Here is a 113765-nt window from a genome sequence, read left to right as displayed (position 1 = left end):
CCCGAGCGCCCGACGACGATCCAGTGCTCGTCGGTCTCGGCGAACGGCTGACGGTGCGCCACGGCGGGCACGTCCTGGGCGCCGGTCCGGCACACGGTCACCCGGAAGGTGCCGCGCAGGGGCTGCCCGGCCGCTCCGAGGGCCCGGTGGAGCTCCCGGGGGCAGAAGGCGGCCCCGTCCGCGCGGACCGGCAGGTAGGCGGTGCACCCGGTCCCGAGCGGACCGTCGGACGCCCCGGGGTCCGCGACCTGGAGCACCTCGACCTTGAGCGCGTCGCCGGAGCGGGCCGCCGGCAGGAGCACCGGGCCCGTGACCACGTGCGGGCCGAGCCCGTCGAGGGCGGGGACGTCGTGCCCCTCCTCCGCCCGGGGTGCCGCGGGAGTCCCGGCCGCCGGGCGTCCGTCCTGAGCGGGACCCCCCGGCTGCGGGCGCTGGAAGCCCGGGACGCCCAGTCCGGACGAGGGGTGGGCGGCCCGCGCGGCCGCGGCGCGGGCCCGGGCGGCGTCCTCGGGGTCCGGCTCGGCGCGGTGGGGCTCGGGGCGGACGGGGGCGGCAGCGGTGCCGCCGACCACCCGGAGGACCGGCCGCCGGGCGTGCGGCACCACGGGCGCGGGTCCTGGTCCGGCGTGCTCGGTCATGGGCTGCTCCTTGGGGGCGGGGCGAGCGGTTCAGCTCCGACGGTAGGAAGTGCGTGTTACTGCATCGGGCACGTCGTGTTTCCGGAGCATGACGATCCTCATAACGAGAGGAAGCATGCCACGGACGGGCGGACAAGCCCCACAAATGACAATTGCGACGCCGGTGCTCCCGTGCTGCCCCTCGCGCACGACCTAGTCTGGCCGGATGGAAGTCCACAAGGCCCAGGCGTTCCTCGCCGTCGCGGAGGAGCTGCACTTCGGCCGCGCGGCGAAGCGCCTGCACATGGCGCAGCCGCCCCTCAGCCGCCTGATCCGGCAGCTGGAGTCCGAGCTGGGCGCCACCCTGTTCGAGCGCAACACCCGCCACGTGACCCTGACGCCGCAGGGCGAGGCCCTGCTCGAGCCGGCCCGGGAGCTGGTCATGCTCGCGCAGCGCATGAAGGACGTGGTCCGCAAGTCCCAGGCGGGCGAGACCGGGCGGGTGCGGCTCGGCTTCGCCGGGGCCTCGGTGAACCAGGCGGTGGGCGAGCTGGCGCGCCAGGTCCGGCGCCGTCGTCCCGGGATCAGTCTGGAGCTCTACAGCTCGCAGTTCTCCTACCTGGGCCTGGAGAAGGTCCTGGACGACTCCCTCGACATCGTGATCGGCCGGTGGGACTTCCTGCCCGCGGAGATCAGCTCCCGGCTGGTCGCTCTCGAGGAGCTGCTCATCGCCCTCCCGGAGAGCCACCCGCTGGCCGACCGCGAGACGGTCGACGTCGAGGACCTCGCCGGGGAGGCGTGGATCGTGCTGCCCGGCGGGGCGGGGGCCACGCTGCCCAACCGGCTCAACACCCTGGCGATGAACGCGGGGTTCGTCCCGCGCATCGTCCAGGTGGCCCCGGACTCCTGGACGCTCGTGGTCCTCGTGGGCGCCGGGATGGGCATCTCCCTCATCCTCTCCAGCGTCCGGGACAACGTGCCGTCCCGCGGCGTGGTCTACAAGCCGCTGACCCAGGAGCAGAAGCCGGTCGAGGTCCGCCTCCTCTGGCGCCGCGGGGACGCCAATCCGGCGCTGCAGTCCGTCATCGAGATCTCCGAGACGGTGTTCCCCGCGCCCGAGGGCCCGCTGCCCGCCCCGGCGCCCAGCACTCCGTGACCCCCGCCCTCTCGCCGAAGGGGGTGCTCAGCTGAAGGCCGAGACCCCGGTGATGTCCCGGCCCACGAGCAGCGCCTGGATGGAGTCGGTGCCCTCGTAGGTGGAGACGACCTCCATGTCCGTCATGTGCCGGACGACGTGGTTCTCGAGCAGCAGCCCGTTGCCGGCCAGGAGGTCCCGGGCCTCGTTGCAGATCCACTTGCCCTTCTGCGCCGTGGCCATCTTCACCATGGAGGCCTGCGCGTTGGACAGCTGACCGCGGTCGGCGAGCTCGGCCATGCGGTCGCAGAGCAGCTGCATGGTGGTGAGCTCGCTGAGCATGTTCGCCAGCCGGGACTGGACCAGCTGGTAGCCGCCGATGGCCCGGCCGAACTGCTGCCGCGTCGCGGCGTAGTCGGCCGCGATCTCGAAGGCCGCCATGCCGTGGCCGACCGCCTCCCACGCGGCGCCGCCGCGGGTGGCCTGCAGCACCCGGGAGACGTCCTTGAAGGACCGGCAGTTCTCGAGGCGATTGCCCGCCGGGACCCGCAGGCCCTCGAGCACGATGTCGGCCTGCTGGATGGCCCGCTTGCCGACCTTGCCGGTGATCACCTCGGGCCGGTACCCGGCCGGGTGGTTGCCCTCGGCGTCCTTCTCCACGACGAAGGCGTTGACCTTCCCGTCCTCGGTGTTGCGGGCGAACAGGACGACGACGTCGGCCGCGTCCCCGTTGCCGATCCAGCGCTTGTGCCCGTCGATCACCCACTCCTCGCCCTCACGGCGGGCGGAGGTCTCCAGGGCCACCGAGTCCGAGCCGTGCTCCGGCTCGGTGAGGGCGAACGCCCCGGTCTTCTCCAGCCGCGCCATCGCCGGCAGCCAGCGCTGCTTCTGCTCCTCGGACCCGAGCATGTTCAGCGCCCCCATGCACAGGTTGCCGTGCACGCCCAGGAACGTGTTGATGCTGCCGTCGGCCCTCGCCATCTCCCGGGCCACCATCCCGGCGGCCTTGCGGGACATCCCCGGGCAGCCGTAGCCCTGGATCGTGGTGCCGATGATGCCCAGCTCCGCCAGGCCGGGCACCAGCTCCCAGGGGAACTCGGCGCGCTCCCAGTAGTCGTTGATCACGGGCAGCACGCGCTGCTGGGCGAACTCGCGGACCCGGTCCCGGATCGCGATCTCCTCGGGCGTCAGGTCGTCGTCGAGCCGGAAGTAGTCGGAGGTCGCGGCGCCCGCGCGGACGGCGGCCGGGGCCTCGGTCGAGGGGGCGCTGGAGATGGTGGTCATGGTCGGTCCTTTCGTCGGCGGGTCCCAGGACCCGCGGTGGTCGGAGTGGTCGGTGTCGCCGGGCGTTCCCGGCGGGTGGCCCGCAGGATCGCGAGCAGTCCCAGCGCGGTCAGGGCGACCGCGGGGAAGACGAGGAGCGAGGCGCCGGTGGCCCACGCCAGGGAGACCCCGGAGTAGCCCACGGCCATCGCGAGGAAACGGGCCATGTTGTGGATGCCGATCGCGGTCCCGGAGCCCCCGGCGGGCGAGAGCAGGAGCTCCGTGGCCGCCGCGCTCTGGGCGAAGGCGATGCCGGTCCCGGCGAGCACGAGCCCCAGGACCACCAGGGACACGATCACCCAGTGGGCCACGCCCAGACCGGACGAGACCATGGCCAGCGTGACCACCGGGGCGGCGACCACGAGGATCAGGACCCCACGGCCGAGCTGGACGCCGCTGCCGTGCCGGCGGCCCACCCGCGCCGCGACGGGTCCCGCCGCCGTCATGGCGAGCGCCAGGGTGAAGACCACGGCGCCGATCCGGGCCGGGCCCAGGTCCAGGTCCGAGGCGAGGAACAGGGGCACGGCCACGATGGCCACCGCCATGGACCCCATCGCCAGCCCCGCTCCGGCCGCGGCCGTGAGGTAGGCGGGGTCCCGCAGCAGGGCCGGGTCCAGCAGGGGCCGCGGGGACGTCGCCCCGGACGCGGCCCGCCGGGCCCGGCGCCGGCAGAGGTGGGCGAACAGCCACCAGCCGAGCACCGCGCAGACCGCGCTCGCCGCCGCCCAGGACCAGGGGCCGGACTGCCCGGCCAGCACCACGGCCGCGGCCGTCGAGCCGCCGCCGAGGACGAGCCAGGCCATCGCGGCCACGTGCATCGGCGGGCGCCGCCGCCCGATCCGGGGCATGAACGCCACCAGGAGGACCATCAGCACGAGCACCAGCCCGGCGTGCACCACGAAGACCCAGCGCCAGCTCAGCGCCTCGGTGAGGACACCGCCGAAGGGCGGGCCCACGGCCTGGCCCACGCCGATGGCGGAGGCCCACGCACCCATGGTCTGCGCGGTCCGCTCCGGCCAGGTGGTGACCAGGGCCGCCTGCACGCAGGGCGGGATCGCGCTGCACGCCGCGCCCTGCACCATCCGGGCGAGCACGAGCGACTCCGTGCCGGCCGCCGCGGCCGCCGTGAGCTCCGCGAGGACCATGACGCCCAGCGCCGAGATCAGGAAGGTCTTGACCCCGAGCCGGTCCCCGAGCCAGCCGGCGAGGGGGACGGCGGTGGCCATGGCCACCGTGAAGGCGCTCACGGCCAGCACCGACTGCTGGGCCGTCATGCCGAGGTCCGTCTGGATGACGTACAGCGGCGCGTTGATCACGTTCGAGGACATCGTGCCCATGGCCGTGGTGGCCAGCAGCGCCGGATAGGCGATCCGCCGCGCCCGCAGGGCGGGCCGGCCCCTCCGGAACGCGGTCATGCACGCACGGTCACGGAGTCCGGCTCCGGCTCCGGGACGACGACGCCCTCCAGGGCGGCCCGCACCGACACCGGCAGCGGGGTGGAGCGGCCCGTGGCCGGGTCCTTCTGCACGAGCACCGTCCGGGCGCGGACGGCAACCTGCCCGTGCTGGACCAGCTCGTAGGCCACCGTGTAGGACGACCGGCCGAGGCGGCAGACCCAGACGCGGGCCGTGAGCTCGGGGCCGTGGTCGATGGAGCGCAGGTAGTCGAGCGTCAGGGAGACCACCACGCGCGGCCGGGCGGGGTCCGGGACGCCGTCCTCCCCCAGCCAGGCGGCGACCGCCGAGAGCCGCGCCTCCTCGATCAGGGTGACCACGCGGGCGTTGTTGACGTGCCGGTTCAGGTCCTGGTCGGACCAGCGCACGGGCAGCACGGTGGTGTGCACGGCGCTCACGACGCCTGCCGGACCGCGGGCTCGCCGCGCTCGAGCCACGCCAGGACGCGGTCCCGGTCGGCGTCGAGCAGCGGCGGGGCCTGCGTGTAGTCGACCGGGGTGCGGCTGAAGTCGACCGGGTGGCGGACCGTGGGGACCTCCCGGCCCCCCGTCCCGGCCAGGACCACCGGGTCCAGGCCGAGGCCCTCCGCGAACCGGACGCCCTCGTCCACCCCCAGGATCGGGGCGCAGGGCACCTTGACCGCCTTGAGCAGCTCGAACCAGTCCTCGGCGTCCCGGGCGGCGAGCCGCTCGATCATCAGCCGGCGCAGCTCCACCCGGTTGGCGTTGCGCGCGGACACCGTGGCGAACCGCTCGTCCTCGGCGAGCTCGGGCGCGCCGAGGCACCGGCACAGCCGCGCGAACTGCCCGTTGTTGCCCACCGCGATGACCATGTCCTTGTCCCGGGTGGGGAAGGGCTCGTAGGGGTAGAGGCTCGGGTGCTCGTTGCCCATCCGGGTGGGGACGCTGCCGCCGGCCACGTAGGCGGCGGACTGGTTGACCAGCCCGGACAGCGCCGAGGTCAGCAGGTTCAGCTCCACGTGCTGGCCCGTCCCGGAGGACTGCCGCTCGTGGAACGCGCCCAGGATGCCGGTGGAGGCGTGCAGGCCCGTGATGACGTCGAAGAGGGCCACGCCGGCCCGGTACGGCTCGCCGTGCTGGCCGCCGGTGAGGCTCATCATCCCGGAGAGGGCCTGGGCCAGGAGGTCGTAGCCGGGCAGGTCGGCCCCGCCGGCGGTGCCGAAGCCGGTGATCGAGGCGTAGACGAGGTCCGGGCGCCAGGCGCTGACGCTCTCGTAGTCGAGGCCGTAGCGCACCAGGCCGCCGGGCTTGAAGTTCTCCACCAGGATGTCCGCCCGGGCGATGATCCGCTCCACGACCGCGAGCTGCTCGGGGTCCGAGAAGTCCAGGGCGATGGAGTGCTTGTTGCGGTTGACCGAGAGGAAGAACGTGCTCTCGCCGTCCCGGTGGGGCGGGACCCACGCGCGGGCGTCGTCCCCGGCGGTGCTCTCGATCTTGATGACGGTCGCGCCCATGTCCGCCAGCAGCATGGTGCAGTAGGGGCCGGCGAGCACGCGGCTGAGATCCGCCACCACCACCCCGGCGAGCGGGCCCGTGCCGGGGCGGCCGAAGATCTCCTGCAAGTCGTGGGCGTCCTCGAAGTGGCTCATGTTCTCTCTTTTCGTCGTCGCGTCTCGTCCGGGCTCAGCCGGCGTACTCGTACCAGCCGCGGCCGGTCTTGCGGCCGTACCGGCCCTGCTCGTAGAGCTTCTCCACGGAGGGGTGCGGGAGGTCGTCGGGGTCCCCGCTCTGCTCGTGCTGGGCCAGCCGGATCAGGTAGGCCACGTCGATGCCGACCAGGTCCATGAGCTCGAACGGCCCCATGGGGTGGCCCAGGGCCGTCCGCGCGGCCACGTCGATGTCCTCGAAGCTCGCCACGCCGTCGGCCTCGAGGCGCAGCGCCTCGTCCCGCAGGGCCCCGAGGAGGCGGTTGGCCACGAAGCCGGGGACCTCGTGGTGGAGCCGGACGGGCTGCTTGCCGAGCCGGCGGGCGAGCTCCGTGGTGGTCTCCGCGGTGGCGTCGGAGGTCTGCGGGTTGCGCACCACCTCGACGCAGGCCATGACCAGCGCCGGGTTGAAGAAGTGCATGTTGCACACCCGGTCCGGCCGGCCGGTCGCGTCCGTGAGCAGGGACGAGGGGATGGTCGAGGAGTTGGTCGCGAGGATCGCGTGCTCGGGGGCGGCCTCGTCGAGGTCCGCGAACAGCTGCCGCTTGATGTCGAGGCGCTCCACGGCGGCCTCGAGCACGAAGTCGGTGGTGCGGGCCGCCTCGAGGGAGTCGGTGGTGTACGCCATCCGGGCGAGGGCGGCGTCGACGTCCTCCCGGCTCCGGGTGCCCTTCTCGGCGAGCCGGCCGAGGCGGCGGTGCACCTCGTCCCGGGACCGCTCGAGGGCGGCGGGGTCGAGGTCGCTCGTGGTGACGGTGTAGCCGGCGAGGGCGAAGACCGCCCCGATCTGGGTGCCCATGGCACCGGATCCCACGACCAGGACGTCTCGGACGGCGTCGATGCTCGGCTGGGGGTTCATGTCTGCTCCTCGGAGGATGTGGTGGGACCCGTCGGTGGGGCCATGGGGTTCGGGACCGGGGCTGGGGCCGGTGGTCAGTCGTCGTCGCGGAAGCGGGCGGGGCGCTTCTCCAGGAAGGCGCTCGCGCCCTCGGCCTTCTCGTCGGAGGCGTAGAGCAGGGACTGGGCCAGCCGTTCGAGCAGCAGCCCGGTGCGCTGGTCCGTCTCGGCGCCGTTGCGCACCACGAGCTTGGCCAGCCGCACCGCCAGGGGGCCCTTGGCGAGGATCGTGTCCGCGGTGGCGAGCGCCGCGTCCATCAGCTCGTCCGCCGGGACCACGCTGGTCACCAGTCCGATGCGCAGGGCCTCCTCCGCGTCGATGATCCGGCCGGTGAGGATCATCTCCTGGGCCCGGCCGAGCCCGACGAGCCGGGACAGCCGCTGGGTGCCGCCGGCGCCGGGGAGGATGCCGAGGTTGGTCTCGGGCAGTCCGAAGCGGGCGCCGCCGGCCGCCACGCGGATGTCGCAGGACATCGCCAGCTCGTTGCCCCCGCCCAGCGCGAAGCCGTTGACCGCGGCGATCGTGGGCAGCTCGAGGTCCTGGATCCGGTCCCAGAGGCGCTGCATCCGGGCCCGCAGGCCGTCCCGCAGCGTGTAGCCGACCAGCTGGGAGATGTCCGCCCCGGCCACGAAGGCCTTCTCCCCCGCGCCGGTGAAGACGACGGCGCCGGCGTCCTCGCGCCGCTCCAGCGCGTCGAGCGCCGCCTCGATCCCGTCCAGCACCCCGGCGTTCAGGGCGTTGCGCACCTCTGGGCGGTTCACGGTGACGACGGCGACCCTGCCCCGCAGCTCGGCCGTGACGGTGCCGGTCCCGGTGTCGAGGGCGGTGCCCGTGCTGTTGCCGGGCGTGGTGGTGGTGTCCGTGGTGGTGTCGGTCATGGCGGGTCCTTCCGGTCAGACGGTGGCGGTGGCGGGCGCGGGGGCCGGGGCGGGAGCGGCGTCGTCGTCGTCCGTGGGTCCGGTCCGCACGGTGAGGAAGGTCAGCAGCACGCTCCCGGCCACGAGGACCAGGCCGGCGACGGCGCTGAGCGGCGTGGGCAGGAACAGCAGGAACCCGCCGACCGCGGCCGCGACCCGGAACAGGGCGGGCATCCGGCGGTCGAAGCCGACCGTCCAGCCCTCGATGGCCGAGGCCAGGGCGTAGACCCCCACGATGCTCAGGGCGAAGGCCAGCAGGATCCGGCCGGGCGAGTCCTGGGCGACCAGCGCGGGGTTGAGGGCGAAGCCGAACGGGACGATGTACTTCACCGCGCCGAGCTTCATGGCCGCCACGCTGGTGGCCATGGCGGGGGCCTTGGCCAGTCCCGCCGCCGCGAAGGCGGCCAGGCCCACCGGCGGGGTGATGTAGGAGACGGACGCCCAGTAGATGACGAACAGGTGCGCCGCGAGCGGGTTGACGCCCAGGTCGATGACCGCCGGGACCATGACGATCGCCAGGAACACGTAGGCCGCGGAGATCGTCATGCCCATGCCCAGGATGAAGCAGGTCACGGCGCCGGCGATGAGGATGAGGACCACGTTGTCGCCGACCAGCGAGACCAGCTCGCGGGCCAGGGACAGGCTCACGCCCGTGGCGGTGAGGCCGCCGACGATCAGGCCCACGCCGGCGATGATGCCGATGATGTTGCCCAGCGTCCGGCCGGAGTCCACGAGGAAGTCGGCGAACTCGCGCAGCCCGAACTTCTGGCCCGGGCGCAGCACGGCCACGACCAGCAGCACCAGGATCACCCAGTACGGCACCTGGGTCTCGGAGTTCGTGAGGAACAGCAGCCCGGTCAGCAGGGCCAGGGCCAGGACGTAGGGCCAGCCGCGGACGAGCGTGGTGAGGGCCCGGGGCAGCTGGGCCACGGGCACGCCCTTGAGCCCCTTGCGGGCGGCGTAGCCGTCCACCTGCAGGTAGATGCCGAGGAAGTAGAGGACCGCGGGGATGGTCGCGGCCACCAGGATCTCCGTGTAGGGCACGCCCACGAAGGAGACCATGAGGAACGCCGCGGTGCCCATGATCGGCGGGGTGATGGACCCGCCGGAGGACGCCGTGGCCTCGATGCCGCCCGCGTAGGTGGGGCTGAACCCGGAGCGCTTCATGGCCGGGATGGTCATGGGCCCGGTGGTCAGGACGTTGGAGACGGCGCTGCCGCTCATCATGCCCATCGCGGCGCTGCTGGCCACGGACACCTTCGCCGCGCCGCCGCGGTAGCGGCCGAAGATCGACATGGAGAGGTTGTGGAAGAAGTCCGCGCCGCCGGTGTGCTGCAGGGCCACCCCGAAGACCAGGAAGCCGATCAGGATGGTCGCCGCGGTCTGGATGGGCAGGCCCAGCACGCCCTCGGCGCCCATGATGTGCACCTGCGCCAGGGTCGGCAGGTCGTAGGTGACGCCCTGCAGGACGCCGATCGGCAGGTTCTCGGCGACCAGCGGGTACAGGGAGAAGAGCAGCGCGATGACCGTCACCGTGAGCCCGCCGGTGCGGCGCAGGGCCTCGAGGACCACGAGCCACAGCACGAACGCGGCGACCGTGGCGGTGGTGGGCGCCATGTACTCCCAGCCGAAGTCCTTGATCCGCGTCCCGTTGACCGCGAAGTAGCCGCACACGGCCGCCGCGACGACCATGAGCAGGACGTCGAACCACTGGACCCGGCGCTCACGGACCGGGGCGGTGCTGCCGCCGGATCCGTGCTCCTGCTGGGCCTCCACCTGCTGCGCGAGCGGGATCTTGCACAGGGGGTTGACGATGAACACGACCGGCAGGAACACCGCCAGGATCAGGTACAGGTAGGAGTTGGTCAGCAGGGACAGCCCGCCCACGTTCCAGAAGAAGACCTGGTTCATGGCCAGCAGCACGCCCAGGACGGTCAGCACGATCACCACCGTCCGCCAGAACGGTGTCACCCGGGTCTCAGTTCGCATCGTCGGTCTCCTCGCCGTCCAGCTCGTCGGTCTTCCAGTCCGTCCAGTTCTGCTCGAGCTCCTCCGCGGAGGAGGAGGACTCGACGACGCCGGGCCAGGCCTCGCGCATCCGCTCGCCGCGCTCGATCAGCTCGTCGTTCTTCCGCTCCAGCTCCTCGGTCCACACGCCGCGCTCCTCGAAGTAGCGGACGGTGCCCTCGTGGAAGGGGACCACCAGCGGCTCCTTGAGCACGGCGTCGAAGCCGAACTGCTTCGTGTCCGGGGTGGTGCCCTCGTAGTGCTCGTAGTTCTCGACCATCGACTTCACGAGGTGGTAGACCTCGTCCGCGTCGCGGGAGCCCATCGTGGTCAGCGGGATCGTGTACTCGAGGACGCGGGCGCTCTCGCCCTCGTCCATCCCGGCGGCGTTCGTGACCTCGCCGACCGACACCATGGGCATGAGCTCCTCCCAGGTCTCGTAGCGGGCCGGGTCCGGGTCGTCGAAGCCCAGCCACTTGACGTCCGTGGAGGACGCGAGCTCGTCGATGTTGGAGCCGACCACGTTCTGGTACAGGGCGTCGATCTGGCCCGCCTCGAGACCGGCGATCTGCTCGCCGTAGGAGATGGGGACCTTCTGGACGTCGTCCCCGGTCAGGCCGCCGTAGTTGAGGAAGCCCTCCATCTTGTTGTTGATGGACGTGTTGGCGGTCAGCTCGGGGAACCGCTTGCCCTCGAGGTCCGCGAAGGAATCGATGCCGCTGTCCTCGCGCACCAGCAGGCCGTAGTTGCCCAGCGGCGCCCACACCATGCGGATGTCCTGGGGGCCCCACTCCTCGCTGGCGTACTCGTAGTCGCCCTCGAAGGCGTAGTAGTACTCGTCCCCGGCCCGCGAGTAGTCCACGGTGCCGTTCACGAGCGGTGCCAGCCGGCCGATGCCGGTGTCGGCCGTCATCAGCCGCACCTGCACCCCCTCCTCGTTGGTGAGGGTGTTCGCGATGGCCGCGAGATCGTTGTAGGTGCCGGTGCCCACGTTGTAGGTGGACCACACCAGCTGCTGCGGCAGGCCGTTGGGGCCCACCGGCTCGTCCCCCTCGGCGCTCGCGCAGCCGGTCAGCCCCAGCACCGCGACGGCGCCCAGAGCGGCGAGCCGTGACTTCGTTGTCCTCATGATGACCTTTCGACGTGCGGTGGCGGCGCTCAGCGCCCGGAGAAGGAGGGGACCCGCTTCTCGAAGAACGACTGCTTGCCCTCCAGGAAGTCGGCGGTGCCGAAGAGCGCGGGCTGGTGGTCCCGCTCGAAGTCCAGGGCCTCCCCGAGGGAGCCGGAGGCCTCGCGGATCCCCCGCTTCACGGCGGCGACGGCGAGCGGGGCCCGGCCGGCGAGCTCCGCGGCGCGGGCGACCGCGGCGCCGAGCACGTCCTGGTCCGGCACCACGTGGTCGGCCAGCCCCGCGTCCAGGGCGGTGGCGGCGTCCACCGGGGCGGCCTCCAGCAGGATCCGCCGGGCGCGGGCCGCACCCGTGCGCTGGACCAGGGAGTGCACCAGCCCGCCGTCCGGGGCCAGGCCCAGGCGGGTGAACGGGAACAGGAACCGGGCGCTCTCGCCGGCCACCACCACGTCGCAGCAGCACACCAGGCCGACGGCCACGCCGGCGGCGGGCCCGGTCACCGCGGCCACGACCGGCTTCTCCAGCTGCGCGAGCTCCTGCACGAGCCCGGCCACCTCGGCCATCCGGGCGGCGGACTCGGCGGGACCTGCGGGCGGCATGGAGGCGAGGTCGCCGCCGCCGCTGAAGCAGCCCCCCGCGCCGGTGAGCACCAGGGCGCCGACCCCGGGGTCCGCGGCGAGCTCCGCCAGGGCGGCCCGCAGCCGGGTGCGCAGCTCGGGACCGAGCACGTTGCGGCGTCGTTCGTCGTCGAGCGTCAGCACGGCCACGGCACCGGTGCGCTCGATGCGCACCCGGGGCGGGACGTCGACGGCGCTGGGGGACGGTCGGGTCACAGGAGTCCTCCGAGGGGTGGATGGATGTCGTGCAGATCACATTCCCACGACCCACTGTGAAACATCAAATACCTAATGTGCAGTTCAGTGATACCTAAAGCTCAAATATGTGGCGCGGTGTGTTGCCCAGGTCACGCATGCGTCATCCTCGTCAGAGGCATCCGCGCACCCCGATCCTCAGGAGGACCCATGAACGCCGCCCCGACCGACCTGCTCGACGTCGAAGCAGACCTCAGCGCCGAGGAGCTCGCGACCCGGGACACCGTCCGCGAGTTCGTGGACCGGCGGATCCGGCCGAACATCGCCGGGTGGTTCGCCGACGCCGTCTTCCCGCAGGAGATCGTCCCGGAGATGGCGCAGCTCGGACTGCTCGGCATGCACATCCAGGGCTACGGGTGCGCCGGGAAGTCCGCGGTGCAGTACGGCATCGCGATGCAGGAGCTCGAGGCCGGGGACTCCGGCCTGCGCACGTTCGTCTCCGTGCAGGGCTCGCTGGCGATGTCCGCGATCGCCAAGCACGGCTCGGAGGAGCAGAAGCAGCGCTGGCTGCCCGGCATGGCCGCCGGCGAGATCATCGGGTGCTTCGGCCTCACCGAGCCCACTGCCGGCTCGGACCCCTCGACCATGGCGACCACCGCGGTGCGCGAGGGCGGCGAGTGGGTCCTCAACGGCGCCAAGCGCTGGATCGGGCTCGCCTCGATCGCCCACGTGGCCGTGATCTGGGCCAAGGCCGTCGACGAGAGCGGGCAGGAGCGCGTCCGCGGCTTCCTCGCGCCCACGGACACCCCCGGGTTCACCGCCACGCCGATCGAGCCGAAGCTGTCGATGCGCGCCTCCATCCAGTGCGACATCACCCTCGAGGACGTCCGGCTGCCCGCCGACGCGATCCTGCCTCACCACCCCGGCCTGCGGGGACCGTTCTCGTGCCTCAACGAGGCCCGCTACGGGATCGTCTGGGGTGCCCTGGGCGCGGCCCGCGACAGCTTCGACGCCGCGCTGGCCTACTCGCAGCAGCGCATCCAGTTCGACCGGCCGCTCGCGGCCTACCAGCTCTCGCAGGCGAAGCTCGTGAACATGGCCCTCGAGATCCAGAAGGGGCAGCTGCTGGCGCTGCGCATCGGGCGGCTCAAGGACGAGGGCCGCCTGGAGAACCACATGATCTCGGTGGGCAAGCTCAACAACTGCCGGATCGCGATCGAGGTGTGCCGGGAGGCGCGCACGATGCTCGGCGGCAACGGGGTCACCCTCGAGCACTCACCGCTGCGCCACGCCAACAACCTGGAGTCCGTGCGCACCTACGAGGGCACCGACGAGGTGCACACCCTCATCCTGGGCCAGCAGCTGACCGGGCACTCCGCCTTCCGCTGACCGCGCGCCTGCCGGGCGGGCTGATGAAGATCACACCGGGAGGCATGGGAGACCGGGGCGAACGCGCGTAGCATCGAAGGCTGTCCCTCCCCTTTCCTTCGGGCTCGACGACGTGCTCGTTCCCCGTCCCTGCGCCCTCCCCGGAAGGACCCGCCGTGTCCGCACCCCGCACCGCCCTGCTCCAGGTGGTCAACGCCCCCGGTCCCGCCGGCACCCGCCTCGCCATCTTCGCCCTGGCGATGGGCGGCTTCGGGGTCGGCACCACCGAGTTCGCCTCGATGGGCCTGCTGCCGTTCATCGCCGAGGACTTCGGCGCCTCGATCCCCGCCGTCGGCCAGTCCATCTCCCTCTACGCCCTGGGCGTGGTGGTCGGCGCGCCGCTCATCACGTCCCTCGCCGCCCGGGTGGAGCGCAAGACCCTGCTCCTGGCGCTGATGCTCACGTTCGTGGTGGGCAACGGGCTCTCCGCCGCCGCACCCTCCCTCGAGTGGCTCTACGTGGCCCGGTTCCTCGCCGGCCTGCCCCACGGCGCCTACTTCGGGGTCGCCGCGGTGGTGGCCTCCTCCCTGGTGGCCCGCGAGCGGCGCGGCACGGCCGTGGCCCGGGTGATGCTGGGGCTCACCATCGCGAACATCGTGGGCGTGCCCTTCGCCGCGGCCCTGGGCGGGGCCCTCGGCTGGCGCTCCGCCTATCTCCTGGTGGTGCTCCTGGGCGCCCTGACCATCGCCGCCCTGGCCCTGTGGGTGCCGCGCACCCGCAACGAGGGCATGGCCTCGGCCGCCCAGGAGATCCGCGCCCTGGCCCGGCCCCAGGTGGCCCTGACGCTGCTCGCCGGGGCGATCGGCTTCGGCGGCATGTTCGCGGTCTACACCTACATCTCCCCGACCCTCACCGAGCTCACCGGTCTCGACATCGGCACCGTGCCGTGGGTGCTGGCCGTGTTCGGCGTGGGCATGACCGTGGGCTCGCTGCTGGCCGGCCCGCTCATCGACCGCTCCATCGAGCGCACCGCCCTCGGCGCCGGCGCGGTGTCCGGCGTGGCCCTGGCGTTCTTCGCGCTGTTCGTCCACGTCCCCGTCGCGGCCGTCCTGGGCGCGCTGTGGATCGGCATCATGGGCTCGATCTTCACGACCTCGCTCCAGGTGCGCCTGCTGCGCGAGGCCAAGGACGCCCCGTCCCTGACCGCCGCCATGAACCACGCGGCGTTCAACCTGGCCAACGCGATGGGCGCCTTCCTCGGCGGCGCCGTCATCACCGCCGGCTGGGGCTACCGCTCCCCCGCCTGGGTGGGCGTCGGCCTGGCCGCGGCCGGCCTGCTCATCCTGGGCTACGCGGCGCTGCGGCGCCGCAGCGCCCCGGCCGAGATCCGGTAGCACCCGCCCTCCGGGCGGAGCGCTGGGCCCGGTCCGCGCTGCCCGATTCGCAGTGCTCGGCACGGGCGCTGCCCGAGCCGCACTGCCCAGCCGTGCGCTGCCCGGCCCGCGTGCTCAGCCCGGGCGCTGCTCGCGGGCGAGCACGCGCCGGCGGGTGCCGCGCACCAGGGCGGCCACCAGCCGCTCGAGGGGTCCCTGCCCCATGGCCTGGCGCCAGAGGAGGGCGAAGGCCATCGCCACGGCCACGTGGATCCAGAACCACAGCGGCTGGTCGTAGTGCACCTCGGCGGCCAGCGCGAGCAGGTGCGCCGAGTACACGGTGAGGGTCATCGCGCCCATCGCGCTCAGCGGCAGCAGCCAGGCGGCCCAGCGGCGGGCCAGCAGGAGGAACACGCCCAGGGCGGCCACCGCGGAGCCCAGGCCCAGCAGCAGGGCCGGCGGGGTGTTCGTGTACGGGCCGCCGACCGTCAGCCACCACCACGTGGTCGTCGGCAGCGTCGGGTCGGGGCCGAACACGATGACCTCGGTGACGAGCTCCTCGTCGAAGCCGGGGGTGCGGGCCACGAGCTGGTCGAGACCGCCGGCCCGGTCGACGAGCACCCAGGAGGCCAGCGAGGCCCCGGCGGCCAGCAGCGCCCCGCCCAGCACCAGCCCGGTCTGGACTCGGATCCCGGCGAGGTCGAGCCGGCCGATGGCCAGGCCGGTCAGCAGGTAGGCCAGGTACGGCAGGGCGGGGAAGGTTCCGGTCAGCAGCAGCCGGGCCGCGGTGGCCCCGGGGTCCCCGACGAGGTCGAGGTAGTCCGGGTTGTAGCGCTCCACGACCGGCAGGACGTCCCGCAGCAGGTGCACGAGCGCGGGACCGGCCAGGGCGAAGACCCCCGCCCAGACGAACAGGGCACGGGCGGGCAGGCGCAGGAACGGGATCGCCAGCAGGAAGAAGGCCCCGTAGTAGACGAGGATGTTGACGGCCGGGACCTCGTCGATCGTGCTCCCCGGCAGCACGTGGTTGATCGCCAGCCCCAGGCCCGCGATCAGCAGCGCGCGGACGGCCACCCCTACCCGGTCGGCGGTCATCGCCCGGCCGGTGTGCGGTCTCCGGCCACCGGTGCTGAAGGCCAGGCCCACGCCCGCCAGGAGGGCGAACAGCGCCGCGGAGCGGCCGGCGAAGACGGTCCACTGCGCCGTGGGCTCGAAGGTCTCCGGGTCCCACGAGGGCAGGATGTGGATCGCGATCATCCCGATCAGGGCCAGGCCGCGGGCGGCGTCCACCCCGACGAGGCGGCGCTTGGCGGGTGCGGCGGCCGAACTCGCGGTGGAACTCGCGGCCGAGCTCGCGGCCGAGCCCGTGGCCGGGTCGGCCGTCGCGCGGCCGGTCGAGGTCTCGTCCGCGAGCGGAGCGCTCGCCGGCCGCGCGGGGACCGGCGCCCACGGCACGGTCCTCGGCGGGCGGCCCCGGGAATCGGTCATGACAGCGGCCCCCTCAGCACGGCTGGACGGCGGACCCCCTGCCCGCCGGACCGGTCGGAGGACCGGTGCACACCCCACCTTTGCTGGCGCACATGTGGTGGGCTTTTCGGAATGCTGTGCTTCCGCTGTGACGCGGGCCACGCGCCCGCCGGCGGGCGACCGGTCGCAGGACCTCCCGAGGCCTACACGGCCTCGGGGCGCCTCGACGACCGGAGTGCGCCGAGGACGGCGCGCACCCGGCGCGGCGCCGCAGCGGGAGCGGTAACCGGGGCCGCGACCGGGGCCGACGGCGACGGCACCCCGACGGGGCGCTGGGCCGCCGTGTGCCGGTAGGCCATGGCCTGCAGCTCCACCACCGGGTACTCGAGGCTGCGCCGGGCGGACTCGCTGGGGCGGGTGGTGGCGAAGGCGGTGGCCGCGTCCTGCAGGGACCGCGCGGCGATGAACGGGGCGGCCGCTTCGACGTGGGGCCGCACCGCGTGGCGGTAGACGGCGCGGTCGGACTCGGCGCAGTCCTCCCACCGGGGTGCTCCGGGGTGGGCGGCCCGCTCGTACTGGGCGCGGGCGGCGGCCTCGACGGCGTCGGTGATGGTGATGGTGCGCATGTCCGCTCCTGGGTGTCCGGTGGGTGGCTGGCTCGAGTGGTTCCACTGTCCGTCCGGAGTCTGTGCCGGAGCTGTGCCGACCGCCCCGGCCTGTCTGAGAATCCCGGCGGCACCGCACAGGCTGCGCACAGCTTCCACAGGACGTGCGCCTAATCCGGTGCGCCACAGTGGCAGTGTCACGTCCGCCCGGCACCGGGAGCTCCCATGTCCTACTCCTCCAGCTTCTCCGTCCTCACCGAGGTCCTGCCTCGCCTGACCCACCCCGACGGCTCGCCGATCCGGGTGCTGGTGGTGGACGACGAGCCGGCGCTGGCCGATCTCGTGGCCATGGGCACGGGCATGTGCGGGTGGGACGCCCGGATCTCCCACGAGGGGTTCGACGCCGTCGCCCAGGCGCGGGACTTCGCCCCCGACGTGCTGGTCCTGGACCGGATGCTGCCCGGCCTGGACGGGCTGGAGGTCCTGGCCCGGATCCGCCAGTCCTACCCCGAGGTGCCGGTGCTGTTCCTCACGGCCAAGGACACGGTCCAGGACCGGATCGAGGGGCTCGCCTCGGGCGGGGACGACTACGTGACCAAGCCCTTCTCGATCGAGGAGGTGCTCATCCGGCTGCACCGGCTCGTGCAGCGCTCCGGGGTCGCCGCGCAGGACAGCGCCACCCTGGTGGTCGGGGACCTGGTGCTCAACATCGACAGCCGCGAGGTCACCCGCGCCGGGGAGCCGGTCGAGCTGACCACCACGCAGTTCGAGCTGCTGCGCTACCTGATGGAGAACCCTCGCCGTGTCCTGTCCAAGGCCCAGATCCTGGACAACGTGTGGCACTACGACTTCTCGGGCCAGGCCAACATCGTGGAGCTCTACATCTCCTACCTCCGCAAGCGGATCGACGCGGGCCGCTCCCCCATGATCCACACCGTGCGCGGCGCCGGGTACGTCATCAAGCCCGCGTCCTGATGCCGCACGGCCCGCTCCCCCCGCGCCGCCTGCGCCTGGCCACCCGGCTCATCGCCGGCGTGCTCGTCCTCCTGGCGGTGGTCCTCCTCGTGCTGGGCGCCACGATCGTGGAGCTCACCCGCCAGGACCTCGTCGAGCGGCTCGACGGATCCCTGCGCCAGGCCACCGGGCGGGCGCTGACCTTCACCCGGGGGGACCCCGCCCCGGAGCGGGACCCCCTCGACGCCCCCGGCCAGCCGGTGGGCGTCCTGGTGGCCGTGCTGCAGGAGGACGAGGTGGTCAGGGCGTCCTACCGCACCGAGTCCGGGGAGCCCGCGCCGCTGGCCGAGGAGGACGTCGCCGCCCTGCGGGAGGCGGGCGCCTTCGCGGCCGAGAGCCCGGACGAGCGCGGCTTCGGGGACCCCCGGCGCTCCACGGGCACGGAGCAGGGGCGGCTCTCCGACGTGGACCTGTCCGTGGGCGAGTACCGGGTCGAGTCGGTCGCCCGGGACGGGCGCAACGGCAGCCAGGTGCTGGTGACCGGGCTGCCCACCGCGTCGGTCGACGACACCGTGGCGGAACTCGTCACCACCATGACCGCGGGCAGCCTGCTCGCGCTGGTGACCACGGCGGTGGCCGGGACCGTCGTCGTGCGCCGTGCCCTGCGGCCGCTGGAACAGGTCTCGGCGGCGGCGTCCCGCGTCGCCCGCCTGCCGCTGGCCTCGGGCGAGGTCTCCCTCGCCGACCAGCACGTGCCCGCCGGGCTGGCCCGCCCCGGCACGGAGGTCGGGGAGGTGGGCCACGCCCTGAACTCCCTGCTCGAGAACGTGGACTCGGCCCTGGCCGCGCGCCAGCACTCCGAGACCCGGCTGCGCGAGTTCGTGGCGGACGCCTCCCACGAGCTGCGCACCCCCCTGGCGGCCGTGCGCGGCTACACGGACATGCTGCAGCTCACCGAGCCGCTGACCGGCACCGGCCGCGCCTCGCTGGCCCGGGTGGAGCAGCAGACGCTGCGGATGACCGCCCTGGTCGAGGACCTGCTGCTGCTCGCCCGCCTGGACGAGGGCCGCCCCCCGGAGCTGCGGGACGCCGACCTCGGCGAGCTCGTGCTCGAGGCCCTCACCGACGCCTCGGCCGCGGGCCCCGACCACGACTGGGCCCTGGACGTGCCGGAGGAGCCGGTGCCCGTGCGGGCGGACGTCGCCCAGCTCCACCAGGTGCTGGCCAACCTGCTCTCCAACGCCCGCAAGCACACCCCGCCCGGCACCGCAGTGACCGCCGCCGTGCGGGCCACCCGGGACGGCTGGGCGGAGGCCTCCGTGCTCGACGCCGGCCCGGGCATCCCGCGGGAGTTCCAGGCCAGGCTCTTCGAGCGCTTCAGCCGCTTGGACACCTCCCGGCAGACCCGGGAGGGCAGCACCGGGCTGGGTCTGTCCATCGTCCGCTCGGTGGTGCAGGCGCACGGCGGCACGGTGGACGTGGAGTCCCGCCCGGGCCGCACGCTCTTCACCGTCCGGCTCCCGCTGGGCACCGGCGCAGCGGTGCCCGCCGCACCCCGGTGACCGACGGCCGCGAGCGCCTCAGCTCCGACGACGACGGCGGCGGCGGCGGCCGAGCCAGCCCGCCGGGCCGCCGTGGACGAGCAGGTGCCGGGTGTGGGGGTCCAGGAGCATCAGGTAGGCGGTGAACAGCAGGGCGGTGACGAACGCGATCGTCGAGGCGTCGACCGTCAGCTCGATGAAGGGCCACACGGAGAGCTGGTCCTGGGCGCCGAAGATCACGAAGAAGGTGATCACGATGTACAGGGAGCGGATCTGCCAGTTGTCCCTGATGCCGGTCGCGGCGAGGAAGGGGAGGAACCACAGGATGTACCAGGGCTGGATGATCGGGGAGAGCAGCACCACGGCGGCGAACGCCAGGCCGAGCCTGCGGACCACCCGGTGGTCGTCGCCGCGGAACATCAGGAGCAGGACCAGGCCGATGGCGGCGTACTGCAGGACGTCGCGCAGCACGGAGGCCATGGCCGCGCCCGGCAGGCCCACCGCGTTCGCGAGGTCGCGGACCTGCTGGCCCAGGAACCCGGAGGGCGAGTACCCGGTGTACCCCGGGGTGGGATCGACCAGCGCCCAGACCCACCCGGTGCCCAGCTGGTAGGGGAGCCCGCTCAGCAGCAGCACCCCGAAGCTGATCGCCGCCGTGGCCGCCCACAGGGCGAACTTCCGCCGCCAGGACGCTCTCGGCCCCGCCCACAGGAGGCCGATGAACGGCAGCAGGAGGATGGTGATCGGCTTGATCCCGATCGAGGCGGTCACCAGGAGGACCCCGGTCACCGGGCGGCCCGTGGCCGCGAAGTACGTTCCCGCCACGGCCAGTCCGAGCATCAGCGCGTCGTTGTGCGCGCTGGCCACGAAGCTGATGAGGAACAGCGGGTTGGCCACCGCGATCCACAGCGCACGGGCCGGGTCGACCCCGTGCAGCCGCGCGAGCCTGGGCACGTACACGACGCAGAGGAGGACACCGGCGCAGGCCAGGATCCGGAAGAGCAGGACGGAGAGATCCGGCTGCGCGCCCGTGAGGGCCACGACCGCGCGCGCCAGCCACAGGAAGTACGGCCCGTACGGCGTCCGGGCCTCGGCCCAGGTCGGGTCCGTGCCCAGCATGAACCAGTTCTCCAGGGCGGAGATGCCGGTCGTGTACGGGTTCTGCCCGGCCAGCATCAGACGGCCCTGGCCGACGTAGGCGTACACGTCCCGGGAGAAGATGGGCACGGCGAAGAACAGCGGCAGCGACCAGGCGCACACGGCCAGCACCACGGAGCGCTGGGCGCCCGCCGGCCCGCCCTGGAGCCGCTGCCCGAGCCGGAGCCAGGAGCGCACCAGCAGCATGGCGCCGACGGTCAGCAGCACGGTGCAGGCGTAGACGCCCCACCCCTCGACCCGCAGCGCGATGACCAGGGGGTGGCGGACCATGGGCGAGCCGTTGGCGATCCACCCGGTGCCGACCGAGCCGACGAGCATCATCAGGGAGCCGACGAACCCCTGCAGGACGGCGACGTGCGCTCGCGGGTCCGGGTCGGCGCCGGGCGTGTCCTGGCGGAAGGGGACGGTGCTGACGGCCCGGCCCCCGCGGCTCCGCGGCCCCTCCGGATGCGAACCCCCTGCCGTCATGACGTGCGCTGATCCCCTATGTGTGTCGCTGCCGGGCGGACAGGTGTGCTGAGCGCTCTCCAGGAGCGTGTTCCAGCCATGATGCCACCTCGTGGTCCCGGCGTCCCGGGATGCCGCCGCGCCCTCCGGCCCGGGGTCGCTGCGCACGGATCATGACGCCCGGTTCCGGGCGGTCCGCGCCCGGCCACGTAGCATGGTGGGGCAGCGGCCCTGTGGTCCTGCGACCCCACCCCCTTGACGAGGATTGACCCATGTCCACGGACACGACCTTCAGCATGCTCACCCGGTTCCGGAACCGCCTCGCGACCCCGCGGTGGCACGCCTGGTCGAGATCCCCGCGCGGACTGCTCGCCGGCTTCGTCCTGGTGCACCTCGTGTTCCTGGGCTTCGCCCTGTCCCTGTCCCTGTCCGGCGCCGCCTTCAGCGACACCTACATCTACCGCGCGTGGGCCGAGGCCGGCTTCGACGAGCAGAACCTCAACGGTGAGCCCACCCCCTGGGTCTATCCGGTGCTGGCGCTGGTGCCCGTCGCGCTGGCCGGCGCGGCCGGCCCGGGACCGTTCTTCTTCCTGTGGGTCCTGATGATCACCGTGCTCAACGGCTGGGCCGTGGGGAAGCTGACGGACTGGGGACGCGCCCGGCACGCCGTCCCCGCCGCGTGGTGGTGGCTGGGCTTCGTCTTCCTCATGGGCTGGCTGGGCTTCGCCCGCGTCGACGGGCTCACGGCCCCCCTGGTGCTCGTCGCCCTGGTCTACGGCGTGGCGCACCCGGTGGCCGCCTCGGTCCTGCTCAGTGTCGCCACCTGGATGAAGGTCTGGCCGGCGGCGGTCGTGCTCGCCCTCGTCACCGTGGTGCGCCGGCGGGTGGCGGTCGTCGTCGCGGGCCTGCTGGTCAGCGCGGCCGCGGCCGGGGTCGCCGCCGCCATGGGCGCGCTGCCGAGGCTGCTCGACTTCCTCACCCAGCAGGGGGACCGGGGCATGCAGCTGGAGGCCACGTTCACCACCCCGTGGCTGTGGTCGTCCGTGCTGGGAGTGGGCGGGTCCCGGATGTACATGAACACGGAGATCAACTCCATGCAGGTCGACGGCCCCGGCACGGCGACGATGGCCGTGCTGATGCAGCCGCTGCTGCTGGTGGCCGCCGCCGCGGTGGCCCTCCTGATCGCCCGGGGCCTGCGCAACGGCGAGCGGTCCGTCGACACCGACCGGACCGAGCTGCTGCTGGCCGGGTCACTGACCATGGTCACCGCCTTCATCGTGTTCAACAAGGTCGGCTCCCCGCAGTTCATGGTGTGGCTGGCGCCGGCCGTGGCCGTGGGGCTGACCCACCACTGGAGGGCGTGGCGGGTGCCGGCGGCCATGCTCATCGCCATCGCCGTAGCCACGTTCCTCGTCTACCCGATGTTCTACTGGGAGCTGAGCCACAACGACCCGGCCATGGCTCTCGTGCTGACCCTGCGCAACGCCCTGCTGGTGGTGCTCCTGTGGTGGTCGGCGCGCCGCCTGTACCAGCTGGGCACCCGGCGCCCCGCCACCGCACCCGCCCCCGCCGCGCCCGCCACCGCACCCGCCGCGCCCGTCACGGCGCCCGCCTCCGCCGCGCCTGCCGCGAAGGAGGCCTGAGATCTCCGCCGCCCTCTTCGACCGGCTGACCCGCGTCCGCGACGCCGTCCTGCCCGCCCGCGCCGTGGCCTGGTTCGCCCGCCCGGCCGGCGTATGGTGGGGCTTCGCCGTCGTCCACCTGTACTTCCTGGGCTGGATGATGTCCTTCGTCATCCACGGCGAGGCCTTCAGCGACACCGAGCAGTACCGCCAGTGGGCCATGGCCGGGTACGACCCGACCGATGCCGGGGACGGGATCAGCCCGTGGGTGTACCCGGTGCTGGCGCAGATCCCGATCCTCCTGGCGGGGATCGCCGGCCCCGGCCCCTACCTGCTGGTCTGGACGCTGATCGTCACCGTGCTCAACGCCGTCGCCCTGGTCTGCCTCACGCGGGGCCGGCGGGCCCGGCAGGGCATCGCCCCGGCCTGGTGGTGGCTGTTCTTCACCGTGTTCCTGGGCTACCTGAGCTTCGCCCGGGTGGAGGGCATCGCGGCCCCGATCGTGCTGATCGGACTGCTGTACGCGTCCGAGCGGCCCGTGCTCGGCTCCGTGCTGCTGAGCGTCGCCACCTGGATCAAGGTGTGGCCGGCCGCCGTCCTGCTCGCGCTGTTCATCGCCTGCCGGCAGCGCGTCCAGGTGGTGGCCGCCGGGGTGGGGGTCACCGCCGTGGTGGTGCTGGGCACGTACCTGACGGGCGGCCTGCCGCACATCGCGGACTTCCTGGTGAACCAGGGGGAGCGCGGCATGCAGCTGGAGGCCACGTTCTCCACCCCGTGGGTGTGGGCGAGCGTCTTCGACGTGGCCGGATCGCGGATGGCCGACAACGTGGCCATCAACTCCACCGAGGTCTACGGGCCGGGCACCGAGATCGTCGCGTTCCTGATGCAGCCGCTGCTCGTGCTCGCCGTCCTCGCAGGAGCCGTCCTGCTGGTCCGTGCGCTGCGGCGCGGGGCCGAGCGGGAGGAGCTCTTCTACGAGGGGGCGCTGATGATGACCGCGGTCTTCATCGTGTTCAACAAGGTGGGGTCCCCGCAGTTCATGATCTGGCTCGCCCCGGTCGTCGTGGCCGGGCTGGTGCACGACTGGCAGCGGTGGCGGACGCCGGCGGCGCTGCTGATGGGCATCGCGGTCACCACGTTCGTGATCTATCCGCTGTTCTACACCCCGCTCATCCACGCGCACCCGGCGATGGCGGCCGTGCTGACCACCCGAAACGTGCTGCTCGTCGTCCTGCTGTGCTGGTCCGTGCAGCGCGTCGCCCGGCTCCAGCACGTCCCCGCCCGCCCCGCGGAGCTGGCCACCACCTGAGCCCGCGGCCCGTCTCCGCGTCGGGACGACGACGTCACCGGCCCGCCGCCGCGCGCGGACCGGCGCCCAGGGCCAGACCGCGGGCGGCGCCGGCGGCCCGGGCCAGGAGCCGCTCCAGCGGGCCCCGGCCGAAGGCGCGCTGCCAGGCCGCCGCGAACAGCGCCGCGACCGCCACGTGGATGAGGAACCACAGGAGCGGCACCTCGTAGTGGAGCATGGCGGCCAGGGCCAGCAGGTGCGCCGAGTAGAGCGTCAGGGTCATCGACCCCATGGCGCTCAGCGGCAGCAGCCAGGCACCGGCCCGCCGGGCCACGAGGAGGAGGAGACCCAGCACGGCGGCGCCGGAGCCGAGGTCCTGGAGGATCGCCACCGGGGTGTTGGTGTGCGGACCCGGGATCAGCAGCCACCACCAGGAGGTGTCGGGCAGGACCGGGTCCGCCCCCCAGACGATGATCTCGTCGATCAGGTCCTCGCTCAGCCACGGGGTGGAGCTCATGAGCTGGTCATAGCCCCCGGCCTGGAGGATCAGCACCCAGTACACCAGCCACGCCCCCACGGCCAGCGCGAGCCCCGCCACCAGCAGCCGGCCCTGGACGCGCACCGCCCGCAGGTTCAACCGGCCGATGGCCATCCCGGCGAGCAGGTAGGCCAGGTACGGGACCGCGGGATAGGTGCCGGTGAACAGTACCTGGGCCAGGACGGTCCCCGGCTCGGCGAGCACGTCGGCGAAGGTCGGGTTGTACACCTCGAGCGCGGGCAGCGCTCCCCGGAGCGCCTGCATCAGCACCGGTCCCACCACGGCGGCCGCGGCGGCGAGACCGAACAGCGTCCGCGCCGGCAGGTGCAGGAAGGGGATCGCCAGCAGGAAGAACATGCCGTAGTAGACGAGGATGTCGTAGGCGGGCGGGTCCGCCGGCATGACCTGGTTGATCAGCAGACCCAGCCCGGTGATCAGCACGGCCCGGACGAGCAGCCCCACGCGGTCGGCGGTCATCGTCCGGCCCCGGTGCGGGGTGCGCCCGCCGGAGGAGAAGGCCAGGCCCACCCCGGCCAGCAGCGCGAAGAGGGCCGCGGCGCGGCCCGCGAACAGCTCCCACTGCAGCGTGGGGCCGTAGGTCTCGGGGTTCCAGGCGGGCAGGATGTGGATCGACATCATCCCGAGCAGGGCGAGGCCCCGGGCGGCGTCGACCCCCACGAGCCGGCGCCTGCGGATCAGCGGCAGGACCGGGTCCTCCGCTGCTGACCGTGCACCGGGTGCAGGGTGGTGGACGTTGACCATGGCGGCGGGTTCCTTCTGTCGGACGTGCCGACGAGCTCCCGCCCGCCGGCCCGGACCTCTCGGTCCTTCTCGTCCTCCAGCTGACCAGCCGGGATTGTGCCGCCGTTGTGGCGTCCCTGTGCCGGGGCTGTCGAAGTGGTCCCCCGGCCCCGGCTACCGCCGCACGGTCTTCTCCAGCCCGCTGACCAGCAGCACCGCGCACGTGGACCAGATCGCCCCGGCCGGACCGAGCGGCGCGGCCACCAGGCCTGCCAGCAGGGGCATGGCGACCTGCCCCGCCCGGTTGCCGACCAGCCGCACGGCGAGCGCCGAGCCCCGCCACGAGGAGGGCACGGCGGTGGAGACCAGGGTCATGGTGATCGGCTGGCCCAGGCCCAGGCAGAAGCCGCCCACGAACAGGAGCGCCGCGGCGAGCCACGGCACCGTGATGACGGCCGGCGGGACGGCCAGGGTGATGCCGGCGCCGTAGAGGCTGACCAGCAGCAGCGCTCGGCGGGACATCCGGTGCGCGAGCCACGGCAGCAGGACGCGCGAGACGATCGAGGCGCCGCCGCGCACGGCCAGCAGGACGCCGATCCACGCCGGGGAGACCCCGGCCCGCTCCCCCACCAGCGGCAGGAAGGCCGTGAGGATGTCGAGCATCGCGAGCAGGGCCAGGGACGCCAGCATGTGGGACGGGATGCCGGGGACCCTGAGGATCCGCAGCATCGACGCCCGCGGCGCCGCTCCCGGGACCACCTCGAGCTCACCGGTGGCGGGAGCCGCCTGCGCCGCGGCAGCGTCGTCGTCGTTCCGGACGGGGGCCCCGGCGGCCCCGGACGCCGGCCGGCGCAGGAGCATGACGGGCACCACGAGGACCGAGAGCCCGGCCCCGATCCACAGGGACAGGGTGATGTCGGCGATCCGCTCGGGCGAGGCGACGTCGCTGCCCGTGCCCAGGAGCACCCCGACCAGCAGCGGACCCACCAGCTGCCCGGCGGAGAAGGCGGCGGTGAACCAGCCGAAGCCCTTGTCCAGCTGGTCCGGCGGGGAGAAGCGGGCGACCGCCGACTGCCCGGCGATGGTGAACACCAGGTGCCCCATGCCCAGCAGGGCGCTCGCCACGGCGACGAGCGCCACGCTGGGCGCCAGGGCCAGCGCACCCGCGCCGAGGGCCAGGACCAGGGCGCCGACGACCACCATGGTCCGCAGGTCCCGCACCCGGTCGGTCATCCGGCCCAGCCACATGGCCGTGACGAGCGGGACCACGGCGTAGGCGGCGGTGACCAGGCCGACCGTCACGGAGTCGGCGTCCAGGGACAGCAGCTTGTAGGTGGTGACCGGGCGCACCAGGTTCAGGGCGGTCTGCGTGAGCAGGGCCCCGGCCACGAGGAACCACAGCCACGCCCCGGAGCGTGCTGGGGGCACCCTCCGCCTCATGCCCGCGCGTCGTCGGCGGCCGACCCCCGTCGTGGCGCACGGCATCCGGGGGCGCAGCCCGGGAGAGCGGGGGTGGGGACGGTCATGGTGGCCCTTTCACGTCGTGGGGGTGGGCCCGCCTCCGTCGGAGGCAGCAGGCCTCATGCTATCGCCGCGCACCGCCCCGGCCTTCCTCAGAGCAGATAGCCAGCCGGCGGCACCAGCTCCGCCAGCTCCACGAGCGCGAAGAGCGCCCCGGCGATGCAGGCTGTGTAGATCAGCGCCGGCAGTGCCTTCATGCGAGCCACGACGAGCAGGAACACCACGGCGAAGAGGGCCGATCCGGCGATCATGCCGAGGCCGAACACCGCCCAGATGAACCCCAGGAGCCAGGCCACCGAGGTCAGCACCACCCGCAGCCGGGACTTCCAGGCATCGTCGAAGCGACCGAGCCCGCCCTCCGCCCGGATCCGCACCAGGTCCTTCACCAGGCTGATGCCCGCCAGGAGCAGGCCGATGCCGCCCACGGCCAGAGGAAAGACCTTGCCGCTGGCCGAGAAACCGGTGGCCAGCAGCATCGCCGCGAGGAAGAACAGCAGCGCTCCGATGCTGACGGCCAGGTCCACGAACGGCGGCGCCGCCGGCCCGGACACCTCGGACGCCTCGGGCTGCGACTCTCCGTCCGCCCTCCTCCGGCGACGCCACGCCACGACGACCGAGGCCAGCGTGACGGCCGCGAGGACGAGGGCCACGATCGCGACGAAAGGCCTGGTCAACCACTCGGCCGGGGTGAAGACGCTCACCGTCAGGAAGAAGTAGCGCTCCAGGGGGATGGCCAGGACGTAGGCGATCAGGAAGGGGGCACGGGGGATGTCGGTGACCTTGCAGATCCAGCCGACGACGCCGAGCAGCAGCATCACGTAGAAGACGTTGAGGTTGAGGGGCTCCTGGAACCCGCTCATGAACAGGATGGGGATGAGCGCGGCGGCGAGGACCGGGAAGCTGACGAAGCTCAGCCGCGCCAGCGGACGTGCCATGAAGAAGGCCAGACCGGCCCCGACCACGCTGGCGATCGCGAAGGACCAGACGATGAAGTAGACGAGGTCCAGGTCGTTCTGGATCAGGTTCGGACCGGGCTGGACCCCGAAGATCAACAGGACCCCCAGGAGGAGGGCGAACGGAGCGGCGCCCGGCACACCGAAGAGCAGGGTGGGGATGAGGGCTCCCGACTCGATGCCGTTGCTGGCCGCCGAGGGAGCGATGACGCCGCGCGGGTCGCCCTTCCCGAACGAGGACGTGCCGCGTCGGGCGGCGAAGGCCTGCGCTTGGCCGTAGGCCAGCCACGATCCTGCCGTGGCGCCCACGCCGGGGAGGATCCCGACCCCCACGCCGACGGCGGAGCCCCGCAGGACGTCGCCCTTGTGCCGCAGGACGTCCCGGGCGCCGTGCCCCCAGCCGCCGCCGAGATCGAGCTTGCCGCTCGCCACGGCCTTCTTCTGCGCCACGAGATCGATGATCTCCGCGACGCCGAAGATGCCCAGCGCGGCGGCGACCAGGCCGATGCCCTCGGTCAGGTACTCGCTGCCCAGCGTGTAGCGGTACTCCGCCGACACCGGGGACACGCCGACGAGGCCCAGGGCCAGACCGAAGGCCGAGATCATGAGCCCCTTCACCACGTTCCCCTTCGAGAGCGTGGCCGTCAGGAAGATGCCCATCACGATCAGTGCGAAGACTTCCGGCGATCCGAAGGCGCTGACGAGGGGTTGTGCCACGGGGACGACCAGGGTCAGGGCGACGATGCCGATGAGACCGCCGACCATGGAGGACAGGAAGCTCGCGGACAGCGCCCGACCGCCCTGCCCCTTCTGCGCCATGGAGTGCCCGTCCAGGAGGAAGACGGAGGCGGACGCCGATCCGGGGATGCCCAGCACCACGGAGGTGATGACGTCCGAGGTGTGGACCACGGCCACGGCTCCGATGATCATGGCGATGGCCTGTTCGGGTTCGAGCACGAAGACGAACGGCAGGAGCACCGCCACCGCCCCGGTGCCGCCCAGGCCGGGGATGACTCCGATGATGAGACCGACCACCACACCGACCGCCAGGTAGATGAGCATGGTGGGGTCGGCGAACTGCGCCAGGGCTGAAGTTGCTGCGTCGAGCATGATGGTTCCTCCGGGTCAGTCGAGCACGGCGCCGTGCTCGTCGGTCAGGAAGTCCTTGGTGAAGGACAGGACCTCCGGATCGAGGTCGATGGCGGCACGGAAGTCCGCGCGGGCGGAGCGCCCGGACACGAGGTCGTACCCGCCGAGCGCCGACTTGCTCTCGGCGCGGAACTCGGTGTCGTCGTTGAGGGCCCGGGTCAGCCGGTGGTAGGTGTCGACGACCCCCTGGTCGGTGCCCGCGTTGGACCACAGGCCCTTCTGGAAGAAGAACCCGGGTGTCACGAACGACCGGTAGGCCTCGAAGGCGATGGGCGCCGCGTCCGCGCCGCGGAACTCCCGCAGCAGTTCGTCGACCGTGGGGATGTCGGGAACGTTGGGGTCGCGGACGATCCTGCCGTTCTCCAGGACGCCGACCGAGAGGATGGGGTGGGCCTTGCCCTGGTCGACCAGCGGCTGGATCTGGGACAGGTAGGACGACGTCGTCTGGAAGTCCAGGTCGGTCTCGTTGCGCTGGACCGCCAGGCGGCTGGGGCCACGGCCCTCGAAGCCGAAGATGCCGTCGACCTTCACCCCGAGCGCCTCGAGGGCGAGCAGCGGCACCAGGTCCAGCCCGGAGGCGGAGATGCCACCCAGCTTGGGGCGCTCCCGCCGGTCCATCAGGTCGGCGGCGGACCGGATGCCGCTCGCGCCACCGGCGTAGAGCACTGCCCCGGTGCCGTTGAGCACCAGTGGCTCCATGGCGGAGAAGTCGAAGTTCGCGGTGTGGTGGCCGAGCATGTTCTGGAAGTACGTGGTGGCCGAGGAGACCAGGAGCTGCTGACCGCCGGTGACGCCCGCCGCGGTGTAGGCGTTGGTCCCGGTGATCGACTCCCCGCCCGGCGTGTTCTCGACCTGGTAGCGGTCGACGCCCTCCTGCCGCTCGGCGAAGTACGGGGTGATGAAGCGGGCCCACGTGTCCGTGCCCCCGCCCGCGCTGTAGGGGACGACGACGTCGACGATGCGTTGGCCGGACGGCTGGTACGAGGACTGTGCAGGTGCGCATCCTGCCAGGCCGCCGAGGGCGGCGGCGCCGCCGGCCAGCAGCAGGGTGCGGCGCGAGAGGCGCGGGGTCATGGCAACTCCTTCTTGTCGGTCGTCGAGGGGCACTGCGGGCGGGCGGGCGAGAGGGCCCTCATCGGCCGGCCTCGGAGAGGTGGAGCACCGTGGTGGCCAGCGTGCGGGCGGTGCGCCCGACGCCCACGAGCACGTCCGCACCCGTGCGGTCCGTGAAGGTGCGCAGCACTCCCGCCGGCGTCCGCAGCCGCAGGCCGTCCTCGGCGCGTCCGCGCACGAGCTCTTCTACGAGGGTGCCCGCGGTCCACGAGGCCACGGTGAGGGCGACGCTGCTGGTGATGGGCATCGCCGGGTGCGGCCGGCCCATGGACAGCGCCAGGACCTGGAGGTCTGCATCCTCGGTCGGCGAGGGGCCGACCACGCAGATCTTGGGCACCGCCCGGGCCGCGGCGGCGGGGGCGTCTGCCATGCCGATGGCCACGGCTGCGGCCCGCCGGAGTTCGTCGAGCACCCCCAGGTGCGGTTCCACCCGGTGGACCCACTGCGCGTGGTCCGCCGCGCGGAGGCCGAAGTTCTCCGCGGACAGCACGACGAGCGGGGCTCCCGCGTCCACCACGCTGGCCCTGTGGGCCCGGCCGTCCCGGGTGAACACGTGCTGGGCGCTGCCGGTCGGCAGCGTCGCGCCGGTGGTGCGCCCGGCCGGATCGACGAACCCCAGCCCGACGTCGTGACCGGGGAAGACCGCCCCGGGCATCGTTCCGGTCGGCGCCTCCGGGAGCCGGCCACCGGGAGTGGCGACGCGCTGGACGATGACCTGCCCCGTGTTCGTGTTGTACGTGGTCACACGGGTGGCCGGTTCCCCCAGGGGGACCCAGCCGTGCTCCACCGCGAACAGGCCCGCGGTGGTCGAGCAGTTTCCGCAGTTGCTGCCCCAGTCCACCGTGGCCTCCTCGATCCCCACCTGGGCGAAGGTGAAGTCGACGTCGATCCCGTCACGCTCGGAACGCTCGAGGATCACCGCTTTGCTGGTGGTGGACGTGCCTCCGCCCACACCGTCCCGCTGGTGGGCATCGGGACTGCCGAACAGGCGGGGCAGCAGGCTGTCGGCGGTGCTCCCCGCCTGGGCGAGGGCGCTCGCCTCGAAGACCCAGCACTTGCTGGTCCCTCCGCGCATCCAGCTCGCTTCGATGTCCACGGTGTGTCTCCCATCACGTCTGTCGGAGATCCCAGCGTGAACGAAAGCCGCCATTGAAAACAATGTTGGAGAACTTCAGCATCCTGAAGCGATACTTCACTCACGACCGGACGGGACGGGGGCATTCCGCTCGGCCGCCCCCGTCACTCCCCGCAACGGCCCCGCCCTGCCGGGGAACGGGGCTCGTCCCGCACGACCGGTGGACCCCCGACGAGTTCTGCTCAAGGCGCCGCGGGCCGCCTCGGCGAGATCACGCCCGTGCCACTCCCCCGCGTGCCGCACGCACGAGGTCGATCGGCCTAGAGGTAGTCCCCGGCCCGCTCCCGCGCGACCTCGAGGAGCGTCGAGTGGAAGGCGACCTCCGCCGGGGCGTAGACCTTGTCCTGCCGCTGCGCGAGGAGCACCCGGCGCAACGGCGCCTCGGGGCCCAGCCCGAGCACCCGCACGTCGGGGTGCTGGAGCGCCACGGCGGTCCTGGGCACCATGGCCACACCCATGCCGACGCTGACCATGGCCTGCGCCTCCTGGTAGTCGTTGGCCAGGAAGCCGATGGTCGGCTCGAACCCGGCGTCGGTGGCGGAGCGCTGCAGCACCTCCACCACGGGGTGGGCATCGGCGCGCACGATCCAGGACTCGTCACGGAGTTCCTCCATCGACACGCTGTCGCGGCCGGCCAGGGCGTGGCCCTTGGACACCAGGATCACGGTGCTCTCGCGGAAGACCTCCGTCACCCGGACGGCGTCGTCGTCGAACGGGCTCCACGGGTAGTCCCACAGCAGGCACAGCCCCGTGGCGCCGGACTCCAGGTCTGCCAGCAGTTCGTCGAAGCGCGCGCTGCGCACGGACAGCCCGATGGCCGGATAGCGCTTCTTGAAAACGGTGATGACCGCGGGCAGGAACGACCCCGCGAGGGTGGGGAAGGTTCCCACGGACAGGGAGCCGCGCTTGAGCCCCGCGATCTGGTCGAGGTCCGACTGGGCCGCCTGCATCTGCCGGAAGATCTTCCGGGCGTGCCCGGCCAGCACCTGCCCGGCCTCGGTGGGCACCACTCCGCGCGAACGCCGGTTCAGGAGGGGCTGTCCCACCTCCTGCTCGAGCTTCCGCAGCTGCTGGGACACGGCCGACGGCGTGTACATCATCGATTCGGCCGCAGCCGTGATGGAGCCGTGCTCGACCACCTCCAGCAGCAGCGCAAGCCGCCTCGTGTCGAACGATCTGTCCGATCCTGAGTTAAGCAGTTCTCCACCAGGGGTCTTCATTCGTTCATCCTCTTCATCTGGACGCCCCACTGCGGAAGGCCGGGGCGATCCGGCTCGGTGATCAGGACCTCAGCAACCGCCGGCGCCCCCGCGCTTCCAGTGCATTAAGCAACAGTACATCCCGTTGTAGAAATTGAACCTGGCCTTCAGCTCATCAGTGGCTCACTCTTCTTCTCGAACCACCGCCCCGTACGACGGAACTGAGGAGACATGGCCGGAACGATCAACATCACGGCACAGTGGATGCGCGGAGGCACCAGCAAGTGCTGGGTCTTCGAGGACAGGAACCTGCACGCGGACGGACACAGTCTCGACGAGCTGCTGCCGCGGCTCTTCGGCAGTCCGGACCCCCGGCAGATCGACGGGGTGGGCGGGGGGACCTCGACCACCAGCAAGGCCGTGATCCTCCGCCCTGCCGACGACGACGAGGCCGACGTGGAGTTCACCTTCGCCCAGGTGGGCATCGAGGAGGCCACGGTGGACTGGGGCAGCAACTGCGGCAACTGCTCGGCGGTCGTGGGCCTGTACGCGCTGGAGAAGGGCTGGGTGGTCCCCACGGGGGAGATGACCCGCATCGTCACCCGCAACACCAACACCGGCCAGATCATCGTCCAGCGGGTGCCCACTCCCGAACGCCGCCTGCCGTCCGTTCCGGACGCCCACATGCCGGGGGTCCCCTTCCCCGGCTACCGGGTGGGGCTGGGGTTCCAGGACCCCGCCGGCAGGACGACGGGGCAGCTGCTGCCCACCGGTGCGCCCACCGACACGATCACCGCCTCCGGCACGACCCTGACGGTGTCACTGGTCGACGCCGGGGCGCCGGCGGTGATCGTCCGGGCCGAGGAGCTGGGCCTGGACCCGGACCACTACGAGAGCTGGGGCCCCGCGGTGGAGCTGCAGCTGGAGGTCCTCGAGCACGTGCGCCGCCAGGCGGCCGTGCGGATGGGCCTGGCCACCACCGTGGCCGGCGCCGCGCGCGCGATCCCCAAGCTCGCGATCGTCGCGGCCCCGACCCCCGCCGATCCGACGTGCGACGTCAATGTGATGATGCTGTCGATGGGTCGGCCCCATCCGGCCCTGGCCATCACCGGCAGCGTCGCCCTGACCCTGGCCACCCGCACTCCAGGCACGGTGCTGCACGACATCGCCGGACGGGCCGAAGGGAACACGCTCTGGCTGCGCACCCCGGCCGGGGTGATCGAGACCTGGAGCGAGGAGAACGAGGGGATGCTGCTCGTGGGGGCCGACCGCACCGCCCGCACCCTCGCCACCGCCACCATCCATCTGCCCGAGGCTCCCGGCGCGGCCGTCGCAGCCGCCGCCGGGGCGGACCCTCGAGGAGCCCACCATGACTGACCACACCCAGCGGACGACCTCACCCGCTGTCGACGCCGGTGACCACCAGCCCGACCCGCCCGCTCACCGGCGGCGGACGGTCCTGGCAGCGGTGGCCGGTTTCGGGGTGCTGGGCCTGGTGGCCACGGTGCTGGGCGGCAACATCCTCAACCCTCCGGCCACCACCACCGACGGCGACTACGCCGGGGAGACCGTCTCCCTGCTCATCCCCCTGGCCGAGGGCGGTGGCACCGACACCTGGGCCCGGTTCATCGGCGCGGAGATGACCGAGCACATCCCCGGGCACCCCGGCTTCTCCCCGGTCAACGAGGCCGGCGGCGAGGGCATCACCGGCAGCAACCAGTTCGTCACGTCCGCCGAGCCCGACGGCACGGAGCTGCTGGTGAGCACGGCCACCACGGTGGTGCCCTGGCTGCTGGAGCGGGAGGCCGTCCACTACTCCTTCGACGAGCTCGAGCCCGTGCTGGTCAACGGCACCGGTGGCGTCATCTACGCCCGCACCGACGCCGGGGTGCGGGACGTGGAGGACCTCGTGGACCGGGACACCCCACTCGAGTTCGGCGGGATCACCGCCACCGGCCTGGACCTCACCACGCTGATCGCCTTTGACCTGCTCGACGCCGACGTCACGGCCACCTTCGGGTTCGAAGGCCGTGGTCCGGTCAACCTCGCCCTGCAGCGCGGGGAGATTGATCTGGACTACCAGACCACCACCAGCTACGAATCGGCCGTGGAGGGACTCGTCGAGGACGGCGACGCGGTCGTGCTGGCGTCCTTCGGTCAGCTCAACGAGGCCGGTGAGGTCGTGCGCGACCCCAACTTCCCGGACGTCCCCACGGTCGTGGAGGCCTACGAGCAGATGCACGGCGAGAAGCCCAGCGGACCCGAGTTCGAGGCGTACAAGACCGTGCTGGGTCTGACCTACACCTACCAGAAGGGCCTGTGGGTCCCGAAGGACACCCCGCCCGAGGCTCTGGCGCTGCTTCGGGAGTCGGCGCAGAAGATGGCTTCCGACACCGCCTTCCTGGAGGAGGCCGAGGAGATCCTGGGCGGCTACCCCCTGGAGTCCGGCGACGACGTCGCGGCCCGGGTGCAGGAGGCCTACACGGTCTCCGACGACACCGTCACCTACATCCGAGACCTCCTCCAGGGGTCCTACGACATCACCGTTCACTGAGGACACCCCATGCTTGATGCAGCTTTCGGAGCCCTGGGCTCCCTGACCGACCCGGGCCTGCTGATCATGCTCGTGATCGGCGCGACCGCCGGCCTGATCATGGGCCTGATCCCCGGACTCGGTGGCACCGGCGCCGTGGCCATCCTCCTGCCCGTGACCTTCGGCATGGACCCCGAGCCTGCCCTGGCGCTGCTCATCGGCGCCCTGGCCGTGGTCCACACCTCCGACACCGTCTCCGCCGTCCTGCTCGGGGCACCCGGTTCGGCCTCGGCCTCGGTGACCATGCTCGACGGCTATTCCATGGCCAAGAAGGGCCAGGCCGCCCGGGCCCTGACCCTGGCGTTCCTGTCCTCCATGGCCGGGGGCATCATCGGGGCCATCGGACTGACCATCGCGATCCCGCTGGCCCGGCCGCTGGTGCTCTCCTTCGCCAGTCCCGAACTGTTCATGCTCGCCGTCCTGGGCGTGTCCCTGGCCGCGGTGCTCTCCCGCGGCAACGTCCTCAAGGGCCTGACCGCCGGCATGCTCGGCCTGCTGCTGGGCATGGTCGGCATCTCACCCACCACCGCCGAGGAGCGCTTCACCTTCGGCAGCCTCTTCCTCGGCGACGGGCTGTCCCTGGTGGCCGTGGCCCTGGGCGTGTTCGGGCTGGCCGAGATCGCCAGCCGCGCCAGCCAACGCCGCGGGGACACCACCCAGATCACCGTGGGCGGAGGCTGGTTCTCCGGCATCCGCGAGTGGCTCACCCACTGGACCCAGGTCATCCGCGGATCCCTGATCGGGATCTGGGCCGGCATCCTGCCCGGGGTCGGCGCCACCGCCGGCACCTGGCTGGCCTACGGCCAGGCCGTGGCCACCGCCAAGGACAAGTCCAAGTTCGGCAAGGGCGACCCGCGCGGCATCGTCGGGCCCGAGAGCGCGAACAACTCCGTGGAGGCCGGGGACCTGATCCCTACCCTGCTCTTCGGCATCCCCGGTGGCGTCCCCTCGGCGCTGCTGCTGGGCATGCTCCTGACCTATGGCATCCAGCCCGGTCCGGCCATCATCGAGGAGAACCTCGAGCTGATGTACCTGATCGTGTGGTCCTTCGCCATCGCCTCCGTGCTCGGAGCCCTGCTGTGCTTCCTGTCCGTGCGCAAGCTCGCCAAGCTCACCGCCGTTCCCTTCGCCGTGCTCTCTGCCGGGCTCGTGGTCCTCATGCTCCTGGGCTCCTACCAGGACGGCGGGCAGCTGGGCGATCTGTGGGTCATGGTCCTGCTCGGCGTGGCCGGCTGGTTCCTCAAGACCACCGGGGTGCCCCGCGCCCCGTTCCTGATCGGCTTCGTGCTGGCCATCCCGCTGGAGCGCTACTACTTCCTCACCGACAGCCTCTACGAGGGCTTCGAGTGGATGCTGCGCCCCGGGGTCCTGGTCTTCCTGGCAATCCTGATCATCCCGGCGCTGTGGAACCTCTTCAAGACCATTCGTCACCGCCGCAACACCGACAAGGACGACACCCACGACATCGAGGTGGACGACGAGACCCCGCTGGCCGACTCCCCCTACTCCCTGGGGGTGGCGATCGTCGCCGTGGCCCTGTTCGCCGCCGGCCTGATCGTGGCCACCGGGTTCTCCCCGGAAGCAGGCCTGGTCCCCAGACTGGTCTCCGTCGCAGGGCTGGTCTTCTCGATCGCGCTGCTGGTCAAGGAGATCCTCGCCCGCCGCGGCAAGCAGGGCGCGGGGTCCTACCGCCCGCACCTGCGCACCGCGGCGACCACCTTCGTGTGGATGGCCGGGTTCCTGATCCTGGTCTACCTCGGCGGGTACCTGCTGGCGGCCATGATCTTCCTCCCCGCCTTCCTGCTCGTCGTCGCCCGGGCCCGACTCAAGGTCACCTTCATCTACACCGCGGTGGCCCTGGTCGTGCTGCTGGCCCTACCCTCGCTGTTGCCGGTGGACCTGCCCCAGGGCCTGCTCACCCGCTTCGTCAGCTGAACCACACCCACCACTCGTGAAAGGCGTCGTCATGTCCCGACCGCACCTGCTCATCGTCGCCAACGACAGCGACTTCGGCCGCCGTGCCCTGGAAACGGGCGAAGAGATCGCCCTGGAGAAGGGATGGGACGTGGCCGTCCTCTCCACCGAGGCCGACGGCCACGGCCCCGCCCCGGAGGACCTGCCCATCGACCGGGCCAAGCTCGAGGCCGCCGGGGTGCACCTCACGTTCGTCCCTCCGGCCCCGACCATCCACGACGCCGGAGACCAGGCCATCGCCGTGGCCCAGGAGCGCCGGCCGGAGCTGATCGTCCTCGGGATCCGCCGCCGCTCCCGCGTGGGCAAGCTCATCATGGGCAGCGTGGCGCAGAAGATCCTGCTCGAGGTCGACTGCCCCGTCCTGGTGGTCAAGGCACACCACTCCTGACAGCGCACGTGCTGAAGGCCCGCACCTGAGGTGTGGGCCTTCAGCACGTGCGGGGGACGGATCAGGAGCGCCGGGGCTTGACCGCGATCACCGGGGCGTTGGCCTCGAGGAGCACCTGCTGGGCGGCGCTGCCGAGCAGCAGCTTGCCCACGGGGCTGCGGTGCTTCACGCCGATCACCACGGCGGAGGCGTTCACCTGCTCCGCGGCGTCGAGGAGCTCGCCCACGGCGTCCCGGTTGCGGGTGTCGGGGGTGCGGAAGGTGACGGGCACGCCGTTCAGCTCGCTCCCCTCGGGGTCGAGCTGGGCGCCCTCGAGGTTGAAGACCAGCAGGTCCTCCTGGCGGCGTCCGGCCTCCTCGACTGCGGCCGCGAGCGCGGCCTCGCCCTCGGGGGTGCTGGTTCGGGCAACGACGACGGTCATGGGAGCCTCCGCGGTGGGGTGGGGAAATCGGGTGGTGGGAAAGGGGCGTACAAAACGAGGTCCACCCTACGGCCGAACGTGTGAGGGACGTCTCTTCCGGCGTGAGCAGAATGCGCAGAACCAGCACAACGATCAGTACGCACGAAAGATGGATCAACGGCCGCCGCGTGACCCGGGTCACTTATCGTCGTCAGGAGAGGCTCGGACCGAGCCATGCACCCGCACCCTCCGACCCAGGAAAGTGGATCCCCGTGAGTTCACCACCAGATCAGGCCCAGCAGGGCACGCGACGCCGGCACCCGATCGCCATGACGGTCTACGGCGTCGTCGCCGCCGCCGTGATCGGCTTGGCCTCGTTCACCTCGATCCAGGCCGCGAGCGGTGGGTCGGACCTGCGCGCGAACATGACCCTGATCGCCCCGGCCGGTGCCGGCGGCGGCTGGGACACGTTCGTGCGCGAGCAGCAGCAGGCGATGCGCACCAACAACATCGTCAACAACGCCCAGGTGGTCAACATCCCGGGCGCGGGCGGAACGATCGGTCTGGGCCAGCTCACCACCATGGAGGGCCAAGCGAGCACCATCATGTCCACCGGAACGGTCATGCTGGGCGGCGTCGCGCTCAACGACTCCCCCGTGGGTCTCGATGACGTCCGGCCGATCGCCCGCATGGCGGAAGAGTACGACGCGCTCGTGGTGCCGGCCGATTCCCCGTACGACACCCTCGACGAGCTGATCGCCGACTGGAAGAAGGACCCGAAGGCCTTCCCGTTCACGGGCGGCTCCGCAGGGTCGATCGACCACCTCATCATCGCGGACCTGGCCCTGCAGGCCGGGATCGACCCCGCGGACCTCACATACATCCCCAAGACCTCCGGCGGCGAGGCGATCCAGACGATCTCCTCCGGCACCGCCAAGGCGGCCACCTCGGGCTTCACCGAGTTCGCCGACCAGGTCGAGGCCGGGCGCCTGAAGATCCTCGGGATCGCCGCGCCCGAGCGGCTCGAGGGCTTCGACGCCCCGACCTTCAAGGAGCAGGGCTACGACGTCGAGCTGACGAACTGGCGCGGCATGGTGGCGCCTCCCGGCATCACCGACGAGGAGTTCGCCGAGCTGGAGGCGATCATCGCGGAGACCGTGGAGACCCCGGAGTGGCGCGAGGCCCTCGAGCGCAACCAGTGGCAGGACGTCTACCTGACCGGGCCGGAGTTCGAGAAGTTCATCGCGGAAGACCGGGCCGAGATCGAGGCCCTCATCGAGGAGTTGGACCTGTGAGCACATCGTTTCCCACGACCCCGTCCGCCGAGGTCGCGGACGACGGCCACGGCGGCGTCCCCGCCGGCCGTGACGTGCCGCCTCGCGGAGGACGGATGCACGGGCGCAGCGGGCTGGTCGTGCCGCTGCTCCTGGCAGCCTTCAGCACGTACCTGCTGATCGGCATCCTCACCATGGAGGTGCCCGAGGGCACCGACTTCCCGGGCCCCAAGTTCTTCCCCGGCATCCTCATGGTGGCGGGCTATCTCCTGGCCGCCCTACTGGTGCTGCACTACCTGCGCTCCCCCGAGCACCCCGAGGAGCTCTCGGAGAGCACGTACCGGACGCACTCGGACTGGTCCGCGGTGATCTGGTCCGTGGCCGGGTTCCTGGTCTTCGCCCTGACCATCGAGTTCCTCGGCTGGATCCTTGCCGCCGCCCTGCTGTTCTGGGCCGTGGCCCGCGGCTTCGGCAGCACCCGGGCCCTGTTCGACATCTCGCTCGCCCTGGTCCTCTCCAGCGCGATCTACTTGGCATTCTCCGCCGGTCTGGGCCTGAACCTCCCGTCCGGCATCCTGGGAGGCGGTTTCTGACATGGAAGCACTCGAACTGCTCGCCGGCGGCTTCGCCGGGGCACTGACCCCGATGAACCTGCTGTGGGTGCTCATCGGCTGCCTCCTGGGCACCGCGGTGGGCGTGCTCCCGGGCCTGGGCTCCTCCATGGCGGTGGCCCTGCTGCTGCCCATGACCTTCGCGCTGGACCCCACCGCGGCCTTCATCATGTTCGCCGGCGTCTACTTCGGCGGCATGTTCGGCGACTCCACCATGGCCATCCTGATGAACACCCCCGGACAGGCCTCAGCGATCGCCTCCACCTTCGAGGGCCACAAGATGGCCAAGGACGGCCGCGCCCCCCAGGCCCTGGCCACCGCGGCGATCGGCGCCTTCATCGGCGGCATGGTCGCCGCGTGCCTGGTCGTCTTCCTCGCCCCGGCACTGGCGGACTTCTCCGCGAACTTCGGCCCGGCCGAGTTCTTCGCCCTGGCGATCTTCGCCTTCATCGCCACCTCCTCGGTGGTCTCCGACTCCGCGGTCAAGGGCCTGGCCGCCCTGGTTCTGGGCCTGGGCTTCGCGACCGTGGGCATCGACTCCATCTCCGGCACCGAGCGCTTCAGCTTCGGGGTCCCGCAGATGTTCGACGGCATCTCCCTGGTGACCGTGACCGTGGCCATCCTGGCTCTGGGCGAGGTGTTCTTCGTGGCCTCCCGGATCCGCCGCGACCCCGCCGCCATGCAGATCTCCGCCGCGGGACGCCCGTACCTCTCCCGCGCCGAGCTCAAGGAGGCCGCCCCGGCCTGGGCCCGCGGCACCGCGATCGGCCTGCCCTTCGGCGTCATCCCCGCCGGCGGCGCGGAGATCCCCACCTTCATCTCCTACGACGTCGAGCGCCGCATCGACCGCCGCCGCCCGAACCCCATGTTCGGCAAGGGCGCGATCCGCGGTCTGGCCGCACCCGAGGCCGCCGGCAATGCCACCACGGGCACTGCGATGGGCGCGCTGCTGGCCCTGGGCCTGCCGGTCTCGGCGACCGCGGCGATCATGCTCGCCGCGTTCCAGCAGTACGGTCTGCAGCCCGGTCCGCTGCTGTTCGACCGCGCACCGGACCTGGTGTGGGCGCTGCTGGCCAGCTTCTTCATCGCGATGATCGTGCTTCTGATCATCAACCTGCCCTTCGCCCAGTACTGGGCGAAGCTCCTGCTGATCCCCAAGCCCTACCTCTATGCAGGGATCACCGTGTTCTGCGGGCTCGGCGTCTACGCCACCTCGGGGGCGGTCTTCGACCTGTTGCTGCTGCTGGTCATCGCGCTGGTCGGTTTCACGATGCGCCGCCACGGCGTGCCCCTGGCCCCGCTGATGATCGGCATGGTCCTGGGCCCGCTGGCCGAGACCAGCATGCGCGACGCCCTGCTGTCCTCCAACGGCGACTACTCGATCTTCGTCACCGGGCCCATCCCGCTGGTGCTCTACGGCCTGCTGTTCATCGTGCTGGCGCTGACCGTCCGGTCCAAGATCGTCAACCGCGCCCGCCAGGACGTGTAGTCCCCGGCTCCACCGCGTGCCGCAGCGCCCCGCCCCGCCCCGGAACTCTTCGGGGCGGGGCGCTGCGGTTAAACACAGACGTTACGGAGGAGAAACCACCGCGCCGCACCCCCCGGACATGCTTTACCTGTCAGATGACAGGAACTCCGCTCGGCGGAGCCCAGGCGGGGAGAAGCACATGATCATTCTCGGGGTCGGCATCACCGTGCTGGCGGTGCTCATCATCGGCGTGCTCGTGGCGCGCAAGGTGGACGGCGACAGCACCAACTATCTCGTGGCCGGCCGGCAGCTGGGGATGCCGCTGGTCGCGGTGTCCCTGACCGCGGCGGCCGTGGACTCGAACGCCACCGTGGGCAACACGGACCTCACCTCCGGCTACGGCTTCTGGGCCGGCGCCTCCCTGGCCCTCGGACTGGCGGTGTGCCTGCTGCTCGCCGGGCTGTTCCTGGCCAAGCCCATGAACCGGCTGCGGCTGTTCACTCTGGGCGACTTCTTCCGGATCCGGTACGGCCGGACCACCGAGACGCTCGCCTCCGTGATCATGATCTTCGCCTTCACCTTCCTGCTCGCGGGCAACCTGGTGGCGTGCGGGTTCCTGCTCGAGTACTTCGCGAACGTCCCGTACTCGATCGGCGTGGTCGTGGCCAGCGCCCTGGTGCTCAGCTACACCCTGGCCGGCGGGCTGTTCTCCGACGCCTACACGGCGGTGCTGCAGACCGTGATCACGGTGGTGGCCGCCGTGGCGCTGATCGTGTGGGTCGCCCTGACCTACGGCATCGTGATCCCGGAGGGGATGGGCCCGTTCGACCTCGAGCAGCTCACGAGCTCGGAGGCGGGCGCCCCGATCAACTGGGCCACGCTCATCGCCCTCGGCATCGGCGACCTCGTGGCGATCGACTTCATGCAGCGGATCTTCGGGGCCAAGAGCCCCAAGGTGGCCCAGCGCTCGTGCTTCGTGGCCGCCGGCACCACCGCGGTCATCGGCACGATCTTCGCCCTCGTGGCCCTCACCGCCTCCTCCGTGCTGGGACTCTCCGCGGAGAACGGCCCCATCCTCTACACGCTGCTGGGCGAGTACGCTCCCCCGCTGCTGGCGGTGCTCGTGCTCTCGGGCATCGTGGCCGCGTCCTTCTCCACGGCCTCCGGGGCCATCCTGGCCACCTCGGCCGTGACCGTGCGCAACGTCTTCAACGTCCGCCGCACCGAGATCTCCGGCGCCCACGACCCGCTGCTGCGCTGGACGCGCCTGGCCATGCTGCCGGTGGTGGTCATCGGGATCCTGCTGGCCGTGCGGGTCAGCCAGACCGGGATCCTGCTGACCCTGGCCTTCGACCTCATGCTCGCGAGCCTGTCCGCCTCGTTCATCCTGGGCACCTTCTGGCGGCGCCCGGGCGCCCGGGCCGCCCTGGCCGCGGCGTGCGTGGGCCTGACCAGCCGGCTGGTGTTCCTCGCGCTGACGCCCACGATCTACGGCGCCCCGAACGACCTCTTCCACATCGAGAACACCCTCGTCACCAGCGCCTTCGACGGCTGGGCCACCCTCGTGGCCGGTGCCCTGGGCTGGCTCACCTACGTCCTGGTCGGCCTCACCGCGGCCCGCGCCCAGGTCGAGACGGACACGCAGCGGCTCGAGCTCTACCGGCTCTACCGCGAGCAGACCCCCTCCGGGTTCACGCCCCGCGTCCGCACGGCCCCGGTCCCCGCGCAGCCGGCCGACCCGCCGGTCCCGGCCGGGGTATGAGGGTTCGCCCCGGCCGGCCCGGCTGGTCCCGCCAGGAGCGGCAGCGGGTACGGGTGCGGTCGGGTGCGTCAGGATGGAGGAGATCCGTCCGCGCCGATCTCACGTTTCGCCCGGTGCGGACGTCTACGAGGTGATGGACACGAAAGAGCCTTTCGAGACGCAGGTGACCCGGCACGGCCCCGTGGTGTGGCGGGTCTGCCGGGCCGTGCTGAGCACGTCCGCGGACGCCGAGGACGCGTGGTCGGAGACGTTCCTGGCCGCGCTGCGGGCGTACCCGGACCTGCCGGCCACGGCGAACGTGCAGGCGTGGCTGGTGACGATCGCCCAACGCAAGGCGGTCGACGTCGTCCGGGCCCGGTCCCGGGCGGCGGTGCCCGTGGCCTGGCTCCCGGAGCCACCGGCCCACCGGGACGCGCCGCACGAGCACGACTCCCCGCTGTGGGCGGCGGTGGCCGCCCTGCCGCCCAAGCAGCGGCACGCCGTGGCCTACCGCTATCTGGGCGGACTGCCCTACCGGCAGATCGCCGAGCTGCTCGGCGGCACCCCGGAGGCCGCCCGCCGGGCCGCCTCGGACGGCGTGGCCGCCCTCCGCAGGGCCCTCACCACGACCGCCCCCGCGAACGGCACCGGGCACCGCACCCAGCTCGACCGGACAGGAGAGGACCGATGACCACGAACACCCTCGGCTCGACCCCGCACTCCCCCCTGCGGAGCCTCCGCGCCGACCCCGTGCCGGAGACCGTGCTGCGTGGTCTGCACCGGCGCCTGGAGGAGGGGGCCGCCCGGGCGGGGCTGCTCGACGTCGCGTACACGACCGTCAGCACCCCGGTGGGCGTGCTGCTGCTGGCCGCCACGGAGGAGGGGCTGGTGCGGGTGGCCTACGCACGGGAGGACCACGAGGCGGTCCTGCAGGACCTGGCCCGCCGGATCAGCCCGCGGGTGCTGCACGCCCCGGTCCGCCTAGCACCGGCCGTCCGGCAGCTCGAGGAGTACTTCGCCGGGACGCGAACCGGCTTCGACCTCCCGCTGGACCGCTCGCTCTCGCACGGGTTCCGGCGCCTGGTCCAGGAGCACCTGCCCGAGATCGGCTACGGCCGCACGGAGAGCTACGGCGCGGTGGCCCGGTCGGTCGGGCGCCCGCAGGCCGTGCGGGCGGTGGGCACGGCCTGCGCCACGAACCCGCTGCCGGTGGTGGTCCCGTGCCACCGCGTGCTGCGCGGCGACGGCGGCCTGGGCGGGTACGTCGGCGGCCTGGAGGCCAAGGCGGCGCTGCTCGAGCTGGAGACCGCGGCCTGAGCAGGAGCGGCCGGGCCGGGCCGGCACGACGCGACGTGCCGGCCCGGCCGCACCTCAGAGGCGCGGCGCGGCGTCCGCGTGCCGGGTGGCGTGGTCGTAGGCGCGGGCGGTCCGCAGCAGCTCGACGTCGCGCCCGTGCGCGGCGACGAGCTGCAGCCCCACGGGCAGCCCGCCGGGGCTGAAGCCGCCCGGCACCGAGACGGCCGGGCAGCCGGTGGCCGAGATCAGGCTCGCCGAGCGCATCCACTCGACATATGTCTGCATCGGCACACCCGCGACCGTGCGGGGCCAGCGCTCCGCCGACGGGAACGGCAGCACCTGGGAGGTGGGGGTCAGCAGCACGTCCCAGCGGCCGAAGAACGCGCGCACCGCCTCGTGCAGGCGCGTGCGCGCCAGGGCGGCGTCCATGAGCTGCTCGGCGGTCAGCGCCAGTCCCTTCTCGACGTTCCACACGATCTCCGGCTTCACGAGCTCGCGGTGCTCCGCGACCACCTCGCGCAGATTCACGGCCATGTCGAAGGCCCGGGTCACGTCGAACACCTCGTCGGCGTCGCGCAGGTCCGGGACGGCCTCCTCGACCACGGCACCGAGCTCCTCGAACGCCCGCGCCTGGGCGACCAGCACCTCGACGATCTCCGGCTCCACCGGGACGCCGAGGCCGAAGTCCGCGCTCAGCCCGATCCGCACGCCGGCCAGGGGGCGGGCCCCCGGGTCGGGCGGGTCCTCCGCCGCGAGCGCCCGGAACCCGGTCCGCGGCACCGGGCAGTCCAGGGGGATCCGCGGGTCGGGGCCGGCCAGCACGGACATGGCCAGGGCGAGGTCGTCCACGCTGCGGCCCAGCGGACCGGAGCGGCCCAGCCACGCCCAGGCGTTGCCGGCCGGGGCCGAGGGCACGACCCCGGCGGAGGGCCGGAAGCCGGCGATGCCGCAGAACGCGGCCGGGTTGCGCAGGGACCCGCCCATGTCGGAGCCGTCGCCCAGGGGCTGGATCCGGGACGCGATCGCCGCGGCCGCCCCGCCGCTGGACCCGCCCGCGCTGCGGTCCAGCGCCCAGGGGTTGTGCGTGGTCCCGAAGACCTCGTTGAAGCTGTGGGAGCCCGCGGCGAACTCGGGCACGTTGTTCTTCCCGGTGCTGATCACCCCGGCCGCCGTGAACCGGGCGACGATCAGGTCGTCGTGCTCCGGGACGTGCTCGGCGAACACCGGGGAGCCGGACGTGGTGCGGATCCCGGCGGTGGCGTGGGTGTCCTTGTGCGTCATCGGCACCCCGTGCAGGGGCGGCAGCTCGTCGGCGGGCGTGGCGACCGTCAGCTCGTCGGCGCGGGCGGCGGCCGCGTACGCCTGCTCGCGGACCTGCGTGACCACGGCGTTCACGGCGGGGTTCACGGCGTCGATCCGGGCGAAGTGGGCGTCGAGCACCTCCCGCGCGGAGACCGTGCGGGCCCGGACGGCCGCGGCGAGCTCCCGCGCGGAGAGCCGGAGCAGCTCCGCGGTCCCGGTGTCCCCCCTCATCGGGTGCCCACGCGGGAGAGGATCGCGCTGACCGCGGCCGTGACGCCGGTGCTCAGCGTGGGCTCCACGACGGGGGCGAAGAACGGCGAGTGGTTGGTCGGCACCGGTGCGTCGCCGTCGACCGCCTCGTCGGACATCCCGCCGAAGAACCAGTAGACACCGGGCACCCCGATGGCGTCGGGCAGGTGCCCGAAGTCCTCGCTGCCCATCTGGGCGGGACGGTCCAGGACGTTCTCCGCCCCGAGGGCCGCACCGAGCACGGCGCGGAGGGTGTCCGTCTCCGCCGGGTCGTTGACGAGCAGCGGGAAGGTGTAGATCTCGTCGATCCGGGGCTCCGGGGCGCCGGAGGTCACGGCCTCCCCGCGGATGACCCGCCGGAGCGCTGCCAGCACCTGCTCCCGGACGTCGGCGTCCAGGTTGCGGACGTTGACGGTGAACTCCGCGACCGCCGGGATGATGTTCTCCTTGAGCCCGGCGTGGAAGCTGGCGATGGTGATCACCGCCGCCTGCTGCGCGGGGATCTCGCGGGAGACGATGCTCTGGATCCGCACCACCATGTGGGCCGCGAGCACCACGGGGTCGATCGTGTCCTCGGGCCGGGAGCCGTGGCCGCCCCGGCCGTGGACCGTGACCTTCCAGCCGTCGGCCATGGCCATGGCCGGGCCGCTGGTGAGCTCCACCTGGCCGGCGCGCCCGGGCCAGACGTGCTGGCCGTAGACGATCTCGGGGCGGGGGGCGCGGTCCCACAGGCCGTCCTGCAGCATGGCCATCGCGCCCTCGGCGGTCTCCTCGCCCGGCTGGAAGAGGAAGACCACGGTCCCGGCCCAGGCGTCGCGGTTCCCGGCCAGCAGGGTGGCCGCGCCGACGGCGCTCGTGATGTGGGTGTCGTGCCCGCACGCGTGCATGACGGGGACCTCGGTCCCGTCGGGCAGCACGCCCCGGGCGGTCGAGGCGTAGTCCAGGCCGGTGTCCTCCGCCACGGGCAGGGCGTCGGTGTCCGCGCGGAAGCCGACCACCGGCCCCTCGCCGTTGCGCAGCACGGCCACCACCCCGGTGCCGCCGCAGACGAAGGTCTCACAGCCGAGGGCGTCCATCCGCGCCCGGATCAGCTCGGCGGTCGCGTGCTCCTGCATGGACAGCTCGGGGGCGCCGTGCAGGTGGCGGTACAGGGTGTGCAGGTCCTCGCGCAGCTCGGCGGGGATCTCGGGCAGGGTCGTGGTCATGACGTCCTCTCGTGGGCGGGGTGCGGGGCGGGGGTCTCGGGGAAGGCGGCCCGGGTGGTCACGGCAGGCTCTCGTCCCCGGGCGCGGCGTGCTCGGCCTTCCGGTCGCGGAGCACCCACGCCAGGACCATGGTGGCCAGGACCACCACGGCCGTGGCGAAGTTCCGGAACGTGGTGCCCAGGACCGGCACGAGCAGCAGCTGGACGACCGCTCCCACCGCGAGGGCGATGAGGAGGATCCGCGGCTGCTTCACGTAGGCGGCGAGCTGGACGATCACCGCGCCGATGATGGCCGGGAAGATGTAGAGCCGGGCGACCTCGACGACGGGTTCGGGCACCACGCTGACCAGCCAGGTGCCGAGGATGCCGACGAAGAGCAGCAGGGAGACGATGTGCACGACGGCCGCGCCGCAGATGGCCATGACGGCCGCGAGCTCCGCGCGCCGGGTCCCGGGCTTGGCGCCGATGGCGGCCTGGGCCACGATCGCGGAGGGCAGCAGCTTGTTCGCGATGTTCCCGATCATGAAGGCCTGGTACATCGCGGCGGGCCCCAGGACGGGGTAGTAGGTGATGGGCTCGACGACGGCGAGGATCGCGAAGACCGCCGCCACCGCCAGGAAGGCGGTCACCACGTCGGACAGCGGGATCTCCAGTCCGGAGAAGAGCAGCAGGTAGACCGGGCCCGCGTAGGAGAACAGCAGACCCAGGATCATGGTGAGCCGTCCCCAGCGGGACGTGGTGCGGTCGTAGACGGCGTAGGCGGTGGCTGACGTGCCGGTCGGTGAGGCCATGACGACTCCTTCGGGTTCCGGGGGTGCTCAGGCCGTGGCGCCCATGCCGGCGCCGTGGGCGAAGTAGGCGACGACCAGGCCGATGATGATCGAGAAGCCGAGGCCCCACTCCCGGAGCCACGGCGCCCTGAGGGCCCGCGCGAGCAGCAGGCACACGGCCATCACGATGGCGGAGACCACGACCGTCAGGATGTGCACGGAGCTCTTGGGGAGCTCGGCGATGCCCAGGGAGGCGAAGGCGGCCAGCAGCGCGGCCGAGGGGACGATCGCCATCAGGGCGGGGTTCACCGACCGGAGCTTGACGTCCCCCCGCTTCAGCAGCGGCGTCAGGATCAGCGTGGACAGCATCCACAGACCGCCGGAGAGGCTCATGGCCAGGAAGGCCACGGTGAAGACGTCCGGCGTCCAGCCCGCCCCGCCCAGTTCGGCGTCCAGGGTCCCGGCGGCGAGGTTGGCCGAGGAGGTCTCGGTCGCGGCCGAGCCGACCAGTCCGATGCGCACGAGGACGGCCGGGGCCCCGAACAGCGGGAGCAGGGCGACCGCGACGACGACCACGGCGAGGGACGGGCCGATCGCGGCGACACCGCCCGAGCGGAAGGACTGGCGCAGGTCCTGGCGGGTGAAGCCGACGTCGGGGCCCACGAGCCGGGCCGCACGCACGTAGATGACGGTCTGCAGGATGATCACGGCGAAGACCGCCAGGGCGCAGAACCACAGGAAGGGCAGGTTGACGTAGTCGGCCAGCGTGTTCATGCGGAGCCTCCGTTCAGGGATGACGTGCTCGGGTCGTGGCCGTCCGGAGGTCCCGGCGGCCGGAGGTCACAGCGCCCGGAGGTCACAGCGGCGCGGTGTCGAGGGCCCGGAGGGTCTCGCCGAGGACGTGGACGCCCCGGCCGATCTCCAGGGGGTCGGTCCACTCCTCGGGGCAGTGGCTCCGGCCGTCGCGGGAGGGGACGAAGATCATCGCCATCGGCGCCAGGGCCGCTATGTGCACGGCGTCGTGCGTGGCGCCGCTGGGGATCGGCCGCCAGGAGTACCCGAGCCGCTCCGCCGTCGCGGCGACGACGTCGTGGGCGCGCGGATGGGCGTCGACGACGGGGTTGTCCGTCGTCCAGTCGAACTCGACGTCGACACCGTAGCCGCGGGCGGCGGCGAGCACGGTCTCCCCCAGCCTCCGGCGGGCCCCGGACAGCCACGACCGGTCGATGCTGCGCAGCTCGCCCCGCAGGTCGACCGCGCTGGGGACCACGTTGGGGGACGGCGAGAGGTTGTCGGCGTGCGTGGCGGTCGCCACCCCGTTGCCGGGCGCCCCGCAGCCCTCGCGGCGCACGGCCAGGACGGCCTCGGCGGCGGCCACCAGGGCGTCCTGCCGGTCGGCGACGGGCCTCGTGCCGGCGTGGTCCTCCCGGCCGGCGAAGTGGGCCACGAAGCGTTCGATGCCGCAGACGGAGGTCACCACGCCGATCTGCTCCCCGCCCTGCTCGAGCGCCGGCCCCTGCTCGATGTGCAGCTCCACGAAGGCGTGCAGCGGACCGGGATCGAGACGGGACGGCTGCAGCACGGCGGACGGGTCGAGGCCGAAGTCCTCGTAGGCGGCGGCCAGGGTCCGCCCGGCCCCGTCGCGGCGGCCGAGGTCGGCGGCCGTCGTCTCCCCGGCCATGGACCGGCTGCCCAGGCAGCTGAGGCCGAAGTCGTTGGGCTCCTCGCCGAGGAAGTCGACGACCAGGAGGTCCCGGGACAGCGGGGTGCCCGAGGCGCGGATGCTCCGGGCGACCTCGACGGCCGCCAGCACGCCGACGACGCCGTCGAAGCGCCCGCCGCCGTCGACGGTGTCCGTGTGGGAGCCGGTCATCAGCGCGGGCGCGGACGGCCGGGAGCCGGCGAGCCGGCCGACGAGGTTCCCGGCGGCGTCCCGGTGGACCTCCAGACCGGCGTCCCGCATCCGGGCCGCGACCCACTCTCGGGACTCCCGGTAGGGGTCGCTGAACACCTGGCGCGTCCACCCCCGGCGGTCGTCCCGGCGCAGCCGGGACAGCTCGGCGACCTGCTCCTCGACCCGCTGGGTCGTCTCCTCCAGCTCGAACTGCATCGCGCACGTCCTTCCTGCTGAGCGGTGGGGTCCTGCGCTGCTTGCGCGGCCGGGCAGCGACGCCGGGGAGCGACGGACGGCCCTGTCGGTCATGCCGCACGTTACCCAGTCCGGCGCCGTCCGACCAGGGCTGAGCGGTCCGGACCGCTCAGCCGGCGGCCGCCCGGTAGGCGGCCCAGCCGCCGTGGACCGTGATGTCCTCGGCGTCCTCGAGCGCCCAGGGCTCCACCAGGAAGCCGGGCAGCTCCCGGCCGTCGGCGAGCTCGACCCGGCCGATGGCCATCGGCGCGGGCAGCCCGGCGACGAACGTGCCGAACGCGGCGGCGTCCAGCGCCCAGACCTCCACGGCCAGGGCCGCCCCGCGGCCCGGGACGCGCACCACCCCGGGCTTGGCGGGCACGGTGTCCAGGGCGAACATCCGGTACGCGGCGGCCGTGGTCGTGGCCTCCACGAAGCGGGCGGCCAGGTCGAGCAGCTGCGGGTTGAGCGGCTGGCCGCGCAGGTGGGCGCCCGCGACCACGAGCAGCAGCTCCGGGGCGGAGGCGGACGCGGACACCGCGGGCGCGGGATCAGCAGCCATCGAAGCCTCCCTCCCGGGCGACGTCCACGAGCCGGTCGTCCTGGAACGTGTCCCCCACGAGCTGCACGCCGAAGGGCAGGTCGTCCACCCGGCCGGCGGGGACGGCGAGCGCGGAGAGGTCGAGCAGGTTGACGAAGTTGGTGAAGCGGCCCATCCGGCTGTTGGCGCCCACGGGATCGGCCGCGACCTCCGCGAGGGTGGGGTGGGACGTGGTGGTGGGCAGCACGAGGGCGTCGAGCGCGCCGAACACCTCCCGGGCCCGGCGGGCGCAGCCGTCGAGGAACTCCTGGTCGGCGAAGACCCGGTGGGCGGGGACGTCCCGGGCGCCGGTGACGATGCGCCCGACCGTGGGGTCCACGTCCTCCGGGTGGGCGTCGACGAACGCGCCGACGGCCGTCCAGCGCTCGGCGACGAATGCGCCGTCGTAGAGCAGGGCCGCGGCCGCGAGGAACGGCTCGATGTCCACCGGCACGGTCCGGAAGCCCCGCTCCCCGAGCCGGCGGACGGCGGCGGCGTAGGCCTCGGCCCAGCCGGGGGCGAGCTCCCCGAGCTGCTCCGGTTCGGCGAAGCCGACCACGCGGTCCAGCCGGGCCGGGCGCGGCGCGGCGGGCGGGCGGGAGCGGGCGTCGCCGTCGTCGACCCCGGCCATGACGTCCGCCGCGAGGCGGGCGAGGCGCAGCTCCCGGGCCATGGTGGTCACCACGTCCTGGCTCCGGCACGCGGGCACCACCCCGGTGGAGGGCACGGTGCCCTTGGTGGGCTTGACCCCGTACAGCCCGTGCAGGGCGGCGGGCACCCGCCCGGAGCCGGCGGTGTCGGTGCCCAGGGCGAAGTCCGCGAAGCCGAGGGCCACGGCCACCCCGGAGCCGCTGGAGGACCCGCCGGAGATCCGGGCGGGGTCCTCCGCGTGCCGGACTGCGCCGTACGGGCTGCGGGTGCCGACCAGCCCGGTGGCGAACTGGTCGAGGTTGGTGCTGCCCAGCACCACCGCGCCCGCCTCCTTCAGCCGGCGGACCACCACGGCGTCGCGCTCCGGCTCGTAGCCGAAGGCAGGGCACGCCGCGGTGGTCGGCAGGCCGGCCACGTCGATGTTGTTCTTCACCGCGAACAGGGTCCCGGCCAGCGGCAGGTGCTCGCCGGCGGCCCGGGCGGCCAGCGCCCGGGCGACGTCCGCGGCCACGTCCTGCCGGGGGCGCAGGCCGATCCACACCTCGGGCCGGTCCGCCTCCTCGATCAGGCGGTAGCGCCGTGCCACGAGCTCGTGGGCGGTGCGCTCGGCCGCGCCCGGGTCCGGGGATCCCGCCGGGGCCGGGGGCGCTGCGGGCTCTGCTGTCGTGGTCATGGGTGCTCTCCTCGTGCTGGTGGGGTCCGGGCCGCTGCTCAGACCGTCTCGGTGGCCGGTGCGGGGTCGGCCGGTGCGGGGTCGGCCGGTGCGGGGACGGCCGGTGCTGTGCCCGCCGGTGCGGGGACGGCCGTGCGGATCACGGCCAGGACGGCGCCCGGGCCCACGTGCGCCCCGGGCTCGACGACGATGCTGTGCACCACGCCGTCCGCGGGAGCGGTCACGGGGGCCTCCATCTTCATGGCCTCGACCGCCATCAGGGTCTGCCCCTCCCGCACCTGCTCGCCCACCCGGACGTCCACGCGGAAGACGTTGGCGGCGAACTGCGCCTCGACGCCCTCGCACCCGTCGGGGATCTCCACGGCGACGTCGTCCTCGGGGACGACCTCCGCGAGGGCGGCGACCCGCTCGAACTCGCCCGCCTCCTCCCACGCCTGGCGCTCGTCGTCGAAGGCCGCCCTCCGGCGGGCCTCGAAGGCGTCGATGCCCTCCCGGTGCTCGGCGAGGAAGGCCTGGTACTCGGCCATGGAGAACTCGCCCTCCTCGATCCGCAGGGGGAGCCGGCCCACGGCCATGTCCGCGCGCATCTCCGTCAGCTCCTCGGAGGACACCGGGAACCACTTGATCCGGTCGAAGAACCGGAGCAGCCACGGGGTGCCGTCCTCATAGGGCCCGCGCTGCCGGTGGGTGGACCACACCTGGGTGGTCCGACCCACGAACTGGTAGCCGCCGGGGCCCTCCATGCCGTAGATGCACAGGTACGCCCCGCCGATGCCCACGGCGTTCTGCGGGGTCCAGGTCCGGGCCGGGTTGTACTTCGTGGTGACCAGCCGGTGCCGGGGGTCCACCGGGGTGGCCACGGGGGCGCCCAGGTAGACGTCGCCCAGACCCAGGACCAGGTACTCGGCGTCGAAGAGCACTGAGCGGACGTCCTCGACCGAGTCCAGGCCGTTGATCCGGCGGATGAACTCGATGTTCCAGGGGCACCACGGGGCGTCGTCGCGCACGCCCTTCTCGTACCGCCGGATGGCCTCCCGGGTGGCGGGGTCGTCCCAGGACATCGGCAGGTGCACGGTGCGGCTCGGCAGCCGCAGGTCGTGCGTGGGGGGCAGCCCGGCGTCGAGGACCAGCACGCGCTCGAGCACCTCGTCCAGGCCGAGCCGGTCCGGGTCGAGGTGGATCTGCAGGGAGCGGATGCCCGGGGTCATCTCGAGCACGCCGGTCAGCGCACCGTTGTCGACCTGCTGCTGCAGGGCCCGGCGCAGCGCCTCGATCCGCATCCGGGAGGCGATGTCCAGGGTCATCTCGCCGTACTCGACCAGCACGTTGGAGTCGCCGCTGCGCCGCACGGTCAGGGAGGGGCGGTCCGCGGTCGCGGGCACGGAGGTGACCACGCCGCCGTCGACCACGGCGTCCCGGCCCGGGGCCACCCGGGCCCGCGGGTCGCGGCGCAGCTCCGCGGCCTGGGCCTGGGTGATGGGCACGAAGCGCACCCGGTCCCCGGCGCGGAGCTGGCCCAGCTTCCACTTCTGGCCCTCGGCCACCGTGGCCGGGCACGTGAAGCCACCCAGGCTGGGACCGTCGGGGCCGAGCAGGATGGGCATGTCCCCGGTGTAGTCCACCGCGCCCACGGCGTACGGGGTGTCGTGGATGTTGGAGGGGTGCAGGCCGGCCTCGCCGCCGTCGCGGCGGGCCCACTGGGGCGTGGGCCCCACCAGGCGCACGCCGGTGCGGTCGGAGTTGAAGTGGACCTCCCAGTCGGCGGCGTAGAACTCCTCCATGTCGGCCACGGTGAAGAACTCGGGGGCGGCGTGGGGGCCCTCCAGGACGCCGACCTCCCAGTAGGCGCCCACCTGGGGGCGCTCGGCCAGCGGGACGTCGGCGACCTCGTGGGGCACGGCAGGGGTGCTGATCCCGAGGACGTCGCCGGGGGCCAGGGCGCGGCCGGCGGCGCCGCCGATCTCGCCCTGCACGAAGGTCGCGGCGGAGCCCAGCACCAGCGGGACGTCCAGGCCACCCTCCACGAGCAGGTAGGCGCGCATGCCCTGCTCGGCGCGGCCGATCGCGAGGACGTCCCCGGCGGACAGCTCGAGCACGGTCCACTGCGCCACGGGCTCCCGGTTGACCAGGACCTCGACGGGGGCGCCGGTCACCATGACCCGGCTGGGCGTGTGGAAGCGCAGGGTCGGCCCGGCCGCCGTCACCTCGAGGCCGGCGGCGCGCTCGGGGTTGCCCAGCGCCTCGTTGCCCAGCCGGAAGGACAGCTCGTCCATGGGACCCGAGGGCGGGATGCCCACGGGCCAGTACCCGATCCGCCCGGGCCGGTCCTGGACGGTGGTCAGCAGCCCGGACCGCAGCACCTCGAGGCGCGGTTGGGCGCTGCGCACGCCCTCCAGCGTGGCGGTGGAGTGCTGCACGTCCCGCACCGCGGGCAGCCGCGGGACGGCCCGCAGCACGCCCAGGTTGGTGGCCACGCCGTGCACGCGGGCCTGCTCGAGGGCCGTCTCCAGCCGCGCCCACGCCTGCTCGCGGTCCTCGCCGTGGGCCACGAACTTGCTCAGCAGGGGGTCGTAGAAGGCGCTGACCTCGGTGCCGACCTCGATCCAGGAGTCCACCCGGATGCCGTCCGGGACCACGAGGCCGGTGACGGTGCCCGCGCTGGGCAGGTTGTCCAGATCGGTGTTCTCCGCGTACACCCGGGCCTCCACGGCGGCGCCGCGGGCCGTGGGCTCGGCGTCCATCATGGTGCGGTCCCCGCCGGCCAGGCGAAGCATCCACTCGACGAGGTCCACGCCGTAGACGGCCTCGGTCACGGGGTGCTCCACCTGCAGGCGGGTGTTGACCTCCAGGAAGGCGGCCTCCTGCCGCACGGGGTCGTAGACGAACTCGACGGTCCCGGCGGAGCGGTAGGCGACGGACGCGCACAGCCGCCGGGCGGCGTCGTGGATCGCGGCGCGCACGGGACCGGGCAGGTCGGGGGCGGGGGCCTCCTCGACCACCTTCTGGTGGCGGCGCTGGAGCGTGCAGTCGCGGTCGCCGACCACGAGGACGTCGCCGCGGCCGTCGCCGAAGACCTGCACCTCCACGTGCCGGGCCCGCTCGACGAGCCGTTCCAGGAAGACCCCGGCGGAGGAGAAGTTCGCCCCGGCCACGCGCCGGACGCTCTCCCACGCCCCGCGCAGGTCTCCGGCGTCGCGGCACTCCTGCATGCCGATCCCGCCGCCGCCGGCGGTGGCCTTGAGCATCACGGGCCAGCCGATCCCCTCGGCCTGCGCGAGGGCGTCCTGGAGCGAGTCGAGCAGGCCGGTGCCGGCGAGCAGGGGCACCTCGGCGGCCACGGCGGCGTCCCGGGCCGTGTGCTTGGACCCGAAGATCCGCAGCTGGTCCACGGTGGGGCCGACGAAGGCGATCCCGGCCGCCTCGCAGGCCTCGGCGAACCCGGTGTTCTCGGAGAGGAAGCCGTAGCCGGGGTGGATCGCCCCGGCCCCGGTGCGCCGGGCCGCGGCGATGATCTTCCCGATGTCCAGATAGCTCTCCGCGGCGGGCGAGGCCCCGAGGTGTACGGCCTCGTCGGCCGCACCGACGTGCAGGGCGCCGCGGTCGGCGTCCGAGTACACGGCCACGGCCCGCAGCCCGAGGGCCTGGACGGAGCGGATGATCCGCACGGCGATCTCGCCGCGGTTGGCCACGAGGACGGTGTCGAAGGCGCTCATGCCCGGGCCTCCTGCCCGGCCGTGGTGACGGAGGTGCCGGCGGAGACGATCATCTCGGCGCGGGACGGGTCGAAGCCGTTGCACGGGTTGTTGATCTGCGGGCAGTTGGAGACGACGACGAGCACGTCGCGCTCCGCCCGCAGGCTCACCGACAGCCCCGGCGCGGAGATGCCGTCCACGATGCCGAGCGCGCCGTCGGGGTCCACCGGGACGTTCATGAACCAGTTGACGTTGGAGACCTGGTCCCGCTTGCCCAGGCCGTACTTCGAGAGCTCGGTGAGGAAGTTGTCGGCGCACCCGTGCTGGGACCAGGTGTGGTGGCCGTAGCGCAGGGTGTTGGACTCCTTGGAGCAGGCCCCGCCGAGGGTGTCGTGGCGCTCCACGTCCGTGCCGACGACGGTCAGCAGCGCGTCGTGCTCGTTGCTGCGCAGCACGGACCCGGCGGTCAGGTAGACGCTGTCCTGACCCTGCAGGGTGGCCTGCGCGCTGTAGGCCCGGGCGGTGTCCACGGCGTCGTAGACCAGGAAGTCGACGGCCTGGTTGCCGTCCACGTCCACGATGGTCAGCACCTGGCCGGCGGTCAGGACGGCGGACCAGGGGGCGAGGGGCGCCACGGTCTCGCGGCGGAGCTCGGGGCCGAACCGGGACGCGAGGGCTCCGGCGGCCGGGGCGGTGGTGCGGGCGGTGGTGGTGGCAGTCATGGCGGGGTTCCTCGTTCTCGTCGCTGGTCTCGTCGCTGTTCTCGTGGCTGTTCTCTGTGCGCGGGGCTCAGGCCAGGCCGCGGGCGCGGAGGTACTCGGCGGTGTTCTGGTAGGCGCGGCGGCGCTCGGGGGCCGAGTTCCAGGCGGGGGCCTCCGGCGAGGTGGCCCTGGCGCGCCAGGCGACGACGTCGAGCGGGGTGCTCACGTACTCCTCGCGCGGGTCCAGCGGGTGGGCGGCGTTGGCGATCAGCAGCACGCACGGCATCTCGGTGACGAGGGTCAGGGCCGCGCCCGCCCCGGCGGAGCCCGTGAACACCGGGTGCCCGGAGGGGGCGATCTCGACGCCCTGGAAGAAGGAGACGCAGGGCGGGACGTCCCGCCGGGCGAGACCGTGCTTGGCGCCCGCGAGGACCAGCAGCTCGCGGCCGGCGGGGCTGGGACCGTGCGGCTGGCCGTCCCCGTAGCGCTCCTCGTTGCGGGCGCGGGAGCTGGCGCCGTAGAGGGCGTCGTGGCGGCCCGAGCTGTCCTCGACCACCGTGGCCATCGCGCGGCCCTGGTCGGAGAGCAGGACCTGTCCCGCGCCGGAGTAGACCTGCCACTGGATCTTCACGGTGTCGGCCACGTTGAGCCGCTCGAAGGGCTCGAAGGCGTTGTGGAGCAGGACCGAGGCGCAGGCGTCGCCCTGCACGTCGGTGAGCCGCACGGCGGTCCCGCGGTCCAGGACCTTGTGCGTGTAGTTGCCGCCGGCCACGCGCTCGGCCCACACGAGGTCCTGGGGGGCCACCCGGGCCGGGGCCCCGGTGGCGGTGGTGGACGGGACGGTGGGGCGGCACTCGACCGCGGTGCCCTCCTGGGCGCGGGCGTGGGCCCGGGCCCCGGCGGTGGTCCCCGTGGAGGACGTGGTCTGGGTGTCGGTCATGGCCGGCTCCTTCTGCCGAGAGGCTTTTCTGTCGCTTGACAGATATGCAACCAGGGCCGGATTTCCCCCGGGTTCGGCGCCTGTTTCGGCCGTGTAACCGCCGTCCCGGCACCGGGCCCGGCGGGGATTGGTAGGTTCGGTGGCGTGACGAAGAGCCGAGGACGCCCGCGCAAGAGCACCACCTCCCCCACCGGGCGCGGCGCGGAGCAGGACATCCTCCACGCCGCCGGAGAGCTCTTCGTGCGCCACGGCTTCGGCCGCACGAGCACCCGGGCCGTCGCCGAGGCGGCCGGTCTCCAGCAGGCGAGCGTCTACCACTGGTTCCGCTCCAAGGAGGACGTCCTGCTGCGCCTCGTGCTCGGCACCGTGCTGCCCTCGCGCCGGCTGGCCGAGCGGCTGCTCGCGGCGGACGCCCCCGGGCACGTGACGCTCTGGGCCCTGTGCTTCGCGGACACCCGGCTGCTCCTGGAGGACCCCCAGAACCTCGGGGCCCTCTACTTCGCCCCGGAGCTGCGCACGGAGGGCTTCGAGGCGTTCCACGAGAACCGGGACGCGCTGGAGCGGATCTACGGGACGCTGCTGGAGCGGACCAGCGGGCACCCCGCCACGGCCTTCGACGCCGCCGTGGTCATGGGGCTCGTGGAGAACGTGATCCTCCAGCGGCAGCGGACGGACCCGCGGCTGCCCGGGGACGCGGCCGCCCGGATCGCGGACGCGGCGCTGCGGCTGGCGGAGGCGCCCGGCCGGGTCACGGAGGAGACCCGGAGCCGGGCCCTGGCTCTGCTGGAGCGCCTCGATCGGGAGGACTGACGCCCTCCCGGCGGAAGGCAGCCTGCCTTCGCGAGGCCGCCGGGGCGGCCCGACCCCGTAGCATGGGGGGATGCTCTCGCGCCACGGATCTCCGGTCCCGACCAGCCCTGCGCCCCGGAGCGGAGGTGAGCGCTGATGTGCGGCATCGCCGGTGAGGTCCGGTTCGACGGCGCCGGCGCGGACCCGGGCACGATCCACCGCATGACGTGCGCCCAGGCCGGCCGCGGCCCGGACGGGCAGGGCGCCTGGGCCCAGGGGCCGGTGGCCATGGGCCACTGCCGGCTGAAGATCGTCGACCTGAGCCCCTCGGGCGGGCAGCCGATGGTCGACTCCAGGCTGGGGCTGTCGATCGTGTTCAACGGGATGATCTACAACTACCGGCAGCTGCGCGAGGAGCTGCGCGGGATGGGCTACGAGTTCTTCTCCACCTCGGACACCGAGGTCGCCCTGAAGGCCTACCACCGCTGGGGCCGGGAGTGCGTCTACCACTTCCACGGCATGTTCGCCTTCGCGATCACCGAGCACACGAGCGGGCGCACCGTCCTGGCCCGCGACCGGCTGGGCATCAAGCCCCTCTACGTCGACCACACGGGGGCGCGCCTGCGGTTCGCGTCCACGGTGCAGGCGCTGCTGGCGGCCGGGGACGTCGACACCTCGATCGACCGCACGGCCCTGTCCTACTACCTCACCTTCCACTCGGTGGTCCCGGCCCCGCGCACGATCCTCAAGGGCGTGCGGAAGATGCCGCCGGCGACCGTGCGCACGGTCGAGCCCGACGGCTCGGCCTCGGACCACGAGTACTGGAACCCCCAGTTCACCCGCGACGAGGACCGCTCGGGCTGGTCCGAGCAGGACTGGCAGGACGGGCTCGTCGAGAAGCTGCGCACCGCGGTGAAGCGGCGCATGGTGGCGGACGTCCCCGTGGGCGTGCTGCTCTCCGGCGGCATCGACTCGAGCCTCGTCGTCGCCCTGCTCGCGGAGAGCGGGCAGGAGGACCTGCAGACGTTCAGCATCGGCTTCGAGTCCCGGGGCGAGGAGTCCGGGGACGAGTTCGAGTTCTCGTCCCTCGTGGCCCGCCGCTTCGGCACCGACCACCACCAGATCGCGATCGACGACGCCCGCCTGGTCCCGGCGATCGACCGGACCGTCGCCGCGATGAGCGAGCCCATGATCAGCCACGACTGCGTGGCCTTCTACCTGCTCAGCGAGGAGGTCTCGAAGCACGTCAAGGTGGTGCAGTCGGGGCAGGGCGCCGACGAGGTGCTCGGCGGCTACCACTGGTACCCGCCGCTGGCCGACGTCGCGCGCGACGACGCCCGGACGACCTACTCCCAGTCGTTCTTCGACCGGCCGTGGTCCCGGCTCGCGAAGGTGCTCTCCCCCGAGTGGATGGCGACCCACGACGCGCCGACCGCGTTCATCGAGCGCCACTTCGGCCGCCCCGGCGCGGAGACGGCCGTGGACGCCGCCCTGCGCACCGACTCCACGGTGATGCTCGTGGACGACCCCGTGAAGCGCGTGGACAACATGACCATGTCCTGGGGCCTCGAGGCGCGGGTGCCGTTCCTCGACCACGAGCTCGTGGAGTTCGCCGGGCGCATCCCCCCGGAGCTCAAGCTCGCCGACGGCGGCAAGGGCGTGCTCAAGCGAGCGGCGCGCGGCATCGTCCCGGACGAGGTGATCGACCGGAAGAAGGGCTACTTCCCGGTCCCGGCGATCCGCACCCTCGAGGGCGGGACCCTGGACCGGGTCGAGGCCGCCCTGACCGACCCGGCGGCGGTGCGGCGCGGGCTCTACAACTCGGAGGTCGTGGAGACCCTGCTGGCCGACCCGAACCAGCACCACACGCCGCTGCGCTCGAACGTGCTGTGGCAGCTGGGCCTGCTGGAGATGTGGCTGCAGGAGAACGGCATCTCCTGACGGCACGGGACCGGACCGACGACGGCGCGCCCCGTCACCCGCTGCGGGTGACGGGGCGCGCCGTCGTCGCCGGGGACCTCCGCGTCAGTCGCGCCGGCCGGCGCCGACCAGCTCGCGCTCGGCGTCCGGGCCCGGCGCCGCGTCGCCCCAGCCGCTCGGCCCGGCCGCGGCGGCCGGGTCCTCGGGGGCGGGGGTGCGGTCGCGGCGCAGGGAGTCGCCCTCCACGTCCACGTTCGGCAGGATCCGGTCGAGCCAGCGGGGCAGCCACCAGGCCCGGTCGCCGAGCAGGTGCATGACCGCGGGGATCAGCGTCATGCGCACCACGAAGGCGTCGACGAGCACGCCGAAGGCGAGCCCGAAGCCCAGGGGCCGGATCATCGCCATGTGGGAGAACATGAAGCCGGCGAACACCGAGATCATGATGATCGCCGCGGCGGTGACCACGGCCCGGCCGGCCTGGAGCCCCTCCTGCACGGCGGCCCGCGCCGAGCGGCCGTGCACGAACGCCTCCCGCATCCCGGAGACGAGGAACAGCTGGTAGTCCATGGCCAGGCCGAACAGCACGCCCACGAGGATGGTGGGCAGGAAGCTCAGGACCGGGCCCGGCGCGTGCACGCCGAGCAGACCGCCCAGCCAGCCCCACTGGTAGATCGCCACCACCGCGCCGAACGCGGCGAAGAGGGAGAGCATGAACCCGGCGGTCGCCACGACCGGCACGAGGACCGAGCGGAAGACGAGCACCAGCAGCACCAGGGACAGCCCGATCACCACGGTGAGGTACAGCGGCAGCGCGTCGGCCAGCAGCTGGGAGACGTCGATGTTGCCGCCGGTCTGGCCGGTGACGCCGATGCTCACCCCGAGCTCGTCCTCCAGGGCGGGGGACAGGGCGCGCAGGTCGTTGACGAGCTGCTCGGTGGACTCGGCGGCCGGGCCGTCCACGGGCACGACCTGGAACGCGGCGGTCCGGTGGTCCTCCGACAGCCCCGCCGGGACCACCGAGACGACGTCGTCCTCCGCCATGAGCTCCTCGCCCACGGCGAGCTGCAGATCGGCGGCCCCGGACTCGTCCGTGCCCTCCGGCAGGTCGGCGACCACGAGCAGCGGGCCGTTGGCGCCGGCGCCGAACTTCTCGTCGAGGACCTGGTAGGTGCGGTACTGGGTGGAGTTTTCGGGCTCGGAGGAGGCGTCCGGCAGGCCCAGGCGCATCGAGGCCGCGGGGAGCGCGACGACGACGAGCGCGAGCACGCCGGCCACGAGGGTCAGCACCGGGTGGCGGGTGGCCACCCCGGGGCGGGGCTCCCCGAGGTGGGCGGGCCGGCGGGCCGCGCGGGTCCGGGCGCGGGCGGAGAGCAGCCGCTGCCCCACCAGGGACAGCAGCGCCGGGGTGAGGGTCACGGCGACCAGCACGGCCACGGCCACGCAGACCGCCGCCGCGGTGCCCATGACGCCCAGGAACGGGATGCCGGTGACGTTGAGCGCGGCCAGGGCGATGATCACGGTCAGCCCAGCGAAGACCACCGCGTTGCCGGAGGTCCCGGTGGCCAGGCCGATGGACTCGTGCAGCTCCGTGCCCGCCAGCAGCTGCTGGCGGTGCCGGTTGAGGATGAACAGCGAGTAGTCGATGCCCACGGCCAGTCCGAGCATGACGCCCAGCATCGGGGTCACCGACATCATGTCCAGCACCCCGGAGAAGGACAGCACGCCGAGGGCGCCGACGGACACGCCGGTGAGCGCCATCAGGATGGGCAGGCCGGCGGCCACGAGGGTGCCGAGCATGACGAGCAGCACGATCCCGGCGATGACCACGCCGATCACCTCGGCGGGGCCGACGAGCTGGGAGATGTCCTGGGCGATCTCCAGGGAGTAGTCGACCTGCACGCCCTCGATCTCCGTGCCGTCCACGGCGGCCTGGAGGGACTCCTTCTCCTCGGCGGTGACCGCCTGCTGCTCGGCGGTGAAGGTCACCACGGCCATCGCGGTGGTCCCGTCCGCGGAGACCGTGCGGGTCTCCTCGGCCAGGGCCATCATTCGCTCGCCGCGGTCGAGCTCGGGCAGGCCGTCCGTGAGCTGCTCCCGGTTGCGCTCGAGCTCCGCGCGGCCGTCGTCGAGGGCCTCCTGGCGCTCGTCGAGCTCGTCGAGGACCTGGTCGGGGGCGTCGGCCCGCTCGGCCTGCTCCCGGGCGGCGTCGAGCTTCTCCTGGTTCTCGTCGAGCGTGTCCTCGGCGGCGTCGAGCTGCGCGCGGCCATCGGCGGCCTGTTCGCGCCCGTCCGCGAGCTGCTGCTCCTGCGCCTCGCGCTCGTCCTGGGCGGCGAACGGGTCCAGGACGCCGTCGACGCCCGGGGACTCCTCCGCCTCGGTGAGCGCCTTCCCGATCTGCTCGCGCTGGTCCGCGGTGAACGGGTCGCCGTCCTCGGTCTGGAACACGATCCGGCCGGTGCCGTGGCCGGCGTCGGGCAGCTCGCTCTGCAGGCGGTCGGCCAGCCGCTGGGTCTCGGTGCCGGGAACGGTGATCGCGGTGGTCAGCTGCCCGCCGAAGGCGGCGAAGGCGCCGCCGGCGAGGAGCAGGACCACCGCCCAGGCCGCGACCACGGCCCAGGCGCGGCGGGCGGCGAAGCGCCCGAGTCGGTACAGCAGATGTGCCATGTCTCTTCTCTGTCGGTCGTGTTCTGCGGGTCGTGCTCGGGGGTCGTGCTCTGTCGGTCGGGTCAGTCCGCGAAGCCGTGGCGCAGGCGGTCCACGGCGGTGCGCAGCAGCCGGCGCCAGGTCTCGCGGCTGTCCGGGGTGTCCACCGCGCCGGTCTCCTCGGCCCACCGCTCGAAGGACACGGCCAGGGCGTGGAGCAGCAGGCTCGCGAGCAGGTCCACGGTGAAGGAGGGCGCGCCGGGGACCCGGTCGGTGATCTCCGCGGCCAGCCGGGCGGTGAGGGTCTGGAACACCTCGTGCGCCCACATCGCCGTGATGGGGCTGTCCCCGCTCGCGCCCATCAGGTGGGCGATGTGGCACATCGCGGGGACGAGCTCGGTCCGCTCGATGACGTCGGCCAGCTGCTCGAGCACGGCGCCGGGGCTGGGGTTCGCGGGCGGCGGGGTGGCCTCCACGACGCGCGCGAAGTTGTCGACGAACACGCCGAGCAGCTCGCTGAAGCGCGCGTAGACGGCGTCGTCCGCGGAGGCGAAGTGGTTGAAGATGGTGCGCCGCGAGACCCCGGCCCGATCGGCGAGGTCGTTGACGGTGAAGCGCCCCAGTCCGCGCTCCGCGGCCAGGGCCGCGGCGGCGTCGATGATGGCGCGGCGGTTGTGGTACTTCACGGCCTCCCGCCGGTCCTCCGGGGGGTGGTGCCGGGCGGGCTCGGCGGGCAGGTTCGTCACGAGTCCTGACACTAGGTGCCACCATGCACTCCGTGCAACATTGCACTGTGTGCAACGTGCCACACCGGACGCGGACCACCCGGAACGCCGCCCACGGGTAGCTGAGAGGCGTGACGGATCACGGCCGGGTCACGATCCGCGGCGAGAACCCTGCGGGAGGGCCCTCGGGGGTGGCCGCACGGTGATCCTCCCGCGTACGGTCGTCCCCGTCCTGCCGGAACGGCACCGAGCACAGCACGACGACGACGAGGAGACCACCATGCACCGCTTCCCCCGGACCGCAGCCTCCGCGGCGGCCGCGCTCCTCCTGGCCGGCACCGCCGCCGGCTGCGCCGAGGAGACCGAGCTGACCCGCGCCGACCAGTCGGGCGTGCCCACCGAGGAGCTCGTGGGCGAGGCCATGACGCTCACCGGCGAGGTGCAGGAGGTCCTGGCCCACCAGGTGATCGCCATCGGCGCGGAGGACACGCTCGTGCTCGCCGACCAGCTGCCGGAGGGGCTGTCCGTGGGCGACGAGGTCGAGGCCACCGGCACGGTGGAGGAGCGGGACGTCTTCACGGTCGACGACTACGAGGCGCTGCAGGCGGTCGCCGACGAGGAGACGGCGCAGCTCTACGTCGACCGCGGCGAGGAGCTCATCCTCGTCGACGCGACCGTGACGCCAACGGACTGACCCTCCATACCCTCCCGTCCGGACGGGCGGGCGCCCGCGCCCCGGGCGGGGTCCGCCGCGCCGGTGCCCTACCGTGGGCCAGGAGCAGACCGGCGCGACCGAGAGGACAGCAGTGGCGAGGAACGACGGCACCCGGCACGAGCACCGGCGGCCGGTCGACGAGGCCGAGCAGCTGGGCCTCGCGGAGGGGCTCGCGCGCCGGCTCGACCGGCCGATGGGCGTGCTGGGCGTGCTGTTCCTGTTCGTGGTGCTCGGGCAGCTGCTCGCCGAGGACCCCGGGCTCGTGGCCCTCCTCAACGTGGTCGGCTGGCTCTTCTGGGCCGTGTTCGTCGGCGAGTTCCTGCTCCGGGCCTACGTCGCCGGGTTCTCCGCCCGGTTCTGGAAGCGCAACTGGTGGCAGGTGCTGTTCCTGCTCCTGCCCTTCCTGCGCTTCGTCCGCGCGCTGCAGGCCGCCCGGCTGCTCCGGCTCACCCGCCTGACCCGGGCGGGGAGCGTGCTCTCGGCCGGGGTGCGCGGCTCCCGCTCGGCGGGGAAGCTGCTGTCCAGCAGGATCGGCTGGCTCGCGGCGGTCACCGGCGTCGTCGTACTGGTCTCGAGCCAGCTGCTGTACGTCCTCGGCCACTACGCGGGATACGGCCCGGCGCTGTCCGACGCGGCGATGTCCACCGTCACGGGCCGGGAGCTCAGGGCGCAGGGAGGCTTCCCCCGCGTGCTGGAGGTGGTGCTGGCGCTCTACTCGGTGGCCGTCTTCGCGACCCTGGCCGGCTCGGTGGGGGCGTACTTCCTCCGGGGCGAGACCGCGGCCGAGGCCCCGCACTATGCGGGCCCGGACACCGCCGAGTAGGCTGGGGCGGACCGAACAGATCAGCATGCTGTCCTTCCGCACCGGAGGGGCCGTTCTGAGAAGGAGGATCGATGAAGGCTCTGACATGGCAGGGAAAGCGCTCGGTGAGCGTCGAGGAGGTCCCGGATCCGCGGATCCAGGAGCCCACGGACGCGATCGTGCGGATCACGTCGAGCGGGATCTGCGGGTCCGACCTGCACCTGTACGAGGTGCTGGGCCCGTTCATGGACAAGGGCGACATCATCGGCCACGAGCCGATGGGCATCGTCGAGGAGGTCGGCCCGGCCGTCACCCACATCAAGGCCGGGGACCGGGTGGTCATCCCGTTCAACGTCTCCTGCGGGCACTGCTTCATGTGCAACCAGGGGCTGCAGTCGCAGTGCGAGACCACCCAGGTCCGGGAGTACAACAGCGGCGCGGCGTTCCTCGGCTACTCGCGGCTCTACGGCTCCGTGCCGGGCGGGCAGGCCGAGTACCTGCGGGTGCCGCACGCCGACTACGGGCCCATCAAGGTCCCCGAGACCGGTGAGGACGAGCGCTACCTCTACCTCTCCGACGTGGTGCCCACCGCGTGGCAGGCCGTGAAGTACGCCGCTCCCCCGGAGGGCGGCTCCCTGGCCGTGCTGGGGCTGGGCCCGATCGGCCAGATGTCCGCCCGGATCGGCCGGCACCTGGGCTACCGGGTGCTCGCGGTGGACCCGGTCGCCGAGCGCCGGGCCATGGCCGAGCGCCACGGCATCGAGACGCTGGACTCCGCGGGCGACGTGGCGGAGCGGCTCAAGGACCTCACGGACGGCCGCGGCCCGGACTCCGTGGTGGACGCGGTCGGGATGGAGGCGCACGGCTCCCACGTGGCCGGCGCGGCCCACAAGGCCGTGGGCCTGCTGCCGTCCCCGCTGGGCCGCAAGGCGATGGAGACCGCAGGGGTGGACAAGCTTACCGCGCTCTACACCGCCATCGACGCCGTCCGGCGCGGCGGCACGATCTCGCTCAGCGGCGTGTACGGCGGCATGAAGGACCCCATGCCGATGCTCACGCTGTTCGACAAGCAGGTCCAGCTGCGCATGGGCCAGTGCAACGTGAAGTCCTGGATCGACGAGCTCCTGCCGCTCGTGGACGACCCCTCGGACCCGCTGGGCGTCCTCGACCTGGCGACCCACCAGGTGCCGCTGTCGCAGGCGCCGGAGATGTACGAGAAGTTCCAGAAGAAGGAGGACGGCTGCATCAAGGTGGTGCTCAAGCCGTAGTCCCGCCCGCAGCGGTCGTGCCGCCGGCCCCCGTCCCTCGTGAGGGACGGGGGCCGGCGCGCGCCGTCCACGGTGTCCGGTCCGCGGCGCTCAGCCGACCGTGATGCGCACCCGGGCCGGGAGCAGGGCGTCGAGGTCGCCGTCCAGGGCCAGGGCGGGCGTGCTCGAGCCGAGGGCGGCGGCCGGGACGCCGCGCACCGCCATGCGCAGGGCGAGCTCCGTGGTCAGCCACGGGGTGGTGCCGTAGCCGGGGTTGCCCTGCGCCTCCAGCACGGCGGGGAAGCTGCCGCCCTCGTGGGTGGTGAACACCCCGCGGGTGGTCCAGGACCAGCCGGTGAGCACGTCGCCCGCCGGTCCCGTCCCGGCCTGGGGCAGGACCCTCGCCAGGACGTCGGCGAGCCTCGCCCGCACCGGGTGCGGCAGGGCGGCGGCGAGGCCGGCGAGCGCCTGGAAGACGGCCACCGCCACCGCTGCGGCGAAGCGCCCAGCCCCGCGGAGCCCGCCCGCGCGGCCGACGTCCATGGCCTCGCGGAAGGCCAGGGGGTGCGCGGCGGCCCCCGGGACGGGGCTGAGGGCCTGGGTGCGGTGCACCACCGGGGGATTGATCGCCGCGAGCGGGCTCATGGCCGCGAGCACCCGGCCGCGGGCGGTCCGGGCGCGCAGGCGGAGCGGGCCGGCGGCGCGGACGGCGTCGGGGTCCGCCGCGGTCCCGCTGCCCGGAGCGGGGTCCGGGAGCCGGGCGGCGACGTCCCCGGTGCGGGCGGGGTCCGGGTCCCGCAGCACCTCGACGAGGCTCTGCACGGTCCCGCCCGAGACCGACTCCGAGAACCCGGTCCCCGGCGGCGTGCGCACGGAGGTGACGAGGTCCGCGGAGCGCAGCGTCTCGCCGCGCTCCGCGGCGTGCCGGCGGGCGGCGTCGACGAGGACGTCGGCGGGCAGGGCCTCGAAGCCCGCCGTGTGCACGATCGCCACCCCGGCGGCCCGCGCGGCCTCGTGCAGGTCCCGGTCGGTGCGGTGGGCGAGCTGCGACTCGCCCGTCAGGTCCAGGTAGTGGGTGCCCTCCCCGACGCACGCGGCGAGCACCGGGGGCGCCAGCCGCGTGTAGGGCCCGGCGAGGTTGACCAGCACGTCGACCCGCCGGACGAACGCGCGCAGCGAGCCGGGCTCCGCGACGTCGGCGTGCAGGACCTCGGGGACGGGGAGGTCCCGTTCGGCGCACAGCGCTCGCACGCGCTCGGGGTCCCGGGCACCGACGACGACGTCCACCCCCGCCTGGGGCGCCCGCGCCAGGAGATGGGCCAGCGCCACGCGCCCGGTGATGCCGGTGGCGCCGAGAAGGCCCACGATGGGCCGGGACGTCTGCTCGGGTTCCATCCGGCCACTCTAGGGGAACGGCCCGGGCGCCGGCCGGGAACGGGTGCCCCGGCCGGCGCCCCGTCCCTGGTGGCAGTCAGGTCCAGGGCCTACCGTGGCGGTCGAGGACCCGTGTACTCCGACACGCACGTTCCACCCCGCGCACTCCGACCCGGGAGCCCCGACCCGCGGCTCCCGGTCCGTGCCATCCGAGAAAGGCCCCGCCGTGTCCGCCTCCCCCGTCAGCACCGGCCGCACCGACCTCCGGCCGACCCGCGCGGACCGCGTCCGCCAGGTCCTGGTCACCGTCAGCGAGATCGCGTGCCTCCTGGGCACGCTCGTCGGCATCGGCGTCTTCGGCACCCGGGTCGAGGAGTCGTCCGGCGGCAGCCTCTCCGCGGACGCCACCCTGCTCGCCCCCGCCGGCACGGCGTTCTCGATCTGGTCGGTCATCTACCTGGGGCTGTTCGCCTACACCGTCTGGCAGTGGCTGCCCTCGCGGACGACGGACCCCCGGGCCCGCGCCACCGGCCGGCTCGCGGCGGCGTCCATGCTCCTCAACGCCGGCTGGCTGCTGGTCACCCAGCAGGGCTGGATCTGGGCCAGCGTCGGGGTCATCGTCGCCCTGGTCCTCGTCCTGGGCCTGCTGGTGGTGCGCCTGACCGAGGTCCTCGGCCGGCGCGGCCCGGTCGACCTGATCGTGGTCGACGGCACCTTCGGGCTGTACCTGGGCTGGGTGTCCGTCGCGACGGCGGCCAACGTGGCGGCCGCCCTCGTGTCCTCGGGCGTGTCGCAGGAGGGCCGGGGCGCCGAGTGGATCGGCGTCGTCGTCGTGCTCGTGCTCGCGGCGGTGGTCGCCGCCATCCAGCGGCGGGTCGGCGGGCGCTGGGCCGTGGCCGCCGCCTCCGCGTGGGGGCTGTCCTGGATCGCGGTCGGCCGGGCCACGGACGAGCCGCGGTCCGTGCTCCTGGCCTGGGGCGCGGCCGCGGCGGCGGTCCTGGTGGTGCTGGCCACGGCGTACCTCCGCCGACGTGCCGGTGCCGGCACCGGCGCACAGGATGCCGACCAGCACGAGGCAGAGCGGCGCCGGGCCGAGCGGCGCCGGACCGGTCGGGCCGTGGACGACCGGGCGGTGGACGAGCAGCGCTGAGGACCCTGCTCCTGCTCCCGCCGCGTCCCGGCGCGGCCGGTCAGCCGCGCAGCTGCCGGAGTGCCCGCACGGCCGCGTCCCCGTAGCCGCCGCCGAACCGGACGGCGTGCACCAGCAGCGGCGGCAGCTGGTACCACGGCACCCGCTCCTGCCAGCCGGGCGCGAGCGGGTGCTCGGCGTCGTAGGCGGCCAGGCACTCCTCGCCGAAGCCGCCGAACAGCAGCATCATCGCGATGTCGACCTCGCGGTGGCCCCAGTGCGCCGACGGGTCGATCAGCCAGTTCCGGCCCCGGACGTCCACGAGCCGGTTCCCGGCCCACAGGTCGCCGTGCACCAGGGTGGGGGGCTCCGGCGGCCCCGCGAGCTCCTCGGCCCGCGGGGCGAGCTCCTCGAGCAGGTCCGCGGCGTGCGGGGCGATCCGGCCGGCCCCGAGCGCGTCCCGCAGGAGCGGGCGGATTCGCCGGTCGAGCAGGAACGCGGCCCAGTCCTGAGTGGGGGACAGGTCCACAGCGAAGGACCCGATCCGCCCGGGCAGCTCCGGGTCGAGCCCGCCGAAGGCCTTTCCCCGCACCCGGTGCAGCGCCGCGAGCCCGCGCCCGCACTCCGCCTCGGTCCCGGACGGGCGCCGGCCCGGGGCCTCTTCGATCCATTCGAGGACGATGCCGTCGTCCGTCCACCGCACGACCTCCGGCACCCCGAGGAACTCCGGCACGTGCTCCCGCAGGGCGTGCAGTCCCGCGACCTCCGCCGCCATCATCCCGGCGGGCGGGTCCGCCATGGTCTTCGCGAACAGGGGTCCACGCGCCGTCTCCAGGCGGAAGGCCGCCGCGGTGTCGCCGCCGCCCAGCGGGGTGGCCCGTTCCACCCCGAGGCCGTCGAGGAGGTCGCCGGTGAGGTCGTGCGGCAGATCGGCCGCCCGGTCGAAGGTGCTCATGCTGTCCGTCCTGGTCGCTGCGTCCTGCTCCGTGCCCGTGTTCCGCGGGGAGGCCCTGCCGATGTCCGGGCGGTGCCTCGCCGCGTCCCGCCTACGTCTGGAGCCGATCCGTGAGGTCCACGCCGGCCCGCGCCCGCACCACGGCGTCGACGGCGCGGATGAACCCGAGGTGGCTGAACGCCTGGGGGAAATTCCCGGCGAGCCGCCCGCTGACGGGGTCGAACTCCTCCGCGTACAGGCCGAGGTCGTTGGCGTAGCCCGCGAGCTGCTCCAGGAGCTCACCGGCGTCCTCCACCCGGCCGCTGCGCGCGTACTGCTCCACGAGCCAGAACGTGCAGATGAGGAACGGGTACTCGTCGCCCTCCAGACCGTCCAGGCCGGAGGCGGTCCGGTAGCGGTGCACCAGCCCGTGCGCCCCCCGCAGGTCCCGCTCGATCCGGGCCACGGTGCCGAGCATCCGCGGGTCGTCGTAGGCCACGAAGCCCGTGTGGGGCAGCTGCAGCAGCGAGGCGTCCACCTCGGTGTTGTCGTAGGTCTGCGTGAACGTGTTCAGCTCCGTGTCGAAGCCGTGCTCCAGGATCTCGGCGCACAGCCGGTCCCGCAGCTCACGCCACCGCTCCACCGGCCCGGAGAACCCGTGCTCCTCGACGGCGCGCACGCCCTGGTCGAAGGCCGCCCACATCATGGCGCGCCCGTGCACGAAGAACGCGGCGGACCCGCGCATCTCCCAGATCCCGTGGCCGGCCCGGTCGAAGTTGCGCTCGCAGAAGCGCAGCAGGTTCTTCTGCAGCCCCCAGGACCACCGGTCCTCCTCCACGCCGGCGTCCCGGAGGGCGGCGAGCGCGAGCATGACCTCCCCGACGACGTCCGACTGGAACTGGCCCACGGCGCCGTTGCCGATCCGCACGGGAGCCGAGCCCTCGTACCCGCCGAGGTGGTCCAGCTCGCTCTCGGGCAGCCGGCGCTCCCCCGCCAGGCCGTACATGATCTGGACCTGGTCGGGATCCCCGGCCACGGCCCGCAGCAGCCAGTTGCGCCAGTGCAGCGCGCCGTCGGTGAAGTCGTGGGCGACGAGCACCTCGATGGTCAAGGCGGCGTCCCGGAGCCACGTGTAGCGGTAGTCCCAGTTGCGGCTGCCCCCGAACTCCTCGGGCAGGGAGGTGGTGGGGGCCGCGACGATCCCGCCGGTCCCGCGGTGGGTGAGGGCCCGCAGCACGAGCAGCGAGCGCAGGACCGCCTGCTCGTGGCGCTTGTGGGTGCCCACGTGGGAGGACCACTCGGTCCAGAAGGACACCGCGCGGTCGAGGGCGTCGGCGGGGTCCACGGGGGTGGGCAGCGCGTGGTGGGACTCGTGCCAGGTCAATACCCAGTCGAGGGACTCCCCCGCCGAGAGCCCGAAGCGCCCGCCGAGCCGGTCGGCCACGGCGCCCTCGTCCTCGTCGAGGTCCCCGGGCTGCTCCGGGGCGGCGTCCGGGGCGACGTCCTCGAGCGGCTCGACGCGGGGGAAGTCCTCGGGGTGCAGCATCGGCCCGGTCAGGAGCAGGGCGTCGGGACCGGCGATCGAGAGCTGCCCGCACGTGCCGTTGCCGTCGATGTCGACCCGCCGCGTCCAGGGCACGGCGCGCCCGTAGTCGAAGCGGATCCGCAGGTCGTGCTCCACCTCGACCGTCCCCGAGACGCACTCGACCCGCCGCACGAGGTCGGCGTGGTCGGGGTGGTCGTCGCCGGCGGCCGCCGGGGGCAGGAAGTCGGTCACCACGACGGTCCCGGTGGGGGTGCGCCACGTCGTCTCCAGCACGAAGGTGCGGGGCAGGTAGCGGCGCGACGTGACCACGCCGTCGACGGCGGAGAGCTTCCAGCGTCCGTCCTCGGGCGTGCCCAGCAGGGCCGCGAAGACCGACGGGGAGTCGAAGCGGGGGAAGCACAGCCAGTCGACGCTGCCGTCCCGGGACACGAGCGGCCCGGTGTGCAGGTCGGACAGCAGCGCGTAGTCCTCCAGGGGAGTGGACCGGGGCCGGTTCGCGTCGTCGTTCATCCGCCCATTCAACCAGCCGCGGCCGGGCGTCCGGTCGGCGCGGGCCAGGGGCGCGCGGGGCGTGCGCCCCGGGGCCCGGGGTACCGTGCTGGCATGACAAGCATCAGGACCCTGATCATCTTCGGCGCCACCGGCGACCTCACGTCCCGCCTGCTCCTGCCGGGCCTGGGCACGCTCCTGAGCTCGGCCCCGGAGCTGCGCATCGACGTGGTCGGCTCCTCGCGGGAACCCGCGGAGGACTGGGAACAGGTCGTGGCCGAGGCCTTCGACTCCGTCGGCGCGAGCGGGCCCGCCGCCGCACACACCCGGGAGACCGCCCGCTACGTGGCGGGCGACGTCACCGACGCCGGGGACCTCGAACGGCTGCTCGACGACGTCGAGGGCCCCGTCTGCCTGTACTTCGCCCTGCCTCCCGCGGTCACCGCGCAGGCGTGCGAGGTCATGGCCGGGCTGGACCTGCCGGAGGACCTGGTGCTGGCCCTCGAGAAGCCGATCGGCTCCGACACGCAGACCGCGCGGGAGCTGAACCGGCTCGTGGGCCGGCTCGTCCCCGAGGAGCGGACCTTCCGGGTGGACCACTTCCTGGGCATGCCGGCGGTGCTCAACTTCGTGGGGCTGCGCTTCGCCAACCGGCTGCTGGAGCCGCTCATGAGCCGGGAGCACGTGGAGTCCGTGGAGATCGTCTTCGACGAGACCCTGGGCCTGGAGGGCCGCGCGGGCTTCTACGAGGCCACGGGGGCGCTGCGGGACATGATCCAGTCCCACCTGCTGCAGGTCATGGCCCTCGTCATGATGGAACCGCCCTCCTCCTTCGACCAGGTGGAGATCCCCACGCTGACCAGCCACGTGCTGCGGGCCACGAAGCTCTGGCAGGGCGACGCGGCGGGCGCCGCGACCCGGGGCCGCTACACCGCCGGCAGCGTGGACGGCCGTGAGCTGCCCGACTACACGGCCGAGGACGGCGTGGACCCGGAGCGCGGGACGGAGACGTTCGCCCAGGTGGTCCTCGAGGTCGACACGTGGCGCTGGAACGGCGTGCCCGTCACCCTGCGCTCGGGCAAGGCGATCGGCAACCCCCGCCAGGAGATCGCCATCACGTTCCGCCGCCCGCCGCACGACTACGAGCAGCTGCCCCGCTCCGGGGACGTCGCGCCGGACGTCCTGCGCATGGGCCTCGAGGAGGAGCAGCTGACCCTGGAGCTGAACGTGGGCGGGCCCTTCGACTCCCGGGGCATGACCCGGGTGACGCTCTCGTCCGGGATGGCCCGGCCCGGCCTGACCGCCTACGGCAGCGTGCTGCGGGGCGTGCTCGAGGGCGACCACACCTTCGGCGTCCGCGGGGACGCGGCGGAGCAGGGGTGGCGCATCGTCGACGAGGTTCTGGCCGCCTTCGAGGACGGCCGGGTCCCGCTGCTCGAGTACCCGGCCGGCAGCTCCGGCCCCGCCTGAGCAGCGGCACCGGCCGGACCGTGGCCGGGGCGTCCGCGGGAACGCCCCGGCCGCCGGCCCCTGGCACCCCGGGGGCTAGAGGTCGCCGATCGCGGAGCCGAGCAGGCGGACCGGCTCGAAGGCCTCCGCGTTGGTGTTCTTGGCCTGCGCCCCGCGGAAGGCGGCCATCCCGCGCACCCGCCCGGGGGTCATGTAGGGCTTGCCGGCCTGGTCCCGGTGGGAGAGCACGGCCTCGACCTTGACGTCGACGTAGCCGTCGATGTCCACGAACACGGACGGGTCGAAGTCGCGGGTCACCGACGGGGACTCGAAGCACAGGATCGAGTGGTGCGCCCGGGCGGCGCGCAGGGTGGCCTGGTGCACCGCGTAGTGGTCCTGGTGCTGGTCGTGGGCGGAGTGGGTGAAGATCACGTCCGGCTCGAACTCCCGGATCGCGGCCTCGATGGCCCGGACCATGTCGTTGGTGACCGTCTCCAGCTTCGTGTCCGGGAACTCGTGCACCCGCAGACCCGTCAGCCCCAGGAACGAGGCGCCGCGCTGGGCCTCGGCCGGTCGCAGCCCGGCGTTGCCGCCGACCTCCCCGGAGCTCATCACCAGGCCGCGGACCTCGTGGCCGGTGTCGACCAGCTTGGCCAGGGTCGCCCCGCAGGCGAGCTCGAGGTCGTCCGGGTGCGCCCCCACGGCCAGCACCTTCCGGCGCTCGACCACGGTGGTGGCGGGGATCCGCCGCTCGGCGATGACGAAGCCGAAGACCCCGGTGGCGACCAGGGTGGCCACCGCGATCGCGTCGCAGACCAGGGTCACGGGCATGATCGTGGCGCACCACAGGTTGAGCACCAGCAGCACCGCGTACACGGCGACGATGGCCTGGCGCAGCGACCTGGCCCCGGCGATGAACCGCTTGTGCCGCGTGTAGGCGGCGTTCGACAGGACGTAGACGAGGACGACGGTGCTCAGCAGAGCACCCACGACGGATGGCAGCATGTTTCCCCCCAGGAATGATCGGCCCGGCCCGGAAGCTCCTTCGCTCCAGGTCGATGACGCCACCGGCCCCCCGACCGGTTCGACGTCCACCCCGCCGCGGTGGTCACCACCGGGTCGGGTATGGATCAGTTTGCATGAGGAAACAGTTTTTTGCATCTGTTAATAGCTGTTCGGGCGACCCCACATCCGCCCACATCGGCGGCGGAGGACCGGACACCGGAGCACGGCGGCCGGCCGGCGACGCACATGGCGAACTTTATAGTCAGCCTGCTTTCGTATTGCTCCGTTTCGTGTGAGACTGGGCGGACACCGCTCGAGGAGTTCACCGTTCACGGTGACCACCACAGGAAAGAGGTACGTCCATGATCAGCACGATCCAGAACCTTGGTGTCCGCAGCGAGCACGCCTACGCGGCGGGCTTCGCCTCCATCGGCCTGTCCGTCCTCTCCTGGGCGGCCAGCCTCGGCAAGAGCAAGTCCAAGCCCCAGGCCGACCGCTGGGGTCTGTTCGTGGGCGAGTGGACCCCGACCTTCTTCGCGATCGGCGTCGCGCTGAAGCTCGAGGAGACCTCCTCCAAGAAGTAGGTCCCCGGAACAGCGCGTCCCCGGACGCCACGGCGGTCCCCACCCCTCTGCGGGTGGGGGCCGCCGCCGTGTCCGGGACCGGGCTCAACGCCCGGGCCGAGGCAGGTCCTTCACGGCAGGGCCCTCGAGCAGGGAGCCGTCGGCGGCGAACCGGGAGCCGTGCAGGGGGCAGTCCCACGAGCGCTCGGCGTCGTTCCAGCGCAGCACGCCGCCCAGATGCGTGCAGACGCCGGAGACCTTGCAGGTGGTGCCGTCGACGGTGGACACGGCCACGGGGCGGCCGTGCTCGCGTCCGACGACGCCCTGCCCCTCCGCGGGCGCCCCGGCCGGCAGCTCCTTGAGCTCGGCCTTGAGCCAGTCCTTGGGCGCGTTGAGGCCCACCCCCGCGTTGACGCGCAGGGCGGTGAGGATGTCCGACGGCGAGGTCATGCGCCGGCCCAGCGTCTCGGCCCACGGCACGCTGCCGCCGAGGATCTCTGCGTTCAGCGCGATCGCGGCGGCGACGGCGTTGCTCATCCCCCACTTGTTGTAGCCGGTGGCGAGGTAGATGCTGCCGCCACCACGGGGCAGGGTGCCGATGAAGGGGACGAGGTTGACCGACTCGTAGTCCTGGGCCGCCCACACGTGCGTGCGCTCGGCCCCCGGGAACCAGCGCTGCGTCCAGGACTCGAGGTCGTCCACGGCCGCCTGCGGGGAGGCGGACCGTCCCACCACGTGGTCGTTGCCGCCCACCAGGAGCAGCTCCTCCCCGCCGACCGGCACGGTGCGCAGCGTGCGGGTGGGGCTGTCCGCGGTGATGTACATGCCCTCCGGGATGGACCCGGGCGCCCCGGGGACCCGATAGGTCAGGGCGTAGGAGCGGTTCGGGGAGAGCTTCGCGAAGTACCCGCCGCGGTCCAGGACCGGGGTGCCCGTGGCCAGCACGAGCCGGTCGGCCCGCACCGGTCCGTGCGAGGTCTGCACCGAGAGGGGTGAGCGGACACCGGCCCCGGTGATCCGGACCCCCTCCACGAGTGTGCCGCCGTGCTCCTTCAGCTCGGCGACGAGGGCGCCGAGCACCTCCATCGGGTGGAACTGGACCTGGTCCGGCATCGTGATGGCCCCGGAGACCTTGAAGGGGAGGCCGGTGTCCCGGGTCCAGTTCATGTGCAGCCCGGCGATGCGGGCGGCCTCGAGCTCCTTGCGCAGCGCGGAGGCGCCCTTCGACGTCGTGGCGTAGGTGTAGGCGTCGCGGCGCTGGAACGGGACCCCGCGCTCCTCGAGGAACCGGACCAGCCAGTCCATCCCCTCGCGGTTCCCGTCCGCGTAGGCACGCAGCACCTCGTCCGACTGGTGCCGGTGGATCTGGGAGAGCGTGGTGCCCTGCAGCAGGGACAGCTTCGCCGTCGTGTTGCCGGTGGTGACCGCCCCGACGGAACGCGCCTCGAGCACGGCGACCCGCTGGCCCGCCCGCGCCAGCAGCACCGCGGTGGTCAGCCCGGTCAGCCCGGCACCTGCGACCACCGTGTCGTAGTGCGCGCCGGGGACGAACCGGTCCGTCGCGGTGGACGGCACCTCGTACGTGTCGAGCCAAACGGATCTCATGGAGGAACTCCCTCGTGGTCGCTGCTGCCGGAGTGGTCGTTGCGGTTGCACTTTGGTGCCATCCTGTCGGCCACCAGGTGTGAAGTCCACTGTCCATTCCCGGGGAGGACCCCGCGAACCCGCTGTCGGTGGCGGTTCCTAGACTCGTTCGCATGCCCCCGGAACTGCCCATGGTCGACATCACCCGCATCTACTACGAGGCGGCCGCCGCCGAGCTGCCCCGGGGGCGGCAGGTCCTCGAACGCTGGCCCGACGCCACCCTGGTGGAGGTCCCGAGCCACTGGCAGATCCCGGAGCTGCACGGGGACGAGACCAACGCGCGGCGGTGGGTGCGGATCAAGCGCGAGGCCCTGGTGCTGGGGGTCAAGAAGTCCCTGGCGGCGCGGCCCAACGGCCGGTCGGCGGACTTCATCGCGCCGTCCACGGCCAACGGATGCGCCATGGCGTGCGCCTACTGCTACGTCCCGCGCCGGAAGGGCTACAGCAACCCGGTGACGGTCTTCGCCAACATCGAGCAGATCACCGGCTACCTGGACCGGCACATCGGCCGGCAGGGCACCAAGCCGGAGCCCAACCAGTGCGACCCGGACGCGTGGGTCTACGACCTCGGGGAGAACAGCGACTGCTCGGTGGACGCCCTGCTCAGCGACAACGTGCAGGACCTCGTGGCCCTGTTCCGCCGCCACCCCACCGCCAAGGCGTCCTTCGCCACGAAGTACGTCAACCGGGAACTGCTGGACTGGGACCCGCAGGGACGGACCCGGGTGCGGTTCTCGCTGATGCCGGCGCACCTGGCCAAGCTCACGGACATCCGGACCACGCCGGTGCCGGAGCGGATCGCCGCCATCGACGACTTCGTGGCGGCCGGCTACGAGGTGCACGTGAACTTCTCGCCGGTGATCGTCACGGACACGTGGCTGGAGGACTGGGCCGAGCTCTTCGAGCAGCTCGACGACGGCCTGAGCGCGGCGGCCAAGGACCAGCTGGCCTCGGAGGTCATCTTCCTGACCCACAACGCCCAGCTCCACGAGGTCAACACGCAGTGGCACCCCAAGGCCGAGGAGGTGCTGTGGCGCCCGGACCTCCAGGAGACCAAGCGCTCCCAGAACGGGGCCCTCAACGTGCGGTACCGGTTCCGGGACAAGCAGCTGTACCTGGAGCAGTTCCTGGACCTGCTCCACGAGAAGCTGCCGTACTGCGACGTCCGCTACGCGTTCTGAGCCGGAGCCCGCGGGTCACGCCACCCGGGGGTCGTAGCCGTCCGACGGCCGGGAGACGGTGGTCAGCAGGAACACCGAGTCCTCCAGCGCCTCCACCGAGTGGCGAGAGTCGGTGAGGGACAGCAGCTCCCCTGCCGTGAGCTCCTCGGCGAGCTGGCCGCGCTTGAGCACCCGGACCCGACCGCGCAGCAGCTGGAGGGTGGCGGCGGGCGGGGAGACGTGCTCGGCGAGCTCCTTGCCGGCGCACAGCGCCATCATCGTCTGCCGCAGCACGCCGTCGTGGACCACGAGCTCCGCGCTGCGCCCGGCGCCGGAGGCACGCGCCTTGGTGAGATTGGCGGTGGCGAGGTCGTCGAGGCGGGTCATGGGTCCTCCTGGTGGCGCGTCAGCGGTACGGGTTCAGAGCAGCGCGCCCTCGAGGCGCAGCAGGTACTCCTTGCGTTCCATGCCGCCGGCGTAGCCGGTGAGCCGCCCGTTGGCGCCGATGATCCGGTGGCACGGGACCAGCAGGCTGACGGGGTTGCGGCCGTTGGCCGCCCCGACAGCCTGGGCCGCCCGGGGTGCCCCGACGGCGCGGGCCACCTGCCCGTAGGTGCCGGTCGTGCCGTACGGGATCTGCGCGAGGGCGTTCCACACGCGCACCTGGAACGGCGTCCCGTGGAGGACGACGTCGGCGTCGAACTCCTGCAGCCGTCCCGCGAAGTACTCGCCCAGCTGCTCACGGACGTGCGGGAGGAGGCTGTCGTCGCGCGCCCCGAAGGAGGTGGGGACCGGCCCCTGGCGTGCAGCCTCGACGGAGAGCGCCACGAGCGCCCCCGCCTCCTCCACGAGAGCCAGCGGGCCGATGGGCGACTCCACCACGGCGTGACGCCGGACGGTCGCGATGGTGGGCGCCGGGCTCAGTCTCAGTGCCATGGGCCGATTCTACGCCCGGCCCAGCGGCCTCCGCGGGGCGCGGGCCAGGGTGTAGGACGGCTCCCGCAGCCGGTAGGTCCACCCGTAGTTCTCGGCGCCCGTGGGGACGTTGAGCAGGGGGTCGAATCGTTCGTCGTCCCCGAACGGCGCTCCGGGACCGAGCTCGACCGTCCCGAAGCGCTGCCACGGCCCGAGCGGTGTGGCCCAGTGCAGACCGAGAACCCAGGGCTCGGCGGCGACCGACGCCCGGAAGAGGTCGGGGCGGGCCGGCAGGCGCTCCGTGCGCGGCTCGGGGTGGGCGGCGACCAGCACCGGGCCGCCGAGACCCCGGTAGGGCATGAAGGAGGCAAATGCGCCGTCCGGCACGTGCCGGTGGAAGGCCGGGACGAAGCGGGAGAACCGCCCCCCGCCGGCGGTCGCGAGGAGGATGTCGGCCCGGCCGTCGCTGCGGCCCTCCATCTGCCCGGAGGGCGGGACGGGGCAGCGCAGGGCGAGGCCCAGGATGTCCGGCCACCCCTGCGGGAAGCCGATCGAGCGGGAGAAACGGGCCCGCACAGGGTCCTCCCCGGCTTCGTCGATCCAGTGGATGCCACTGGTGCCGCCGCCCGTGCGGATCAGGACGCCCTCGAGCCCGACGCCCTCCGAGTGGATGGGCCGCTGGGGCCGGAACTGCTTGAGCAGGACGAACGGCGCCCGGGCGGCGGACCCGAGGAGGGCGCTGATGGGTGGGAACGTCATGACCCCCACGCTACCCGGGGGGCGCGCGCCCTGCTCAGCGGAGTCGGACGCGGATCGGCCCGCGGGCTGTCCGGCCATCGACCACGCGGCCCTGCTGGGTGATGTCCACGAGCCCGGCGTCGGCCATCCGGTACGCCTCCTGACGCACATCCTCCATCAGGTCCCGCCAGCCCTCGGCGGCCAGAGCGCGGGCGGCCTCGGAAGGACACACGGTCTTCCCGGACCCGCGGCGGCGGACCAGGTCGAGCAGCACCGAGCGCACCTTGGTGGGCGACGGGGTGGTCACGGGCAGCTCCTCCGTCTCACCGAGGTCTAGGGGCCAGGGGCCGGGCTCCGCCTCCAGGATGTCAGAACGGCGGCGGGTCGTCGGCCGGACCAGGCCGAGGAGCGGAGCGCGGGGCACAGCGCGGAGCGGGGACTGCGTCCGGGTGCGCAGCGGAGGCCGAGCCACGGTCACCCGCACGCTCCGGCTCCGGGCGCGGAGCGGGGACTGCGAGGAAGTACGGTGCGCGCTCCGGGACCGGATGGTGGTGCTCCTGCGGATAGGTCCGGTGGACCTGCCCTGCAGGCGAGGTCCACTCCAGCACCCCGTGGTCGTGCAGTTCAGGGGCCGGGCGCTCGGGGGCCACGTGCTCCACCCGCCACCGGCCCAGCGGACCGTCCTGGTGCTTGAGCAGGTGGTGGTGCCGGCACAGGTGTGCGAGGTTGTCCGCCGAGGTCCGGCCGCCGTCCGCCCAGGCGACGGTGTGGTCGAGGTCGCACCGCGACGCCCGGCGTCGACAGCCCGGGAAGCGGCACGTGCCGTCCCTGGCTCGCAGCCGGTGCTTGAGATCGGCGGGCACCGCATAGGTGTTGCGGTCCCGGTCCAGGACGGTCCCCGTGACGGGATGGGTGAGGATCCGTGACCAGGAGGGCGCGCGCGCCGCGATCCGCTCCGCGAGACCGACCGGGATGGGCCCGTAGCCCTCCAGCTCCGCACAGCGGGGCGTGCGCGGCAGGCCCTCGATGGAGCCTGGGGGCAACGTCCCGGCATTCTCGAGGAGCGCGAGCGCGGGAACGGTGACCGTCACGTGCCCGCGGATGCCGCGAAGGCGGTCGGGCAGGTCGGCGGGCTCGCCGTCGAGCAGGAGGTCCGCCAGCACGTCGGCGCGCAGCTGGGGCACCGTGCGGCGCTCCGGAGCCCCGGCGGCGGGAGCCGACGGTCCGCCGTCCGGGGCGCCCGCGGCGGACGACGCGGGCGACGCCGTGGCCGGGACCTGCGAGGGGAGGACCTCGGGCGGGACCGCGGGGACTGCCCGGTCGACCAGCGTGTCGAGGCGGTCCTGGATGGCGTGCGCGGTGGCCGAGTCCAGGAGGGCGCACAGCTGCGCCATGCCGTCCTCCCGGGGTTCGACCCACACGCGCCGGTCCCGCAGCGCCAGCCGGTGGCGCTGCTCCTCGGTCTCCCGCAGCAGACCTGCGCGGCGTCGGCGGGCGAGGGCGCGCAGCTGGGCCACGGTGCTGCCGGGGGCCCGGAGGAGCAGCTCGTCGACGATCCGCTGGACGGCCTGGACCGGCGCCCGCTGCTCCGGCGGGAGACCGGCGGCGTCCCACACCAGCTCGCGCCACAGCTCGACGAGCACCCCCGCCTGCCGGAAGCCCACCTGGCCCTGCTCGAGCGCCTCGAGGACCTCGGGCAGGGACTCCGCGAGCAGCACGGCGTCCTCGACACGGCGCAGCGCGGTGCCCGCGGGGAGCCGGAGGGCCGGACCGATCTCATCGGCCACGTCCCGCACCGTCTGCTCAGCAGGCTCGAGGGAGTGCGGGCCCAGCCGGTCCGCCTCGGGGCGCATCCAGAGCGCCTCCACCATCCAGCGCTGCTCCCGGGCCTCCTCCTGCAGCTGCCAGAGCCGGTGGAGCAGCCGGTACTGGCGCCCCGCGGCCCGGGCCTCCGCGCGGGACTCCTCGACCAGCGCCCGCACGCCGGCGGAGAACTCCTCGCCGATCTCGGCCAGGTCCGTCTCCTCCCGGAGGGCGTCCTCCAGGCTTCGCGGCGGAACGGCGGTGGCGGCCATGGTTCATGGTCCCCGCCGGATCCGACACGCTAAGACGTGACCCGGACCACCTCCGAGGGTCCCCGCGTCCCGCCCGGCAGAGCCGGGCGGGACGCGAGGAGTGGCTCAGGCCTGCGCGAACGGGTAGTCCGTGTAGCCCTCGGCGCTCTGCGTGTAGAAGGTCCGCGGGTCCGGCACGTTCTCCGGCAGACCCTCCGCCCAGCGCCGCGCCAGGTCCGGGTTCGCGATCGCCGGGCGCCCGACGACGACGCCGTCCGCCACGCCCTCCTCGATCAGCTGCACGCTCTCCTCCCGGGTGGTCGGGACGTCGCTGAAGCCGCTGTTGGCCAGGAAGGCGCCGCCGAAGCGGGTGCGCAGCCCCTGGACGAACTCCCCCGCCGGCTCCTTGTGCAGCACGGAGAGGTAGGCGAGGCCGAGGCCCCCGATGCCGTCGACGAGGGCGGCGTACGTGGCCCGGACGTCCTCGTGGTCCGTCTCCCAGGCGTCCTGGATGTTGTGCTCCGGCGAGATCCGCAGACCGACCCGCTCCGCGCCGACGGCCTCGGCCACGGCCCGGACCAGCTCGACCACGAAGCGGGCGCGGTTCTCGGGGGAGCCGCCGTACTCGTCGGTGCGCTGGTTGGCGCCCGGCGCGAGGAACTCGTGCAGCAGGTAGCCGTTCGCGCCGTGGATCTCCACACCGTCCAGGCCCGCCTCGATCGCGTTGCGAGAGGCCCGGACGAAGGACTCCACCACGCCCGGCAGCTCCTCGGCGGTCAGCGCGTGCGGCACGGGGTAGTCGGCCTTGCCCTGGTAGGTGTGCGTCTTCCCCTCGATCGCGAGAGCACTCGGGGCCACCGGCTGGGAGCCGCCGTTGATGTCCGGGTGCGTGACGCGCCCGGCGTGCATGACCTGCATGAACAGGCGGCCGTCGGCGGCGTGCACGCTCTCGGCCACCCGGCGCCAGCCCTCGACCTGCTCGGGCGTCTCGATGCCGGGCTGGTAGGCGAAGCCCTGCCCCACCACGTCGGGGTACGTGCCCTCGGTGACGATGAGGCCCATCGAGGCGCGCTGGGTGTAGTGCTCCACGTTGAGCTCGCCGGGGACGCCGTCCCGGCCGGAGCGCATCCGGGTGAGCGGCGCCATGACCAGGCGGTTCGGCAGCTCGAGGGAGCCGAGGGTGACGGGGGTGGACAGGGTGGAGTGCGGCACGGGGAGACCTTTCATCAGGGAACTGGTTCTTTCCGTGTCAACAGGAGATTCCCCGGAGTTATTTGCGCTCCGGCTGTCTCGTTCCTCACAGCTGGCGACAGTGATACCCCTTGGACGCCAACGGCACGCGGTGAACCACCAGCACCGCGCAGGTGTATCGCACGGGCCACGCCCCGGGTCCCGGGATTCCTCATCCGCCCTCCCGGCCGGACCGGGCGCGGCCGTAGCCGCGCGGAGTGGCGCCCAGCACCGACCGGAACTCCCGGGTGAGGTGGGACTGGTCCGAGAAGCCCAGCTCCGCGGCGAGCGCCCCGAGGTCCGCGGCCGGGTCCGCGCGCATCCGCTCGGCCGCCTCCTGGAGCCGACGACGACGGAGCAGCAGCTGGGGCGGCATCCCCACGAACCGGGCCGCGAGCCGCTGCAGCGAGCGTTCGGACACGTGCAGCTGCCGGGCCAGGTCGGCCGGGCTCCGCGCGACGGTCCCCGCCTCGAGGAGGTCGACCATGCGATTGGCCAGGGCGCCGTCCCGCGCCGCGGACGGGGGCACCGGCGCCGCCAGCGTCCGGACGTGGTCCGCGAGCAGGGCCGCCGCCCGCAGGTGCCGGCCGGCCGGATCGGCACCCGCGACAGCCCCCGCGGCGGCAGAGCGCAGCCCGGGCGCGCTGACGGACTCCGTTCCGCCGAGCGGATCCGCCGGACGCGCCCGCCGCCCGGCCGGGCCGACCCCCGCCATGGCCTCCGCGACGGCGGAGCGCAACCCGGGCGCACTGACGGGCGCGGACCCGTCGAGCAGGTCCGCCGGGTGCTCCGTGAACAGCAGGACCCCCGCCGGGCGCAGCAGCGCGCCGACCGCCCAGCCCCGGCCCGTGAGCACCCTGGTGGACGCACGGCTCGTGGGCCCGTGCAGCGCCACCCCGTCCGGTTCGACCACCACGTTGCTCGCCGGATAGCCCAGCACCAGCTGCTCGGCCCGCTCCCCCGCCGGCAGGTCCCACTCGGGGATCCACAGCTGCCGGACGAGGTGGGCGACGTCGTCGGGCGCGGGCAGGCGCACGACCGTGGCGTGCGGTCCCGGGGTGAGGTGGCCCCGCGTGGTGGGCGGCTCGCTCATGGCACGAGCGTAGTCACCCGAGGGTGGCGGGAATCTTCAAGACCGGCCGGCACCGGCTGCCTAGGCTCGGAGCATGAGCACAGAGCAGAACCTCCGTGGGGTCACCGGAGCACACACCACCGACGGGACGCCCCGGGGGTTCACGTCCCTGACCCCGTTCATCGCGGTGGTCGACGCGGCCGCGGCGCTCGACTTCTACACCCGCACCTTCGGGGCCACCCTCGTCGACCGCACCGACATGCCCGGGCCGGACGGGACTCCCGTCGTCGTGCACGCGACCATCGATCTCGGCGACGGACGGCTCCAACTGGGCGAGGTGAACCCCGACTTCCACCTCGTGGCCCCGCCCGCGGGCGACGACGACTGCTATTCGCTGGGCCTCTACGTCCCGGACGTCGACGACGTGGTGGCGCGTGCCGTCGCCGCCGGCGCCACCGTGCGCGAACCCGTCAGCACGTTCGTCTCGGGCGACCGCTACGGCAGCATCCGCGACCCGTTCGGCGTCCGCTGGTCGGTCATGACCCGGGTCGAGGACCTCTCCGAGGAGCAGAGCAGTGCCCGGGTCGCCGAGTGGGCGGAGTCCATGGGACAGGGGTGAGGCGCCGCGCGGCTCAGGCGTCCTGGGCGCCGGCGGCCGGGGCAAGAAGCTCCAGGGCGATGTCGTCCGGGTCGCGGAACTCCAGGATGTGGCCCACGCCGATGTCCTTGATCCCCTCGTGGGCGATCCCCAGGTCGTCCAGGACGACGACGGCGTCCCGGAGGTCGGCCTGCGACGCGACGGTGAAGCACAGGTGGTCCAGGCCCACCCGGTCCTCGTCGTGCCGGTCCCCGTCCGGCGCCACCGGCCGGAGGCCCAGGAGTCCACCGCCGAACCGGTAGATCACGCCTCCGAAGAGGAAGGACAGCTGGTCCTTCGTCTCCTGGTCGGCGTCCGCCGGGGGAGCCTCGAAGGCGACCGGGAAGCCGAAGACGGCGTCGTAGAAGGCGCGGGAGCGGTCGATGTCGGTGACCGTGAGCCGGACGTGGGCGTAGTCGGTGGCGCTGATGGGCACGGTGTTCTCCGGTGTCGTCGGGGTGGCGCTTCGAGCGGGACGTCCTGCGCTGCGCACCGGGATGCAGGGGCTGCTTCCGGTGCGCAGGACTCGCACTCTACGGGGCCCCGACCCTGCGGGCGAGGGTCCGGGCCCCGCGCGCGAACTCCTCGGACGCGCACGGGGTCCGGCCTCCGGGACGGGTCCCGGTCGCAGCTCTCCAACCCTCGACCGGGACCGCCAGCTTCTCCCTGTGTCCCGAGGATTCCCCCTCACACGGCTCAGCCAACCACCTCCTGCTGAACCCGAGCTGAAGCAGGTTTCCTGGGCGGTGACTCGGTGGTACCGCCCAGGTCCGTCTCACTGACCGCCGTCGGGCTCGCACCGGTCGGCGCAGTCGCGCAGCCGCGCCACGAGCTCCCGCGCCGCCGGGTCCTGGTCGAACTCGCTCACCACGAGTCGCCGGACGCCGGAGCTCTCCTGGACCTCGATCACGTAGGACTGCTGGTCGGCCGCTCCCTGACGGGTCGTCGGGGCGGTCGATCCCAGCCGGTGCGCCAGGACGGTCTCGAAGAGGTCGAGGAGCGCGTCCTGCTGCGCCCGGGGCAGGGACTCGGTCTCGAAGCTCCGCTCCACGGCCAGGCCGGGAAAGTACGCGAGGCCTCCCTCGAGGCGGTAGCTGACTCTCGCCATGGACGACACCGTCCCTCCGTCGGACGCGGATGGCCCGGACCGGGCCCGCGCGGGGACCGGCGGGGCCGGTGAGGAATCAGTTCCCGACTATACCCGCGGCGCCCTTCCGGGTCAGGCGCCAGCACCCGTCCGCTCCGTCGAACGTGGTCATGGCGCCCGTGGCGACGTCGCCCACCAATGTGCCTGCGTACCGGGCCGCACCGGCGTCGAAGGACAGGAGCAGGGTGCCGTCCTGCTGGTGCCACTGGCCGGACAGCTCTCCGCTGAACGAGCCGTTGTCGTGGAAGCTCAGATGCACCCGGGCGGAGGAGTCCGTGCAGCCCCAGCTGTACTGGAGCACCCACTCGTCCGCGAGGGCGCCCACGGACCGGGCCGCCTCGGGCGCGACCCCCACCTGCTGCCAGGCGTCCGCCACCACGGCCTGCTCCGCGGGTCCGAACAGGGCGGCGGCGTGCTCGATCGTGAGGCCCGCGAAGTCCTTGAACTGCGCGACCCACCGCAGGCGCCGCAGCTCGGGATCACGCATCGCGGCGTACCAGATCCGGCCGGCCCTGTCCCAGCTGTGGCCACCCAGTCCGGTCGCCGCGAGGCAGAACGCCCGGTTCGGGATGCCGGAGTTGATGTGCACCCCGCCGTTGTCGTCCAGGGTGTGCACGAAGCGGGACATGTGGTCCGGCTGCGGGTCCTTGCCGAGCACGTCGTCGTCGAACGCGGTGCCGGGTGCCTTCATCGAGCGGAGGCCCACCCCGTTGACGGCGCTCGTGAACAGGCCTGCACCGATGATCCAGTCGGCGTCCGCCGCCGTCTGGCGGGGAACGGCCACGTACTGCTTGACCATGGCCCCGATGACGTCGGAGAAGTGCTCGTTGAGCGCCCCGGACTGGTACATGTACAGCAGGTCGGACTCGTGCGTGGTGATGCCGTGCGCGAGCTCGTGCCCGATGACGTCCACGGCGGCGGTGAAGCGGTTGAAGTACTGGCCGTCGCCGTCCCCGAAGATCATCTGCCGGCCGTCCCAGGCCGCGTTGTTGTACTTCTCCTGGTAGTGCACCGTGCCGAGCAGGGGCATGCCGGCGTCGTCGAGGGAGTTGCGCCCGAAGACCTCCTGCAGGAGGTCGAACGTGGAGCCCAGCCCGTCGTAGGCCTCGTCCACGGCGGGGTCCCCGCTGGCGGGGGCTCCCTCCGAGCGCACGAGCGTCCCCGGGAGCTCCGCGGTGTTGCCGGCCGAGTGGACCTTCCGCTCCCTGTGGGCGGTCGGCTGCGCCGCGACGGCCCGAGCGGTGAGGTCCGCGATCAGCCGTTCCGCCCGGACCGTGGTGTCCACGGCCAGCGCGGCCAGGGCGTTCCTGCGGGTCTGCTCGTCCCCGTGCACCGCCATCTGCTCGTGCACGTACGGCGGGATCACCCCGCAGAACGCTCCGTGCCGGTGTCCGTGTCCGTGGTCCGTGGTCATCGCTTCCCCACCTCTCCGCATCAGATCCGGTTGCCCGCGGCGTCCAGCTCACCGGGCGCCGTCCCCGGGCCGTCCGGCGCACCGGGCGCCGTCCCCGCGGAGTCCAGCCTCCGCCCGGCGACGTCCGCCGGCTGCCCGGCGCTGCTGTCTGCGGACCCCGGCCCGCCGGCGGATCCCTGCCTGGCCAGGTACCAGCAGCCGCCGGGAGAGCCGTCGAAGGAGGACATCGCCCCTGCTCCCGCCGTGCCGGTGACCGTGCCGCCGTACTGGGCGGGGCCCTCGGCGAAGCGGAGCAGCAGGGTGCCGTCCTGCTGCCGCCAGGCGCCGGAGAACCCGCCGCCCGAGAAGGTGCCGTCCGGCTCGAACACGAGACCCACCCTGCCGTAGTCGTCGGTGCAGCCCCAGCTGAAGTGGAGCACCCACGGACCGGAGATCGTCACTGTTCCGCCCCTTTCCTCGCCCGGCGCACGAGCACCGGCGGGACCGCTGACCGGGCGCTCCGGGAACCGGAGAACCATGTGCAACGATCATCCCACCAGGATCCGACGGCGTACCGGCCGGCGCGGAAATCAGCAGCCGGTGCCCTGCGGGTTCTCGAAGCAGTCGTCCGCGTAGTTGCGCACCGTGGAGCGCCAGACGCTGATCGGCACGGGCGCGCTCACGACGTCGTTGAGCCCCGCCACGGGCAGCCATGGTCCACCCGCCACGGAGTACTCGCCGGAGAACCAGGTGGTGAGCGAGACGGCGTAATCGCCGGTCTCCGTGTAGACGTGACTGGTGTCGGTCTCCACGTCCCACGCCCCCTCCGCGAGCGGTGCGCCGCTGAGCTCGGTCGGCCCGAGCGCGGTCCCGTCGCCGTAGTCCCATGCGTACTGGACCGGCACGGCGCGCACCTCGACCGGGAAGCCACCCAGCTCGGTGCTGAACTGCTGGGGTCGGGCCTCCGCCCAGACGTTGGTGTGCATGCCCCGCAGCGTGTCGGGCGCGGGCTGGACGGCACTGGCCGCGGGCGCGACGGCGAGCGTCCTGAAGTCCTGCAGGGTGAAGGTCGGCAGCTCCACGACCTCCTCGCCGCCCTCCGCCTCGGCGACCGCCACGCACATCGGCTCGCCCCACGGCGTGCTGGGCCCCTCCCCCTGCCGGACGACGACGTTCATGTAGACGCCCTCCCCACCGTCGGCCGTGGTGCAGTCCCGCTCCGCCAGGCAGTCCTCGAGGATGTCACCCGTCCGGTTGGTGCACGGGTTCTGCAGGCCGAACGTCTGCTGCTTCGACTGCGCGATGGTGTCCGGGTTGAACGGCCGGTCGACGCCCTGGTCGCTCAGGTACTGGCGGAGGGCCTTCTGAAAAGCGGGGTCCTCGTCCGGGTCGTAGTCGACCGGGGCTGCAGCTTCCACTTCTTTCGCGGATACATCGGAGGGGATGGCAAGCGACGAACGATACTCATCCTTAATTTCGAGGTGAATGTCATTCTTCTTGGCACGCGCATAGGATGAAGCGCCCGACGAAAGCTCCCTGCCGCGGTTGATGGAATCCAACGAATCCAATTCGTCGCCCGTTTCCGCATTTGCTGAAATCGGAAACGCCAACAAGCTCACATATAAGACTGTGGCAACTACAGGAGGTTTCATTCGGAACCCATACATTTTAGCTCCCCGACAAAGGGGCCATAGTAATGTAGATCCATGCTTGGTCCTGGTAGTCGAGGTATACGAGTAGCGGGTCGTCAGAGTTTGGATCCGGTTCGACCGTATCGACTAGCCCCTGATCTCCGACAAGTCGCACCTCATCATTCTTGTATTTGACCACGGGCTTATAAATTCCATCCGTAGCCCGCTGCACGACAGAATCCTGCACTTCAAATACTTGTCGCCCGCCAGTTAACCACTGGTTAGCTTTGTACGCGAGTTCAACTTCAGATAGCTCGTCAAGGCAAACCTCGCAGTGCGGACTGATGATGGCCCGTGCATATGAGGTGTCACCGGTCTGGTACGCGTACCACATGGCGTCGGACCAGTAGTCGAGGAAGGCCTGCGCCCCGTCCCGGGACTCCTCCTTCGCCAGGTCCGGCATGACGGGCTTCGGCACGTTCTGCGCGGGCCCGTCGAGCGAGGCCGGCACGTAGTCGGCGGGGGTGGCGTCCGGACCAGGCTCCGATGAGCTCGCCGCAGCCGATGAGGCAGTGCTGGAGGGGGACGCCGCGGCGCCGTCGTCGTCGGGACCGCATCCCGTGAGGAGCAGTGCCGCCAGGACGACGCCCCCGACCACCGTGCCGACTGGGTTGGACCGCACCATGAAGTTCCCCGCTTCGCTCTGCCACGGCCGGACGGGCCGGCTGGATGGGTCAGATGGTAAGCGCCCCCCACTGTGCGCGAGCAACCCCTGTGGACATGCTGAAACCCGCGTTTTCATGGGGCCTGGTCAGCGGCACCATGGTCACGACTTCGTTAATGTCACTCCGACTTGAACAGTGTTATAGTCGCTGCAACCAGAAGCCACTGGACGTGAGGGAGGTGACGATGACCGCGCAGAACGTGGAACTGGCGGTGTCGACCGTCATCTTCGCCGCCCGCGACACCGGCCCCGGCGGCGGCAAGGAGCTCTGGCTGCCCCTCGTCCGCCGCATCCGCGACCCCTTCCGGGGGATGTGGGCCCTGCCCGGCGGACCGCTCCAGCCGCACGAGGACCTCGAGGCCTCCGCCGCCCGGTCCCTGCAGCTCACCACCGGTCTGCAGCCCGGCTACCTCGAGCAGCTCTACGCCTTCGGCGGCCTGACCCGCTCGGCGAACGCCGAGGAGCGCGTCGTCTCGATCGTCTACTGGGCCTCGATCCGTACCGACCAGACCTCCGACCTCCACGCCGACCTCAACGTCACGTGGATGCGCACCACCGAGCTGCCGCCGCTGGCATTCGACCACAGCGACATCGTGGACTACGCCCTCTACCGGCTGCGCAACAAGATCACCTACAGCCGCGTGGCCCACTCCTTCCTCGGCGAGACCTTCACCCTCGCCGCCCTGCGGGAGGTGCACGAGGCGATCCTCGGCACACCCCTGGACCCGGCCAACTTCCGGCGCCAGGTGCTCGCATCCGGCGCCGTCCTCGACACCGGCACCCGCCTGGAGGGCACACGTCATCGCCCACCCCGGCTCTACCGCTACAACCACGACCTCGACCTCGCCGACCGCACCCCGGCCGGCCGCAGCACCCAGGAGCAGACATGACCTCCGTCGCCACCCGCATCGACCTGCTGACCGAGAAGCCGGCCGGCCTGCCGGGAACCGCCCCGGCCCCGAGCACGTGCAGCACCGACCTCTCCGCGAACCCCTGGGACTTCGCGCCCGCCGTCTCCGCCGGTTACGGCCCCGGGGCCTCCGAGGACGACGTGGTGCCCACCGGCGCCCCCGCCCAGCCCGTGATCCCCGAGGAGTACCAGCGTGCCTCCGCCGAGGAGCTCGACCGGCGGATCACCGCCGCCAAGGCGACCCTCGGCGAGCGCGTGGTGGTGCTCGGGCACTTCTACCAGCGGGACGAGATCGTCAAGCACGCCGACTTCCTCGGCGACTCGTTCCAGCTGGCCCGCGCCGCCAGGAGCAAGCCGGAGGCCGAGGCGATCGTGTTCTGCGGCGTGCACTTCATGGCCGAGACCGCCGACATCCTCTCCGGCGAGCACCAGTCCGTGATCCTGCCCAACCTCGCCGCCGGCTGCTCCATGGCGGACATGGCCGACGAGGACTCCGTCGAGGAGGCCTGGGAGCAGCTCATGGACGTCCTCGGGGAGACCGACGACGACGGCCGGCAGACCGTGGTCCCCGTGACCTACATGAACTCCTCCGCGGCGCTCAAGGCGTTCTGCGGCCGGCACGGCGGCATCGTGTGCACCTCCTCCAACGCCGCGACCGTCCTGGAGTGGGCCTTCGAGCGCGGCCGGCGGGTGCTGTTCTTCCCGGACCAGCACCTGGGCCGCAACACCGCCAAGGCCATGGGGATCCCGCTCGAGCGGATGCCGATGTGGAACCCCCACAAGGACCTCGGCGGGAACACCGCGCAGGACCTGCAGGACGCCGAGGTGATCCTCTGGCACGGCTTCTGCTCCGTGCACCGCCGCTTCACCGTGGCCCAGATCGAGAAGGCCCGCACCGAGCACCCCGGCGTGCGGGTGATCGTGCACCCCGAGTGCCCCATGCCCGTGGTCGACGCCGCCGACGAGAACGGCTCCACCGACCACATCCGCAAGGCCGTCGAGGCCGCCGAGCCCGGCAGCGCCTTCGCGATCGGCACCGAGATCAACATGGTCAACCGGCTCGCCGACCAGCACCCCGAGCACACGATCTTCTGCCTGGACCCGGTGATCTGCCCGTGCTCCACGATGTACCGGATCCACCCCGGCTACCTCGCGTGGGTGCTCGAGGAGCTCGTGGCCGGGCACGTGATCAACCGGATCTCCGTGGACGCCGCGACCGCCCGGGACGCCGAGGTGGCGCTCGAGCGGATGCTGGCGGCGCTGCCGCGGTGAGCACGAACCCGGCACCGCGCGTGCTCGTGGTGGGCAGCGGCATCGCCGGCCTCACCGCGGCCCTGGGCGCCGCGGGCCACGGTCTCGACGTGACGCTGCTGAGCAAGGACGCCCTCGACGAGACCGGCACGGCCCGCGCGCAGGGCGGGATCGCGGCCATGACGGCCGCGCTCCCGGCCGGCCAGCCCCGCGACTCCGAGGAGCTGCACGTCCAGGACACCCTCGCCGCGGGGGCGGGGACGTGCGACGACGACGCCGTGCGCGTCCTCGTGCGCGACTCGGCGGCCGCGATCGACGAGCTCGTGGCGCGCGGAGTGGCCCTCGACCGCGCGGCCGGACCGGACTCCCCCTGGCTCGAGGGTCTCGAGGGCGCCCACTCCGTGCCCCGGATCCTGCACGCCGGCGGCGACGCGACCGGCCGCGAGATCCAGCGCGCCCTCCTCGCCGCCGCGCTGGCGGCCGAGGCCGCGGGGCGTCTGACGGTCCTGCGGCACACCATGCTGGTCGACCTCGTGCTCGGCCCCGGCGGCCGCGCGGCCGGGGCCCTCGTCCTGGCGGGTCCCGGGGACCGGCTCCGCGAACTGGCCGCGGACGCCGTGGTGCTCGCGACCGGCGGAGCCGGACAGCTCTACCCCCACACCACCAATCCGGCCGTGGCCACCGGTGACGGCATCGCCGCGGCCTTGCGGGCGGGCGCCGCCGTGGCGGACCTGGAGTTCGTGCAGTTCCACCCGACCGCCCTCGCCGCCCCGGGCTGCTTCCTGGTCTCCGAGGCCGTCCGCGGCGAGGGCGCGGTGCTGCGGGACAGCACGGGCCGGCGCTACCTCGAGGACGTGCACCCGCGCGCGGAGCTCGCCCCCCGCGACGTGGTGGCCCGCGAGAACGTCCGCCGGTCCCTGGCCCAGGGCGGCCGGCCGGTCCTGCTCGACTGCACCGGACTGAGCCCGTCCGGCCCCGGCCCGCACGGGGGCGGCACGACCGCCGAGTTCCTCGCCCGGCGCTTCCCCACGATCGACGCCGCCCTGCGGGCCCACGGCCTCGACTGGTCCCGCGAACCGGTCCCGGTCACCCCGGCGGCCCACTACCTGATGGGCGGCATGGCCACCGACGGCCTCGGCCGCACCACCGTCCCGGGGCTCTACGCGGTGGGCGAGTGCGCGGCCACGGGCGTGCACGGCGCCAACCGGCTGGCCTCCAACTCGCTGCTGGAGGGCGCCGTCTTCGGGGCCCGCGTGGCCGACGCACTGCAGGCGGACGCGCTGCGCACGGACGCGCCGGGGACCGGCCGAGCGGCCGACGACGCCCCGGCGCGCCTCGTCCTGTCCGGCCGCGCCGAGATCCTGCCGGCGGCCGGTCGTTCCGGGATCGCGGCCGCCCGGTCCCGGAGCACTGCGTCCTTCGACAGGGACGCCGTGCCGTTCGACAAGGACACCGAGCCGGTCGACGGAGAGGCTGTGCCGGTCGACGGGGACACCGAGCGGCTCGACGGGAGTGCCGTGCCGGCCGACGGGAACACCGTGCCGTTCGACCGCGAGCAGTTCCAGGAGGCCATGTGGGCGGGCGCCGGCGTCCTGCGCGACCGTTCGCGGCTCGAGGCGCTGGCCGGGCGGCTGGCCGGCTTCCGCCCACCCGCCGGTCTCTCCCGCCGTGCGGTCGAGGACCGGAACCTGCTGACCGTGGGACGCGCAGTGACCGCCGCGGCCCTGCACCGCACCGAGTCCCGGGGCGCCCACTTCCGGGAGGACTTCCCGGCGCCCGATCCCGCCCGGGCGCGGCGCACGTTCTGGCGCCTGGACTTTACCCCGGATGAGGCCACTGTTCCGGCGCTGATCAGTGCACATACTTCCATCGACATGTTCGACCTACCGGAGAGGATCCCCGCATGCTGACCCGAGCCGCCATCACCGAGGTCGTGGAGCGGGGGCTCGCCGAGGACGCGCCCTGGGGCGACATCACCTCCGAGCACCTCATCCCCGTCGGCACCACCGCCCGGGCCGAGCTCGTGGCGCGCGAGGCCGGCGTCTTCTCCGGCGGACAGGTCTTCGCCGCGACGTTCGCCGCCGCGGACCCCGCGGTGGCCGTCGAGCTGGTCTCCGGCGAGGGCGACCGCTTCGAGGCCGGGGACACCCTGGCCGTGGTGACCGGTCCCGCCCGGGCCGTGCTGACCGGCGAGCGCGTGGCCCTGAACCTGACCCAGCGGATGTGCGGGATCGCCACCCTGACCGCCCGCTACGTCGCCGCCGTCGAGGAGACGGTCGCCCGCGTGGAGCAGGCTGCGAACCTCCCGTCCGGCACGATCACCCGCACCCGGGTGGCCGACACCCGCAAGACCACCCCGGGGCTGCGGGCGCTCGAGAAGCACGCCGTGCTCAGCGGGGGCGGGCACAACCACCGGCACTCCCTCTCGGACGCCGTGATGGCCAAGGACAACCACCTGGCCCTGCTCACGGCCGACGGCACCGACCTGACCGGCGCCCTGCGGCAGCTGCGCCGTCGTCTCCCCCACACGGTGCACCTCGAGGTAGAGGTGGACCGGCTCGACCAGATCGAGGCGGTCCTGGCCGGCGGCGCGGACACGATCCTGCTCGACAACTTCTCGCTGGACGACCTCGTGAGCGGCGTGGCGATCATCGACGGCCGGGCGACCGTCGAGGCCTCCGGCGGCGTGAGCCTGGAGACCGTCGGGGACATCGCGGCCACCGGGGTGGACGTCATCTCGGTGGGCGCGCTCACCCACTCCGCCCGCAACCTGGACCTGGGCCTCGACATCGGGCTCGGCACCGGGACGGGATGACGGTGCTGTACCTCGACTCGGCCGCCACCACCCCCGTCCGGCGGGAGGTCCTGGAGGCCATGTGGCCCTGTCTCACGCAGGAGTTCGGCAACGCCTCGAGCCACCACGAGGCGGGCCGGCGGGCGCTGGCCGGGCTGGACCGGGCCCGCGGGACGGTCGCGCAGGTGCTGAACTGCCGGCCCGCCGAGGTCGTGTTCACGTCCGGCGGGACCGAGGCCGACAACCTGGCCGTCAAGGGCATCGCCCTGGGCCGCCGGGACCGGGACCCCGCGCGCACGCACGTGGTGACGAGCGCCGTCGAGCACCACGCCGTGCTCGACTCCGCCCGGGACCTGGCCCGCTGGGACGGCTTCGACGTCACCGAGCTGGGCGTGTCCGCCGAGGGGTTCGTGGACCCCGCCGCCCTGGAGAGGGCTGTTCGTCCGGGCACCGCAGTGGTATCCGTGATGCATGCGAACAACGAGACGGGTACGGTCCAGGCGATCGCCGACCTGGCTGCGGTGGCTCGGGCGCGGGACGTCCCGTTCCATACGGATGCGGTCCAGACGGCCGGGTCGCTGGAACTGGACGTACAAGCGCTCGACGTGGCGGCGCTGAGCCTCGCCGGGCACAAGATCGGGGGGCCCAAGGGCGTGGGAGTGCTGTTCCTGCGCCGCGGGACCCCCCTGCGCCCGCTGCTGAGCGGCGGCGGGCACGAGCGCGGCCGGCGCTCCGGGACCTCGAACGTGGCCGGCGCCGTGGGTCTCGCCACCGCCCTGCGGCTCGCCGCGGAGGAGCGCCCGGACCGGGCGGCCCGGCTCGCCGCCCTCCGGGACCGGCTGATCACCGGGATCCTGTCCGCGGTCCCGTCGGCCGTGCTGACCGGTCCGGACCCCAGGGAGCGGCCGGCGGCGCGGCTGCCCGGCAACGCCTCGTTCTGCTTCCCCGGCGTCAACGGCGAGACGGTCCTGGTGGACCTGGAGGCCCGCGGGCTGCTCGTCTCCTCGGGCTCGGCCTGCGCGGCCGGGGACACCGAGCCCTCCCACGTGCTGACCGCCATGGGCTTCCCCGCCGAGGTCGCCACCACCGCGGTCCGGTTCACGCTGTCCGCCGAGGTCACCCCGGAACAGGTGGACGGGATCGTGGCGGCGGCCCGGGACGTCGTCGAGCGGCTGGTCGCGGCGCGCGGCTGAACGCGCTCAGCCGACCGGGACCGGGAGCGCGACCGGCACCGGGTGCTGCACCCCGGCGTGCACGACCGCCAGGACAGGCTCGCCCTTCTGCTCCGCGCTCCGCGAGCTCTCCGGCACCAGGACCCACGAGGGGTCCGGGCAGGAGTGGGGCGCGGGGCCCTCGGGAACCGCGCTCGAGGCGCCCCGGCCGTCGAAGCCCTCCAGCCGGAAGCCGACGACCGTCCGCCACCACAGGGTGCTCTGCGTGCTCGCGATCCCCCGGGTCTCGGTGATCACCAGGTCCGTCCGCCGCGTCAGGACCTCGGCGGTCCCCGGCTGCATGCACTCCCACGAGATCTCGGTCACCGACTCGGTCTCCGCCACGAACTCGAGCGAGGCCGCGTTGGCCTGCAGCGTCTCGTCGTCCCAGCCGAGCGCGGCCCGGGCGTCGGCGGCGGTCACGAAGCCGGTGCCGTCCTCGTGGAGCTGCGTGGCCGCCCAGGCCGGCGCCGCCAGCCCGATCGACACCCCCGCCGCCGCGAGAGCCGCCAGTACCACGATGACCTTGTGCATGTGCTTCCCCATTCCCCTGTCCCCCGACACCGGGGACGCGCTCCCGGATCGTTTTTCCGAACGCTAATGCAGGCACGGGGGGCCGATCCAGCGGCGTGACCCATCTGTGACCCCCCGTCCGACCTGCGACGACACATGCGGTGCCGCGCAACGCGCCCCTTAGGCCGCTTCCTCCCGCTCGGTGGGCACCGGGTGCGCCGCTCCGTCGTGGACGACCTCGAGGGCAGGCCCCTCGTGCACCTGCGCCCGTTCGGTGGACCGGGGCACCCGGGACCAGGCCCCGTCCTGGTCCCCGCCCCCGTTCCCCGGGCAGGCGTCGAGGTCGGGGCCCTCGACCACGGAGACGGACACGGCGTCCTCGGCGAAGCCCTGCAGCTCGAAGCCCATTACGGCACCCGTCACCGAGCTCCGCTGCACGGTGGCGACCAGGTCCGCCCGGGCGGTCGTCGTCGTCCGCCGCTCCTGCACGGCCACGGCGCCGGTGAGCTCCTGGACGCACTCCCACGACGCGGTGGCCACGGTGACCGTCTCCGCGACGAGGTCCAGCTCCGCGGCGGAGGTCTGCAGCCGGTCGTTGGTCCAGCCCGGACGGCGCGCGACCGGTCCCGCGCCTCAGCCGGCGGCCTGCTCGCGCAGGACGTTCTTGCGGATCTTGCCGGACGCGGTGCGGGGCATCTCGTCCACGAGGCTCAGCGTCTTGGGCACCTTGTAGCGGGCCAGCCGGCCGGCCAGGTGCTCCTGGATCGTCCCCGCGGTGAGCTCCTGCCCCTCCCGGGGCACGACGACGGCGTGCGGCACCTCGCCCCACTTCTCGTCGGGCACGCCGATGACCGCCACGGCGGCCACCTCCGGCAGCTCGAGGATGGCCGCCTCGACCTCCGCCGGGTAGATGTTCTCCCCGCCGGAGATGATCATGTCCTTGATCCGGTCCGCGACGAACAGGTAGCCGTCCTCGTCCAGGTAGCCCAGGTCCCCGGAGTGGAACCACTCCCCCTCGAAGGACCCCGCCGCGTCGGGGCGGTTCCAGTACTCCCGGATGACGTTGGGCCCCGAGAGCAGGATCTCCCCCGCCTCGCCGGGAGCCGCGGGCTCCCCCGCCGCGTCCACGATCCGCACGTCGGAGAAGAAGTGCGGCAGCCCGGAGGAGCCGGCCTTCTCGCGGGACTTCGCGGCGGGGAGGTTGGTGGCGCCCGGGGAGGTCTCCGTCATGCCGTAGCTGGCGGTGAAGGCCAGTCCCCGGCTCTCGTAGGCGTCCAGGACCCGCATGGGCACCGCGGAGCCGCCGCAGGTGAGCTTGCGCAGGGAGGAGAGGTCCGTGGCGTCCCAGTCCGGGTGCTCGCACAGCATCTGGTAGGTGGTCGGCACCCCGGAGAGCCAGGTGACGCGGTGCCGCTCGATGAGCTCCAGCACCCGGCCGGGCACGAACTTGGACTCGAGCACCAGCGTGGCGCCCTTCAGCAGCGTCGGCAGCACCCCCATCCCGAGCGAGGCCACGTGGAACATCGGGGAGATCATGAGCGCGACGTCGTCGGCCGCCACGTCGTAGTCGACCAGGACGTTGAAGCAGTTCCAGGTGAAGTTGCCGTGGGTCAGGCAGGCGCCCTTGGGCCGGCCGGTGGTCCCGGAGGTGTAGAGGATCACGGCGAGGTCGTCCAGGCCCACCGGGACGTCCTCCGTCCAGGGCTCGGCCGCCGCGATCACCGTCCCGAGGGCGGGGACCCCGTCCGCGCCCTCCCCGGCCGCGTCCTCCCCGGCCACGACCCAGCGGACCACGTCCGGCAGGTCCCGGGCGGCCGGTGCGGCCAGGCCCGTCAGGGCGGCGTCGTGGATCAGCACCGAGACGTCCGCGTCCTCGAGCTGGTAGCGGATCTCGGGGACGGCCAGGCGCGTGTTGAGGGGGACGAGCACCGCGCCGAGCGCTCCCGCGGCGAACATCGCCTCCAGGAAGGCCGGGCTGTTCTCCCCGAGGAACGCCACCCGGTCCCCGGGGCCCACGCCCCGGCCGGACAGGGCCGTCGCGAGGCGCCGGGACCGGTCGTGCAGCTCCCGGTACGTCAGCGTGCGCTCGCCGTGGATCACGGCCGTCCTGGGCCCGGACTTCTCGAGCCTCCGGACGAGCCAGGATCCCAGTCCCTGATTGCGCATGCGATCGTCTCCTCAAACAGTCGTCAAAGCCAATAGTTGAAAAGTTCCACTATTAGCTTCCAGCGTAGAGAGAGCTGGATCACATTGTCCAGACCCCGGGCGAACTCGGCCCCACAGGACACACTCACTTAGGTCATCTTCTCAATGGTTGACATCTTCAATTGATTGCTGTTCCAATGGTCGCACTGTGAGTCGGCCCACACCACCGCCCGGACGCACCCGAGGACCGGGGCCGGCCCGTCCGCCGCACCGGAGCCCCGTCCCGGCGGCACACCCACTCTCTCCGCCCCAGAGCAAGGAACCGCCATGTCAGCAGCACCCGGCACCCTGGCGTCCCTGGACGCCCGCGCCAGGAACAAAGAGGCGCGCAAGGTCATCTTCTCCAGCTACCTCGGCTCCACCATCGAGTTCTACGACTTCCTGCTCTACGCCTCGGCCTCCGCCCTGGTCTTCCCCTACGTGTTCTTCACCGACCTCGACCCGCTGGCCGGCACGATCGCCGCGTACGGCACCTTCGCCGCCGGCTACCTGGCCCGCCCGCTGGGCGGGGCGGTCTTCGGCCACTTCGGCGACCGCCTGGGCCGCAAGAAGATGCTCATCATCTCGATGCTGATCATGGGCATCGCCTCGACGCTCATCGGCCTCATCCCCAGCGCCGCCGTCATCGGCTCCTGGGGGGCGGTCATCCTGATCCTCCTGCGGGTGTGCCAGGGCATCGCCGTGGGCGGCGAGTGGGGCGGGGCCGCGCTGATGGCCCTGGAGCACTCCGCGAAGGGCAGGCGGGGGTTCGCCGCGTCCTTCACCAACGCCGGCGCCCCGACCGGCGCCGCACTGGGCACCTTCGTCCTGGGCCTGTTCGCCGCCATGCCGGAGGAGCAGTTCCTCTCGTGGGGCTGGCGCGTCCCGTTCCTGCTGTCCGTCCTGCTGCTGGCCGTGGGCGTCTTCGTGCGCTCCCAGGTGTCCGAGAGCCCGATCTTCCAGGCCGCGCTGGCCAAGGAGGCCGCGGAGGGCCCCACCGCCAAGCGCAAGGTGCCCATCGTCGAGGTGCTGCGCCGCCCCCGCGCCCTGGTCTACACGATGCTGGCGGGGGCCTCCGGGTTCGCCCTCCAGGTCTTCCTGGCCACCTTCGCGGTCGCCTACGCGGTCGAGCGCGGCGCCGACCGGCAGCCGGTCCTCTACGCCTTCGCCCTCGCGTCCGTGCTCAGCGTGTTCTTCGTGGTCGGCATGGGCCGCCTGTCCGACCAGCTGGGCCGGCGCCCCGTCATGGTCGTGGGGCTGGTGCTGTTCATCGCCCTCATCCTCCCCATGTTCTCCTGGCTGGCCACCGGCAACGTGCTGCTGATCTTCGCGACCTTCACCATCGGGCTGGCCTGCCACGCCGCGATCTACGGACCGCTGGCGGCCTTCATCTCGGAGCAGTTCGGCACGTCGTCGCGCTACACCGGGGCGTCACTGGGCTACCAGTTCGCCACCCTGATCGGGGCGGGCTTCACCCCCACGATCCTCGCCTCGATCTACGCGTCCTCCGGGCAGGCCATCGCCCCCGTGGTCTGGTACCTGGCCGGGATGGCGGTGGTCAGCGCGGTGTTCATCCTGCTCACCCGTGAGTCCAAGGACTTCGATCTGGAGACCCACGAGCACTGACGCCGCCCGCACCGCCCGCCGCCGAGCATCTGCGGCACCGAGCCCCCGCCTCGTCACCGCCCTCCCCGATCGACCGGGGAGAGGGGGCGGGGCGGGGGCTCGGCGTCGTCGAGGGCCGGGGACCCGTCCGTCAGAAGGCCACCTTCTTCAGCAGCCGGGACAGCTCCTCCCGCTCCGCCGGGGAGAGCGGGGAGAGCGACTCCGCGGTGGAGTTCTCCACCAGGACCCTGGCCCGGGCGTACAGCTCCCGGCCGGCGGCGGTGGGGGCGATGATCTTCGAGCGGCGGTCCCGGGGGTCGGTCCGGCGCTCCACCGCGCCGCGCCGCTCGAGGTCGTCGAGGATGGCCACGATCTGACTGGGGTCCAGCACCAGGAACTGGCTGAGCTCGCGCTGCGTCAGCTGCTCCTCGCCGCAGGCCAGCGCCAGGACCGAGTAGTGGCGCACCTTCAGCTCCAGCTCCGCCAGCCTCCGGTTGGCCGCCGAGGAGCCCGTCGAGGCGGCGCGGGCCATCAGGAAGACCGGCTCCGCCGTCAGCTCCGCCTCGAGGAGGCGCTCGAGACCGGCGGACGGGTCGGTGGGCGTGGTCATAGCGTCTCTCCTGGGGCCGGGGACCCCAGTCTACGGAATCCGTGCCCCCAGCATAGATGGAGGTTCTTAACCATTGACATTTTCAACGAATAGCGGTGGAATGGGGACGAACCCGCAGCAGTGACGGACGTCACCCCGTCCGCCGATCCACGAGCGCCGATCCGTCAGCGCCGATCCGTCAGCGAAGGAGCCACCCATGGCACAGGACAGCACCGCATCCCCGAGCACCACCCCCCTCGCCGGCAAGGTCGCCGTCATCACCGGCTCCGGCCAGGGTCTGGGCCTCGCCTACGCCCAGGAGCTCGCCCGCCAGGGCGCGGCCGTGGTGATCAACGACGTCGACCAGGCCACCGCCGAGAACGCCGTCGCCTCCATCACCGCCACCGGCGGGCAGGCCGTCGCCGTCGTCGCGCCCGTGGGCTCCACCGAGACCGCCACCGCCCTCGTGCAGGGTGCGGTGGAGGCCTTCGGCCGCCTCGACGTCCTCGTCACCAACGCCGGGGTGCTGCGCGACAAGTCCCTGCTGAAGATGACCGACGAGGACTTCGACCTCGTCATCCAGGTGCACCTGCGCGGCACCTTCACCTGCGCCCGCGAGGCCTACCGGTACTTCAAGGAGAACGGGGTGCCCGGGCGGATCATCACCATCGGCTCCCCCACCGGCCAGTACGGCAACTTCGGCCAGACCAACTACGCGGCGGCGAAGGCCGGGATCGTGGGCATGGTCCGCACCTGGGCCCTGGAGATGAAGAAGGCCGGCGTCACCGCCAACGCCGTCATCCCCGTGGCCGCCACCGCCATGACCGAGACCATCCCCTTCTTCCGCTCCGCCGTCGAGGCCGACCGCCGCGGCGAGCCGATGCCGGACTTCTTCCGCAAGGACCTCGGCTTCGGCAACGCCGCCGACGTCGCCGGGCTGATCGCCTGGCTCGCCTCCGACGACGCCGCGCAGGTCACCGGCCAGGCCATCGGCGCCGGCGGCGACCGCCTCCAGGTCTTCAGCCACCCCCGCCCCGTGGCCACCGAGTACCGCGACGGCGGCTGGACCTTCGAGGCGCTGCGCGAGCAGCTCCCCGCGATCCTCGAGGGCAGCCTGCAACCGGTCGGCGAGACCCTGCCCCCGCTGCCGGAGGAACTGAAGCCCGAGTCCGCGACCCAGCAGTCCTAGGGGGACCACCATGCGCTACGAGTACGGTCTCGACCTCGCGTCCCTCGACGCGATCGACATGCACGTGCACATCGAGTGCTCCGACCACGGGCACCCGTCCCTGCCCACGGCCCTGACCGAGGCCTCGGCCAAGTACTTCAAGGCCGAGGACCGGTCCCCGTCCCTGGACACCATCGCCGAGCGCTACCGCGAGTGGCGGATGGCCGCCGTCGTCTTCACCGTCGACGCGACCACGGCCCTGGGCCACGAGCCGAACTCCATCGAGGAGATCGCCGAGGGCGCGGCCCGCAACAACGACGTGCTGATCCCCTTCGGCTCCGTGGACCCGCTCCAGGGTTCCGCCGCGGTGGAGCGGGCCCGGATGCTCGTCGAGGAGCACGGCGTCAAGGGCTTCAAGTTCCACCCCTCCCTGCAGGGCTTCGACCCCTCGGACGAGCGGTTCTACCCGCTCTACGCGGCGATCCAGGACCTGCGCGTCCCCGCCCTGTTCCACACCGGGCAGAACGGCATGGGCGCCGGGCTGCCCGGCGGCTTCGGGATCAAGCTGGGGTACTCCAACCCGCTGCTGCTGGACGCGGTGGCCGCGGACTTCCCCGAGCTCCAGGTCATCATGGCCCACCCCTCGGTGCCCTGGCAGGAGGAGGCCAACTCCATCGCCACCCACAAGGCCAACGTGTGGATCGACCTCTCCGGCTGGTCGCCCAAGTACTTCCCCGAGTCGCTGGTGAAGGCCTCCAACCGGATGCTCCAGGACAAGGTCCTCTTCGGCACCGACTACCCGCTGATCACCCCGCAGAAGTGGCTGAGCGCCTTCGAGCAGCAGTCCTTCACGGACGAGGTCCGACCCAAGATCCTCAAGGACAACGCCGTGCGCCTGCTCGGCCTCGACGGGGCGCGGGCATGAGCACGGACGCCGGGCGCCTCTACCCCGACTGCGACCCGTACGGGATCGCGGAGAGACTGACCGAGGCCGAGAAGGCCCCCCTGCGCCGGCTGCGCCGGGTGCTCGAGGACGAGGTGCGGCCGCTGCTGGCCGAGTACTGGGAGGCCGGGGAGTTCCCCTACCAGGTCGCCCCCTCCCTGCACGCCCTCGCCCTCATGACCCCGCCCGAGCTCACGGCCGACGGCGGGCAGCCCCGGTCCCTGTACCACGGGTTCCGGATCTTCGAGCTGGCCCGCACCGACGCCTCGGTCGCGACGTTCTACACCGCCCAGGCCGGGCTGTTCCGAACGGCCTGCCGCGTGGGCGGCACGCCGGAGCAGTTCGCCGCGTGGGACCCGAAGATCACGTCCTTCGAGATGACCGGGGTGTTCTGCCTGACCGAGCCCGAGCACGGCTCCGACATCGCCGGCGGTCTGGCCACCACGGCCCGGCGCGAGGGCGACGAGTGGGTGCTGACGGGCACCAAGCGCTGGATCGGCGGCGCCTTCACCGCCGACCTCCTCGCCGTCTTCGCCCGCGACGAGGCCGACGGGCAGGTCAAGGGCTTCCTCGTGGACCGGCAGGCCCCGGGCGTGCGGCTGGAGAAGATCCACGGCAAGACGTCCCTGCGGATGATGCAGAACGCCGACATCCACCTCGACGGGGCCCGGGTGCCGGAGGCACAACGGCTGGGGAACGTGAACTCGTTCAAGGACGTCGCCGCGATGCTGCGCGCCATGCGCTCCGACGTCGCCTGGATCGCCACCGGCATCCAGGCCGGCGCCTACGAGGCCGCGCTGCGCTACGTGCGGGAGCGCGAGCAGTTCGGCCGCCCGATCGGCGGCTTCCAGCTCGTCCAGGAGAAGCTGGCCCGGATGCTCGGCAACGTCACCGCGTCCCTGACCATGGTCGCCGGCCTCGCCGAGCGGCAGGAGGGCGGCGTCTACCGGGACGAGGACTCCGCCCTGGCGAAGATGTGGATCAGCCTGCACATGCGCGAGACCGTGGCACTGGCCCGCGAACTGGTCGGCGGCAACGGCATCACCCTGGCCCACGACGTCGCCCGCTTCCACGCCGACGCCGAGGCCGTCTACTCCTACGAGGGCACCCACGAGATCAACGCCCTCGTGGTCGGCCGGTCGATCACCGGCCGGAGCGCGTTCGTCTGAGCCGCCCGCCCGACACCACCCGATCCACCACCGACACCACAGACGCCACCACGTAAGGACACGCCATGACCGAAGCACAGACCCAGCCCCAGACCGTCGTCGCCTTCGACGAGGTGAAGAACCTCGTCGGCAAGAGCCTCGGGCACTCCGCCTGGCGGGAGATCACCCAGGAGCAGGTGAACACGTTCGCCGACGCCACCGACGACCACCAGTGGATCCACGTGGACCCCGAGCGCGCCCAGGAGGGCCCGTTCGGCGCCCCGATCGCCCACGGCTTCCTGACCCTGTCCCTGCTCATCCCGATGTGGTCCGAGCTCTTCGACGTCACCGGCGTGCGGACCAAGGTCAACTACGGCCTCGACAAGGTCCGCTTCACCTCTCCCGTCAAGGTGGGCTCGCGGATCCGCATGACCGTGACCATCACCGACGTCCAGGAGGTCAAGGGCAACGGCCTGCACCTGGTGGCCGACGGCACGATCGAGATCGAGGGCGAGGAGCGGCCCGCCGTGGTCGCCACCTTCCTCAACCGCTTCTACGCCTGAACGCGCCACCTCCTGACCCGCGACGGCCCGGGTGACCACGGCATTCCGTGGTCGCCCGGGCCGTCGCGGGTCAGCGGGTGCGGAGCGGGTCAGACGGTCGCCTCGGCCCGGGCGCAGGCCGCCACGGCCTCCGCCACGGCCGGGGCGACGCGGGGGTCCAGGGCGGAGGGCACGATGTGGTCCGGGCGCAGACCGTCCGCGGCGGCGATCGCGGCGATCGCCCGGGCGGCCTCGAGCTTCATGACCGGGGTGATCCGGTCCGCCCCGGCGTCCAGAGCCCCGCGGAAGATGCCGGGGAAGGCCAGCACGTTGTTGATCTGGTTCGGAAAATCGCTGCGCCCCGTGGCCACCACGGTCGCGTACTTCGCGGCGACCTCGGGCATGATCTCCGGGTCCGGGTTGGCCAGGGCGAACACGATCGCGTCCTCGGCGAGTTCGGTGAGGTGCTCCTCGGGGACCGTCCCGCCCGACACGCCCACGAACACGTCGGCGCCCTCGAGGGCGTCCTTGGGCCCGCCGATCAGCCCGCGCGGGTTGGTGCGCCCCGCGTAGCCGGCCTTGATCGCGTTGAGGTCGTCGCGCTCCCTCGAGACGATGCCCCGGGAGTCCATCAGCACCACGTCCTCGATGCCCTGGGCCAGCAGGATCTCGGTGATCGCGATCCCGGCCGCCCCGGCCCCGGCGATCACCACCTTGAGACGGGCCAGGTCCTTGCCCACCAGGGCCGCGGCGTTGAGCAGCGCGGCCAGGACGACGACGGCGGTGCCGTGCTGGTCGTCGTGCATCACCGGGATGTCCAGCTCCTCGATCAGGCGCTTCTCGATCTCGAAGCAGCGCGGGGCCGAGATGTCCTCGAGGTTCACCGCGCCGAAGGACGGGCGCAGCAGCTTGACGGTGCGCACGATCTCCTCGACGTCCTGGGTGTCGAGCACGATCGGGATCGAGTCGAGGTCCGCGAAGGTCTTGAACAGGGCGGCCTTGCCCTCCATCACCGGCAGGGACGCGGCCGGGCCGATGTCACCCAGGCCCAGCACCGCGGAGCCGTCGGAGACGACCGCCACGAGCCGGCCGGCCCAGGTGTGCGTGGCCGCCATCGCCGGGTCGGCGGCCACCGCCCGGGACACCTCGGCCACCCCGGGGGTGTAGGCGATGGAGAGGTCCCGGCGGGTGGCCAGGGGGGACTTCGAGACCACGGAGAGCTTGCCGCCCTCGTGGGAGCGGAAGATCTCCTCGTGCGTGATGGGGCCGGGCTGCTGGTTCTCGTCGCTCATGCGGGGTCCTCGTGCTCTCGTCGTTGAGTGCGAACAGGGTCCCCGCCATTGTGCCCCACCGCCGGGCCCCCTCCCCCGCCCGTGTGACGCTCCGGGACCTCCGCGGTGCCCCTTGCCCGGGCGGCACAGAGCCCCCGGACCGCGTGGTCCGGGGGCTCTGCTCGCGGGGTCGGGCGCGCGCGGCGCCCGACGGTGCGGATCGGGGATCAGATGATGGACCGGCCCCCGGTGCGCGCCTTCTCGAAGCGCTCCTGGACGTCCGCCCAGTTCACGATGTTCCAGAAGGCCTTGACGTAGTCCGCCTTGACGTTCTGGTAGTCGAGGTAGAACGCGTGCTCCCACATGTCCAGCTGGAGCAGCGGGATCGTGGCGACGGGCACGCCGTTCTGCTGGTCGTACATCTGCTCGATGACCAGGTTGCCGCCGACGGGCTCGAGGGCGAGGATCGCCCAGCCGGAGCCCTGGATCGTGGTGGCCGCGGCGGTGAAGTGGTCGCGGAAGGCGTCGAAGGACCCGAAGTGGTCGTCGATCGCCGCGGCGAGCTCACCGGTCGGCTTGTCACCGCCCTCGGGGGAGAGGTTCTGCCAGAACACCGAGTGGTTCACGTGGCCACCGAGGTTGAACTGCAGGTCCTTGGACAGCTTGGCCGCGGCGGCGCCGTCACCGTTCGCGCGGGCCTCCGCCATCTTCTCCAGGGCGGTGTTGGCACCGGCCACGTAGGTGGCGTGGTGCTTGTCGTGGTGCAGCTCCATGATCTTCGCGGAGATGTGGGGCTCGAGCGCCGCGTAGTCGTAGGGAAGATCGGGAAGGGTGTACTTCTCGGCCATAGGAGAGTCCTTTCGAGTGCTGTCGTGTGGTTCCACCCTCGTCCCGCGCGCGAGCAGGGGTCAAGGAGGTTCCGCCACCAGCGTACGGCGAGCCCCGGGCAGGCTCCGCGGGGACTCAGAAGAAGTCGGGCGGGCTCTCGAGCGGGCAACGGGGCGGGTGGGGGGTCAGCTGGGACGGGACCGTGAACTCGTAGTCCCCCGTCTCGATCATCCGCCCCAGCGTCTCGAGGGCGTTCCGGGCGCTCCGGCGCGCGGCCGGTTCGAGCAGGCGCCACAGCCAGGCCTTGGACTCCGTGAACCGCCCGTCCACGACCTTCTCGATCCGGGTGCCCCCCTCCACCGGTTCCCAGGTGATGGTCACCAGCAGGTCCACCACGCCCTTGGTGGTGCGCATCCCCAGGCGCCGGCCCGGGACGTGGTCGGAGACGATGTTCACGAAGGAGAAGCGGAGGGGGCCCACGCGGACCGTGGACTCGATCGACGTGCCGAGCTGCAGCACGGCCGTGCTGACCTGGTAGTTCCGCTCCGGGATGGGGTTCCAGCGGCGCAGGCAGCCGGGGTCGAGCAGGAAGCGCTCCACCAGGGCCGGGTCGGCCGCGACCACGGCCGTGTCCACCAGCCGGAACGTCGTGGCGCCCTTCAGCATCGTGTCCTCCGCTCCCCGGTCGGATCCGCGCCCCGGGCAGGCACGCGCAGCGCACGGACGGGAGCAATTCGCATGTGCACACAACTACTCTAGTGATCGGCCGCCGCGGGGCCCGCCCGTCCGGGTGCACAGGGGGTGGAGAAAGTTGTCCACAGGTGTGGAGGAACGCGTGCACAGAACGAGCACCGGCGCACCCGATCCCCGGCCGGCGGCGCCGTTGCAGGTCAGCGCGGGGTCGGCGGGACAGGGAGTCCCGTAATTCCACCGGTGGAAGTTATCCACGCTGTGGACAACGCCTGTGGAGAAGCTGTTGAGAAGACCGTGCCAGGACGTCACGGAGCGTCGCACAGAGGCCGGCCGGTCCCCCTGAACGGGGGACAGCACCGGTCGGCGGGCAGCCGGGGGGCCCGCCGACCGGGGGGCAGCAGCGGCCGGGAGCACTCCGGACGGCGGCGTCCTAGCGGTGTGCACGGGAGCGCACGAGGACGGCGAGCGCCGCGCAGGCCAGGTAGCAGACGAGCACCACGCCCCAGCCCACCGCGAAGGACCCCGTGAGCTGGAGCAGTCCGCCGAGGGCGAGCGGACCGGCGCAGAACCCCGCGTACAGGCCCATGGTCACCACGCCGGTGGACGCCCCCACCCGGTCGGCGGGCACGGCGCGCATCGCCGCGGACATCACCACCACGCTCACCGCGAGTGCCGCGCCCCCGTGCAGGACGGCCGCCGGCCACACCGCCCACGCGAGGCCGGGGTGCAGCGGCGCCAGGATCAGCAGCACGGCGCTCGCGGCCGCCCCCAGGGCCATGCCGGCCAGCAGCACGAAGCCGTCCGTGCCCGGCCGGTCCATCACGCGCGCCCACAGCACCCGGGAGGCGATGCCCACGAGCGCGGAGACGGACACGGTGGCCCCGGCGGCGACGACGTCGAGGCCCAGCTCCCGGTGGGCGTAGAGCGGCAGGTAGACGTTGGCGGCCTGCGCCCCCAGCCCGGTCAGTGCCGCGGCCGCGGCGTACGCCTTGACGGCACCGGGCATCGGCGGCCGTGCGGCGGCGCCCGACGTCCGGGGCCGGCTCGTCGGTTCCGGCCGCCGGGTCCGGCGACCGGTCCACGACCGGAGGGCCGCCCAGGACCGGGACGGCAGCGTCGCCGGCGACGGAGACCCCGTCCCGGACCGGGACGCCGTCCGCGGCCCGGACGCTGTCCGCGGCCGTGATGCCGCCCCGGACGGAAACGTCGTCCGGGACGGGCGTGCCGCCGGGGTGCCGGGGTGGTTGTCCGGGACCGTCCACCAGCCGTGCACGAGCAGGAGCAGCACCGCGCCCACAGCCACCAGGACCGCGGTGCGCCAGCCGAGCAGCAGGCCGAGCGCGGGGAAGGTCAGGCCCGCCACGAGCTGCGAGGCCTGCACGCCGGCCTGCTTGATCCCGAGCCAGCCGGCGCGCCGCCCGGCGGGCACGTGCAGCCGGATGAGCCGGTTGGTCGCGGGGTTGGCCATGACCTGCCCGAGCCCCGAGAGCACCATGGCTGCGAGCAGGACCGCGTAGCCCGGCGCGGCGGCGGTCAGGAGCATCGCGAGCGCGGCGCCGCCGAACATCACGACCAGCAGGGTGCGGGCGGCCAGCCGGTCCGCCCAGCGACCCGTGCGCACCGCGGTGACGGCCGCGACGAAGAAGGTGGTGGTGGCGAGCAGCCCGAACTGCGCCTCCGTGAGCTCCAGGTCCGCGATCACCAGGGGGCTCATCGCCGAGAGGCTGTGGGTCAGCAGCGGGCCCACGGCCATCGTGGCGGTGAGCACCAGCATGAGGTGCGCGCCCGGCCTGCGGTCCCGGGTCACCGGTCCTTCCCCGGGGTCGACCGGTCGGCGGCGTGCAGGCCCACGACGCACGCCACGATCCCCGCCAGGAAGAGGGCCTTCGCCCACGAGATCTGCTCCTGCCCCGTGCCGGCCGCCCACGCGACCGTGAGCACGGCGCCGATGCCCGTCCACACGGCGTAGGCGGTGCCCATCGGCACCACCCGGGCGGCGCGTGCCAGGGTGAGCATGCTCAGCACCAGGGTCACGGCGAAGAGCAGACCGGGGCCCGGCCGCGAGAAGCCCTCGGACGCGCCCAGGGCGGTGGCCCAGACCGCCTCCAGGATCCCGCTGAGCACCAGCAGCGCCCAGGCACGGGCGCGCCGGTCCCGCTCGGCCCGCGCCGCGCCGGCCTCAGCCGACAACCTTGAGCCCGATCACACAGCCGACGAGTCCGAGCACCAGCAGGATCCTGAGGGGCGTGGCGGACTCGCGGCCCGTCAGCATGGACCAGGCCACGGTCAGGGCCGCGCCGATGCCCACCCAGACGGCGTACGCCGTGCCCGTGGGGAGGGTGGCCATGGCGTAGGACAGTCCGGCCAGGCTCACGGCGGCCGTCACCGCGAACACCACGGCCGGCACGGGACGGCGGAGACCGTCCGAGGCCGCGAGCGCGGACGCCCACACCGCCTCGAGGACGCCCGAGAGCACCAGCACCGTCCACGCACCCACGGGTCAGCGCTTCGGGAGCACGCGGATCCAGAGGAACCCGTGGGCGTCGAGCAGCAGACCGTGGCGCAGGTCGAGCTCGGTGTTGCCGTGCAGCTCGACGGCCTGGGGCAGGAACCCCGAGAGGGTCTCCCCCGTGACGAACTGGGACCAGTCGGAGAAGTTCGCCAGGCACAGCACCACCGTGTTGCCGCCCGGGCGCTGGTAGCCCAGCACGTGGGGGTTGTGCGCGTCGAACGGGAGGAGCGTGTTGCCGTCGAACTCCGGGGAGTTCCGGCGCAGCTCGACCATCCTCCGGATGCCCCCGAAGATCCGGCCCTGCACGGAGAACAGCTCGTGACGGCGCTCGTAGTCCTGGACGGGCCGCGGCGGCCGGTGCACCCACCGGGCGTCGCCGGCGTGCGCGGGGTCCTCGTTCCAGGCGGGGTCGTTGAGCTGGCCGACCTCGTCGCCCAGGTACAGCAGGGGGATGCCGCCGGTGCTCATCGCCACGGAGTGCGCGAGCAGGACCCGGTCCACCGCGGACGCCGGGTCCTCGGCGAGGCCCAGCAGGGACGCCGTGGTCCCGCACACGCGGCAGTCCCCCGTGCGGGGGTTCTCCTGGAACGGGACGCCGTCCGCGAAGCTGCCGGGGTGGCGCCCGGTGTAGAAAGCGTTGAGGAAGCGGCGGTGGTCGTGGCCGTGCACGCCCAGCCGGGCGGCGTCCTCGTCCGAGAACGTCCAGCCGATGTCGTCGTGGCCGCGCACGTAGTCCACCCACGCCGTGCCGGGCGGGAGGGCGTGGCGCTCCTCGAGGGCCTGGGCGAGCAGCTTCGGCTCCCGGGTGGCCATGGCCTCCCAGGTCAGGGCCATCTGGAGCGGGTTGTAGGACAGCTGGCACTGTCCGGGCTCGATGTACCGGGCGACCTCGTCCGGGTGGACGATCGCCTCGGACTTGAACAGCACGGCCGGCGCGGCGATCCGGCACAGCGCGTTGTACGCGCGCAGCAGCACGTGGGCCTGGGGCAGCGACTCGCAGGCGGTGCCCAGCTGCTTCCAGATGAACGCGACGGCGTCCATGCGCAGCACCTCGACGCCCTGGGCGGCCAGGAACAGCAGCTCCGCGGCCATCGCCCGGAAGACGGCGGGATTGGTGTAGTTGAGGTCCCACTGGAAGGAGTAGAAGGTGCTCCACACCCACCGGGGGTCCTCCTCACCGGCGCCGATCCGCGTGAAGGAGCCGGGGTGGTCGTCCGGGAAGATCTCCCGCGTGGTGCGCTCGAACTGCTCCGGGACCGTGCGGTCCGGGAAGATCCAGTAGTAGTCCTCGTACTCCCGCTCCCCCGCGGCGGCCCGGCGCGCCCACTCGTGCTCGTTGGAGGTGTGGTTGAAGACGAAGTCGAGGACCAGGCTGATCCCGTTCCGGCGCAGCTCGCGGCCCAGCTCGGCGAGCTCCTCCATGGTCCCCAGCCTCGGCTCCACGCGGCGGTACGAGGACACCGCGTAGCCGCCGTCCGAGTTGCCCTCCGGCGCCTCGAACAGGGGCATGAGGTGGAGGTAGGTCAGGCCCAGTTCCCGGAAGTAGGGGATCTGCTCCCGGATGCCCCGCAGGTTCCCCGCGTACCGGTCCACGTAGCAGACCCCGCCGAGCATCTGCCGCGCGCCGAACCACGCGGGGTCCTGCTCGCGCCGGGCGTCCAGGTCCTTGAGGTCGTCGGGGCGCTCGGCCCAGGAGCGCGCCAGCTGCAGCCCGAGCTCGCTGAGCTGTTCGAGGAAGTCCTCGCGGTGGCCGTAGATCTCGGCGAAGAGCAGCGTCAGCCGGGGGAAGTGCTCGTCGAACCTGCGGTCGAAGTCCGTCCACCCCGTGCCCGGCAGGTCCGCCGGACGGCCCTCCTGCACCCGCTGGCGGACGCACGCGGTGATCACGCGCGCCTGGTTCTCCGGCGACAGGCCCGGGATACCGGGCGTACTGGTGTTCGGCACACTGCTCCTTCGGTCGTCCGCCCCGGGGCGGGCAGTCTCCGAACTCGAGATCCTCCTTGACGACGAGCCCTCGGATGGTCGAGGACCAGCTGCCACCGGCGGGCGGGAGCGGTCCGCCCCTCAGCATACTGATGCGCTCCCAGCTTTTCAGCGGATGACCCGGGGCTTCCTCCACATGCCTGTGCACAGAGTTGTCCACAGGTGTGGACGAGTCCTGGGGACACTGTGGGGAAAGGCCCGCCGGCACCCTCCAGGAGCGCCCCGGCGGGCGCGGAGGACCCCCGGAGAGGACGCCGTGCGTGTGGAGAACCCTGTGCAGGGCGGACGCCGCGCCCCGGGATCGCGGACCCCGGGACGCGGCGCCCGTTCCGGTGCCGTGCGCGGGCTCAGTACCCGTTGGCGGACAGCCACTCCTGCGCGGCGTCGGCCGGGCTGACCTGGTCCTCGCCGCTGACCTGGCGGTTCAGGTCGATGAGGGCCTCCGTGGTGAGCTTGCCGGAGAGCTCGTTCAGCGCGTCCACCGCCTCCTGGGGCAGCCGGTCCGCCGCGGCCAGCGGCAGGACCTGCTGGGCGATGAAGTTGTTCTCCGGGTCCTCCAGCACCACGAGGTCGTTGTCGGCGATCGCCGGGGTGGTCGTGAAGATGTCGGCGACGTCCACGTCCCCGTCGAGGAGGGCCTGGACGGTGAGCGGGCCGCCGCCGTCGTTGATCGGCTCGAAGGACTCCGGCACGCAGCCGTACTTCTGCTCCAGGCCGTCGAGGCCGTAGGCGCGCTCGGCGAACTCGGGCGGACCCGCGATCACGAGCTCCCCGCACACCTCCGCCAAGTCGGCGATGCTCGTGAGCCCGTACTGCTCCGCGGTCCCGGAGGTGACCACCATGGCGTCCTTGTTCTCCGCCTCGGAGGCCTCGAGCACGGTCAGGCCCTCGGGCAGCGCGTCCGGCAGGGCCGCCATGATCTCGTCGGCCGAGCTCGCCGTGGCCTCGGGGTCCGCGAAGAGCAGCAGGTTGCCGGAGTAGTCGGGGACCACGTCCACGGACCCGTCCTGCACGGCCCCCACGTAGGCCTCGCGGGCGCCGATGCCCAGGGACGTCTCCGTCTCGACCCCGGCGGACTCGAGCGCCCCGGCGTAGAGCTCGGCCACGATCTGGCTCTCCGGGAAGTCGGCTGAGCCCACGGTCACGGTCTCCGAGGACGTGGTCGCGGACCCGTCCTCCTCGGCGAGGGGGTCGCCGCCGCCGCAGGCGGTCAGGCCCAGCAGCAGGGCGGCGCCCAGGGCGGGCGCGGCGGCGCGGCGGCGGAGCGCGGGAGCGGTGGTCATGGTGGTTCTCCTGTCGGTCGGTGGCACGGAGGACGGTGGGGCTCGGGAGGACGGGGGTCAGTGGCAGCGTGGGTCAGGGAGCGGCGAGGCGCAGCCCCGGCGAGGTGGACAGCCGCTGGGCCAGGGCCAGGACGGCGTCCACGACGAGCGCGAGGACCGCCACGAGCACCACGGAGCCGAGCATTCGGTCGTAGTCGCGCACCGCGAGGCCGTCGATGAGGTAGCGGCCGAGGCCGCCGAGGTTGATGTAGGCGACCACGGTCACGGTCGCCACGACCTGCAGGGCGGCGTTGCGGACCCCGCCCAGGATCACGGGCAGGGCGTTGGGCACCTCCACGCGGGTCAGCACCTGGCTCCCGGTCATCCCCATCGCCGCCCCGGCGTCCTTGAGGGCCGGGGACACGTTCGCGACCCCCGCGTAGGCCCCCGACAGGATCGGGGGGATCGCGAGCAGGACGAGCGCGATGATCGGCGGCACCAGTCCGAGCCCGAGCAGCAGGGTGAAGAGGGTGAGCAGGCCCAGCGTGGGCAGGGCGCGCAGCGCCCCGGCCAGGCCGACGACGACGCCGGAGCCGCGCCCCGTGTGCCCCACCCACAGGCCCAGGGGGACCGCCACGGCCAGGGCCACGGCCATCGTCACGCCGCTGTACGTCAGGTGCTCCAGCAGCCGGGCGGGGATGCCGCCGGCCCCGGACCAGTTCTCGGGCTCGGTCAGCCACTCCAGGGCGCCGCCGGCGAGGCTCACGCGACCGCTCCTCTGCGCACGCGCGGGACCGGGGCCGTGCCCGCGCGCTGCCAGCGCGTCAGGGCGCGGCCGGCCCCCCGGAGCACGAGGTCCATGAGCACCGCCAGGACCACGGTCAGGACGATGCCCACCGCGATCTCCTCGAGGATGGACCGGCGCAGCCCGTCGGTGAACAGGGTGCCGAGGGACTGCACGCCGATCACGGCGCCCACGCTGACCATGGAGATGTTGCTGACGGAGGCGACCCGCAGCCCGGCGACCAGCACGGGCACCGCGAGCGGCAGCTCGACCGCGAAGAAGCGCCGCAGCGGGCGGTAGCCCATCGCGGTGGAGGCCTGCAGGATGTCGCGGTCCACGGACTCGAAGGCGTCCACGGAGGAGCGCACCAGGATGGCCACGACGTAGACGGTCAGCGCCACGACCACGTTCACCACCGAGGTGATCTGCGTGCCGAGGAGCAGGGGCAGCACCACGAACAGGGTCAGGGAGGGGATGGTGTAGAGCAGGGAGGAGCCCGTGACGAGCACCGGGCGCAGCGTGCGGTTGCGGGCGGCGAGCCGGGCCACCGGGACGGCGACGAGGGCGCCGAGCAGCAGGGGCAGCACCGACTGGACGAGGTGCGTGCCCGTGAGCTCCAGGACGTAGGGCCAGTTCCGGCTCGTCCAGCTCATCGGGGCGTCCGCCCGCCGAGCCGCGCGTCCTCGATGGCCGCGATGATCTCCCCCGGCTGCATGATCCCGACCGCCCGGCCGTCGTCGTCGACGACCACGGCGAGGCCCGACGGCGAGGACAGGGCCGCGTCCAGGGCGCTGCGCAGGGAGCTGCCGGGCCGGTGCAGGGTGCCGCCGACCACGGGGTCGTCCTCCGCGCCAGGCCGCACCCAGCCGCGGGGGGCGCCGTCGTCGTCGACCCGCAGCGTCCACCCGTCGGGGACGGGCCCGTCCCCGGTGCCGGCCACGCCCTGGGTGCCGTCCGGGCGCACGGTGGCCACCGGGTGCACGGGGATGTCGTGGGCCGAATCGAAGGTCAGGGAGCGGAAGCCGCGGTCCCGGCCCACGAAGTCCGCCACGAAGTCGTCGGCGGGAGCGCGCAGCAGCTCCTCCGGGGTGGCGTACTGCGCCAGCCGCCCGCCGGTGGCGAAGACGGCCACCC

At 72.9% G+C, this 113765-nt stretch carries 102 protein-coding genes (2 of these 102 cut by a window edge); 37 read left to right on the top strand and 65 right to left on the bottom strand.

The features are described from left to right. Window positions 1-638 carry the 5' portion of a hypothetical protein gene (locus tag RF644_RS05400; protein ID WP_368795710.1) on the bottom strand. 211 nt of this gene lie to the left of the window's left edge, so 638 of the gene's 849 nt are visible here — the first part of the coding sequence; the start codon lies at window positions 636-638; its stop codon lies beyond the left edge, outside the window. 205 nt (window positions 639-843) lie between these two features. On the opposite strand from RF644_RS05400, the gene RF644_RS05395 reads away from it, so the two are divergent. Further along, entirely contained in the window at window positions 844-1773 is a 930-nt protein-coding gene (locus RF644_RS05395; protein WP_368795709.1) for a LysR family transcriptional regulator, read from the top strand. 27 nt (window positions 1774-1800) lie between these two features. On the opposite strand, the gene RF644_RS05390 is transcribed toward RF644_RS05395, so the two are convergent. From RF644_RS05390 to RF644_RS05350, 9 genes are all read right to left on the bottom strand, one after another. After that, complete coding sequence (locus RF644_RS05390; protein WP_368795708.1) at window positions 1801-3036, bottom strand: acyl-CoA dehydrogenase family protein; 1236 nt, start codon at window positions 3034-3036, stop codon at window positions 1801-1803. Further along, complete coding sequence (locus RF644_RS05385; protein WP_368795707.1) at window positions 3033-4490, bottom strand: MFS transporter; 1458 nt, start codon at window positions 4488-4490, stop codon at window positions 3033-3035. The genes RF644_RS05390 and RF644_RS05385 overlap by 4 nt, the downstream gene beginning before the upstream one ends. Beyond that, a complete protein-coding gene (locus tag RF644_RS05380) occupies window positions 4487-4927 on the bottom strand; it encodes an acyl-CoA thioesterase (protein WP_368795706.1) in 441 nt (146 codons plus the stop codon). Before RF644_RS05380 ends, RF644_RS05385 begins: the two co-directional genes overlap by 4 nt. Then, window positions 4924-6138: a CaiB/BaiF CoA transferase family protein gene (locus RF644_RS05375; protein ID WP_368795705.1), complete on the bottom strand. Its 1215-nt coding sequence runs from the start codon at window positions 6136-6138 to the stop codon at window positions 4924-4926. The genes RF644_RS05380 and RF644_RS05375 overlap by 4 nt, the downstream gene beginning before the upstream one ends. A gap of 34 nt (window positions 6139-6172) precedes the next feature. Then, a complete protein-coding gene (locus RF644_RS05370; RefSeq protein ID WP_309058058.1) occupies window positions 6173-7054 on the bottom strand; it encodes a 3-hydroxyacyl-CoA dehydrogenase family protein in 882 nt (293 codons plus the stop codon). A gap of 74 nt (window positions 7055-7128) precedes the next feature. Then, window positions 7129-7971, bottom strand: a complete 843-nt coding sequence (locus RF644_RS05365) for an enoyl-CoA hydratase/isomerase family protein (RefSeq protein ID WP_368795704.1) — start codon at window positions 7969-7971, stop codon at window positions 7129-7131. Window positions 7972-7986: 15 nt separating this feature from the next. Then, window positions 7987-9999: a TRAP transporter permease gene (locus RF644_RS05360; protein ID WP_368795703.1), complete on the bottom strand. Its 2013-nt coding sequence runs from the start codon at window positions 9997-9999 to the stop codon at window positions 7987-7989. Further along, the gene (locus RF644_RS05355; RefSeq protein WP_115163236.1) at window positions 9989-11146 is read right to left on the bottom strand and encodes a TAXI family TRAP transporter solute-binding subunit; all 1158 of its coding nucleotides are present in this window, start codon (window positions 11144-11146) and stop codon (window positions 9989-9991) included. Before RF644_RS05355 ends, RF644_RS05360 begins: the two co-directional genes overlap by 11 nt. A 29-nt stretch (window positions 11147-11175) precedes the next feature. Continuing rightward, on the bottom strand, window positions 11176-11979 hold the full coding sequence (locus tag RF644_RS05350; RefSeq protein WP_368795702.1) for an enoyl-CoA hydratase/isomerase family protein: 804 nt from the start codon (window positions 11977-11979) through the stop codon (window positions 11176-11178). Between the two features lie 189 nt (window positions 11980-12168). Here RF644_RS05350 and RF644_RS05345 point away from each other — a divergent pair, with 189 nt between their 5' ends. Both RF644_RS05345 and RF644_RS05340 read left to right on the top strand, forming a co-directional pair. Further along, window positions 12169-13347, top strand: coding sequence for an acyl-CoA dehydrogenase family protein (locus RF644_RS05345; RefSeq protein WP_368795701.1), 1179 nt, complete (start codon window positions 12169-12171; stop codon window positions 13345-13347). Window positions 13348-13502: 155 nt separating this feature from the next. After that, entirely contained in the window at window positions 13503-14720 is a 1218-nt protein-coding gene (locus tag RF644_RS05340) for an MFS transporter (protein WP_368795700.1), read from the top strand. A gap of 114 nt (window positions 14721-14834) precedes the next feature. Here RF644_RS05340 and RF644_RS05335 read toward each other — a convergent pair whose 3' ends face one another. Continuing rightward, entirely contained in the window at window positions 14835-16187 is a 1353-nt protein-coding gene (locus RF644_RS05335) for a heparan-alpha-glucosaminide N-acetyltransferase domain-containing protein (RefSeq protein ID WP_368795699.1), read from the bottom strand. Window positions 16188-16369: 182 nt separating this feature from the next. Beyond that, entirely contained in the window at window positions 16370-16792 is a 423-nt protein-coding gene (locus RF644_RS05330; protein ID WP_368795698.1) for a hypothetical protein, read from the bottom strand. Between the two features lie 204 nt (window positions 16793-16996). Between RF644_RS05330 and RF644_RS05325 the strand changes: the two genes are divergently transcribed. Together RF644_RS05325 and RF644_RS05320 are read left to right on the top strand one after the other, a co-directional pair. Further along, on the top strand, window positions 16997-17746 hold the full coding sequence (locus RF644_RS05325; protein WP_126346771.1) for a response regulator transcription factor: 750 nt from the start codon (window positions 16997-16999) through the stop codon (window positions 17744-17746). Further along, entirely contained in the window at window positions 17746-19287 is a 1542-nt protein-coding gene (locus RF644_RS05320) for a sensor histidine kinase (RefSeq protein WP_368795697.1), read from the top strand. The genes RF644_RS05325 and RF644_RS05320 overlap by 1 nt, the downstream gene beginning before the upstream one ends. 18 nt (window positions 19288-19305) lie before the next feature. Here RF644_RS05320 and mptB read toward each other — a convergent pair whose 3' ends face one another. After that, entirely contained in the window at window positions 19306-20892 is a 1587-nt protein-coding gene (gene mptB, locus RF644_RS05315) for a polyprenol phosphomannose-dependent alpha 1,6 mannosyltransferase MptB (protein ID WP_368795696.1), read from the bottom strand. Between the two features lie 251 nt (window positions 20893-21143). Here mptB and RF644_RS05310 point away from each other — a divergent pair, with 251 nt between their 5' ends. Beyond that, complete coding sequence (locus tag RF644_RS05310; RefSeq protein WP_368795695.1) at window positions 21144-22514, top strand: glycosyltransferase 87 family protein; 1371 nt, start codon at window positions 21144-21146, stop codon at window positions 22512-22514. Window positions 22515-22578: 64 nt separating this feature from the next. After that, window positions 22579-23802: a glycosyltransferase 87 family protein gene (locus RF644_RS05305; protein WP_368795694.1), complete on the top strand. Its 1224-nt coding sequence runs from the start codon at window positions 22579-22581 to the stop codon at window positions 23800-23802. Between the two features lie 34 nt (window positions 23803-23836). Here the strand turns inward: RF644_RS05305 and RF644_RS05300 are convergent, their stop codons facing one another. The 6 genes from RF644_RS05300 to RF644_RS05275 all read right to left on the bottom strand — a co-directional run bounded on the left by RF644_RS05300 (window position 23837) and on the right by RF644_RS05275 (window position 32151). Further along, window positions 23837-25081, bottom strand: coding sequence for a heparan-alpha-glucosaminide N-acetyltransferase domain-containing protein (locus RF644_RS05300; RefSeq protein WP_368795693.1), 1245 nt, complete (start codon window positions 25079-25081; stop codon window positions 23837-23839). A gap of 153 nt (window positions 25082-25234) precedes the next feature. Then, window positions 25235-26488, bottom strand: coding sequence for an MFS transporter (locus RF644_RS05295; RefSeq protein WP_368795692.1), 1254 nt, complete (start codon window positions 26486-26488; stop codon window positions 25235-25237). Window positions 26489-26673: 185 nt separating this feature from the next. Continuing rightward, a complete protein-coding gene (locus RF644_RS05290) occupies window positions 26674-28644 on the bottom strand; it encodes a tripartite tricarboxylate transporter permease (RefSeq protein WP_368795691.1) in 1971 nt (656 codons plus the stop codon). Between the two features lie 15 nt (window positions 28645-28659). Further along, a complete protein-coding gene (locus tag RF644_RS05285; RefSeq protein WP_368795690.1) occupies window positions 28660-29757 on the bottom strand; it encodes a hypothetical protein in 1098 nt (365 codons plus the stop codon). Window positions 29758-29815: 58 nt separating this feature from the next. Beyond that, complete coding sequence (locus RF644_RS05280; RefSeq protein WP_368795689.1) at window positions 29816-30892, bottom strand: PrpF domain-containing protein; 1077 nt, start codon at window positions 30890-30892, stop codon at window positions 29816-29818. A gap of 299 nt (window positions 30893-31191) precedes the next feature. After that, window positions 31192-32151 carry a LysR substrate-binding domain-containing protein gene (locus tag RF644_RS05275; RefSeq protein WP_368795688.1) on the bottom strand — a complete coding sequence of 320 codons (960 nt, stop codon included), beginning with the start codon at window positions 32149-32151 and terminating at the stop codon, window positions 31192-31194. A 222-nt stretch (window positions 32152-32373) separates the two neighbouring features. Here RF644_RS05275 and RF644_RS05270 point away from each other — a divergent pair, with 222 nt between their 5' ends. The 4 genes from RF644_RS05270 to RF644_RS05255 are packed head-to-tail and all read left to right on the top strand — an operon-like array spanning window position 32374 to window position 37085. Next, entirely contained in the window at window positions 32374-33507 is a 1134-nt protein-coding gene (locus RF644_RS05270; RefSeq protein ID WP_368795807.1) for a PrpF domain-containing protein, read from the top strand. Further along, entirely contained in the window at window positions 33500-34684 is a 1185-nt protein-coding gene (locus RF644_RS05265; protein WP_368795687.1) for a Bug family tripartite tricarboxylate transporter substrate binding protein, read from the top strand. Before RF644_RS05270 ends, RF644_RS05265 begins: the two co-directional genes overlap by 8 nt. A gap of 9 nt (window positions 34685-34693) precedes the next feature. Then, entirely contained in the window at window positions 34694-36658 is a 1965-nt protein-coding gene (locus RF644_RS05260; protein ID WP_368795686.1) for a tripartite tricarboxylate transporter permease, read from the top strand. 31 nt (window positions 36659-36689) lie between these two features. Beyond that, window positions 36690-37085, top strand: coding sequence for a universal stress protein (locus tag RF644_RS05255; RefSeq protein ID WP_368795685.1), 396 nt, complete (start codon window positions 36690-36692; stop codon window positions 37083-37085). A 61-nt stretch (window positions 37086-37146) separates the two neighbouring features. Here RF644_RS05255 and RF644_RS05250 read toward each other — a convergent pair whose 3' ends face one another. Then, entirely contained in the window at window positions 37147-37506 is a 360-nt protein-coding gene (locus tag RF644_RS05250; RefSeq protein ID WP_017831800.1) for a universal stress protein, read from the bottom strand. A 251-nt stretch (window positions 37507-37757) separates the two neighbouring features. Between RF644_RS05250 and RF644_RS05245 the strand changes: the two genes are divergently transcribed. From RF644_RS05245 to RF644_RS05220, 6 genes are all read left to right on the top strand, one after another. Beyond that, window positions 37758-38780 (top strand): tripartite tricarboxylate transporter substrate binding protein, encoded by a 1023-nt coding sequence (locus tag RF644_RS05245; protein WP_368795684.1) that lies wholly within the window; start codon window positions 37758-37760, stop codon window positions 38778-38780. After that, window positions 38777-39352 carry a tripartite tricarboxylate transporter TctB family protein gene (locus RF644_RS05240; protein WP_368795683.1) on the top strand — a complete coding sequence of 192 codons (576 nt, stop codon included), beginning with the start codon at window positions 38777-38779 and terminating at the stop codon, window positions 39350-39352. The genes RF644_RS05245 and RF644_RS05240 overlap by 4 nt, the downstream gene beginning before the upstream one ends. 1 nt (window position 39353) lies before the next feature. Further along, window positions 39354-40859, top strand: coding sequence for a tripartite tricarboxylate transporter permease (locus tag RF644_RS05235; RefSeq protein ID WP_368795682.1), 1506 nt, complete (start codon window positions 39354-39356; stop codon window positions 40857-40859). Window positions 40860-41037: 178 nt separating this feature from the next. Next, window positions 41038-42600, top strand: a complete 1563-nt coding sequence (locus tag RF644_RS05230; RefSeq protein WP_368795681.1) for a sodium:solute symporter family protein — start codon at window positions 41038-41040, stop codon at window positions 42598-42600. Between the two features lie 133 nt (window positions 42601-42733). Further along, a complete protein-coding gene (locus tag RF644_RS05225) occupies window positions 42734-43270 on the top strand; it encodes an RNA polymerase sigma factor (protein ID WP_368795679.1) in 537 nt (178 codons plus the stop codon). Beyond that, complete coding sequence (locus tag RF644_RS05220) at window positions 43267-43896, top strand: methylated-DNA--[protein]-cysteine S-methyltransferase (RefSeq protein ID WP_368795678.1); 630 nt, start codon at window positions 43267-43269, stop codon at window positions 43894-43896. Before RF644_RS05225 ends, RF644_RS05220 begins: the two co-directional genes overlap by 4 nt. A 54-nt stretch (window positions 43897-43950) precedes the next feature. Here RF644_RS05220 and RF644_RS05215 read toward each other — a convergent pair whose 3' ends face one another. From RF644_RS05215 to RF644_RS05170, 10 genes are all read right to left on the bottom strand, one after another. After that, entirely contained in the window at window positions 43951-45408 is a 1458-nt protein-coding gene (locus tag RF644_RS05215) for an amidase (RefSeq protein WP_368795677.1), read from the bottom strand. Continuing rightward, window positions 45405-46631, bottom strand: a complete 1227-nt coding sequence (locus tag RF644_RS05210) for an amidohydrolase (RefSeq protein WP_368795676.1) — start codon at window positions 46629-46631, stop codon at window positions 45405-45407. Before RF644_RS05210 ends, RF644_RS05215 begins: the two co-directional genes overlap by 4 nt. A gap of 58 nt (window positions 46632-46689) precedes the next feature. Further along, on the bottom strand, window positions 46690-47421 hold the full coding sequence (locus RF644_RS05205; protein ID WP_368795674.1) for a hypothetical protein: 732 nt from the start codon (window positions 47419-47421) through the stop codon (window positions 46690-46692). A gap of 27 nt (window positions 47422-47448) precedes the next feature. Further along, a complete protein-coding gene (locus RF644_RS05200) occupies window positions 47449-48174 on the bottom strand; it encodes a DUF5058 family protein (RefSeq protein ID WP_368795673.1) in 726 nt (241 codons plus the stop codon). 82 nt (window positions 48175-48256) lie between these two features. Then, on the bottom strand, window positions 48257-49510 hold the full coding sequence (locus RF644_RS05195; RefSeq protein WP_368795671.1) for a M20 family metallo-hydrolase: 1254 nt from the start codon (window positions 49508-49510) through the stop codon (window positions 48257-48259). A 148-nt stretch (window positions 49511-49658) separates the two neighbouring features. Continuing rightward, window positions 49659-50090: a hypothetical protein gene (locus tag RF644_RS05190; RefSeq protein ID WP_368795670.1), complete on the bottom strand. Its 432-nt coding sequence runs from the start codon at window positions 50088-50090 to the stop codon at window positions 49659-49661. Beyond that, entirely contained in the window at window positions 50080-51432 is a 1353-nt protein-coding gene (locus RF644_RS05185; protein ID WP_368795669.1) for an allophanate hydrolase, read from the bottom strand. The genes RF644_RS05190 and RF644_RS05185 overlap by 11 nt, the downstream gene beginning before the upstream one ends. Window positions 51433-51470: 38 nt before the next feature. Continuing rightward, window positions 51471-55145 (bottom strand): urea carboxylase, encoded by a 3675-nt coding sequence (gene uca / locus RF644_RS05180; protein WP_368795668.1) that lies wholly within the window; start codon window positions 55143-55145, stop codon window positions 51471-51473. Beyond that, window positions 55142-55846 carry an urea amidolyase associated protein UAAP2 gene (locus RF644_RS05175; RefSeq protein WP_368795667.1) on the bottom strand — a complete coding sequence of 235 codons (705 nt, stop codon included), beginning with the start codon at window positions 55844-55846 and terminating at the stop codon, window positions 55142-55144. Before RF644_RS05175 ends, uca begins: the two co-directional genes overlap by 4 nt. A gap of 67 nt (window positions 55847-55913) precedes the next feature. Further along, entirely contained in the window at window positions 55914-56765 is an 852-nt protein-coding gene (locus tag RF644_RS05170; RefSeq protein WP_368795666.1) for an urea amidolyase associated protein UAAP1, read from the bottom strand. Window positions 56766-56909: 144 nt separating this feature from the next. Between RF644_RS05170 and RF644_RS05165 the strand changes: the two genes are divergently transcribed. Continuing rightward, complete coding sequence (locus tag RF644_RS05165) at window positions 56910-57575, top strand: TetR/AcrR family transcriptional regulator (RefSeq protein ID WP_368795665.1); 666 nt, start codon at window positions 56910-56912, stop codon at window positions 57573-57575. A gap of 135 nt (window positions 57576-57710) precedes the next feature. Further along, window positions 57711-59495: an N-acetylglutaminylglutamine amidotransferase gene (locus tag RF644_RS05160; protein ID WP_368795664.1), complete on the top strand. Its 1785-nt coding sequence runs from the start codon at window positions 57711-57713 to the stop codon at window positions 59493-59495. A gap of 84 nt (window positions 59496-59579) precedes the next feature. Here RF644_RS05160 and RF644_RS05155 read toward each other — a convergent pair whose 3' ends face one another. Together RF644_RS05155 and RF644_RS05150 are read right to left on the bottom strand one after the other, a co-directional pair. Beyond that, window positions 59580-62138 carry an MMPL family transporter gene (locus tag RF644_RS05155; protein WP_368795663.1) on the bottom strand — a complete coding sequence of 853 codons (2559 nt, stop codon included), beginning with the start codon at window positions 62136-62138 and terminating at the stop codon, window positions 59580-59582. Between the two features lie 62 nt (window positions 62139-62200). After that, complete coding sequence (locus RF644_RS05150) at window positions 62201-62863, bottom strand: TetR/AcrR family transcriptional regulator (RefSeq protein ID WP_284563042.1); 663 nt, start codon at window positions 62861-62863, stop codon at window positions 62201-62203. 259 nt (window positions 62864-63122) lie between these two features. On the opposite strand from RF644_RS05150, the gene RF644_RS05145 reads away from it, so the two are divergent. The 3 genes from RF644_RS05145 to RF644_RS05135 all read left to right on the top strand — a co-directional run bounded on the left by RF644_RS05145 (window position 63123) and on the right by RF644_RS05135 (window position 65627). Beyond that, a complete protein-coding gene (locus RF644_RS05145) occupies window positions 63123-63536 on the top strand; it encodes a hypothetical protein (protein WP_017831786.1) in 414 nt (137 codons plus the stop codon). 112 nt (window positions 63537-63648) lie between these two features. After that, complete coding sequence (locus tag RF644_RS05140; protein WP_368795661.1) at window positions 63649-64380, top strand: hypothetical protein; 732 nt, start codon at window positions 63649-63651, stop codon at window positions 64378-64380. A gap of 71 nt (window positions 64381-64451) precedes the next feature. Then, window positions 64452-65627 carry a zinc-dependent alcohol dehydrogenase gene (locus RF644_RS05135; protein ID WP_017831784.1) on the top strand — a complete coding sequence of 392 codons (1176 nt, stop codon included), beginning with the start codon at window positions 64452-64454 and terminating at the stop codon, window positions 65625-65627. A gap of 90 nt (window positions 65628-65717) precedes the next feature. On the opposite strand, the gene RF644_RS05130 is transcribed toward RF644_RS05135, so the two are convergent. After that, window positions 65718-67001, bottom strand: a complete 1284-nt coding sequence (locus RF644_RS05130) for a saccharopine dehydrogenase NADP-binding domain-containing protein (RefSeq protein WP_368795660.1) — start codon at window positions 66999-67001, stop codon at window positions 65718-65720. Between the two features lie 205 nt (window positions 67002-67206). Here RF644_RS05130 and RF644_RS05125 point away from each other — a divergent pair, with 205 nt between their 5' ends. Beyond that, the gene (locus tag RF644_RS05125; RefSeq protein ID WP_368795659.1) at window positions 67207-68130 is read left to right on the top strand and encodes a tryptophan-rich sensory protein; all 924 of its coding nucleotides are present in this window, start codon (window positions 67207-67209) and stop codon (window positions 68128-68130) included. Window positions 68131-68170: 40 nt separating this feature from the next. Here the strand turns inward: RF644_RS05125 and RF644_RS05120 are convergent, their stop codons facing one another. Both RF644_RS05120 and RF644_RS05115 read right to left on the bottom strand, forming a co-directional pair. Continuing rightward, window positions 68171-69064 (bottom strand): fructosamine kinase family protein, encoded by an 894-nt coding sequence (locus RF644_RS05120; RefSeq protein ID WP_368795658.1) that lies wholly within the window; start codon window positions 69062-69064, stop codon window positions 68171-68173. Window positions 69065-69155: 91 nt separating this feature from the next. After that, window positions 69156-71099 (bottom strand): glycoside hydrolase family 15 protein, encoded by a 1944-nt coding sequence (locus RF644_RS05115; RefSeq protein ID WP_368795657.1) that lies wholly within the window; start codon window positions 71097-71099, stop codon window positions 69156-69158. 93 nt (window positions 71100-71192) lie between these two features. Here RF644_RS05115 and RF644_RS05110 point away from each other — a divergent pair, with 93 nt between their 5' ends. Next, a complete protein-coding gene (locus tag RF644_RS05110) occupies window positions 71193-72548 on the top strand; it encodes a glucose-6-phosphate dehydrogenase (RefSeq protein WP_368795656.1) in 1356 nt (451 codons plus the stop codon). Between the two features lie 75 nt (window positions 72549-72623). On the opposite strand, the gene RF644_RS05105 is transcribed toward RF644_RS05110, so the two are convergent. Next, the gene (locus tag RF644_RS05105; RefSeq protein WP_017831778.1) at window positions 72624-73532 is read right to left on the bottom strand and encodes a PIG-L deacetylase family protein; all 909 of its coding nucleotides are present in this window, start codon (window positions 73530-73532) and stop codon (window positions 72624-72626) included. A gap of 362 nt (window positions 73533-73894) precedes the next feature. Here RF644_RS05105 and RF644_RS05100 point away from each other — a divergent pair, with 362 nt between their 5' ends. Then, the gene (locus tag RF644_RS05100; protein ID WP_017831777.1) at window positions 73895-74116 is read left to right on the top strand and encodes a hypothetical protein; all 222 of its coding nucleotides are present in this window, start codon (window positions 73895-73897) and stop codon (window positions 74114-74116) included. Window positions 74117-74200: 84 nt separating this feature from the next. Here RF644_RS05100 and RF644_RS05095 read toward each other — a convergent pair whose 3' ends face one another. Beyond that, on the bottom strand, window positions 74201-75700 hold the full coding sequence (locus RF644_RS05095) for an FAD-dependent oxidoreductase (protein ID WP_368795655.1): 1500 nt from the start codon (window positions 75698-75700) through the stop codon (window positions 74201-74203). A gap of 152 nt (window positions 75701-75852) precedes the next feature. Here RF644_RS05095 and RF644_RS05090 point away from each other — a divergent pair, with 152 nt between their 5' ends. After that, window positions 75853-76920 (top strand): spore photoproduct lyase family protein, encoded by a 1068-nt coding sequence (locus RF644_RS05090; RefSeq protein ID WP_368795654.1) that lies wholly within the window; start codon window positions 75853-75855, stop codon window positions 76918-76920. Between the two features lie 15 nt (window positions 76921-76935). Here RF644_RS05090 and RF644_RS05085 read toward each other — a convergent pair whose 3' ends face one another. The 7 genes from RF644_RS05085 to RF644_RS05055 form a co-directional block, all read right to left on the bottom strand. Continuing rightward, window positions 76936-77286: a hypothetical protein gene (locus tag RF644_RS05085; RefSeq protein WP_017831774.1), complete on the bottom strand. Its 351-nt coding sequence runs from the start codon at window positions 77284-77286 to the stop codon at window positions 76936-76938. 33 nt (window positions 77287-77319) lie between these two features. Then, entirely contained in the window at window positions 77320-77835 is a 516-nt protein-coding gene (locus tag RF644_RS05080) for a methylated-DNA--[protein]-cysteine S-methyltransferase (RefSeq protein ID WP_368795653.1), read from the bottom strand. A 9-nt stretch (window positions 77836-77844) separates the two neighbouring features. Beyond that, window positions 77845-78573, bottom strand: a complete 729-nt coding sequence (locus tag RF644_RS05075) for a hypothetical protein (protein ID WP_368795652.1) — start codon at window positions 78571-78573, stop codon at window positions 77845-77847. 34 nt (window positions 78574-78607) lie between these two features. Further along, window positions 78608-78859, bottom strand: coding sequence for a DUF3253 domain-containing protein (locus RF644_RS05070; protein ID WP_368795651.1), 252 nt, complete (start codon window positions 78857-78859; stop codon window positions 78608-78610). Between the two features lie 61 nt (window positions 78860-78920). Further along, a complete protein-coding gene (locus tag RF644_RS05065) occupies window positions 78921-80627 on the bottom strand; it encodes a DUF222 domain-containing protein (protein ID WP_368795650.1) in 1707 nt (568 codons plus the stop codon). A gap of 105 nt (window positions 80628-80732) precedes the next feature. After that, on the bottom strand, window positions 80733-81833 hold the full coding sequence (locus RF644_RS05060) for an alkene reductase (RefSeq protein WP_368795649.1): 1101 nt from the start codon (window positions 81831-81833) through the stop codon (window positions 80733-80735). Between the two features lie 175 nt (window positions 81834-82008). Continuing rightward, entirely contained in the window at window positions 82009-82929 is a 921-nt protein-coding gene (locus tag RF644_RS05055; RefSeq protein WP_368795648.1) for a helix-turn-helix domain-containing protein, read from the bottom strand. Window positions 82930-83002: 73 nt separating this feature from the next. On the opposite strand from RF644_RS05055, the gene RF644_RS05050 reads away from it, so the two are divergent. Then, window positions 83003-83527: a VOC family protein gene (locus RF644_RS05050; RefSeq protein WP_368795647.1), complete on the top strand. Its 525-nt coding sequence runs from the start codon at window positions 83003-83005 to the stop codon at window positions 83525-83527. 13 nt (window positions 83528-83540) lie between these two features. Here RF644_RS05050 and RF644_RS05045 read toward each other — a convergent pair whose 3' ends face one another. The 6 genes from RF644_RS05045 to RF644_RS05020 form a co-directional block, all read right to left on the bottom strand. Next, on the bottom strand, window positions 83541-83981 hold the full coding sequence (locus tag RF644_RS05045; RefSeq protein WP_368795646.1) for a VOC family protein: 441 nt from the start codon (window positions 83979-83981) through the stop codon (window positions 83541-83543). 339 nt (window positions 83982-84320) lie between these two features. Further along, a complete protein-coding gene (locus RF644_RS05040) occupies window positions 84321-84653 on the bottom strand; it encodes a protealysin inhibitor emfourin (RefSeq protein ID WP_186374837.1) in 333 nt (110 codons plus the stop codon). Between the two features lie 76 nt (window positions 84654-84729). Next, window positions 84730-86106, bottom strand: coding sequence for a M4 family metallopeptidase (locus tag RF644_RS05035; protein ID WP_368795645.1), 1377 nt, complete (start codon window positions 86104-86106; stop codon window positions 84730-84732). A 20-nt stretch (window positions 86107-86126) separates the two neighbouring features. Beyond that, window positions 86127-86546 carry a hypothetical protein gene (locus RF644_RS05030; protein ID WP_368795644.1) on the bottom strand — a complete coding sequence of 140 codons (420 nt, stop codon included), beginning with the start codon at window positions 86544-86546 and terminating at the stop codon, window positions 86127-86129. Between the two features lie 129 nt (window positions 86547-86675). Further along, a complete protein-coding gene (locus tag RF644_RS05025; protein ID WP_368795643.1) occupies window positions 86676-87503 on the bottom strand; it encodes a hypothetical protein in 828 nt (275 codons plus the stop codon). Window positions 87504-87753: 250 nt separating this feature from the next. Then, complete coding sequence (locus RF644_RS05020) at window positions 87754-88401, bottom strand: DUF6318 family protein (RefSeq protein ID WP_368795642.1); 648 nt, start codon at window positions 88399-88401, stop codon at window positions 87754-87756. Window positions 88402-88625: 224 nt separating this feature from the next. Here RF644_RS05020 and RF644_RS05015 point away from each other — a divergent pair, with 224 nt between their 5' ends. From RF644_RS05015 to RF644_RS04995, 5 genes are read left to right on the top strand one after another with little or no spacing between them, the layout of a single operon-like run. Further along, the gene (locus tag RF644_RS05015; RefSeq protein ID WP_368795641.1) at window positions 88626-89330 is read left to right on the top strand and encodes an NUDIX domain-containing protein; all 705 of its coding nucleotides are present in this window, start codon (window positions 88626-88628) and stop codon (window positions 89328-89330) included. Next, the gene (gene nadA / locus RF644_RS05010) at window positions 89327-90622 is read left to right on the top strand and encodes a quinolinate synthase NadA (protein WP_368795640.1); all 1296 of its coding nucleotides are present in this window, start codon (window positions 89327-89329) and stop codon (window positions 90620-90622) included. Before RF644_RS05015 ends, nadA begins: the two co-directional genes overlap by 4 nt. Then, complete coding sequence (locus tag RF644_RS05005; protein ID WP_368795639.1) at window positions 90619-92511, top strand: L-aspartate oxidase; 1893 nt, start codon at window positions 90619-90621, stop codon at window positions 92509-92511. The genes nadA and RF644_RS05005 overlap by 4 nt, the downstream gene beginning before the upstream one ends. Next, window positions 92505-93416 (top strand): carboxylating nicotinate-nucleotide diphosphorylase, encoded by a 912-nt coding sequence (gene nadC, locus RF644_RS05000; protein WP_368795638.1) that lies wholly within the window; start codon window positions 92505-92507, stop codon window positions 93414-93416. The genes RF644_RS05005 and nadC overlap by 7 nt, the downstream gene beginning before the upstream one ends. Window positions 93417-93418: 2 nt before the next feature. After that, entirely contained in the window at window positions 93419-94588 is a 1170-nt protein-coding gene (locus tag RF644_RS04995; protein WP_368795806.1) for a cysteine desulfurase family protein, read from the top strand. Between the two features lie 6 nt (window positions 94589-94594). On the opposite strand, the gene RF644_RS04990 is transcribed toward RF644_RS04995, so the two are convergent. The 3 genes from RF644_RS04990 to RF644_RS04980 form a co-directional block, all read right to left on the bottom strand. After that, entirely contained in the window at window positions 94595-95152 is a 558-nt protein-coding gene (locus RF644_RS04990) for a hypothetical protein (protein ID WP_368795636.1), read from the bottom strand. A 147-nt stretch (window positions 95153-95299) separates the two neighbouring features. Next, a complete protein-coding gene (locus RF644_RS04985; RefSeq protein ID WP_368795635.1) occupies window positions 95300-95659 on the bottom strand; it encodes a hypothetical protein in 360 nt (119 codons plus the stop codon). Window positions 95660-95752: 93 nt separating this feature from the next. Next, complete coding sequence (locus RF644_RS04980) at window positions 95753-97285, bottom strand: long-chain fatty acid--CoA ligase (protein WP_368795634.1); 1533 nt, start codon at window positions 97283-97285, stop codon at window positions 95753-95755. A 306-nt stretch (window positions 97286-97591) separates the two neighbouring features. Here RF644_RS04980 and RF644_RS04975 point away from each other — a divergent pair, with 306 nt between their 5' ends. Next, window positions 97592-98929: an MFS transporter gene (locus RF644_RS04975; RefSeq protein ID WP_095650000.1), complete on the top strand. Its 1338-nt coding sequence runs from the start codon at window positions 97592-97594 to the stop codon at window positions 98927-98929. A gap of 130 nt (window positions 98930-99059) precedes the next feature. Here RF644_RS04975 and RF644_RS04970 read toward each other — a convergent pair whose 3' ends face one another. Further along, window positions 99060-99518: a MarR family winged helix-turn-helix transcriptional regulator gene (locus RF644_RS04970; RefSeq protein WP_017831751.1), complete on the bottom strand. Its 459-nt coding sequence runs from the start codon at window positions 99516-99518 to the stop codon at window positions 99060-99062. Between the two features lie 196 nt (window positions 99519-99714). Here RF644_RS04970 and RF644_RS04965 point away from each other — a divergent pair, with 196 nt between their 5' ends. The 4 genes from RF644_RS04965 to RF644_RS04950 all read left to right on the top strand — a co-directional run bounded on the left by RF644_RS04965 (window position 99715) and on the right by RF644_RS04950 (window position 103319). Beyond that, on the top strand, window positions 99715-100686 hold the full coding sequence (locus RF644_RS04965; protein ID WP_368795633.1) for an SDR family NAD(P)-dependent oxidoreductase: 972 nt from the start codon (window positions 99715-99717) through the stop codon (window positions 100684-100686). Between the two features lie 10 nt (window positions 100687-100696). Next, window positions 100697-101590, top strand: coding sequence for an amidohydrolase family protein (locus RF644_RS04960; protein ID WP_368795631.1), 894 nt, complete (start codon window positions 100697-100699; stop codon window positions 101588-101590). Next, the gene (locus RF644_RS04955; protein ID WP_368795630.1) at window positions 101587-102777 is read left to right on the top strand and encodes an acyl-CoA dehydrogenase family protein; all 1191 of its coding nucleotides are present in this window, start codon (window positions 101587-101589) and stop codon (window positions 102775-102777) included. The genes RF644_RS04960 and RF644_RS04955 overlap by 4 nt, the downstream gene beginning before the upstream one ends. A gap of 65 nt (window positions 102778-102842) precedes the next feature. Beyond that, the gene (locus RF644_RS04950; RefSeq protein WP_368795629.1) at window positions 102843-103319 is read left to right on the top strand and encodes a MaoC family dehydratase; all 477 of its coding nucleotides are present in this window, start codon (window positions 102843-102845) and stop codon (window positions 103317-103319) included. 89 nt (window positions 103320-103408) lie between these two features. Here the strand turns inward: RF644_RS04950 and RF644_RS04945 are convergent, their stop codons facing one another. The 11 genes from RF644_RS04945 to RF644_RS04895 form a co-directional block, all read right to left on the bottom strand. After that, complete coding sequence (locus tag RF644_RS04945) at window positions 103409-104590, bottom strand: NADP-dependent malic enzyme (RefSeq protein ID WP_368795628.1); 1182 nt, start codon at window positions 104588-104590, stop codon at window positions 103409-103411. A gap of 206 nt (window positions 104591-104796) precedes the next feature. Continuing rightward, window positions 104797-105417 carry a superoxide dismutase gene (locus RF644_RS04940; RefSeq protein ID WP_272026394.1) on the bottom strand — a complete coding sequence of 207 codons (621 nt, stop codon included), beginning with the start codon at window positions 105415-105417 and terminating at the stop codon, window positions 104797-104799. Between the two features lie 115 nt (window positions 105418-105532). Further along, a complete protein-coding gene (locus RF644_RS04935; RefSeq protein ID WP_368795627.1) occupies window positions 105533-106063 on the bottom strand; it encodes an SRPBCC family protein in 531 nt (176 codons plus the stop codon). 457 nt (window positions 106064-106520) lie between these two features. Then, window positions 106521-107897 (bottom strand): MFS transporter, encoded by a 1377-nt coding sequence (locus tag RF644_RS04930; RefSeq protein ID WP_368795626.1) that lies wholly within the window; start codon window positions 107895-107897, stop codon window positions 106521-106523. After that, window positions 107894-108280, bottom strand: coding sequence for a multidrug efflux SMR transporter (locus RF644_RS04925; RefSeq protein ID WP_109221600.1), 387 nt, complete (start codon window positions 108278-108280; stop codon window positions 107894-107896). Before RF644_RS04925 ends, RF644_RS04930 begins: the two co-directional genes overlap by 4 nt. Further along, a complete protein-coding gene (locus RF644_RS04920) occupies window positions 108270-108587 on the bottom strand; it encodes a multidrug efflux SMR transporter (protein ID WP_095650008.1) in 318 nt (105 codons plus the stop codon). Before RF644_RS04920 ends, RF644_RS04925 begins: the two co-directional genes overlap by 11 nt. A 3-nt stretch (window positions 108588-108590) precedes the next feature. Further along, the gene (locus tag RF644_RS04915; protein ID WP_368795805.1) at window positions 108591-110462 is read right to left on the bottom strand and encodes an amylosucrase; all 1872 of its coding nucleotides are present in this window, start codon (window positions 110460-110462) and stop codon (window positions 108591-108593) included. 470 nt (window positions 110463-110932) lie between these two features. Continuing rightward, window positions 110933-111868 carry an ABC transporter substrate-binding protein gene (locus RF644_RS04910; RefSeq protein WP_133409583.1) on the bottom strand — a complete coding sequence of 312 codons (936 nt, stop codon included), beginning with the start codon at window positions 111866-111868 and terminating at the stop codon, window positions 110933-110935. Between the two features lie 73 nt (window positions 111869-111941). Further along, on the bottom strand, window positions 111942-112613 hold the full coding sequence (locus RF644_RS04905) for an ABC transporter permease (RefSeq protein WP_368795625.1): 672 nt from the start codon (window positions 112611-112613) through the stop codon (window positions 111942-111944). Next, window positions 112610-113284: an ABC transporter permease gene (locus RF644_RS04900; protein WP_368795624.1), complete on the bottom strand. Its 675-nt coding sequence runs from the start codon at window positions 113282-113284 to the stop codon at window positions 112610-112612. Before RF644_RS04900 ends, RF644_RS04905 begins: the two co-directional genes overlap by 4 nt. Further along, window positions 113281-113765, bottom strand: the end of a protein-coding gene (locus RF644_RS04895; RefSeq protein WP_368795623.1) for an ABC transporter ATP-binding protein. The gene runs 625 nt beyond the window's last position; 485 of the gene's 1110 nt are visible here — the last part of the coding sequence; its start codon lies off the right edge, out of view; the stop codon is at window positions 113281-113283. Before RF644_RS04895 ends, RF644_RS04900 begins: the two co-directional genes overlap by 4 nt.

This window comes from Kocuria sp. CPCC 205258, assembly GCF_040981005.1.
In the GTDB taxonomy this organism is placed as follows: domain Bacteria; phylum Actinomycetota; class Actinomycetes; order Actinomycetales; family Micrococcaceae; genus Kocuria; species Kocuria rosea.
Note: the sequence above shows the minus strand (reverse complement) of the source record. Positions and strands in the feature narration are given on the sequence as shown.

Coding starts and splice junctions, on each gene's coding strand:
- RF644_RS05395 (WP_368795709.1), top strand. CDS start 844: ATGGAAGTCCACAAGGCCCAGGCGTTCCTCGCCGTCGCGGAGGAGCTG.
- RF644_RS05390 (WP_368795708.1), bottom strand. CDS start 3,036: ATGACCACCATCTCCAGCGCCCCCTCGACCGAGGCCCCGGCCGCCGTC.
- RF644_RS05385 (WP_368795707.1), bottom strand. CDS start 4,490: ATGACCGCGTTCCGGAGGGGCCGGCCCGCCCTGCGGGCGCGGCGGATC.
- RF644_RS05375 (WP_368795705.1), bottom strand. CDS start 6,138: ATGAGCCACTTCGAGGACGCCCACGACTTGCAGGAGATCTTCGGCCGC.
- RF644_RS05370 (WP_309058058.1), bottom strand. CDS start 7,054: ATGAACCCCCAGCCGAGCATCGACGCCGTCCGAGACGTCCTGGTCGTG.
- RF644_RS05365 (WP_368795704.1), bottom strand. CDS start 7,971: ATGACCGACACCACCACGGACACCACCACCACGCCCGGCAACAGCACG.
- RF644_RS05360 (WP_368795703.1), bottom strand. CDS start 9,999: ATGCGAACTGAGACCCGGGTGACACCGTTCTGGCGGACGGTGGTGATC.
- RF644_RS05355 (WP_115163236.1), bottom strand. CDS start 11,146: ATGAGGACAACGAAGTCACGGCTCGCCGCTCTGGGCGCCGTCGCGGTG.
- RF644_RS05345 (WP_368795701.1), top strand. CDS start 12,169: ATGAACGCCGCCCCGACCGACCTGCTCGACGTCGAAGCAGACCTCAGC.
- RF644_RS05335 (WP_368795699.1), bottom strand. CDS start 16,187: ATGACCGATTCCCGGGGCCGCCCGCCGAGGACCGTGCCGTGGGCGCCG.
- RF644_RS05330 (WP_368795698.1), bottom strand. CDS start 16,792: ATGCGCACCATCACCATCACCGACGCCGTCGAGGCCGCCGCCCGCGCC.
- RF644_RS05325 (WP_126346771.1), top strand. CDS start 16,997: ATGTCCTACTCCTCCAGCTTCTCCGTCCTCACCGAGGTCCTGCCTCGC.
- RF644_RS05320 (WP_368795697.1), top strand. CDS start 17,746: ATGCCGCACGGCCCGCTCCCCCCGCGCCGCCTGCGCCTGGCCACCCGG.
- mptB (WP_368795696.1), bottom strand. CDS start 20,892: ATGACGGCAGGGGGTTCGCATCCGGAGGGGCCGCGGAGCCGCGGGGGC.
- RF644_RS05310 (WP_368795695.1), top strand. CDS start 21,144: ATGTCCACGGACACGACCTTCAGCATGCTCACCCGGTTCCGGAACCGC.
- RF644_RS05300 (WP_368795693.1), bottom strand. CDS start 25,081: ATGGTCAACGTCCACCACCCTGCACCCGGTGCACGGTCAGCAGCGGAG.
- RF644_RS05290 (WP_368795691.1), bottom strand. CDS start 28,644: ATGCTCGACGCAGCAACTTCAGCCCTGGCGCAGTTCGCCGACCCCACC.
- RF644_RS05285 (WP_368795690.1), bottom strand. CDS start 29,757: ATGACCCCGCGCCTCTCGCGCCGCACCCTGCTGCTGGCCGGCGGCGCC.
- RF644_RS05275 (WP_368795688.1), bottom strand. CDS start 32,151: ATGAAGACCCCTGGTGGAGAACTGCTTAACTCAGGATCGGACAGATCG.
- RF644_RS05265 (WP_368795687.1), top strand. CDS start 33,500: ATGACTGACCACACCCAGCGGACGACCTCACCCGCTGTCGACGCCGGT.
- RF644_RS05260 (WP_368795686.1), top strand. CDS start 34,694: ATGCTTGATGCAGCTTTCGGAGCCCTGGGCTCCCTGACCGACCCGGGC.
- RF644_RS05255 (WP_368795685.1), top strand. CDS start 36,690: ATGTCCCGACCGCACCTGCTCATCGTCGCCAACGACAGCGACTTCGGC.
- RF644_RS05250 (WP_017831800.1), bottom strand. CDS start 37,506: ATGACCGTCGTCGTTGCCCGAACCAGCACCCCCGAGGGCGAGGCCGCG.
- RF644_RS05235 (WP_368795682.1), top strand. CDS start 39,354: ATGGAAGCACTCGAACTGCTCGCCGGCGGCTTCGCCGGGGCACTGACC.
- RF644_RS05230 (WP_368795681.1), top strand. CDS start 41,038: ATGATCATTCTCGGGGTCGGCATCACCGTGCTGGCGGTGCTCATCATC.
- RF644_RS05225 (WP_368795679.1), top strand. CDS start 42,734: ATGGACACGAAAGAGCCTTTCGAGACGCAGGTGACCCGGCACGGCCCC.
- RF644_RS05220 (WP_368795678.1), top strand. CDS start 43,267: ATGACCACGAACACCCTCGGCTCGACCCCGCACTCCCCCCTGCGGAGC.
- RF644_RS05215 (WP_368795677.1), bottom strand. CDS start 45,408: ATGAGGGGGGACACCGGGACCGCGGAGCTGCTCCGGCTCTCCGCGCGG.
- RF644_RS05210 (WP_368795676.1), bottom strand. CDS start 46,631: ATGACCACGACCCTGCCCGAGATCCCCGCCGAGCTGCGCGAGGACCTG.
- RF644_RS05205 (WP_368795674.1), bottom strand. CDS start 47,421: ATGGCCTCACCGACCGGCACGTCAGCCACCGCCTACGCCGTCTACGAC.
- RF644_RS05200 (WP_368795673.1), bottom strand. CDS start 48,174: ATGAACACGCTGGCCGACTACGTCAACCTGCCCTTCCTGTGGTTCTGC.
- RF644_RS05195 (WP_368795671.1), bottom strand. CDS start 49,510: ATGCAGTTCGAGCTGGAGGAGACGACCCAGCGGGTCGAGGAGCAGGTC.
- RF644_RS05190 (WP_368795670.1), bottom strand. CDS start 50,090: ATGGCTGCTGATCCCGCGCCCGCGGTGTCCGCGTCCGCCTCCGCCCCG.
- RF644_RS05185 (WP_368795669.1), bottom strand. CDS start 51,432: ATGACCACGACAGCAGAGCCCGCAGCGCCCCCGGCCCCGGCGGGATCC.
- uca (WP_368795668.1), bottom strand. CDS start 55,145: ATGAGCGCCTTCGACACCGTCCTCGTGGCCAACCGCGGCGAGATCGCC.
- RF644_RS05175 (WP_368795667.1), bottom strand. CDS start 55,846: ATGACTGCCACCACCACCGCCCGCACCACCGCCCCGGCCGCCGGAGCC.
- RF644_RS05170 (WP_368795666.1), bottom strand. CDS start 56,765: ATGACCGACACCCAGACCACGTCCTCCACGGGGACCACCGCCGGGGCC.
- RF644_RS05160 (WP_368795664.1), top strand. CDS start 57,711: ATGTGCGGCATCGCCGGTGAGGTCCGGTTCGACGGCGCCGGCGCGGAC.
- RF644_RS05155 (WP_368795663.1), bottom strand. CDS start 62,138: ATGGCACATCTGCTGTACCGACTCGGGCGCTTCGCCGCCCGCCGCGCC.
- RF644_RS05145 (WP_017831786.1), top strand. CDS start 63,123: ATGCACCGCTTCCCCCGGACCGCAGCCTCCGCGGCGGCCGCGCTCCTC.
- RF644_RS05135 (WP_017831784.1), top strand. CDS start 64,452: ATGAAGGCTCTGACATGGCAGGGAAAGCGCTCGGTGAGCGTCGAGGAG.
- RF644_RS05130 (WP_368795660.1), bottom strand. CDS start 67,001: ATGGAACCCGAGCAGACGTCCCGGCCCATCGTGGGCCTTCTCGGCGCC.
- RF644_RS05120 (WP_368795658.1), bottom strand. CDS start 69,064: ATGAGCACCTTCGACCGGGCGGCCGATCTGCCGCACGACCTCACCGGC.
- RF644_RS05115 (WP_368795657.1), bottom strand. CDS start 71,099: ATGAACGACGACGCGAACCGGCCCCGGTCCACTCCCCTGGAGGACTAC.
- RF644_RS05110 (WP_368795656.1), top strand. CDS start 71,193: ATGACAAGCATCAGGACCCTGATCATCTTCGGCGCCACCGGCGACCTC.
- RF644_RS05105 (WP_017831778.1), bottom strand. CDS start 73,532: ATGCTGCCATCCGTCGTGGGTGCTCTGCTGAGCACCGTCGTCCTCGTC.
- RF644_RS05100 (WP_017831777.1), top strand. CDS start 73,895: ATGATCAGCACGATCCAGAACCTTGGTGTCCGCAGCGAGCACGCCTAC.
- RF644_RS05095 (WP_368795655.1), bottom strand. CDS start 75,700: ATGAGATCCGTTTGGCTCGACACGTACGAGGTGCCGTCCACCGCGACG.
- RF644_RS05090 (WP_368795654.1), top strand. CDS start 75,853: ATGCCCCCGGAACTGCCCATGGTCGACATCACCCGCATCTACTACGAG.
- RF644_RS05085 (WP_017831774.1), bottom strand. CDS start 77,286: ATGACCCGCCTCGACGACCTCGCCACCGCCAATCTCACCAAGGCGCGT.
- RF644_RS05080 (WP_368795653.1), bottom strand. CDS start 77,835: ATGGCACTGAGACTGAGCCCGGCGCCCACCATCGCGACCGTCCGGCGT.
- RF644_RS05075 (WP_368795652.1), bottom strand. CDS start 78,573: ATGACGTTCCCACCCATCAGCGCCCTCCTCGGGTCCGCCGCCCGGGCG.
- RF644_RS05065 (WP_368795650.1), bottom strand. CDS start 80,627: ATGGCCGCCACCGCCGTTCCGCCGCGAAGCCTGGAGGACGCCCTCCGG.
- RF644_RS05060 (WP_368795649.1), bottom strand. CDS start 81,833: ATGAAAGGTCTCCCCGTGCCGCACTCCACCCTGTCCACCCCCGTCACC.
- RF644_RS05055 (WP_368795648.1), bottom strand. CDS start 82,929: ATGAGCGAGCCGCCCACCACGCGGGGCCACCTCACCCCGGGACCGCAC.
- RF644_RS05050 (WP_368795647.1), top strand. CDS start 83,003: ATGAGCACAGAGCAGAACCTCCGTGGGGTCACCGGAGCACACACCACC.
- RF644_RS05040 (WP_186374837.1), bottom strand. CDS start 84,653: ATGGCGAGAGTCAGCTACCGCCTCGAGGGAGGCCTCGCGTACTTTCCC.
- RF644_RS05035 (WP_368795645.1), bottom strand. CDS start 86,106: ATGACCACGGACCACGGACACGGACACCGGCACGGAGCGTTCTGCGGG.
- RF644_RS05020 (WP_368795642.1), bottom strand. CDS start 88,401: ATGGTGCGGTCCAACCCAGTCGGCACGGTGGTCGGGGGCGTCGTCCTG.
- RF644_RS05015 (WP_368795641.1), top strand. CDS start 88,626: ATGACCGCGCAGAACGTGGAACTGGCGGTGTCGACCGTCATCTTCGCC.
- nadA (WP_368795640.1), top strand. CDS start 89,327: ATGACCTCCGTCGCCACCCGCATCGACCTGCTGACCGAGAAGCCGGCC.
- nadC (WP_368795638.1), top strand. CDS start 92,505: ATGCTGACCCGAGCCGCCATCACCGAGGTCGTGGAGCGGGGGCTCGCC.
- RF644_RS04990 (WP_368795636.1), bottom strand. CDS start 95,152: ATGGGGAAGCACATGCACAAGGTCATCGTGGTACTGGCGGCTCTCGCG.
- RF644_RS04980 (WP_368795634.1), bottom strand. CDS start 97,285: ATGCGCAATCAGGGACTGGGATCCTGGCTCGTCCGGAGGCTCGAGAAG.
- RF644_RS04975 (WP_095650000.1), top strand. CDS start 97,592: ATGTCAGCAGCACCCGGCACCCTGGCGTCCCTGGACGCCCGCGCCAGG.
- RF644_RS04970 (WP_017831751.1), bottom strand. CDS start 99,518: ATGACCACGCCCACCGACCCGTCCGCCGGTCTCGAGCGCCTCCTCGAG.
- RF644_RS04965 (WP_368795633.1), top strand. CDS start 99,715: ATGGCACAGGACAGCACCGCATCCCCGAGCACCACCCCCCTCGCCGGC.
- RF644_RS04960 (WP_368795631.1), top strand. CDS start 100,697: ATGCGCTACGAGTACGGTCTCGACCTCGCGTCCCTCGACGCGATCGAC.
- RF644_RS04955 (WP_368795630.1), top strand. CDS start 101,587: ATGAGCACGGACGCCGGGCGCCTCTACCCCGACTGCGACCCGTACGGG.
- RF644_RS04950 (WP_368795629.1), top strand. CDS start 102,843: ATGACCGAAGCACAGACCCAGCCCCAGACCGTCGTCGCCTTCGACGAG.
- RF644_RS04945 (WP_368795628.1), bottom strand. CDS start 104,590: ATGAGCGACGAGAACCAGCAGCCCGGCCCCATCACGCACGAGGAGATC.
- RF644_RS04940 (WP_272026394.1), bottom strand. CDS start 105,417: ATGGCCGAGAAGTACACCCTTCCCGATCTTCCCTACGACTACGCGGCG.
- RF644_RS04935 (WP_368795627.1), bottom strand. CDS start 106,063: ATGCTGAAGGGCGCCACGACGTTCCGGCTGGTGGACACGGCCGTGGTC.
- RF644_RS04910 (WP_133409583.1), bottom strand. CDS start 111,868: ATGACCACCGCTCCCGCGCTCCGCCGCCGCGCCGCCGCGCCCGCCCTG.
- RF644_RS04900 (WP_368795624.1), bottom strand. CDS start 113,284: ATGAGCTGGACGAGCCGGAACTGGCCCTACGTCCTGGAGCTCACGGGC.